At 72.0% G+C, this 113869-nt stretch carries 106 protein-coding genes, 4 tRNA genes and 1 riboswitch; of the genes, 80 read left to right on the top strand and 30 right to left on the bottom strand.

Annotated elements, in window-relative coordinates:
• Positions 1 to 8: 8 nt before the first annotated feature.
• The 3 genes from CP980_RS20785 to CP980_RS20795 all read left to right on the top strand — a co-directional run bounded on the left by CP980_RS20785 (position 9) and on the right by CP980_RS20795 (position 4815).
• A complete protein-coding gene (locus CP980_RS20785; protein ID WP_150528799.1) occupies positions 9 to 2315 on the top strand; it encodes a HelD family protein in 2307 nt (768 codons plus the stop codon).
• A 453-nt stretch (positions 2316 to 2768) separates the two neighbouring features.
• Positions 2769 to 4172, top strand: a complete 1404-nt coding sequence (locus CP980_RS20790) for an NAD-dependent malic enzyme (RefSeq protein WP_099891983.1) — start codon at positions 2769 to 2771, stop codon at positions 4170 to 4172.
• 361 nt (positions 4173 to 4533) lie between these two features.
• Positions 4534 to 4815, top strand: coding sequence for an HU family DNA-binding protein (locus tag CP980_RS20795; RefSeq protein WP_030161324.1), 282 nt, complete (start codon positions 4534 to 4536; stop codon positions 4813 to 4815).
• 280 nt (positions 4816 to 5095) lie between these two features.
• Here the strand turns inward: CP980_RS20795 and murA are convergent, their stop codons facing one another.
• Positions 5096 to 6439, bottom strand: coding sequence for a UDP-N-acetylglucosamine 1-carboxyvinyltransferase (murA, locus tag CP980_RS20800; RefSeq protein ID WP_099891985.1), 1344 nt, complete (start codon positions 6437 to 6439; stop codon positions 5096 to 5098).
• A gap of 263 nt (positions 6440 to 6702) precedes the next feature.
• On the opposite strand from murA, the gene CP980_RS20805 reads away from it, so the two are divergent.
• From CP980_RS20805 to CP980_RS20860, 12 genes are all read left to right on the top strand, one after another.
• Positions 6703 to 7263 (top strand): YqgE/AlgH family protein, encoded by a 561-nt coding sequence (locus CP980_RS20805; RefSeq protein WP_099891988.1) that lies wholly within the window; start codon positions 6703 to 6705, stop codon positions 7261 to 7263.
• A 29-nt stretch (positions 7264 to 7292) separates the two neighbouring features.
• Positions 7293 to 7580 (top strand): DUF3039 domain-containing protein, encoded by a 288-nt coding sequence (locus CP980_RS20810; RefSeq protein ID WP_078860729.1) that lies wholly within the window; start codon positions 7293 to 7295, stop codon positions 7578 to 7580.
• A gap of 181 nt (positions 7581 to 7761) precedes the next feature.
• Positions 7762 to 9414, top strand: a complete 1653-nt coding sequence (locus CP980_RS20815) for a beta-N-acetylhexosaminidase (RefSeq protein ID WP_150528800.1) — start codon at positions 7762 to 7764, stop codon at positions 9412 to 9414.
• A 452-nt stretch (positions 9415 to 9866) separates the two neighbouring features.
• A complete protein-coding gene (locus CP980_RS20820; protein ID WP_132754851.1) occupies positions 9867 to 10769 on the top strand; it encodes an FAD binding domain-containing protein in 903 nt (300 codons plus the stop codon).
• Positions 10766 to 12889, top strand: coding sequence for a (2Fe-2S)-binding protein (locus CP980_RS20825; protein ID WP_150528801.1), 2124 nt, complete (start codon positions 10766 to 10768; stop codon positions 12887 to 12889). The genes CP980_RS20820 and CP980_RS20825 overlap by 4 nt, the downstream gene beginning before the upstream one ends.
• Complete coding sequence (locus CP980_RS20830) at positions 12886 to 15231, top strand: xanthine dehydrogenase family protein molybdopterin-binding subunit (RefSeq protein ID WP_150528802.1); 2346 nt, start codon at positions 12886 to 12888, stop codon at positions 15229 to 15231. The genes CP980_RS20825 and CP980_RS20830 overlap by 4 nt, the downstream gene beginning before the upstream one ends.
• Positions 15232 to 15399: 168 nt before the next feature.
• Entirely contained in the window at positions 15400 to 15936 is a 537-nt protein-coding gene (locus tag CP980_RS20835) for a hypothetical protein (protein ID WP_229907054.1), read from the top strand.
• Positions 15936 to 17369 (top strand): WXG100 family type VII secretion target, encoded by a 1434-nt coding sequence (locus tag CP980_RS20840; protein ID WP_150528803.1) that lies wholly within the window; start codon positions 15936 to 15938, stop codon positions 17367 to 17369. The genes CP980_RS20835 and CP980_RS20840 overlap by 1 nt, the downstream gene beginning before the upstream one ends.
• A 21-nt stretch (positions 17370 to 17390) precedes the next feature.
• On the top strand, positions 17391 to 18575 hold the full coding sequence (gene mycP, locus CP980_RS20845; protein WP_150528804.1) for a type VII secretion-associated serine protease mycosin: 1185 nt from the start codon (positions 17391 to 17393) through the stop codon (positions 18573 to 18575).
• A 164-nt stretch (positions 18576 to 18739) separates the two neighbouring features.
• Positions 18740 to 19162, top strand: coding sequence for a hypothetical protein (locus CP980_RS20850; protein WP_150528805.1), 423 nt, complete (start codon positions 18740 to 18742; stop codon positions 19160 to 19162).
• Between the two features lie 11 nt (positions 19163 to 19173).
• Positions 19174 to 21486 (top strand): hypothetical protein, encoded by a 2313-nt coding sequence (locus CP980_RS20855; protein ID WP_150528806.1) that lies wholly within the window; start codon positions 19174 to 19176, stop codon positions 21484 to 21486.
• Positions 21486 to 22034, top strand: coding sequence for a hypothetical protein (locus CP980_RS20860; RefSeq protein ID WP_150528807.1), 549 nt, complete (start codon positions 21486 to 21488; stop codon positions 22032 to 22034). Before CP980_RS20855 ends, CP980_RS20860 begins: the two co-directional genes overlap by 1 nt.
• 64 nt (positions 22035 to 22098) lie before the next feature.
• Here the strand turns inward: CP980_RS20860 and CP980_RS20865 are convergent.
• A tRNA-Cys gene (locus CP980_RS20865) sits at positions 22099 to 22170 on the bottom strand.
• Between the two features lie 171 nt (positions 22171 to 22341).
• Here CP980_RS20865 and CP980_RS20870 point away from each other — a divergent pair.
• The 6 genes from CP980_RS20870 to CP980_RS20905 all read left to right on the top strand — a co-directional run bounded on the left by CP980_RS20870 (position 22342) and on the right by CP980_RS20905 (position 29755).
• Positions 22342 to 23823 carry an MFS transporter gene (locus CP980_RS20870; RefSeq protein ID WP_150528808.1) on the top strand — a complete coding sequence of 494 codons (1482 nt, stop codon included), beginning with the start codon at positions 22342 to 22344 and terminating at the stop codon, positions 23821 to 23823.
• A gap of 549 nt (positions 23824 to 24372) precedes the next feature.
• Positions 24373 to 24573 carry a hypothetical protein gene (locus CP980_RS20875; protein ID WP_229907055.1) on the top strand — a complete coding sequence of 67 codons (201 nt, stop codon included), beginning with the start codon at positions 24373 to 24375 and terminating at the stop codon, positions 24571 to 24573.
• A gap of 767 nt (positions 24574 to 25340) precedes the next feature.
• A complete protein-coding gene (locus CP980_RS20890; RefSeq protein ID WP_150528809.1) occupies positions 25341 to 25712 on the top strand; it encodes a type II toxin-antitoxin system death-on-curing family toxin in 372 nt (123 codons plus the stop codon).
• Positions 25713 to 25829: 117 nt separating this feature from the next.
• Positions 25830 to 27614, top strand: coding sequence for a DEAD/DEAH box helicase (locus tag CP980_RS20895; protein ID WP_132754868.1), 1785 nt, complete (start codon positions 25830 to 25832; stop codon positions 27612 to 27614).
• A 446-nt stretch (positions 27615 to 28060) separates the two neighbouring features.
• On the top strand, positions 28061 to 28702 hold the full coding sequence (locus tag CP980_RS20900; protein WP_030158675.1) for an IclR family transcriptional regulator: 642 nt from the start codon (positions 28061 to 28063) through the stop codon (positions 28700 to 28702).
• A gap of 255 nt (positions 28703 to 28957) precedes the next feature.
• Positions 28958 to 29755 (top strand): S16 family serine protease, encoded by a 798-nt coding sequence (locus CP980_RS20905; RefSeq protein ID WP_150528810.1) that lies wholly within the window; start codon positions 28958 to 28960, stop codon positions 29753 to 29755.
• Here the strand turns inward: CP980_RS20905 and CP980_RS20910 are convergent.
• The 3 genes from CP980_RS20910 to CP980_RS20920 all read right to left on the bottom strand — a co-directional run bounded on the left by CP980_RS20910 (position 29685) and on the right by CP980_RS20920 (position 32346).
• Complete coding sequence (locus CP980_RS20910) at positions 29685 to 30995, bottom strand: MFS transporter (protein WP_150528811.1); 1311 nt, start codon at positions 30993 to 30995, stop codon at positions 29685 to 29687. The genes CP980_RS20905 and CP980_RS20910 overlap by 71 nt on opposite strands.
• Positions 30996 to 31182: 187 nt before the next feature.
• Positions 31183 to 31812 (bottom strand): ArsR/SmtB family transcription factor, encoded by a 630-nt coding sequence (locus CP980_RS20915; protein ID WP_150528812.1) that lies wholly within the window; start codon positions 31810 to 31812, stop codon positions 31183 to 31185.
• A gap of 63 nt (positions 31813 to 31875) precedes the next feature.
• Complete coding sequence (locus tag CP980_RS20920) at positions 31876 to 32346, bottom strand: Lrp/AsnC family transcriptional regulator (protein ID WP_099892014.1); 471 nt, start codon at positions 32344 to 32346, stop codon at positions 31876 to 31878.
• A 126-nt stretch (positions 32347 to 32472) separates the two neighbouring features.
• Here CP980_RS20920 and hppD point away from each other — a divergent pair, with 126 nt between their 5' ends.
• Positions 32473 to 33627 (top strand): 4-hydroxyphenylpyruvate dioxygenase, encoded by a 1155-nt coding sequence (gene hppD, locus CP980_RS20925; RefSeq protein WP_132754876.1) that lies wholly within the window; start codon positions 32473 to 32475, stop codon positions 33625 to 33627.
• 28 nt (positions 33628 to 33655) lie between these two features.
• On the opposite strand, the gene CP980_RS20930 is transcribed toward hppD, so the two are convergent.
• Positions 33656 to 35221: a tetratricopeptide repeat protein gene (locus CP980_RS20930; RefSeq protein WP_167535862.1), complete on the bottom strand. Its 1566-nt coding sequence runs from the start codon at positions 35219 to 35221 to the stop codon at positions 33656 to 33658.
• Positions 35222 to 35326: 105 nt separating this feature from the next.
• Here CP980_RS20930 and CP980_RS20935 point away from each other — a divergent pair, with 105 nt between their 5' ends.
• Positions 35327 to 36769 (top strand): FAD-binding oxidoreductase, encoded by a 1443-nt coding sequence (locus CP980_RS20935; RefSeq protein ID WP_373312898.1) that lies wholly within the window; start codon positions 35327 to 35329, stop codon positions 36767 to 36769.
• Between the two features lie 65 nt (positions 36770 to 36834).
• Here the strand turns inward: CP980_RS20935 and CP980_RS20940 are convergent, their stop codons facing one another.
• On the bottom strand, positions 36835 to 37314 hold the full coding sequence (locus CP980_RS20940) for an SsgA family sporulation/cell division regulator (protein ID WP_150528813.1): 480 nt from the start codon (positions 37312 to 37314) through the stop codon (positions 36835 to 36837).
• A 269-nt stretch (positions 37315 to 37583) separates the two neighbouring features.
• Here CP980_RS20940 and CP980_RS20945 point away from each other — a divergent pair, with 269 nt between their 5' ends.
• Both CP980_RS20945 and CP980_RS20950 read left to right on the top strand, forming a co-directional pair.
• Positions 37584 to 39308: an RDD family protein gene (locus CP980_RS20945; RefSeq protein ID WP_150528814.1), complete on the top strand. Its 1725-nt coding sequence runs from the start codon at positions 37584 to 37586 to the stop codon at positions 39306 to 39308.
• A gap of 88 nt (positions 39309 to 39396) precedes the next feature.
• Positions 39397 to 40128, top strand: coding sequence for an RDD family protein (locus tag CP980_RS20950; protein ID WP_132754882.1), 732 nt, complete (start codon positions 39397 to 39399; stop codon positions 40126 to 40128).
• A gap of 27 nt (positions 40129 to 40155) precedes the next feature.
• Here CP980_RS20950 and CP980_RS20955 read toward each other — a convergent pair whose 3' ends face one another.
• The gene (locus tag CP980_RS20955) at positions 40156 to 40536 is read right to left on the bottom strand and encodes a hypothetical protein (protein WP_132754884.1); all 381 of its coding nucleotides are present in this window, start codon (positions 40534 to 40536) and stop codon (positions 40156 to 40158) included.
• 384 nt (positions 40537 to 40920) lie between these two features.
• Between CP980_RS20955 and CP980_RS20960 the strand changes: the two genes are divergently transcribed.
• Positions 40921 to 43332, top strand: a complete 2412-nt coding sequence (locus tag CP980_RS20960; protein ID WP_229907056.1) for an immune inhibitor A domain-containing protein — start codon at positions 40921 to 40923, stop codon at positions 43330 to 43332.
• Between the two features lie 113 nt (positions 43333 to 43445).
• Positions 43446 to 43748 carry a hypothetical protein gene (locus tag CP980_RS20965; protein WP_132754886.1) on the top strand — a complete coding sequence of 101 codons (303 nt, stop codon included), beginning with the start codon at positions 43446 to 43448 and terminating at the stop codon, positions 43746 to 43748.
• Between the two features lie 26 nt (positions 43749 to 43774).
• Here CP980_RS20965 and CP980_RS20970 read toward each other — a convergent pair whose 3' ends face one another.
• Together CP980_RS20970 and CP980_RS20975 are read right to left on the bottom strand one after the other, a co-directional pair.
• The gene (locus CP980_RS20970; RefSeq protein ID WP_132754888.1) at positions 43775 to 44386 is read right to left on the bottom strand and encodes a nicotinamidase; all 612 of its coding nucleotides are present in this window, start codon (positions 44384 to 44386) and stop codon (positions 43775 to 43777) included.
• A 122-nt stretch (positions 44387 to 44508) separates the two neighbouring features.
• The gene (locus CP980_RS20975; RefSeq protein WP_132754890.1) at positions 44509 to 45837 is read right to left on the bottom strand and encodes a nicotinate phosphoribosyltransferase; all 1329 of its coding nucleotides are present in this window, start codon (positions 45835 to 45837) and stop codon (positions 44509 to 44511) included.
• An 81-nt stretch (positions 45838 to 45918) separates the two neighbouring features.
• Between CP980_RS20975 and clpS the strand changes: the two genes are divergently transcribed.
• The 7 genes from clpS to CP980_RS21005 all read left to right on the top strand — a co-directional run bounded on the left by clpS (position 45919) and on the right by CP980_RS21005 (position 50632).
• Positions 45919 to 46233: an ATP-dependent Clp protease adapter ClpS gene (clpS, locus tag CP980_RS20980; protein WP_078622182.1), complete on the top strand. Its 315-nt coding sequence runs from the start codon at positions 45919 to 45921 to the stop codon at positions 46231 to 46233.
• A complete protein-coding gene (locus tag CP980_RS20985) occupies positions 46233 to 46850 on the top strand; it encodes a DUF2017 domain-containing protein (RefSeq protein ID WP_132754892.1) in 618 nt (205 codons plus the stop codon). Before clpS ends, CP980_RS20985 begins: the two co-directional genes overlap by 1 nt.
• 318 nt (positions 46851 to 47168) lie before the next feature.
• Positions 47169 to 48638, top strand: a complete 1470-nt coding sequence (locus CP980_RS20990; protein ID WP_150528815.1) for an amino acid permease — start codon at positions 47169 to 47171, stop codon at positions 48636 to 48638.
• 76 nt (positions 48639 to 48714) lie between these two features.
• Positions 48715 to 49137: a M67 family metallopeptidase gene (locus tag CP980_RS20995; RefSeq protein ID WP_099892041.1), complete on the top strand. Its 423-nt coding sequence runs from the start codon at positions 48715 to 48717 to the stop codon at positions 49135 to 49137.
• A 77-nt stretch (positions 49138 to 49214) separates the two neighbouring features.
• Complete coding sequence (locus CP980_RS36565) at positions 49215 to 49322, top strand: putative leader peptide (protein ID WP_311318620.1); 108 nt, start codon at positions 49215 to 49217, stop codon at positions 49320 to 49322.
• Positions 49323 to 49403: 81 nt separating this feature from the next.
• The gene (locus tag CP980_RS21000; protein WP_150528816.1) at positions 49404 to 49682 is read left to right on the top strand and encodes a MoaD/ThiS family protein; all 279 of its coding nucleotides are present in this window, start codon (positions 49404 to 49406) and stop codon (positions 49680 to 49682) included.
• Entirely contained in the window at positions 49682 to 50632 is a 951-nt protein-coding gene (locus CP980_RS21005) for a PLP-dependent cysteine synthase family protein (protein WP_132754896.1), read from the top strand. Before CP980_RS21000 ends, CP980_RS21005 begins: the two co-directional genes overlap by 1 nt.
• Positions 50633 to 50686: 54 nt before the next feature.
• On the opposite strand, the gene CP980_RS21010 is transcribed toward CP980_RS21005, so the two are convergent.
• Together CP980_RS21010 and CP980_RS21015 are read right to left on the bottom strand one after the other, a co-directional pair.
• Positions 50687 to 51034 (bottom strand): DUF488 domain-containing protein, encoded by a 348-nt coding sequence (locus tag CP980_RS21010; RefSeq protein ID WP_150528817.1) that lies wholly within the window; start codon positions 51032 to 51034, stop codon positions 50687 to 50689.
• Positions 51031 to 51453, bottom strand: coding sequence for a hypothetical protein (locus CP980_RS21015; protein WP_099892045.1), 423 nt, complete (start codon positions 51451 to 51453; stop codon positions 51031 to 51033). The genes CP980_RS21010 and CP980_RS21015 overlap by 4 nt, the downstream gene beginning before the upstream one ends.
• Before the next feature lie 205 nt (positions 51454 to 51658).
• On the opposite strand from CP980_RS21015, the gene CP980_RS21020 reads away from it, so the two are divergent.
• Positions 51659 to 52411: an MBL fold metallo-hydrolase gene (locus tag CP980_RS21020; protein ID WP_132754900.1), complete on the top strand. Its 753-nt coding sequence runs from the start codon at positions 51659 to 51661 to the stop codon at positions 52409 to 52411.
• 84 nt (positions 52412 to 52495) lie between these two features.
• On the opposite strand, the gene CP980_RS21025 is transcribed toward CP980_RS21020, so the two are convergent.
• Both CP980_RS21025 and CP980_RS21030 read right to left on the bottom strand, forming a co-directional pair.
• Complete coding sequence (locus CP980_RS21025) at positions 52496 to 53752, bottom strand: PTS transporter subunit EIIC (RefSeq protein ID WP_132754902.1); 1257 nt, start codon at positions 53750 to 53752, stop codon at positions 52496 to 52498.
• 239 nt (positions 53753 to 53991) lie between these two features.
• Positions 53992 to 55293: a PTS transporter subunit EIIC gene (locus CP980_RS21030; RefSeq protein ID WP_132754904.1), complete on the bottom strand. Its 1302-nt coding sequence runs from the start codon at positions 55291 to 55293 to the stop codon at positions 53992 to 53994.
• A 127-nt stretch (positions 55294 to 55420) separates the two neighbouring features.
• Between CP980_RS21030 and CP980_RS21035 the strand changes: the two genes are divergently transcribed.
• The 4 genes from CP980_RS21035 (at position 55421) to rdgB (ending at position 57715) form a co-directional block, all read left to right on the top strand.
• Positions 55421 to 55726 (top strand): PTS sugar transporter subunit IIB, encoded by a 306-nt coding sequence (locus CP980_RS21035; protein WP_078864490.1) that lies wholly within the window; start codon positions 55421 to 55423, stop codon positions 55724 to 55726.
• A gap of 106 nt (positions 55727 to 55832) precedes the next feature.
• On the top strand, positions 55833 to 56558 hold the full coding sequence (gene rph, locus CP980_RS21040; RefSeq protein WP_030299875.1) for a ribonuclease PH: 726 nt from the start codon (positions 55833 to 55835) through the stop codon (positions 56556 to 56558).
• A 126-nt stretch (positions 56559 to 56684) separates the two neighbouring features.
• The gene (locus tag CP980_RS21045; protein ID WP_048475565.1) at positions 56685 to 57071 is read left to right on the top strand and encodes a hypothetical protein; all 387 of its coding nucleotides are present in this window, start codon (positions 56685 to 56687) and stop codon (positions 57069 to 57071) included.
• A 38-nt stretch (positions 57072 to 57109) separates the two neighbouring features.
• Entirely contained in the window at positions 57110 to 57715 is a 606-nt protein-coding gene (gene rdgB / locus CP980_RS21050; protein WP_123514208.1) for an RdgB/HAM1 family non-canonical purine NTP pyrophosphatase, read from the top strand.
• A 60-nt stretch (positions 57716 to 57775) separates the two neighbouring features.
• On the opposite strand, the gene CP980_RS21055 is transcribed toward rdgB, so the two are convergent.
• From CP980_RS21055 to bcp, 4 genes are all read right to left on the bottom strand, one after another.
• Positions 57776 to 57850 (bottom strand) — tRNA-Leu (locus CP980_RS21055).
• Positions 57851 to 57862: 12 nt separating this feature from the next.
• Positions 57863 to 58354 carry an HNH endonuclease signature motif containing protein gene (locus CP980_RS21060; protein ID WP_308439364.1) on the bottom strand — a complete coding sequence of 164 codons (492 nt, stop codon included), beginning with the start codon at positions 58352 to 58354 and terminating at the stop codon, positions 57863 to 57865.
• A 241-nt stretch (positions 58355 to 58595) separates the two neighbouring features.
• Entirely contained in the window at positions 58596 to 59222 is a 627-nt protein-coding gene (locus CP980_RS21065) for an HNH endonuclease (RefSeq protein ID WP_189998561.1), read from the bottom strand.
• A 133-nt stretch (positions 59223 to 59355) separates the two neighbouring features.
• The gene (gene bcp / locus CP980_RS21070) at positions 59356 to 59823 is read right to left on the bottom strand and encodes a thioredoxin-dependent thiol peroxidase (RefSeq protein ID WP_150528818.1); all 468 of its coding nucleotides are present in this window, start codon (positions 59821 to 59823) and stop codon (positions 59356 to 59358) included.
• A 111-nt stretch (positions 59824 to 59934) separates the two neighbouring features.
• Here bcp and CP980_RS21075 point away from each other — a divergent pair, with 111 nt between their 5' ends.
• From CP980_RS21075 to CP980_RS21085, 3 genes are all read left to right on the top strand, one after another.
• Positions 59935 to 60252 carry a DUF3618 domain-containing protein gene (locus CP980_RS21075; protein WP_132754912.1) on the top strand — a complete coding sequence of 106 codons (318 nt, stop codon included), beginning with the start codon at positions 59935 to 59937 and terminating at the stop codon, positions 60250 to 60252.
• Between the two features lie 94 nt (positions 60253 to 60346).
• A complete protein-coding gene (locus CP980_RS21080; RefSeq protein WP_048475576.1) occupies positions 60347 to 60649 on the top strand; it encodes a GroES family chaperonin in 303 nt (100 codons plus the stop codon).
• Between the two features lie 79 nt (positions 60650 to 60728).
• Positions 60729 to 60806, top strand: a riboswitch (guanidine-III (ykkC-III) riboswitch).
• A gap of 31 nt (positions 60807 to 60837) precedes the next feature.
• Positions 60838 to 61158: a DMT family transporter gene (locus tag CP980_RS21085; protein WP_048475570.1), complete on the top strand. Its 321-nt coding sequence runs from the start codon at positions 60838 to 60840 to the stop codon at positions 61156 to 61158.
• Positions 61159 to 61185: 27 nt separating this feature from the next.
• Here CP980_RS21085 and CP980_RS21090 read toward each other — a convergent pair whose 3' ends face one another.
• Positions 61186 to 63609 carry a transglycosylase domain-containing protein gene (locus CP980_RS21090; RefSeq protein WP_150528819.1) on the bottom strand — a complete coding sequence of 808 codons (2424 nt, stop codon included), beginning with the start codon at positions 63607 to 63609 and terminating at the stop codon, positions 61186 to 61188.
• 278 nt (positions 63610 to 63887) lie between these two features.
• Between CP980_RS21090 and CP980_RS21095 the strand changes: the two genes are divergently transcribed.
• The 5 genes from CP980_RS21095 to CP980_RS21115 all read left to right on the top strand — a co-directional run bounded on the left by CP980_RS21095 (position 63888) and on the right by CP980_RS21115 (position 68793).
• Complete coding sequence (locus CP980_RS21095; protein WP_150530302.1) at positions 63888 to 64673, top strand: ABC transporter permease; 786 nt, start codon at positions 63888 to 63890, stop codon at positions 64671 to 64673.
• Positions 64666 to 65559, top strand: a complete 894-nt coding sequence (locus tag CP980_RS21100; RefSeq protein WP_373312887.1) for an ABC transporter permease — start codon at positions 64666 to 64668, stop codon at positions 65557 to 65559. The genes CP980_RS21095 and CP980_RS21100 overlap by 8 nt, the downstream gene beginning before the upstream one ends.
• Before the next feature lie 7 nt (positions 65560 to 65566).
• Positions 65567 to 66535 carry an ABC transporter ATP-binding protein gene (locus tag CP980_RS21105; protein WP_132754918.1) on the top strand — a complete coding sequence of 323 codons (969 nt, stop codon included), beginning with the start codon at positions 65567 to 65569 and terminating at the stop codon, positions 66533 to 66535.
• Positions 66536 to 66609: 74 nt separating this feature from the next.
• Entirely contained in the window at positions 66610 to 67299 is a 690-nt protein-coding gene (locus CP980_RS21110) for a DUF1707 SHOCT-like domain-containing protein (protein WP_132754920.1), read from the top strand.
• 132 nt (positions 67300 to 67431) lie between these two features.
• Positions 67432 to 68793 (top strand): DUF445 domain-containing protein, encoded by a 1362-nt coding sequence (locus CP980_RS21115; protein ID WP_150528820.1) that lies wholly within the window; start codon positions 67432 to 67434, stop codon positions 68791 to 68793.
• Between the two features lie 149 nt (positions 68794 to 68942).
• Here CP980_RS21115 and CP980_RS21120 read toward each other — a convergent pair whose 3' ends face one another.
• Complete coding sequence (locus CP980_RS21120; protein ID WP_099892072.1) at positions 68943 to 69242, bottom strand: hypothetical protein; 300 nt, start codon at positions 69240 to 69242, stop codon at positions 68943 to 68945.
• 53 nt (positions 69243 to 69295) lie between these two features.
• Complete coding sequence (locus CP980_RS35215) at positions 69296 to 69472, bottom strand: hypothetical protein (protein WP_165937233.1); 177 nt, start codon at positions 69470 to 69472, stop codon at positions 69296 to 69298.
• Positions 69473 to 69636: 164 nt separating this feature from the next.
• Between CP980_RS35215 and CP980_RS21125 the strand changes: the two genes are divergently transcribed.
• From CP980_RS21125 to CP980_RS21135, 3 genes are all read left to right on the top strand, one after another.
• Positions 69637 to 70173: an N-acetyltransferase gene (locus tag CP980_RS21125; RefSeq protein ID WP_229907057.1), complete on the top strand. Its 537-nt coding sequence runs from the start codon at positions 69637 to 69639 to the stop codon at positions 70171 to 70173.
• Between the two features lie 39 nt (positions 70174 to 70212).
• On the top strand, positions 70213 to 71289 hold the full coding sequence (locus tag CP980_RS21130; RefSeq protein ID WP_150528821.1) for a hypothetical protein: 1077 nt from the start codon (positions 70213 to 70215) through the stop codon (positions 71287 to 71289).
• A 137-nt stretch (positions 71290 to 71426) separates the two neighbouring features.
• Positions 71427 to 72614 (top strand): DNA cytosine methyltransferase, encoded by a 1188-nt coding sequence (locus CP980_RS21135; protein ID WP_132754926.1) that lies wholly within the window; start codon positions 71427 to 71429, stop codon positions 72612 to 72614.
• Here CP980_RS21135 and CP980_RS21140 read toward each other — a convergent pair whose 3' ends face one another.
• The 4 genes from CP980_RS21140 to CP980_RS21155 form a co-directional block, all read right to left on the bottom strand.
• Complete coding sequence (locus CP980_RS21140; protein WP_132754928.1) at positions 72615 to 73076, bottom strand: very short patch repair endonuclease; 462 nt, start codon at positions 73074 to 73076, stop codon at positions 72615 to 72617.
• A 4-nt stretch (positions 73077 to 73080) separates the two neighbouring features.
• A complete protein-coding gene (locus tag CP980_RS21145; protein ID WP_229907059.1) occupies positions 73081 to 74031 on the bottom strand; it encodes a NaeI family type II restriction endonuclease in 951 nt (316 codons plus the stop codon).
• A 134-nt stretch (positions 74032 to 74165) separates the two neighbouring features.
• Positions 74166 to 74372, bottom strand: a complete 207-nt coding sequence (locus CP980_RS21150) for a hypothetical protein (protein WP_132754932.1) — start codon at positions 74370 to 74372, stop codon at positions 74166 to 74168.
• Positions 74373 to 74524: 152 nt separating this feature from the next.
• Positions 74525 to 75292 carry a hypothetical protein gene (locus tag CP980_RS21155; protein ID WP_132754934.1) on the bottom strand — a complete coding sequence of 256 codons (768 nt, stop codon included), beginning with the start codon at positions 75290 to 75292 and terminating at the stop codon, positions 74525 to 74527.
• Positions 75293 to 75579: 287 nt separating this feature from the next.
• On the opposite strand from CP980_RS21155, the gene CP980_RS21160 reads away from it, so the two are divergent.
• The 3 genes from CP980_RS21160 (at position 75580) to CP980_RS21170 (ending at position 79575) form a co-directional block, all read left to right on the top strand.
• On the top strand, positions 75580 to 76266 hold the full coding sequence (locus tag CP980_RS21160) for a hypothetical protein (RefSeq protein WP_308439365.1): 687 nt from the start codon (positions 75580 to 75582) through the stop codon (positions 76264 to 76266).
• Between the two features lie 64 nt (positions 76267 to 76330).
• The gene (locus CP980_RS21165) at positions 76331 to 77737 is read left to right on the top strand and encodes a transcriptional regulator (protein ID WP_150528822.1); all 1407 of its coding nucleotides are present in this window, start codon (positions 76331 to 76333) and stop codon (positions 77735 to 77737) included.
• Between the two features lie 2 nt (positions 77738 to 77739).
• Positions 77740 to 79575 (top strand): DEAD/DEAH box helicase, encoded by a 1836-nt coding sequence (locus tag CP980_RS21170; protein ID WP_150528823.1) that lies wholly within the window; start codon positions 77740 to 77742, stop codon positions 79573 to 79575.
• Positions 79576 to 79618: 43 nt separating this feature from the next.
• Here the strand turns inward: CP980_RS21170 and CP980_RS21175 are convergent, their stop codons facing one another.
• Positions 79619 to 80617, bottom strand: coding sequence for a tetratricopeptide repeat protein (locus CP980_RS21175; protein WP_132754938.1), 999 nt, complete (start codon positions 80615 to 80617; stop codon positions 79619 to 79621).
• Positions 80618 to 80684: 67 nt separating this feature from the next.
• On the opposite strand from CP980_RS21175, the gene CP980_RS21180 reads away from it, so the two are divergent.
• The 4 genes from CP980_RS21180 to CP980_RS21195 all read left to right on the top strand — a co-directional run bounded on the left by CP980_RS21180 (position 80685) and on the right by CP980_RS21195 (position 83607).
• Positions 80685 to 81467, top strand: coding sequence for a class E sortase (locus CP980_RS21180; protein WP_150530304.1), 783 nt, complete (start codon positions 80685 to 80687; stop codon positions 81465 to 81467).
• 138 nt (positions 81468 to 81605) lie between these two features.
• Positions 81606 to 81890, top strand: a complete 285-nt coding sequence (locus tag CP980_RS21185) for a DUF6412 domain-containing protein (protein ID WP_132756029.1) — start codon at positions 81606 to 81608, stop codon at positions 81888 to 81890.
• Between the two features lie 108 nt (positions 81891 to 81998).
• Entirely contained in the window at positions 81999 to 82628 is a 630-nt protein-coding gene (locus CP980_RS21190) for a YidC/Oxa1 family membrane protein insertase (protein ID WP_150528824.1), read from the top strand.
• 121 nt (positions 82629 to 82749) lie between these two features.
• Positions 82750 to 83607 (top strand): fumarylacetoacetate hydrolase family protein, encoded by an 858-nt coding sequence (locus CP980_RS21195; protein ID WP_150528825.1) that lies wholly within the window; start codon positions 82750 to 82752, stop codon positions 83605 to 83607.
• Between the two features lie 101 nt (positions 83608 to 83708).
• Here CP980_RS21195 and CP980_RS21200 read toward each other — a convergent pair whose 3' ends face one another.
• Positions 83709 to 84875, bottom strand: coding sequence for a Gfo/Idh/MocA family oxidoreductase (locus CP980_RS21200; protein ID WP_150528826.1), 1167 nt, complete (start codon positions 84873 to 84875; stop codon positions 83709 to 83711).
• A gap of 55 nt (positions 84876 to 84930) precedes the next feature.
• Between CP980_RS21200 and CP980_RS21205 the strand changes: the two genes are divergently transcribed.
• The 14 genes from CP980_RS21205 (at position 84931) to CP980_RS21270 (ending at position 98643) form a co-directional block, all read left to right on the top strand.
• A complete protein-coding gene (locus CP980_RS21205; RefSeq protein ID WP_229907060.1) occupies positions 84931 to 86019 on the top strand; it encodes an ROK family transcriptional regulator in 1089 nt (362 codons plus the stop codon).
• Positions 86020 to 86157: 138 nt separating this feature from the next.
• Positions 86158 to 86814, top strand: a complete 657-nt coding sequence (locus CP980_RS21210) for a maleylpyruvate isomerase N-terminal domain-containing protein (protein ID WP_150528827.1) — start codon at positions 86158 to 86160, stop codon at positions 86812 to 86814.
• A 190-nt stretch (positions 86815 to 87004) separates the two neighbouring features.
• Positions 87005 to 87799, top strand: a complete 795-nt coding sequence (locus CP980_RS21215; protein WP_132754950.1) for a hypothetical protein — start codon at positions 87005 to 87007, stop codon at positions 87797 to 87799.
• A 33-nt stretch (positions 87800 to 87832) separates the two neighbouring features.
• The gene (locus CP980_RS21220; protein ID WP_099892091.1) at positions 87833 to 88597 is read left to right on the top strand and encodes a GntR family transcriptional regulator; all 765 of its coding nucleotides are present in this window, start codon (positions 87833 to 87835) and stop codon (positions 88595 to 88597) included.
• Positions 88598 to 88745: 148 nt separating this feature from the next.
• Complete coding sequence (locus CP980_RS21225) at positions 88746 to 89867, top strand: TIGR03364 family FAD-dependent oxidoreductase (protein WP_132754952.1); 1122 nt, start codon at positions 88746 to 88748, stop codon at positions 89865 to 89867.
• Between the two features lie 5 nt (positions 89868 to 89872).
• On the top strand, positions 89873 to 90574 hold the full coding sequence (locus CP980_RS21230; RefSeq protein WP_150528828.1) for a phosphonatase-like hydrolase: 702 nt from the start codon (positions 89873 to 89875) through the stop codon (positions 90572 to 90574).
• Entirely contained in the window at positions 90571 to 91620 is a 1050-nt protein-coding gene (locus tag CP980_RS21235; protein WP_150528829.1) for an ABC transporter ATP-binding protein, read from the top strand. The genes CP980_RS21230 and CP980_RS21235 overlap by 4 nt, the downstream gene beginning before the upstream one ends.
• The gene (locus CP980_RS21240) at positions 91613 to 92680 is read left to right on the top strand and encodes a 2-aminoethylphosphonate ABC transporter permease subunit (protein ID WP_229907061.1); all 1068 of its coding nucleotides are present in this window, start codon (positions 91613 to 91615) and stop codon (positions 92678 to 92680) included. Before CP980_RS21235 ends, CP980_RS21240 begins: the two co-directional genes overlap by 8 nt.
• A complete protein-coding gene (locus tag CP980_RS21245; RefSeq protein ID WP_132754958.1) occupies positions 92667 to 93464 on the top strand; it encodes an ABC transporter permease in 798 nt (265 codons plus the stop codon). Before CP980_RS21240 ends, CP980_RS21245 begins: the two co-directional genes overlap by 14 nt.
• A gap of 31 nt (positions 93465 to 93495) precedes the next feature.
• Positions 93496 to 94590, top strand: a complete 1095-nt coding sequence (locus CP980_RS21250; RefSeq protein WP_150528830.1) for a 2-aminoethylphosphonate ABC transporter substrate-binding protein — start codon at positions 93496 to 93498, stop codon at positions 94588 to 94590.
• Positions 94591 to 94723: 133 nt separating this feature from the next.
• Positions 94724 to 96262, top strand: a complete 1539-nt coding sequence (locus CP980_RS21255) for an alkaline phosphatase family protein (RefSeq protein ID WP_167535863.1) — start codon at positions 94724 to 94726, stop codon at positions 96260 to 96262.
• A 144-nt stretch (positions 96263 to 96406) separates the two neighbouring features.
• Positions 96407 to 97186, top strand: a complete 780-nt coding sequence (locus CP980_RS21260) for an HAD-IIA family hydrolase (protein ID WP_099892103.1) — start codon at positions 96407 to 96409, stop codon at positions 97184 to 97186.
• A 79-nt stretch (positions 97187 to 97265) separates the two neighbouring features.
• A complete protein-coding gene (locus CP980_RS21265) occupies positions 97266 to 97958 on the top strand; it encodes a hypothetical protein (RefSeq protein WP_150528831.1) in 693 nt (230 codons plus the stop codon).
• A gap of 10 nt (positions 97959 to 97968) precedes the next feature.
• Complete coding sequence (locus CP980_RS21270; protein ID WP_150528832.1) at positions 97969 to 98643, top strand: class F sortase; 675 nt, start codon at positions 97969 to 97971, stop codon at positions 98641 to 98643.
• A 122-nt stretch (positions 98644 to 98765) separates the two neighbouring features.
• Here the strand turns inward: CP980_RS21270 and CP980_RS21275 are convergent.
• Positions 98766 to 98839 (bottom strand) — tRNA-Lys (locus CP980_RS21275).
• Positions 98840 to 99088: 249 nt separating this feature from the next.
• Between CP980_RS21275 and CP980_RS21280 the strand changes: the two genes are divergently transcribed.
• From CP980_RS21280 to CP980_RS21300, 5 genes are all read left to right on the top strand, one after another.
• Positions 99089 to 100666 carry a peptidoglycan-binding protein gene (locus tag CP980_RS21280; protein ID WP_189998575.1) on the top strand — a complete coding sequence of 526 codons (1578 nt, stop codon included), beginning with the start codon at positions 99089 to 99091 and terminating at the stop codon, positions 100664 to 100666.
• An 11-nt stretch (positions 100667 to 100677) separates the two neighbouring features.
• Positions 100678 to 103755, top strand: coding sequence for an SPFH domain-containing protein (locus CP980_RS35945; RefSeq protein ID WP_268257419.1), 3078 nt, complete (start codon positions 100678 to 100680; stop codon positions 103753 to 103755).
• Between the two features lie 209 nt (positions 103756 to 103964).
• Positions 103965 to 104558, top strand: a complete 594-nt coding sequence (locus CP980_RS21290) for a lytic polysaccharide monooxygenase auxiliary activity family 9 protein (RefSeq protein ID WP_150530308.1) — start codon at positions 103965 to 103967, stop codon at positions 104556 to 104558.
• A gap of 54 nt (positions 104559 to 104612) precedes the next feature.
• Complete coding sequence (locus CP980_RS21295) at positions 104613 to 106298, top strand: AMP-binding protein (protein WP_150528833.1); 1686 nt, start codon at positions 104613 to 104615, stop codon at positions 106296 to 106298.
• A gap of 96 nt (positions 106299 to 106394) precedes the next feature.
• Positions 106395 to 106468 (top strand) — tRNA-Lys (locus CP980_RS21300).
• 89 nt (positions 106469 to 106557) lie between these two features.
• On the opposite strand, the gene CP980_RS21305 is transcribed toward CP980_RS21300, so the two are convergent.
• Complete coding sequence (locus tag CP980_RS21305; protein WP_132754968.1) at positions 106558 to 107316, bottom strand: IclR family transcriptional regulator; 759 nt, start codon at positions 107314 to 107316, stop codon at positions 106558 to 106560.
• A gap of 229 nt (positions 107317 to 107545) precedes the next feature.
• Here CP980_RS21305 and CP980_RS21310 point away from each other — a divergent pair, with 229 nt between their 5' ends.
• The 4 genes from CP980_RS21310 (at position 107546) to CP980_RS21325 (ending at position 111901) form a co-directional block, all read left to right on the top strand.
• Entirely contained in the window at positions 107546 to 108700 is a 1155-nt protein-coding gene (locus tag CP980_RS21310) for an LLM class flavin-dependent oxidoreductase (RefSeq protein ID WP_132754970.1), read from the top strand.
• Between the two features lie 263 nt (positions 108701 to 108963).
• Positions 108964 to 110664 (top strand): glycosyl hydrolase family 18 protein, encoded by a 1701-nt coding sequence (locus CP980_RS21315; RefSeq protein ID WP_123514251.1) that lies wholly within the window; start codon positions 108964 to 108966, stop codon positions 110662 to 110664.
• Between the two features lie 168 nt (positions 110665 to 110832).
• Positions 110833 to 111681 (top strand): helix-turn-helix domain-containing protein, encoded by an 849-nt coding sequence (locus tag CP980_RS21320; RefSeq protein WP_150528834.1) that lies wholly within the window; start codon positions 110833 to 110835, stop codon positions 111679 to 111681.
• On the top strand, positions 111641 to 111901 hold the full coding sequence (locus CP980_RS21325; protein WP_150528835.1) for a DUF397 domain-containing protein: 261 nt from the start codon (positions 111641 to 111643) through the stop codon (positions 111899 to 111901). Before CP980_RS21320 ends, CP980_RS21325 begins: the two co-directional genes overlap by 41 nt.
• 114 nt (positions 111902 to 112015) lie before the next feature.
• On the opposite strand, the gene CP980_RS21330 is transcribed toward CP980_RS21325, so the two are convergent.
• Positions 112016 to 113845 (bottom strand): putative bifunctional diguanylate cyclase/phosphodiesterase, encoded by a 1830-nt coding sequence (locus tag CP980_RS21330; protein ID WP_373312890.1) that lies wholly within the window; start codon positions 113843 to 113845, stop codon positions 112016 to 112018.
• Positions 113846 to 113869 lie beyond the last annotated feature (24 nt).

Consider the following 113869-nt stretch of genomic DNA (forward strand, 5'->3'; position numbering starts at 1 on the left):
GGGCCTTGGTGGCCGCGCAGAATGCCGCTGTCGACAGCACGGCGGATTCCGTCCGCGATCGGGAGATCGCGGTCGAGCAGACGCATCTGGACCAGGTGTACCGCCGCCTCGAAGAGAAGATCGACGAGGCCGAGTTCCTGATGAACGACGCGGCCAAGCGCGGTCAGGTCGGCACGCCCGGCGCCCTCGCCGAGCGCGACGCCCAGGTCTTCCGGGCCGGTATCCACCTGAACCGGCTGAACAACGAGTTCGAGGACTTCCTCTTCGGCCGGATCGACCTGGTCCTCGGCAAGGACGGGGAACGCGGCCCCGACGGCGCGTACACCTCCGTCGAGCCCGCCGACGACGCGATCCGCGCGGACCTCACCGCCGACATCGCCGAGACGCTCCACATCGGGCGCATCGGCGTGCTCGACGCCGACTACGCGCCGCTCGTCATCGACTGGCGCGCGCCGGCCGCCGCGCCGTTCTACCGGTCCACGCCCAAGGACCCGGGCCGTGTCATCCGGCGCCGCGTCATCCGCTCCAAGGGCCGCAAGGTGCTCGGCGTCGAGGACGACCTGATGCGCCCCGAGATCACCGCGTCCCTCGACGGCCGGGAGCTGCCCGCCATCGGCGACGGCGCCCTGATGGCCGCGCTCGGGCGGGCCCGTACGCACTCGATGCGGGACATCGTCTCCTCCATCCAGGCCGAGCAGGACCTGGTCATCCGGGCCCCCGCCGCCTCCGTCGCCGAGGTCGCGGGCGGGCCCGGCACCGGCAAGACCGCCGTCGCCCTGCACCGCGCCGCCTACCTGCTCTACCAGGACCGGCGCCGCTACTCCGGCGGCATCCTGATCGTCTCGCCGACCCCGCTGCTCGTCGCCTACACCGAAGGCGTGCTGCCCTCGCTCGGCGAGGAGGGCCAGGTCGCCATCCGGGCGCTCGGCTCGCTGGTCGACGGCGCCGAGGCGACCACGTACGACGAACCGGCCGTGGCCCGCGTCAAGGGCTCCTCGCGCATGCGCAAGGTCCTCCACAAGGCCGTCCGGGGCGCGCTGGAGCTCGGGGACGCGCCCGAGCGGCTGCGCGTGGTGGCCTTCGGGCGGCGCCAGGAGCTGGAGGCCGACGAGCTGAACCGGATCCGGCAGAACGTGCTCAGCGGCACCGCGCCGGTGAACCTGCTGCGCCCGCGCGCCCGCAAGCTGCTCCTCGACGCCCTGTACGCGAGGTCCGGCGGGGCCGGCCGGCACAGCGATCCGGAGCTGGCGGCGGAGCTGCGCTCCGCGTTCGACGAGGACATCTCCACCGAGGACGCGTTCATCGACTTCCTGAACGCCTGGTGGCCCGAGCTGACCCCGCGCGGGGTGCTCGCCGCGATGGCCGACGAGCGCCGCCTCGGCCGCTGGGCGCGCCGGGTCCTCAACCCGCGCGAGACCCGCCAGCTGGCCCGCTCGCTGCGCCGGCTGGGCCCGGACGGCAAGGGCCCGCTGTCGGTGCACGACGTGGCGCTGCTGGACGAGCTCCAGCTGCTGCTCGGCGCGCCGGCCCGGCCCAAGCGCAAGCGGCAGCTCGACCCGCTGGACCAGCTCAGCGGGCTGGAGGAGCTGATGCCCACCCGCGAGGAGACCCAGTGGGAGCGGGCGGAGCGGATCGCGGCGGAGCGCACGGAGTACGCGCACGTGATCGTCGACGAGGCGCAGGACCTGACGCCGATGCAGTGGCGGATGGTCGGCCGCCGGGGCCGGATGGGCACCTGGACGGTGGTCGGCGACCCGGCGCAGTCCTCGTGGACGGATCCGGAGGAGGCGGCCGCGGCGCGTGACGAGGCCCTGGGGTCCCGGCCGCGGCGCCGGTTCACCCTGACGGTGAACTACCGCAACCCGGCGGAGGTCGCGGAGGTCGCGGCCCGCGTGCTGCGGCTGGCGATGCCGGGCATGGAGCCGCCGACGGCGGTCCGCTCGACGGGTCTGGAGCCCCGTTTCACGGCCGCCGGCGAGGATCTGGGCGCGGCGGTCCGCGAGGAGACGCGCAGGCTGCTGGAGCAGGTCGACGGCACGGTCGGCGTGGTCGTGGCCATGGACCGGCGCGCGGAGGCCGCGGGCTGGCTGGCGGACCTGGGGGAGCGGGCGGTGGCGCTCGGCAGCCTGGAGGCCAAGGGCCTGGAGTACGACGCCACGGTGGTCGTCTCCCCGGCGGAGATCGCGCAGGAGTCCCCGGCGGGCCTGCGGGTCCTGTACGTGGCGCTGACCCGCGCGACGCAGCAGCTGACGGTGGTCTCCGCCGGCCGCGACGAGCCCGACGCGGACGGGGTGCCGGCGCTGCTGAAGCCGTAGGGCGGCGCCGGTCCGTGCTCGCCGGGAGCGCGTGGCACGGATGGCTCGCGGCCACACGCGTGGTGAGACGAGGTCAACCCCCTGGAGGGGGATCGCTTCCGGCGATCCTTTGTTAGCCTGGGTACGGCACCGACTCGATCCAAGCCCCCGGGCCCAACCTTCGTCGCTTAGAGCGACCACTTGCCGCGAGGCGAGCATGGCGGGTCGGTGTCATAGACGTTCATACAGGTCCGCGCCCCTCGGGTTCCGAGGGGCGCGGACCTTTTTCGAACGGGCCTACGCTTCCGAACGCCTGATCTATCTCGTATGGTGGAAGTGTCTTTCCGAAATTTGTAGCTGGTTACCTTGTACTGGCTGGTAGGTGGGACGATCGGACAACAGGTCCTGCCGCACCTGCCGTGCGTGGGGCCCTGTGTGTGTACAAAAAACCAGGGACAGAAGAGGAACACGGCCATGGCAACGGCGCCCAGCGTCTCGTACTCGATGACGGTCCGCCTGGAAGTGCCCGCGAGCGGAACCGCGGTCTCCCAGCTGACCACCGCCGTGGAGTCTTCCGGTGGGTCGGTCACCGGCCTCGACGTGACCGCCTCCGGTCACGAGAAGCTCCGTATCGACGTCACCATCGCCGCGACCTCCACCGCGCACGCCGACGAGATCGTCGGCAAGCTGCGGGGCATCGAGGGCGTCAGCCTCGGCAAGGTCTCCGACCGAACCTTCCTGATGCACCTCGGCGGCAAGATCGAGATGGCGTCCAAGCACCCCATCCGCAACCGCGACGACCTCTCGATGATCTACACCCCGGGCGTCGCCCGCGTGTGCATGGCCATCGCCGAGAACCCCGAGGACGCCCGCCGCCTCACCATCAAGCGCAACTCCGTCGCAGTCGTGACGGACGGCTCCGCCGTACTGGGCCTCGGCAACATCGGCCCGATGGCCGCGCTGCCCGTCATGGAGGGCAAGGCCGCCCTCTTCAAGCGCTTCGCCGGCATCGACGCCTGGCCGATCTGCCTCGACACCCAGGACTCCGACGCGATCGTCGAGATCGTCAAGGCCATCGCCCCGGGCTTCGCCGGCATCAACCTGGAGGACATCTCCGCGCCGCGCTGCTTCGAGATCGAGGCCCGGCTGCGCGAGGCCCTCGACATCCCCGTCTTCCACGACGACCAGCACGGCACGGCCATCGTCGTCCTCGCCGCCCTCACCAACGCACTTCGCGTGGTGGGCAAGGCAGTTGGCGACGTCAAGGTCGTCATGTCCGGGGCCGGCGCGGCCGGTACGGCCATCCTCAAGCTGCTCCTCGCGGCCGGCGTGAAGAACGTCGTCAGCGCCGACATCCACGGTGTGGTGCACGCGGGCCGCACCGACCTGGTCGACGCGGCCGCCGATTCGCCGCTGCGCTGGATCGCCGACAACACCAACCCCGAGGGCTACACCGGCACTCTGAAGGAGGCCGTGGTCGGCGCCGACGTGTTCATCGGCGTCTCGGCCCCCAACGTGCTCTCCGGCGAGGACGTCGCCGCCATGGCCGAGGGTGCGATCGTGTTCGCGCTCGCGAACCCGGACCCCGAGGTGGACCCGGCCGTCGCCCGCCAGACCGCCGCCGTCGTGGCCACCGGCCGCTCCGACTTCCCGAACCAGATCAACAACGTGCTGGTCTTCCCGGGTGTCTTCCGCGGTCTGCTGGACGCCCAGTCCCGCACCGTGAACACGGACATGATGCTGGCCGCCGCGACCGCGCTGGCCGACGTCGTCGGCGAGGACGAGCTCAACGCGAACTACATCATCCCGTCGGTGTTCAACGACAAGGTGGCCGGCGCGGTCGCCGGAGCCGTCCGCAAGGCCGCCTCGGCGGTCTGACGGGGAGTCGGACGCGCCGCCCGGGTCCGGCCGTCCCTGTGACGGCCCTCACGGCTCGCCTCTCCCGGCGCGTCGCGAGATGCGGGCCCGGCGGGCCGCCTCTAGGGTTGCGGGGATGCCCGCGAGGTCCGCGGTCCGCATCCACCAAGTGCGGACGGAGCGTCACCGCGGCGTGACTGTGGCGCTTTTCGTGTGACCCTGGCGGGTGCCGGATTGGCTTTCCCGCCGCTGGTGGGGGCAGGATGCGTAACCGGGCGAGAGGGTCTGACGTTCAGACCCGGGTCCGGGGACTGTCCGAGGGCCCTGGCAGCATCGGCTTCGATCTCACGCCTCTAAGGCAAGTTGAACACGGGAGTACAACATGAACCGCAGTGAGCTGGTGGCCGCTCTGTCCGAGCGCGCCGAGGTGACCCGCAAGGACGCCGACGCCGTTCTGGCCGCGCTCGCCGAGACCGTCGGCGAGATTGTCGCCAAGGGCGACGAGAAGGTCACCATCCCCGGCTTCCTGACCTTCGAGCGCACCCACCGTGCCGCTCGCACCGCGCGCAACCCGCAGACCGGCGACCCCATCCAGATCCCGGCCGGCTTCAGCGTGAAGGTCTCCGCGGGCTCCAAGCTCAAGGAAGCCGCCAAGGGCAAGTAAGTCCCGCCCGTACCGGGGCCCGTACGGGCCTTCGGAGCGGCGGAGCAGTACGCAGTACTGGCGAAGGGCGGCCATCCCCGGGCGGGGAGGCCGCCCTTCGGCATGTCCGCGGCCCGTGGGCCGCCCGCGGCCCCGGGGGCCCGGGGGCCGGGCTCCCCGGGCCCGGGGCCGCCGTACGGGCCGGTGAACGGCCGCGTACGGGCCGGTGGGGGCAAGCGGAAGCCCCCGGGCCCGTGGGGGGCCCGGGGGCTTCCAGTCGGCCGTCAGCCGGCCGTACGGCTCAGACGAGGTCGCCGCCCGGGAGCTCGACCTTCGCCCCCAGCTCCACGAGCTTCTCCATGAAGTTCTCGTAGCCGCGGTTGATGAGGTCGATGCCGTGGACGCGCGAGGTGCCCTCGGCCGCCAGCGCCGCGATCAGGTACGAGAACCCGCCGCGCAGGTCGGGGATGACCAGGTCGGCGCCCTGCAGCTTCGTCGGGCCGGAGACGACCGCCGAGTGCAGGAAGTTGCGCTGCCCGAACCGGCAGGCGCTGCCGCCCAGGCACTCCCGGTACAGCTGGATGTGTGCACCCATCTGGTTGAGCGCGGAGGTGAATCCCAGACGGGACTCGTAGACCGTCTCGTGGACGATCGACAGGCCCGCGGCCTGGGTCAGGGCGACCACCAGCGGCTGCTGCCAGTCGGTCTGGAAGCCGGGGTGCACGTCCGTCTCCAGCGCGATCGCGTTGAGCGGGCCGCCCGGGTGCCAGAAGCGGATGCCCTCGTCGTCGATCTCGAACGCGCCGCCGACACGGCGGTACGTGTTCAGGAACGTCATCATCGAGCGCTGCTGCGCCCCGCGGACGTAGATGTTGCCGCCGGTCGCCAGCGCCGCGGAAGCCCAGGAGGCGGCTTCCAGGCGGTCCGGGAGCGCCTTGTGGTTGTAGCCGCCGAGGCGGTCGACACCTGTGATCCGGATGGTCCGGTCGGTGTCCATGGAGATGATGGCGCCCATCTTCTGCAGGACGCAGATGAGGTCCTCGATCTCCGGCTCCACCGCGGCGTTGCTGAGCTCGGTGACGCCTTCGGCCAGGACGGCCGTCAGCAGCACCTGTTCGGTCGAGCCGACCGAGGGGTAGGGCAGGCGGATCTTGCAGCCGCGCAGGCGCTGCGGGGCCTCCAGGTACTGGCCGCCCTCGCGCTTCTCGATGGTCGCGCCGAACTGGCGGAGCACGTCGAAGTGGAAGTCGATGGGCCGGCCGCCGATGTCGCAGCCGCCCAGGCCCGGGATGAAGGCGTGGCCGAGGCGGTGCAGCAGCGGACCGCAGAAGAGGATCGGGATGCGCGAAGAGCCCGCGTGGGCGTCGATGTCGGCGACGTTCGCGCTCTCGACGTGGGTGGGGTCGAGCACCAGCTCGCCCGGCTCCTCGCCGGGGCGGACCGTCACCCCGTGCAGCTGGAGCAGCCCGCGTACGACACGCACGTCACGGATGTCGGGAACGTTGCGCAGCCGGCTGGGTCCGCTGCCGAGCAGAGCGGCGACCATGGCCTTGGGCACGAGGTTCTTCGCACCGCGGACACGGATCTCGCCCTCAAGCGGGGTGCCGCCGTGGACAAGCAGTACATCGTCACTGATGCCGGTCATGAATCTCGCGTTCCGGAGAGGGGTGGGCAGGGGGCCAGGGAAAAGGGTAAGGGCCACCACCCCCTTGTTCGTAAGGCCGACGTGGCCGTAGGACTGTCATGAATTCGGCACAACACCCTCCGTATCCACCGCATGGCGGAGTGTTGCGTTCCGCCTGGTCCCTCCGGTGCGCGCCGCCCGCTGCCGCCGTCCGCCCTGAGCTGCGGGCGATCCGATCTCCCCGCCCGCTCCCCGGAACGGCCGATGTGCGGGATCATGGCGGCATGACCGAGGTGTCCTCCCTCACAGGGCGGCTGCTCGTGGCCACCCCCGCCCTCGCGGACCCGAACTTCGACCGCGCGGTGGTGCTCCTGCTCGACCACGACGAGCAGGGCTCGCTCGGCGTGGTCCTCAACCGGCCCACCCCCGTGGGGGTCGGCGACATCCTGCTGCCCTGGGCGACCCTGGCCGGCGATCCCGGGGTGGTCTTCCAGGGCGGGCCCGTCGGCCTGGACTCCGCCCTCGGAGTGGCGGTCATCCCCGGTGAGGAGGGGCCGCTCGGGTGGCGCCGCGTGCACGGGGCGATCGGCCTGGTCGACCTGGAGGCCCCGCCGGAGCTGCTCGCCGCGGCCCTCGGCTCGCTGCGGATCTTCGCCGGATACTCGGGCTGGGGCCCGGGCCAGCTGGAGGCGGAGCTGGGCGACGGCGCCTGGTACGTCGTGGAATCGGAGCCGGGCGACGTGTCGCACCCGGATCCGGAACGGCTGTGGCGGGCGGTGCTGCGCCGTCAGCGCAACGAGCTCGCGATGGTCGCCACGTATCCCGACGACCCGTCGCTCAACTGACCCGCGCACGGATCGGTACCCTGGCTTTTATGAGCACTCTTGAGCCCGAGCGCGGGACTGGTACGGGGACCCTCGTAGAGCCGACGCCGCAGGTGTCCCACGGCGACGGCGACCACGAGCGCTTCGCCCACTACGTCCAGAAGGACAAGATCATGGAGAGCGCGCTCGGCGGGACCCCCGTCGTCGCGCTGTGCGGCAAGGTGTGGGTACCGGGCCGCGACCCGAAGAAGTACCCGGTCTGCCCCATGTGCAAGGAGATCTACGAGTCCATGGGTCCCGGCGGGGACAAGGACAAGGGCGGCAAGGGCGACAAGTAGCCCGTCCGCAGTCCCTCCGCCCCCTCCTCGGCAGGTCCAAGGCCCCCGGCGCGCTGATGCGCGTCCGGGGGCCTTTGCCGTGCGCGGGGGCCGGACTAGGGTCGGCCGCACGGGCGCCTGGCGCCCTGTGGAACGCGCGTTGCGCACCGCGCAACGGCTGGACGGTGGAGGGGTCGAGGCCATGCCCGAGTTGGTTCCGGAGCCGCGGTACGCGCGATTCGCCCGCGACGGCGGCGAGTGCGTACTGGACGACCCCCTGCTCGACGCCGGTCCCGGCACCGGGGGCACCGCCCGCTGGCTGCGCCGCGAACTCGGCGCGGCCACCGGCTGGGAGCTGTCCGCGCCGGCGGCGCGGCCGCCGTACGGCGACCGCGCGGTCATCCGGCTGGTGCTGCGCCCCGAGCTCGCGCGCAGCGCCGGCGCCGAGTCGTACGAGCTGCACCTCGACCGGCGGGGGGTGCTGCTCGAAGGCGCCGACCCGGCCGGCCTCTTCTACGCCGCGCAGACGCTGCGCCAGCTGCTCGGCCCCGAGGCCTACCGGCGCGCGCCCGTGCGGCCGGGCCGGGCATGGCGGCTGCCGGTGGGTGGCGTCCAGGACGGGCCGCGGTTCGGATGGCGCGGGATGATGCTGGACGTGGCCCGGCACTTCATGCCGAAGGACGGCGTGCTGCGGTACATCGACCTGCTCGCCGCGCACAAGCTCAACGTGCTGCACCTGCACCTGACGGACGACCAGGGCTGGCGGGTCGAGATCAAACGCCACCCGCGGCTCACCGAGGTCGGCGCGTGGCGGCCGCGCAGCCGCTGGGGGCACCGGGCCTCGCCGCTGTGGAACGAGACCCCGCACGGCGGCTTCTACACGCAGGACGACATCCGCGAGATCGTCGCGTACGCCGCCGAACGGCACGTGCGGGTGGTCCCGGAGATCGACGTACCGGGGCATTCGCAGGCCGCGATCGCCGCGTACCCGGAACTCGGCAACACCGACGTCGTGGACACCGGCGCGCTGGAGGTGTGGGACGACTGGGGGATCAACGAGAACGTGCTCGCGCCGACCGAGGCCGTACTGCGCTTCTACGAGGGGGTCTTCGAGGAGCTGCTGGAGCTGTTCCCGGCGGAGGTATCGCCGTTCGTCCACGTGGGCGGCGACGAGTGCCCGAAGGAGCAGTGGCGCGCCTCGCCCCTCGCGCAGGAGCGGATCCGGGAGTTGGGGGTGGACGGGGAGGACGGGCTGCAGTCCTGGTTCATCCGGCACTTCGACGGCTGGCTCGCGCAGCGCGGACGCAGGCTCATCGGGTGGGACGAGATCCTGGAGGGCGGGCTCGCGCCGGGCGCGGCGGTCTCGTCCTGGCGCGGGTACGCGGGCGGGATCGCCGCCGCGGAGGCCGGGCACGACGTGGTGATGTGCCCCGAGCAGCAGGTGTACCTGGACCACCGTCAGGCGGGCGGTGCGGACGAGCCGGTGCCGATCGGTTACGTGCGCACGCTGGAGGACGTGTACCGCTTCGAGCCGGTGCCGCCGAAGCTGTCGCCGGGGGCCGCGTCCCACGTACTGGGCGCGCAGGCCAACGTGTGGACCGAGGTGATGGAGAACCAGGGCCGGGTCGACTACCAGGTGTTCCCGCGTCTGGCGGCCTTCGCGGAGGTGGTGTGGTCGCACCTGCCCGAGCCGGGCGAGCGCGACTACGCGGGTTTCGAGGCCCGGATGGGCGCGCACCGCCGGCGGCTCGACGTGCTCGGCGTCGACTACCGGCGGCCGGGCGGGCCGTTGCCGTGGCAGCGGCGGCCGGGGGTGCTCGGGCGTCCGATCGAGGGGGAGCCCCCGAACGTGTGATGCGGGTGGGCGGGTGGGTGGCGGTCAGCGGGTGGCGGTCAGCGGGGTCGGCGGTGGTCGGCGGTGGTTGGCCGGAACCTTTCCGCGCGCTGCCGCGCCCCCCGTGCCCCGGCTGCGGCGGCTTCGCGGACCGTTCCGGACGCTTGCGGACCGATCCGAATCCTTCGGACTTCTGTGGAACTCGCGAGGGTTCCGGGACGTCCTTCGTCCTTGGGGGGTAGTCGGGAACTCTTGCTCGATTTCGGGGAATTCGGCGGATCCGAATTGATTCGGTCGATTCGGTGAATACCGGGGAAACCGGACGGCCGGAAGCGTGAAGGGGCGCCCGTCGGACCCTCGCGCCGGGCGGTGGGGAAGATGTGCCAGAGTTGCCACGTCCCGGCGGTGAGCACGTACCGTACGGCGGACAGGCGTGAGCGCCGGGACCGGGACATCGGGAAGGGGCAGCTGGGTTGACCACGCACGCACCGCATGCACTGCATTCATCTCAGGGGCCGCAGGCGGCGCAGTCCGTGACGCTGCCGGCCTCGCTCGACGAGGCCGTGGCGGCACTCGCCGCCATGCCCGCCGCCGTGCCCGTCGCCGGCGGCACCGACCTCATGGCCTCCGTCAACGCGGGGCTGCTGCGGCCCGCCGCGCTCGTCGGCCTGGGCCGGATCAACGAGATCCGCGGCTGGCAGTACCAGGACGGGCACGCCCTGCTCGGCGCCGGGCTCACCCACGCGCGGATGGGACGGCCGGATTTCGCCGCTCTGATCCCCGCGCTGGCGGCCGCCGCACGGGCCGCCGGGCCTCCGCAGATCCGCAACGCCGGCACCCTCGGCGGCAACATCGCCACCGCCGCGCCGACGGGCGACGCACTGCCCGTACTGGCCGCGCTGGAGGCGATCCTCGTCGTCCACGGCCCGGGCGGATCGCGCCGCGAGATCCCGGTCTCGCACCTGCTGGCCGGCCGCGAGATGCTGCGGCCGGGCGAGCTGATCGGCTTCGTACGGGTGCCGCTGCTGCACGCGCCGCAGGTCTTCCTGAAGGCCACGGGCCGGACGGGCCCGGGGCGCGCGGTGGCGTCCGTGGGGCTCGTACTGGACCCCGCGCGCCGCGGTGTGCGCTGTGCGATCGGCGCGGTCGCGCCCATGCCGCTGCGCCCGCTGGAGGCGGAGCAGTGGGTCGCCTCGCTGATCGACTGGGACGGGGAGCGGACGCTGGCCCCCGAGGCGCTGGAGGCCTTCGGCGAGTACGTCGCGGCCGCCTGCGTCCCCGACCAGGGGGAGCCGGTCGCACCCGGGGTACTGCATCTGCGGCGGACGGTCGCCGTGCTGGCACGGAGGGCCCTGGGGAGGGCGCTGACCTCATGAGTGGACACGAGAACGTGAGCGGAACGACGGGCGACGCGGGGTCCGCGGGCCACACCGGCACCGGCTGGGGCTGGGAGCCGGTCCCGCAGGGCGGCGAGTACGACTCCGACGCGACGGCCTTCGTGAAGCTGCCGCAGGACATGCTGGACGCGCTCGGCACCGGGGAGCCGCTCGCGGCGCCCGGGCACGGCTACGTGCCGCCGCCGATGATCGTGCCGCTGGGCTCCGCGAGTGCGGATCCGGCGGCGACGGGTACGTGGACGCTCCCGGTGCAGTGGCCCGAGGCGGGAACGGCCGGGCACACCGGCGGCGCTGCGGGCGGGACCGGCGGGACCGGCGGGGCGGGTGCTCCCACGCCCGCGCCGGTCGGGGGGCCGATCCCGGCCTCGATCCCGATTCCGGCGTCGGTGGCGGCGGCGTTCGAGAGCGCGGGGCCGGATCCGGTCCAGGTCTCGGGCGGCGTGCAGGGGCAGCAGGACCAGCAGGGGCAGGTGCCGGGTCCGGATGAGGGGCCGGCTCCGGACGGGGGTGCGCACGATCCCGGCGCCACCGCCGAGTGGCGGTTCCCGGAGGCGGTCCAGGACTCCGAGCCCGTGACCACCGGCCAGTGGAGCCTGCCGGAACTGTCCGGGCAGACCGGCGAATTCCGCCACAGCGCCCCGGAGGCCGACTGGAGCCAGGCCCCGGCGACGCTGCCGGGCGGCGCGGCGGCCCCCTGGGCGACCCAGCCCGGCTTCGAGGCGACGGCCGCGGTTGCGGACGCCGGTCCGGGGGCCGTGCTGAGCTCGGGCGTGCTGCCCGAGGCGCGCCCCGACGCGGGCGACACCGGCACCTCGGGCGCCGGCCTGCGGCGGCTCGGCGGGCCCGGCGTGGGCGGCGCCGGACGCGGCCCCCGTGTGCTCGGGGGCCCCGGTGTGGGCACGTACCCGGAGACGGCGGAGCCGGAGCCGGAGCCGGGCCGTCAGGCCCCGCACGACATCGAGGCCGCCCACGGCCCGGCGGCGACGCCGGTCACGGCGGAGCGGCCGCATCCGGGGGCGGAGGCCGCCGAGGCGGCTCCGGCCGTCGGAGCCGACCCGGAGCCGGAGCGCGCGGCGGCGCCCGTCGCGGCCGCGGAGTACGCGCTGTCGGGCGGTCCCGGGGCGGGAGGCGTCGCCGGCGGTGACTCCGGTGGCGGCTTCGCGGGGTCCGGGGACACCGACGGGCACGGGTTCACGGCAGCGGGCCACGGCCCCGCCGGGGCGGAGCACGGGCCGGGCGGTGAGCACGGGTTCACGTCGGAGCCGGCCTCGGAGCCGGCCTCGTCGCCGGCCGGTACGGACGGGCGGGGGTTCGCCTTCGCCGAAGCCGGGCCCGCGGGCACCGGTGCGGGGCCGGGCGCCGGCCCGGGCGAAGCCGGGGTGCACGGAACGCCGGGCGGGGACACCGCGGACATCGCCGTGGCGACGCCGGACGCGGGAGGCGGCGAAGGTTTCCCGGCCGGGGTGGCGACGTACGAGGAAAACGCGACAGCCCCGGCCGTCGCCCATCACGAGCATCCGCTGGCTTCCTACGTCCTGCGCGTCAACGGCGCCGACCGGCCCGTCACCGGTGCGTGGATCGGCGAGTCCCTGCTCTACGTGCTGCGCGAGCGCCTCGGCCTCGCCGGCGCCAAGGACGGCTGCTCGCAGGGCGAATGCGGGGCGTGCGCGGTGCAGGTCGACGGCCGGCTCGTCGCCTCCTGCCTGGTGCCGGCCGCGACCGCGGCGAGCAGCGAGGTGCGGACCGTGGAGGGGCTCGCCGGGGGCGGGGAACTCTCGGACGTGCAGCAGGCGTTGTGCAGGTCGGGTGCGGTGCAGTGCGGGTTCTGCGTGCCCGGCATGGCGATGACCATCCACGACCTGCTGGAGGGCAACCACGCCCCCAGCGAGCTGGAGACGCGGCAGGCCCTGTGCGGGAACCTGTGCCGCTGCTCCGGCTACAAGGGCGTCATCGAGGCCGTCCGCGAGGTCGTCGCCGAGCGCGAGGCGTCGGCAGCGGCTTCGGCCGACGCGCCCGGCGGGCCGGGGGCCGAGGGGCGCATTCCGCACCAGGCCCCGCCCGGCGAGGGCGGGATCCACCACAACGGAGGCATGGCGTGAGCGGGCACGACGCGGCCACGGCCACGACGACGGTATCGGTCGCCACGGGCGCCTCGGCCGCCGCGGCGCCCGAGGCGGGCGAGCAGGAGGTGCCGCGCGGCATCGGGGCCTCCGTGCCCGCCGCCGACACCCGCGCCAAGAGCGAGGGCACCTTCCCGTACGCCGCCGACCTGTGGGCCGAGGGCCTCCTGTGGGCCGCCGTCCTGCGCTCCCCCCACGCCCACGCCCGCATCCTCTCCATCGACACCTCCGCGGCCGCCGCCATGCCCGGCGTGCGCGCCGTCGTCACCCACGCCGACGTCCCCGGCGCCACCACCCACGGCCGCCGCATCGCCGACCGGCCCGTCTTCGCCCACGACGTCGTGCGCCACCACGGCGAGCCCATCGCCGCCGTCGCCGCCGACCACCCGGACACCGCCCGCCTCGCCGCCGCCGCGATCGCCGTCGAGTACGAGCTGCTGGACGCGGTGACGGACCCCGAGCAGTCCTTCGGCGCCCCCGCCCTGCACCCCGACGGCAACCTGATCCGGCACATCCCGCTCCGCTACGGCGACCCGGAGGCCACCGGCGAGGTCGTCGTCGAGGGCCTGTACCGGATCGGCCGCCAGGACCCCGCGCCCATCGGCGCGGAAGCCGGGCTCGCCGTACCGCGGCCGGACGGCGGCGTGGAGATCTACACCGCCTCCACCGACCCCCACCTGGACCGCGACCTGGCGGCGGCCTGCTTCGGCCTCGAACCGGACCGGGTGCGCGTCGTCGTCACCGGCGTCCCGGGCGCCACGGCCGACCGCGAGGACGCGGCCTTCCAACTGCCCCTGGGCCTGCTGGCGCTGCGCACCGGCTACCCGGTCAAGCTGGCCGCCACCCGCGAGGAGTCCTTCCTCGGCCACACCCACCGCCACCCGACGCTGCTGCGCTACCGCCACCACGCGGACGCGGAGGGGCGGCTGGTCAAGGTCGAGGCCCAGATCCTGATGGACGCGGGCGCGTACGCGGACTCGTCGGCGGAGTCGCTGGCGGCGGCGGTGGCGTTCGCGTGCGGTCCGTACGTGGTCCCGCACGCCTTCGTCGAGGGCTGGGCGGTCCGTACGAACAACCCGCCGTCGGGCCACGTGCGGGGCGAGGGCGCGATGCAGGTCTGCGCCGCGTACGAGGGCCAGATGGACAAGCTCGCGGCCGCCCTCGGCATCGACGGCGCCGAGCTGCGCCTGCGCAACGTACTGGCGACCGGCGACCTGCTGCCCACGGGCCAGACGGTGACCTGCCCGGCCCCCGTGGCCGAACTCCTGCGCGCGGTACGCGATCACGAGCTCCCTTCCCTCCCGAAGGACACCCCGGAGGAGGAGTGGCTGCTGCCCGGCGGCCTGGAGGGCGCGGGCGAGCCGGGCGCGGTGCGGCGCGGGGTCGGGTACGGCGTGGGCATGGTCCACATGCTCGGCGCGGAGGGCACGGACGAGGTCTCGACGGCGACCGTCAAGGTCGTCGACGGGTCGGCGACGGTCATCTGCGCCGCCGTCGACACCGGGCAGGGCTTCTCCACGCTCGCCCGCCAGATCGTCCAGGAGATCCTGGGCGTGGACGAGGTCGTGACGGCCCCGGTCGACACCGACCAGCCACCGGCGGGACCGGCGGCGCACGGCCGGCACACGTGGGTGAGCGGGGGCGCGGTGGAGCGCGCGGCGAAGATGGTGCGCACCCAGCTCCTCCAGCCGATGGCCCACAAGCTGGGCATGTCGACGGAACTCCTGCAGATCCAGGACGGCCGGATCACGTCCTACGACGGCGCGTTCTCGACGACGGTCGCGGAGGCGATGGCCGGCAAGGAACTGTGGGCGACGGCCCAGTGCCGCCCGCACCCGACGGAGCCCCTGGACGGCGACGGCCAGGGCGACGCCTTCGTCGGCCTCGCGTTCTGCGCGATCCGCGCGGTGGTGGACGTGGACATCGAGCTCGGGTCGGTCCGCGTGGTCGAACTGGCGGTGGCGCAGGACGTGGGCCGCGTCCTCAACCCCCGCCAGCTGGAAGCCCGTATCGAAGCGGGCGTCACGCAGGGCGTGGGCGCGGCGCTGACGGAGAACCTCCGCTCGGTGTCGGGCCTGGTCCGCCACCCGGACCTGACGGGCTACGCGCTGCCGACGTCGCTGGACGCGCCGGTGGTCCGGATCGTCAAACTGGTCGAAGAGCGGGACGTGGTGGCCCCGTTCGGGGCGAAGGCGGCGAGCGCGATCCCGGTGGTGACGACGCCGGCGGCGGTGGCCTCGGCGGTGCGCGCGGCCACGGGCCGCCCGGTGAACAGGCTCCCGATCCGGCCATCGGCGGCGGTCGCGGCGTCCAACTCGTGACCGTGTGACCCGCATTGCACGTGCAACCCTGAGGTTGGGACTGTCGGTACCGGTCGCTAGAGTGATCGGTAAGACGTAGTACGTGCGCGATTGAACGGGTGCGAACGGGGAGGGGCCGCGGCGCGAGCGCCGCGACCCCGGGGATTTCGGGGAGTCGGGGAGGCCATCGTGGCAGAGGAGAAGGCACCGGACGGCGGCCTGGCGGGGCTACCGAGCCTCGGATCGGGCCTGGCGGACGCGATCAGGAAGCAGGCGGCCTCGCAGCAGGCCGCGGCCGACCTGAAGGTCGAGCACGACACGCTGGCCGAGTACCAGAAGATGGTCGACGACCTCCTGGACGACCTCACGGGCTCGGCCGCGGACCACAAGAAGCTGGCGACGAACACCCTGCCGGCGGCGAAGCTGGGCTCGGGCTTCCCGGAGGCCGAAGCCCTCTTCAAGTCGTACACGACGGTGGTCACGGAGCTGGAGAAGCTCTCGAAGGGCCTGGCGGGGACGATCGAGGCGTTGGGAATCGCGATTCTCTCCGCAGGCAATGGCTACATCGGTGTGGATGAAGAGACGAAGCGTCGGATGGTGGCTCTGGCGAAGACGGCGGAGGCGGAGTACGACCCGAAGCGCGACCCGTATATGGAAGAGAAGCGCAAGCTGGAGGCCTCGAAGCACGCTGGCTCCGAGACGGGTGGCAAGGGGGGTAACCACTGATGGCGACGAATTTCGAGGGCTACTCGCACCAGAAGCTGCGTGAGATGCGGGCCGCGCTGGACCCGACGGCGGTCAAGGACCGTGCCGACCGTCTGCAGAAGGCCTCCGAGGACATCGCGAAGATCGCGGAGAAGCTCAAGAACCACCGGGTCACCGGTTGGGAGGGCGAAGCGGCGACGGCCTTCCAGGAATGGGTAGGCCGGGCGGGCAACGCGACGCTGCGGTTGAGCGAGTACAGCGCGACGGGCTCGAAGTGGATGGGCGACACCGTCCAGAAGATGATCGAGGCGCGGGACATGCCCGCGTACGACACGAAGGCCGCCGAGAACCTGGAAGCGGCCCGCAAGGCACACAACGACCCGGACGCGCAGCAGATTGCCACCCAGGAGCGGAGCAAGCTCGACGCGGACCACCGCGAGTCGATCCGGTTGATGAACAACCTGGCGCAGTCGTACGAACTGTCCTACGGCCAGATGGACAAGGCGGAGATCCCGACGTTCCCGCCACCGCCGGCGGTATTCGTGCCAGAGGGCCGCTTTGACGGGGAAGACATGGCTCGTCCAGGTGGCGGTTCGGGGTCCGGGACCCACGCGCCATATGGGACGTCAGCCCCCGATGGCAGCCGATCCGAGAACGGGCTGGGCTTGGCGCCAGGGCACCAGCCGAAGGAGGATGGCACCCCGACTCCGACGACAGTCCACACGCCCACGTCCGGGACTCCGGACCGTGACGTGGATGTGGACATCGACCACGTTTCGACTCTGCCGCCGCCCACGACGACCTTGCCTCCGACGACGGGTATGCCGGTCCCCAACCTCCCGGTGGGTCCGGGGCCTGGACCCGTCGTTCCCATCCCGCCCCTGGGCCTCCCGCCAGTCACCGGCAAGACGGGCCTTGGCCCCGGCCTTGGCCCCGGAATTGGCCAGGTACCGAACCTCGGTCCGGGCGGCACCGGAGTCGGTAAGGTCGGCCCGATCTCCGGTCTGCCCGCGCGGGATTCCGGCATCATGGGCGGCCGCGCTGTCCCGACCAGCGGACCCAGCGCGGGTATCCCGCGCGGAACGGTCATCGGCAACGAAGGCACGCAGACCGGCCGCGGCATGATGGGCGGCGGCCCTCACGGCGGTGGCGGTGCCCATGCAGGCGGCGTGAGCGGTTCTCCGGCACGTCGACTGGCCTCGGAGCCGGGCGGCATCGTGGGCGGACGCCAGGCTGCGTCAGGCGGACGCCTTGCCGCCGGCGGTCAGCCGTTCACTCAGGGCGGTTCAGGGCTCGTACGCAACGGCAGCGGTGCCATGGGCCACGCGGGTGCCGGTGTACGAACTCAGGGCAGCCGTCGTGAGGAACAGGGCGGCGAGCGCCCCGACTACCTGGTCGAGGACGAAGAGACCTGGCAGGGCAACCGTCGCGTTGCCCCGCCGGTGATCGACTGAGAAGAACGGACGTTGTACGGGATGCACATGCGCAAGGCGACCGCGGCCGTCGTGGGCCTGCTGCTGGCTGGGGTCGCCGCGACCCCGGCCCATGCGGAGACCATTCGCTCCAAGCAGTGGCATCTCGACACCATGCAGGCTGAAGAGATCTGGAAGATCAGCAACGGCAAGGGTGTCACTGTCGCTGTGATCGACACTGGCGTGAACAGCATCCCGGAGCTGGAGGGGCAGGTCCTTCCCGGTGCAGCCTTTCCGGCTGGTGATGCCTCACTGGGGAGAGACACTGACTACGCCGGACACGGAACCGGCATGGCTGCAATCATCGCCGGAACGGGAAAGCACCCGAGTGGCGATGGCGCCTATGGACTCGCCCCCGGTGCCAAGATCCTCCCGATCCGTGTACCCGACACCTTGGAAAGCAACAACACCCCGGCTTTGGTTTCGGCCATTCGATACGCGGCGGACTCGGACGCCAAGGTCATCAATATCTCCCTGGGCAGGGCCGGTACACCCGAAGACGATCGGGAGCGAGCCGACGCGGTGAAGTACGCGGTCTCGAAGGGCAAGCTGATCTTTGCCGCTGTGGGCAATTCCGGAGATACGCTCAATGACGTCGAATACCCAGCTGCCACGCCCGGAGTCGTGGGTGTGGGTGCAGTGGATGCCATGGGCGATCCGACCAAGGAGACACAGCATGGACCGCAGGTAGACCTTTCTGCCCCGGGCATCGACATCGTCGCGGCATGCAAAGGGAAGACCGGCCTCTGCAAGACCCATGGCACGAGTGACGCATCAGGCCTCGCCTCCGCCTCCGCCGCGCTCCTCTGGTCCGCGCACCCCGACTGGACCAACAACCAGGTCCTCCGGGTCCTCCTGAACACCGCCGGCAAGCCGACCGACGGCTCCCAGCGCAACGACTACATCGGCTACGGGATCGTCCGGCCCCGGATCGCGGTGCCCAACCCCGGTGACCCCGGGCCGGCCGATGTGTATCCGCTGCCTGACCTGGCTGCCGCCGACGCGGCCAAGAACCCCTCGCCGTCCGTCGACGGCAAGGCGCCCGGCTCCGCGGCCCCCAAGCCGGCGCCCCAGGCCGAGGAGAAGAAGAGCGGCAGCTCCCTTCCCTGGATCGCACTCGGTCTGGGAGCCTGCGTGATCATCGGCGGCGCCGTCACCGCGGTGCTCGTCCGGCGCCGGAGCCACTGACAGCGCGTACAAAACAAGCCAAACGACGGGGATCCGCTTCCCGCCCGCTCCTCGGGATGGGAGCCTGCCTGCTCACTCGGGCGGCCCCGTCCCTGCGGCGGCCGTAACCCCACATGCAGTTCAGCGTGTTAGACGCTGATGTGACACAGGGAGAAATGCACGCGATGTCGTTCGACGAGGAATGGTCGGCGGCACGCGCCACGGCCGCCGCCAACGTCTCCATGCGGCTCAACCACGTACCCGTAGAACCGGGTGGCGGTGGCGGCGGTGACCTGGAGCTCAACCAGGACCACATCGGCGCCATCGGCTCCGAGGCGTACAAGCTGCACGCGCGGCTCCAGACCGACGGCAAGCACGCCGCGACCGCAACCGGCGAGGCCGCCGGGGCGCTGACGAAGGAGAACTTCGCCAGCGGGGCGGCACTGCTGAAGCTCAACGCCACGTGGGAGAGTCAGGTGAAGACCCTCGTGGCCGCCTGCGCGAACATCTCGAACGGCCTTAACTACTCGCTCAAGTCCCACGCCCAGGACGAGCAGCAGTTGCACGCCGACTTCACCACGTCCGCGATCGACAAGTACCTCAAGTAGGCGGCGCCTCCATGCTGACGTACGAGAACGTGATGAACGCTCCCCTGGACAAGCTCCAGACGGCGGTCACGGACTGGAAGGCCATGGCCGACAAGCTGGGCGAGATGGCCGAGGCCGCTCGCAACGGCATGAAGGCCAAGGCCGACAAGGCCGAGTGGAGCGGGGTCACCGCCGGTGTCGGGCGGGCGTTCGTCGACAAGACGGCCAAGGAGTTCGAGGACGCGGCCAAGGAGGCCAAGGGCGTCCACCAGCTCCTCAGCGACGGCCACACCACCATCAAGACGGCCCGCGACGCGCTGAAGAAGGCCGTCGACGAGGAGGCCCCGGCCGCGGGGTTCCGCGTGGACGCGGCCGGCAAGGTCACCGCCGTCCCGATGGACCCGAAGACCGAGTACGCGGCCCGGCACGACCCGGACTACGCGGAGTTCAAGCGCAAGCAGGAGGAGAACCGCAAGGCCTGGCAGGCGAGGGTGGACCGGCTGGTCGAGGACTGTGCGGACGCCGACGACTCCCTGGCCCGCGCGCTGCGCGCGAACGTGGCGGACGACCACGACTTCTCCGCACCGAAGTACACCACCCTGGATGCCGAACAGGCCGACCGGGCGGCCGAGCTGATGAAGAAGCTCAGCAAGGAACCGGGCGGCGTGGCCCGCCACCCCGAGATGCTGCGCGAGCTGGAGGACCTGCTCGACGACAACCGCGACGACGCCGAGTTCGCGCCGGACTTCTACCGCAAGCTCGGCCCCGAAGGCACGCTTGAGGCGTACGCGAAGCTGTCCATCGACGCGTCGACGCTGGGCGATGCGGGCAAGGACCGCCTGGCGATGGTCGGCAACATCCAGAACGACATGGGCGCCATGCTGGGTCTCGCGACCCAGAAGAGCTCGCCGAACCACCTGGATGCGGCATGGACGACCGGCCTGATGAAGGCCGGCCGCAAGGAGATGCAGGTCACCGGCGATCTGACCAGCAGGATCTACGGTTACCAGGCGCTGGGCGCGCTGCTCCACGAGGGCAAGTACGACAAGGAGTTCCTGACCTCGGTCGGCCGCGACATGGTGGCGTTCGACCGCGAGAACCCGAAGGCCTGGGAGCACGGTGCCCCCTACGACCCGAAGACGGTGCTCAGCCAGGGCAAGGACGGCAGCCGGGGCTTCTACCCGCTGACCGGCCTGATGGACGCGATGTCCCACAACCCGGACGCGGCGACGGCCTTCTTCAACGAGCCGGTCCGCCAGGACAGCAACGGCGACGGCGTCGTCACGACGGCCGACAAGGTGGTCTCCGGCCAGCACGGCAAGGCCCGCGGCATGGTCGACTACATGCTCGACAAGGAGTCGTGGGCCGACGCCTTCGACCGGACGCCCACCCACCCCTACGGCGAGGCGGGCCCGGCCCAGGAGGCCCTCGGCGGCGCCCTCGAAGCAGCCGTCTCGGGCCGCGTCCCGGGCGACGAGGACGCGAAGCCGGTCCCGCACACCAAGGAAATGACGGCGGTCATGGAACGCGTCGTCGAGAAGATCGGCGACAAGCCCGAGCTGGTCACCGGGAAGCTCGGCGAGGACGGCAGCGATCCCTTGAAGGGGCTGTCGGGGCACTTCGGCCAGATGGCCGCCGAGTACATGCCCGACATCCAGGCCTCGGCGGAGAACGGCAGTGGGATGATCAAGGCCAATGGGGTGATGGCCCAGTTCCACAAGGCGGACATGGCGGCCTTCATCGGCGCGGTGGGCCAGGACCCGGATGCGTACGGCGCCATGACCGCCTCCCAGCGCGCCTTCACGACCACGCTCGTCAACGACGTCATCGCGCATCGCGCGGAGTACGACGACGTGGACGCGGCGATCAAGAGCGCGGTTCACCCGGGCGGCCAGATCGCGGGCATCCTGTCCGAGGCGAGGGCCGAAGGCACGTTCGCCGAGAACGGCCATACGAAGGAAGAGTACGTAAAGGGCGTCGAGGACAACGCCAAGTGGGTCAACCGGGCCATCAGCGCGGCAGGTGGCAAGTACCTGGAGATGGTCCCCCTGGCAGGGGATGTCGTCGAGTGGCTCCAGGAAGACATCACCGAAGGCGTGGTCGAGCGGGCTACGAAGGACAAGGCCGAGAAGATCGGCGAGGCCAACCACAAGGCAGTGATCGACTACACGGATGCTCAGACGGAGGCCGGCCTGTCGGCAGCACAGTCGGTCCGGAAGGCGGCGGAAGGAACCGGTATGAACCAGCGAACCATCGATGCCCTCGCCGGTGTCGCTTCCACCGAGACCGCGAACGCCCATGCCGTCGGTCGAGGCCAGGTAGCGACGTCCAACGGCGGCTCCTGATGAGCATCCGCCCATCCGCCCTCGTCTCGATGACTGCGGCCTGGGCAGCTCTGACCGTACTCACCGGCTGCTCTGAGGCGGCTGAAACGGCTGCCCCGAAGCTGCCCGAGCGCACCTGCTTCGGGGTCTTCTCCCGTTCTGACCTGGGGCCCCTGGTGGGTAAAGGCGAGGAGGTGAAGGAGTCGGGTCCTGCCGACATGCAGCTGACCGCGCTGCGTCGCACCTCAACGTGCAGTGTCGACGTGGACGGCAGGAGCCGGTTCCTGGCCTCTGCGACGCGCCAGCCGCTGGAGCAGAGCTTCTTCTGGAATGCCCAGCTGATCAAACCTCCGGCGGACCCGCTGCCGTTGGGTGACAAGGGCATCGTGTACGACACGGGAGCCCGCGTCCTCCTCGTCTGCAAGGGGAGCGGGGAGCCGTTCCAGGTCGAGCTGGCGATCAGCGGTTCGATCGACCAGGTCGAGAAGGGCGGATCCCGCCCGCTGTTCACCCAGCTCATGAAGAAGTTCGTCGAGGCGGGCAGGCAGCAGACCAAGTGCGGGATCTAGCCAGCCGTAATAACGAGCTGGGGATGGCGAAGGCCGCCCAGGGAGACTGGGCGGCCTTCGGGGGAAGCCGTGGCGGGGATCGAACCCGCGTAACTCGCTTTGCAGGCGAGTCCCTGAACCACTCGGGCACACGGCTGTGGGGTGGTGACTTCCACGACCGTACGAGGGGGCTGCCGGTGGGGGAAGGGAGGCGCCGGGGATGCAATGCGACTGCCATGGCGCGTTCACAGTCGTAGGTCCCGGGACCGACGCGGGATAGGTCCAATTGACAGGGGCGTAGCCCAGGGGTGGGGCTTACTCTGGGGCGATGAGTGCCCTTGAAGACCGTGTGTCGCAGCGCAGTGTGCCGGTCCCTCCGGAGTCGGAGGGCGGGGTTCTGGGTTCCGCGTACCGGGTGCTCAGCATCGGGATCATCTCCGTTGTCTTCCTGATCGCCTTCGAGGCGACCGCCGTGGGGACCGCCATGCCCGTCGCCGCGCGGGAGCTGGACGGGATCGGGCTCTACGCCTTCGGCTTCTCCGCGTACTTCACCACCAGCCTGCTCGGCATGGTCCTGTCCGGGCAGTGGGCCGACCGGGAGGGGCCGCTCCGGCCGCTGACCGTCGGGATCGCCGCCTTCGCCGCCGGGCTGGTGTGCGCGGGGACCGCCGGGGTCATGTGGATGTTCGTCCTCGGGCGGGCCGTGCAGGGGTTCGGGGGCGGGCTCGTCATCGTCGCGCTGTACGTCGTGGTGAGCCGGGCCTACCCGGAGCGGCTGCGGGCGGCGATCATGGCCGCCTTCGCGGCGAGCTGGGTGGTGCCGTCCGTCGTCGGGCCGCTGGCCGCGGGCGCCGTGACCGAGCACCTCGGCTGGCGCTGGGTGTTCCTCGGGATACCGGTGCTGGTCGTCGTACCGCTGGTGGTGGCCCTGCCCGCGATCCGGCGTACCGCCTCCGGGCCGGTGGACCCGGGCGCGCCGCCCGCCGCCTTCGACGGGAGGCGGATCCGGCTGGCGCTCGGGATCTCCGCCGGGGCGGGGCTGTTGCAGTACGCCGCGCAGGACCTGCGGTGGCTGTCGCTGCTGCCGGCCGCCGCGGGTGTCGGGCTGCTGGTGCCGGCCGTACGGGGGCTGCTGCCGCGCGGTACGTACGTGGCCCGGCGCGGGCTGCCTTCGGTGGTGCTGCTGCGCGGGGTGGCGGCGGGGTCGTTCATCGCGGCGGAGAGCTTCGTGCCGCTGATGCTGGTCACCCAGCGGGGACTGAGCCCGACGCTGGCCGGGCTCTCGCTGGCGGCGGGCGGGGTGACCTGGGCGGTCGGCTCGTGGCTGCAGGCGAAGCCGCGGATGGCTCCGCACCGGGAGCGGCTGATGGTGGTGGGGATGGTGATGGTGGCCGTCGCCATCGCGGCCGCGCCGGCGGTGCTGATCGAGTCCGTGCCGGCGTGGACGGTGGCGGTGGCCTGGGCGGTCGGGTGCCTGGGGATGGGGCTGGTGATCGCCGCGACGAGCGTGCTGCTGCTGGAGCTGTCGGCGCCGGAGGAGGCGGGGGCCAATTCCGCCGCCCTGCAGATCTCGGACGCGCTGGCCAACGTGGTGCTGCTGGCGGCGGGGGGCGCGGCGTTCGCCGCGCTGGGCGGGGGAGCGGTGGGGGCCGTGCACGCCGTCGCCGGTGGGGAGGGGGCGGGCCCGGCCTCGCATCCGGGCGCGTTCGTCGTGGTCTTCCTGCCGATGGCGTGCGTGGCGCTGGTGGGGGCGTGGGTGGCGACCCGGCTGCACGGGGAGCGACCGGAGCCGGCGCCCGCGCCCGCGTGACCCCGACCGGACCCGGGCCCTGTCCGGCCGGGCTCCGGCCCGCGCCGCATGCCCCGGGGTGGCCGCGGGCTTGCGCCCCTGGCTGGCCCCGGTCGTGGGGCTCGGGGTGGCTCCCGGGCGTGGGCTCCGAGTTGGCCTCGGGGTGGCCCCGGGCTGGCCCCCGAGCCTGGGCCCGGGCTTGACCCCCGGGCGCCCCGGGCTGACCCCGGGTGGCCTCCGGGCTTGGGCCCCAGGGCGGCCTCCGGGCCTGAGCCTCGGATGGCCCCCGGGGCTGGCCCCCGGCGCCCCGGGCCTGGGCCCCGGGCTTGGTCCCCGGGCTGGCCTCCGGCCCTGGGCCCCGGGCTGCCTCCGGGCTTGGGCCCCGGACTGGCCCGGGGCCGGGCCCCGGGTGGGCCCCGAGCCTGGGCCCTGGGGCTGGCCCCGGGGTGGCCCCCGGCTGGGGCCCCCGGGCTCGGGCCCCCGGGCTGATGGGGCCTGCCCCCATTGGCGTGGTCGTGCGGGCTCGGAAACACGGTGGGCGGCGGGGGAGTCGGTGCGTAGGCTGCCCGGGTGGAGAACTTGATCATTCGGCTTGACGCTGGCGACCGGGCCCAGCTTGCCGATCTTGCCGATGCGAGCGGGCGCGCCCCCGAGGACGTGGCCCGCGAGGCCGTGCAGCGGTACCTGCGGGACGAGCGGGCCCGGGTCGGGGCCGAGGCCGCGCGCCTGGCGCAGCGGCACGATGCGCTGCTGAAGCGGCTCGGCCAGTGAGCCCCGGCGGGAACGGGCCCACCCCCGGCACCCGGATCGACTCCGCCCCGGACAGGGACATCGCGGCCGGCACCGGCACCGGCACCGGCTCCGCGACCGGTAGCACGACGGTCCCCGGCACCGGGAGCGGCTCCGGCACGCGGAGTGGCGCCGTGACCGGCTCCGGCCCCGCGGCCGGCGCTGAAGCCGACCCCGGCACCGGCACCGCGACCCGCCCCGGCACCGCGAGCGGTAGCACGGCAGCCCCCGGCACCGAGAGCGGCTCCGGCACGCGGAGTGGCGCCGTGACTGGCTCCGGCCCCGCGACGGGTGCTGAAGCCGGCTCCGGCTTCGGCACCGCGACCGGTGGCACGACAGCCCCCGACACCGGGATCGGCTCCGGCGCGGGGAGTGGCGCCGGTATCGGCCCCGGCCCCGCGGCCGGCGGTCAAGCTGGCACCGGCCGCGGCCCCGCGTGCGGCGCTGAAGTCGGCCTCGACACCGGCACCGCGACGGGCGCTGAAGCCGGCTCCGGCACCGCGACCGACCCCGCCGCCGGCTCCGCGACCGGCTCCGGCCCCGCGACCGGCGCTGAAGCCGACACCGGCCCCGGCCCCGACACCGGCACCAGCACCGGCCCCGACACCGGCACCAGCACCGGCCCCGCGACCGGCACTGAAGCCGGCACCGGCTCCGGCACCGCGGCCGGCGCTGAAGGCGGCCCCGGCGCCCCGGCCGACGCCGGCCCCGCTGCGGGCTTCGGCGGGGTGCGCTTCGGCGTCGGCCGTGTGCGGCATCTGACGTTCGCCGAGGTGCTTGATCTGGCTCGGCTCGCCTGCCTGGAGCAGAGCGTCGAGCTGCGCGCCCCCGGGCTGCTGGAGTCCGCCGTGCACCGGCCGCGGGCCCGGATGTTCGGGACCCCGGCGTACGAGGACCCGTACGAGCAGGCCGCCGCGCTCCTGCACGGGATCGCGATCAACCACCCCCTCGTCGACGGGAACAAGAGGACGGCCTGGCTCGCGGCCGCGACCTTCCTCGCCGTGAACGGCATCGACCTCGCCGGCGTGGACCAGGACGCCGCCTACGACCTGGTCATCGACGTCGCCGCCGGCGAGGAGGCCGATGTCGCCCGCATCGCCGAGCGGTTGCGCCGGATGTGACGCTCGCCGCACCCGCCGAGGTCACGGCCCTGTCCCTCCCCGAGGGGCCGGCCGGCCCCGGTAGGGTGGCCCGGTTGTCCTACGTACGACCGCCGCCGAGAGCCCGAACCGGAGACCGTGACTACTACCGCCTCCCACCACCTCTCACCCGCCTTCCCCGGCCGTGCCCCCTGGGGTACCGCCAGCAAGCTGCGCGCATGGCAGCAGGGTGCGCTGGACCGGTACATCCAGACCCAGCCCCGCGACTTCCTCGCGGTCGCGACGCCCGGCGCGGGCAAGACGACCTTCGCGCTGACGCTCGCGTCCTGGCTGCTGCACCACCACGTCGTGCAGCAGGTGACCGTCGTCGCACCCACCGAGCACCTGAAGAAGCAGTGGGCCGAGGCCGCCGCCCGGATAGGCATCCGGCTGGACCCGGAGTACTCCGCCGGGCCGCTGAGCAAGGACTACCACGGGGTCGCCGTCACGTACGCGGGTGTGGGCGTGCGGCCGATGCTGCACCGCAACCGCTGCGAGCAGCGCAAGACCCTCGTCATCCTCGACGAGATCCACCACGCCGGTGACTCGAAGTCCTGGGGCGAGGCCTGCCTGGAGGCCTTCGATCCGGCGACCCGCCGTCTCGCGCTGACCGGTACCCCCTTCCGGTCCGACACCAACCCCATCCCGTTCGTCACGTACGAGGAGGGGAACGACGGCATCCGGCGTTCCTCCGCCGACTACACCTACGGGTACGGCAACGCGCTGGGCGACGGCGTCGTCCGGCCCGTGATCTTCCTTTCCTACAGCGGCAACATGCGCTGGCGGACCAAGGCCGGCGACGAGATCGCCGCCCGCCTCGGCGAGCCGATGACCAAGGACGCCATCTCCCAGGCCTGGCGCACCGCGCTGGACCCGCGCGGCGACTGGATGCCGAACGTGCTGCGCGCCGCCGACCAGCGCCTGACCGAGGTCCGCAAGGGCATCCCGGACGCGGGCGGGCTCGTCATCGCCTCCGACCAGGACTCGGCGCGCGCGTACGCCAAGCTGATCCGGGAGATCACCGGCACCAAGGCCACCCTCGTCCTCTCCGACGACACCGGCGCCTCGAAGAACATCGACACCTTCAGCGGGAACGACGACCGCTGGATGGTCGCCGTCCGCATGGTGTCCGAGGGCGTCGACGTACCGCGCCTCGCGGTCGGCGTGTACGCAACGACCATCTCGACCCCGCTCTTCTTCGCGCAGGCCGTCGGCCGTTTCGTGCGTTCGCGCAGGCGCGGCGAGACGGCCTCCGTCTTCCTCCCGACCATTCCCTATCTCCTGGGCTTCGCCAACGAGATGGAGGTCGAACGCGACCACGTCCTCGACAAGCCCAAGAAGAAGGGCGAGGAGGACCCGTACGCCGAGTCCGAGAAGGAGATGGACGAGGCGAACCGGCAGGAGGACGAGGACACCGGCGAGGACGAGCAGATGTCCTTCGAGGCGCTGGAGTCCGACGCCGTCTTCGACCGGGTGCTCTACGACGGCGCCGAGTTCGGCATGCAGGCGCACCCGGGCAGCGAGGAGGAGCAGGACTACCTCGGCATCCCGGGGCTGCTGGAGCCGGACCAGGTGCAGATGCTGCTCCAGAAGCGGCAGTCGCGGCAGATCGCGCACAGCCGCCGCAAGCCGGACGCCGACGCCGACCTGCTGGAGCTGCCGGCCGAGCGGCGGCCGGTGGTCTCGCACAAGGAGCTGCTGGAACTGCGGAAGTCGCTGAACACGATGGTGGGCGCGTACGTCCACCAGAGCGGCAAGCCGCACGGTGTGATCCACACCGAGCTGCGGCGCGTGTGCGGCGGACCGCCGAGCGCGGAGGCCACGGCGGGGCAGCTGCGGGAGCGGATCAAGAAGGTGCAGGAGTGGGCGACCCGGATGCGGTGACCCCGTTCCCCCCTCCACCGTTTCCCGGTCCCCCGCGCACCGTTCCTACGGACTGAGGGGCGGGCGCCGTGCGGAGTTTCGTACGGGGACACCGTCACGTTCCGTGTCCGTGCCCGGGGCGGCTCCGGCCGCGCCCGGCGCACGGGACCCGTGGTCCGCGTCGGCCGATCGCACAGGCGCACGCGGTCGGCCGGGGTAACGAAACGACTCCGCCGACGATCGTGAACCGGCATAAAGGGGTAGTTGGCGCCCGGATTCTGGACGAGCCCTTCCGCTGAGCGGACCCGCTCGCTAATGTCCCCGCATCGAACGCCCCGTGGCAGAGCCGCCGCGGGAGCGCAGCCGGTGCCATGGCCGCTACCGGCGGCCTCTCGTGCGTCGCCGTGGGACCGGCGACGCATACACCCCGAGAGTCACCGCCGCTCACCGAGAGAGGGAGAGGCGTCGTGACCGCGGAAACCTCCCAGACTCTGGACCGGGGACTCAGAGTCCTCAAACTGCTCGCCGACACCGACCACGGTCTGACCGTCACCGAGCTCTCCAACCGCCTCGGTGTCAACCGCACCGTGGTCTACCGCCTGTTGGCCACGCTCGAACAGCACGCCCTGGTCCGCCGCGACCTCGGCGGCCGGGCCCGCGTCGGGCTCGGCGTACTGCGGCTCGGCCGGCAGGTGCACCCGCTCGTGCGCGAGGCGGCCCTGCCCGCGCTGCGGTCACTCGCCGAGGACATAGGCGCCACCGCGCACCTGACCCTCGTCGACGGCACCGAGGCGCTCGCCGTGGCCGTCGTCGAGCCCACCTGGACGGACTACCACGTGGCCTACCGGGCCGGCTTCCGCCACCCGCTGGACCGCGGGGCGGCCGGGCGGGCCATCCTGGCCGCCCGTCAGGGCACCCTCACCGAGCCCGGGTACACGCTGACCCACGGGGAGCTCGAAGCGGGGGCCAGCGGAGCGGCGGCCCCGCTGGTGGGCATCACGGGGCTGGAGGGCAGCGTGGGCGTCGTGATGCTGGCCGACGCCGTGCCGGAGCGGGTCGGCCCGCGCGTCGTGGACGCGGCCCGAGAGGTGGCCGACGCCCTGCGCTGAGCCCGCCGTACGAGGGGTACGCCGACGACCGCGGCCTTACGGGCCGCGCCGACGCGTGCCCCCGACGCATGTCCGGGCCCGCCCCGGCGGCGTACGGGAGCCCGCCACCCGGCGGCGTACGAGAGCCGCCCCGGCCGCGTAGGGGGCCGGACCGGCGGCGTACGGGGGTCTGCCCGGCCGCGTACGGGGGCCTGCCCGGCCGCGTCCCGCACGGTGGGGCGCGGGGGCCGCGGGGGCGCCCGATACATTGGCCGGGTGCTCTCTCGCCTCACACGTCTGCCGCGTCCCGCCGCCCTGGCCGTCTGCGCCGTGCCCGTGCTCGGCCTGTTCGCCGCGGCGGCCTTCGCGCCGCTGCCCTTCGTGATCGCCCAGCCGGGCCTCACGGCCGACGTGCTCGGCGACCGCGACGGCAAGCCGGTCATCTCCGTGACGGGCGCACCGACCCGGCAGACCACCGGCCAGCTGCGGATGACCACCATCCAGGCCACCGGCCCCTCCACCACCGTGACCCTGCCGGAGCTCGTCGACGACTGGTTCGACACCGCCCGGGCGGTCATGCCCAAGGAGGCGGTCTACCCGACCGGCGGAAGCGACAAGGAGATCGAGGCGCACAACCTGGAGCAAATGACCGCGTCGCAGTCCACGGCGACCCAGGCCGCCCTCGGCTTCCTCCGCAAGGACCCGAAGGACGTGAAGGTCCAGCTGAACCTCGCCGACGTGGGCGGCCCCAGCGCCGGCCTGCTCTTCTCCCTCGGCATCGTCGACAAGCTCGACGGCGACGGCAGCGGCGGCGACCTCACCGGCGGCCGCACCATCGCCGGTACGGGCACCATCAGCGCGGACGGCAAGGTGGGCGCCGTCGGCGGCGTGGCCCTGAAGACCCAGGCCGCGCACCGCGACGGGGCGAGCGTGTTCCTCGTACCGGAGGCGGAGTGCTCCGACGCGCAGTCCGAACTCCCCGAGGGGCTCCGGCTGGTCCCCGTCAGTTCGCTGACGGACGCGGTGCGGTCGCTGCGTGCGCTGACCCGGGGAGAGCCGGTTCCGTCCTGCTGAGCCCGGCGGACGCGTCCACCTCCGGGCGTTCCATCGTGCGCCAGGCCGGGAAGACCAGCGGCGAGAGCGTGACCAGCAGGTACGTGCCGCCGAAGAGCAGCAGTGCCCGCGTCGCCCCGAGCCCGTCGACCAGCAGGCCCGCCGCGAGCCCGCCCAGCGGCATGGTCAGCTCGCAGCCCGCCGTGGTCACGCCCGAGACGCGGCTGCGCAGCTCCTCCGGGACCCGCTCGTAGATCACGGTGGTCAGGATCGGGTTGAGCATGCCCGCGCCCAGCCCGGACAGCGCCATCGTCAGCGCGAGCGGCAGCGGGGTGCCGGTGAAGGCGGCGACCGCGTACCGGGGTGCGCCGCACAGCAGGAACGCGGCGGTGAACACCGCCCGGCGGGAGAACCGCTCGCCCCACAGCCCGTAGAGCAGGGCGCCCAGCAGCGCGAAGCCGCCGAAGACGGAGACGAGCAGGCCGACGGCCGTGGCGCCGCCGAGGGCCTCGCGGCCGTGCACGGGCAGCAGGACCGCGGACCAGCCCTGGTCCAGGCCGTTGGTCATCATCACCATCAGGGTGATGCCCAGCAGCAGCCGGGCGCGGGTCAGGAACCTCCAGCCCTCGGCGAGTTCGGCCCGGTATCCGGCGAGGGAGATCTTCCCGGCGCCCGGCTGCGGCTCCGCGGCGGGGACCCCGCGCAGGAAGGCGCCGACCAGCAGCGCCGAGACGGCGAAGCTGGCCGCGTCCAGCAGGAGGGCGGACTCGGCCCCGAAGAACGCGATCAGTACGCCGGCCAGCGCGGCCCCGATCATCCGCGCCCCGCGCGAGACCGCGTCGTACAGGCTCGCCGCCCGGGAGAGCGGGGTGCCGGCGTGCTCGGCGAGGTTCGGCAGCAGGACGGCGCGGGCGGTCAGGCCGGGGGTGTGGACGAGGCCCCCGACGGCCATCAGCGCGCAGAGCATCCAGAACTCCAGCACGCCCGCGTAGTGCAGCAGCGGGATCGCGCCGACCGAGACGGCGCAGACGAGGTCGGAGAGCGCCGAGACGCGGCGGCGGCCGATCCGGTCGATGACGGGACCGCCGACGAGCGCGGCGACGACGACGGGCAGGGTGGCGCAGAAGGCGACGATCCCGGCCCGGCCGGCGCTGCCCGTGGTCTGGAGCACGAACCACGGAACGCCGATCAGGGTGACGGAACTCCCGGCTATGGAGATGGTGTTGGCGGCCAGGACCGCCGCGAACGGCCGCCGGCTCATGCGGCGCGGCGGGCGAGGCGCCGGGCGGACGCCTCGGCGGCCGGTTCGGCGGTGCGGGCGGCGTGCGACCCCGGGTGGAACGCGGCGAGCGTGCAGGCGGGCACGGCAGGACTCCTTCTTCAGGATGCGGGTGCGGGCGGGCGGGCAGGTGGAGCGAACGGGGCTACGGGACTACGGGGCTACGGGACTAGTCGTCGGCGCGCGGGAGCGCGTGCGTGTGGAAGCGGACCGTCGCCGTGCCCTCGGCGGGCGGCAGGTCCCGGTAGCTGTTGATCAACTCGTGGATCCTGTGGACGAGTTCGACGCTCTGCGCGGGGGTCAGGCGCAGCGTGAAATCGCTGAGGTCCGCCGCGCGCCGCCACTCCTGCGGCCAGCTGTGGGCCGTACCGAGCCAGGTGCTGATCTCCTGGGTGTGGATCGTCGCGATCTCGTGCAGGAAGAGGTCCGCCGCGCCGCGCGTGGCCGGGTTCTCGTCGTACAGCAGGTTCTCGTCGAAGCGGGTGCCGTCGTGGGCGGCCCGCCACCAGCGCTCGCGGCCCTTGCCGTGCTCCGGCGCGTCCTCGACGAAGCCGTGCGCGGCGAGCTGGCGCAGGTGGTAGCTGGTGGAACCGCTGGACTCGCCGAGGCGCTCGGCCAGTTGGGAGGCCGTGGCGGGTCCGTCGTGGCGCAGCGTGGCCAGCATGCGGATGCGCAGCGGGTGGGCGAGGCCGCGCAGGGAGCGGGCGTCGAGGGTGCGGACCTTGGGCCCTTCGGGGCTGGGCTCTTCGGGGTTGGGCTCTTCGTAGTTCGGCTCTTCGTGGTTCGGTTCTTCGGGCATGGCTCAACCGTAGAGTTGCAAAGACTTCTATGCAACGGTTTCTTTGCAACGTGTTCTTCGGAATCAGCCTTCCTGGGCCGCCTGTTCCACCAGGGGGATCACCCGCAGCGGCACCGGGTTCTCCATCACGATCGCCGTCGAGGCGCGCACGATCCCCTCGAAGCCGACCACCCGGTCGATCACCCGCTGCAGATCGGCGTTGGACCGGGCCACGAGCCGGCACAGCATGTCCCCGTGCCCGGTCGTGGTGTGCAGCTCCAGCACCTCCGGCACGCCGTTCAGGTGCGCCCGTACGTCGGCCCCCTGGCCCTGCTTGATCTCCAGCGTCGCGAACGCGGTCACCGGGTACCCGAGCGCCGCCGGGTCCACCTGGGGGCCGAATCCGCGGATGACCCCGCTCGACTGGAGCCGGTCGAGCCGCGCCTGCACGGTGCCGCGGGCCACGCCGAGCCGGCGCGAGGCCTCCAGGACCCCGATCCGGGGCTCGCGCGCGAGCAGGACGATCAGCCTGCCGTCGAGTTCGTCGATTCCCACGGCTGCCTCCGGAGGGGGTGGTCATACTGCACAGATCTTTCAGTCATCCTCCGTCCCGGCTGGGCAGTCTGTACAGCCAAAGAGGAAACTATTGCGCAGCTTGTGGATCGGCGGGACTCTGCGCTCATGACTGAGTCTCTGGCGAACCTCGAAACCACCCCGCTCACCGCACGTGAGGCCGACCCCTTCCCGGTGAAGGGAATGGACGCCGTCGTCTTCGCCGTGGGCAACGCCAAGCAGGCCGCGCACTACTACTCCACCGCGTTCGGCATGAAGCTCGTCGCCTACTCCGGACCGGAGAACGGCGTCCGCGAGACGGCGAGCTACGTCCTCACCAACGGCGCCGCGCGCTTCGTCCTGACCTCCGTCATCAAGGCGACCACGGACCGCGGGCGCTTCCTCGCCGAGCACGTCGCCGAGCACGGCGACGGCGTGGTCGACCTCGCGATCGAGGTCCCGGACGCCCGCGCCGCGTACGCGTACGCCGTCGAGCACGGCGCGCGCGGCCTCGACGAGCCGTACGAGGTGAAGGACGAGCACGGCACGGTCGTGCTCGCCGCCATCGCCACCTACGGCCAGACCCGCCACACCCTGGTCGAGCGCAAGGACTACACCGGCCCCTACCTGCCCGGCTTCGTCACCGCCGCCCCGCTGGTCGAGGGCCCGGCCAAGCGCACGTTCCAGGCCATCGACCACTGCGTGGGCAACGTCGAGCTCGGCCGGATGAACGAGTGGGTCGCGTTCTACAACAAGGTCATGGGCTTCACGAACATGAAGGAGTTCGTGGGCGACGACATCGCGACCGAGTACTCGGCTCTGATGTCGAAGGTGGTCGCGGACGGCACCCTCAAGGTGAAGTTCCCGATCAACGAGCCGGCGATCGCGAAGAAGAAGTCGCAGATCGACGAGTACCTGGAGTTCTACGGCGGCGCCGGCGTCCAGCACATCGCGCTCGCCTCGAACGACATCGTGGCCACCGTACGGTCGATGCGGGCGGCGGGCGTCTCCTTCCTGGACACCCCGGACTCCTACTACGACACCCTCGGCGAGTGGGCGGGCGAGACCCGCGTGCCGGTCGAGACCCTGCGCGAGCTGAAGATCCTCGTCGACCGCGACGAGGACGGCTACCTGCTGCAGATCTTCACCAAGCCCGTGCAGGACCGTCCGACGGTGTTCTTCGAGATCATCGAGCGCCACGGCTCGATGGGCTTCGGCAAGGGCAACTTCAAGGCGCTCTTCGAGGCCATCGAGCGCGAGCAGGAGAAGCGCGGCAACCTGTAGCCCGCCCCGAGCCGCCCCGCCGCCGTCTTCACGAGCCGGCGGGGCCCGGCTTCGGTGAAGGCTTCGGCTTGGCCGCCTTCGGGAGCTCCGGGGCCACCCACGGCTTGGCCGGCTGCATGTTCTCCGGGCCGCCCGCCGCCGGCTGGCCGATCGCGGCCAGGGCCTGCTTCGCCTGCGGGACCCGGGCCGGCGAGAAGCGCGGGTTGGTCCGCAGCGCCTCCTGGAGGTGGCGCCGGGCCCCGGCCTCATCGCCCAGACCCCGCTCGATCATCGCCCGGTGGAACGCGAACTCCGCGCTGCGCATCCCCCGGTCCGTCGACTTCTTCGCGTACTCCAGCGCGGCCGTGTCGTCGCCCGTCCTGTGCAGCGCCCACGCCAGCGCGTCCGCCACCTCCATGCTCTTGTGCCGCGACCACTCCTGCGTCAGCCGCCGCACGGCCGCCGCCGGATCCCCGTGGTCCGCCTCGAACAGGCCCAGGACCACCGCCTCGTTCACCCCGTCCGCGGCGCCCCGCGCGGCGGCCGTGCGCAGCATCTCGTACGGGGCCTTCGCCTCCTCGTGGCGCCCCAGCGCGTCCAGCAGCTCGCCCAGCTCCAGCGCCAGCCTCGGCACCTGCGCCCGGCCCAGCGCCATCCGGTAGTCCCGGACCGCCTCCCCGCCCCGGCCCAGCCCCGCCAGTGCCCTGGCCCGGCCGCCCAGTGCCTGGGACTGCGCCGGATCGGCGCGCAGCGCGCCCTCGTACTGGCGCAGCGCCTCCGCGGCGTCGCCCCGCTCCCAGGACAGCTCGCCGAGCCGGAACAGTACGTACGCCTTCTCCGCCGGAGCCTTCGCCGCGCCCCCCGCGTGCTCCATCGCCATCGTCGCGTCCTCGCGCCAGCCGCGGTCCCGGTAGACCTGCGAGGCCCGGATGAACGCGGCCAGCCCCGGCCGCAGGTCCAGCAGCCGCTCCATCGACCGCTCGGCCGCCTTGTAGTCGCCCAGACCCGTGTACGCGTCCACCAGCACCGGGTAGGCCGTCCACCGGTTGGGCGCCTGCGCCCGTACGAGCTCGCCCCACTTCTTGCCGGTACCGAAGTCGCCCCGGGCGTTGGCCAGCGTGCCCATGCCCGTCATCGCGTCGAAGTTGCCCTTCTCCGCCGGGCGGATCTCCAGCGACCGCTTGAGCGCCTTCTCGGCCTTCGGGTACCAGGCCGGCTCCGCCGTCCGGCGCGCCTGCTCCAGGTAGGCCGCCCCGAGCACCGCCCAGGACGCGTAGTCCTTCTCGTGCCCGGCGACCCACTTCTCCCGGTCCGCCACCAGGGCCGTCAGGTCCACCGCCGCCGCCGGAGCGCCCATGCCGACCGCCGAGGCGGCCCGCTCGGTGGGCCCCGGAGGGCGGGCGTCGTCGCCCTGGCGGGCCGGCCGGATCAGCAGGGCCCCGGCGATCAGCACCACCGCGACCCCCGCCGCCACCAGCGTCTTGCGGCCGGTGAAGGTCACGGGTGGTGCGGGCTGCTGCGCCTCCTCCTCGATGCGGGCGGCGCGAGCGGCGCGGGCGGCACGAGCAGTACGGGCGATACGTGAGATACGCGCGGTACGGGTGGCACGGTCCATGGGGTCACTGTGCGTCAATATGAAGAGTTCGCCGAGGTGTCCGAAGCCCGTCGCGGCCGTGTTCACACCGATGGCCCCCGGTGCCACGCTGGGCCCATGGATGTCATGGATGTCATGGACGACACCGGCGAAGACGATCTCTTGCCGCGTCTGCACGCGAGCCTCCTGGAGGGGCTCCCGGCCGAGGCCCTCCTCACCGACCCCGGGGTGACCGCCTCCTACGCCACCGACATGGCCGCCTTCTGCGCCGCCGGCACCCCGGCGGCCGTGGCCCTGCCCCGCACCGTCGAACAGGTGCAGCACGTGCTGCGCACCGCCACCGCCCTGCGGGTGCCCGTCGTCCCGCAGGGCGCCCGCACCGGTCTGTCGGGCGCCGCCAACGCCTCCGACGGCTGCATCCTGCTCTCCCTCGTCAAGATGGACCGGATCCTGGAGATCAACACCGTCGACCGCACCGCCGTCGTCGAACCGGGCGTCGTGAACGCGGTGCTCTCACGTGCCGTCGCCGACCGGGGCCTGTTCTACCCGCCCGACCCCTCCAGCTGGGAGCAGTGCACGATCGGCGGCAACATCGGCACCGGGTCCGGCGGCCTGTGCTGCGTCAAGTACGGGGTCACCGCCGAGTACGTGCTCGGCCTCGACGTGGTCCTCGCCGACGGACGGCTGCTGCGTACGGGCCGGCGCACCGCCAAGGGCGTCGCCGGATACGACCTCACCCGGCTCTTCGTCGGCTCCGAGGGCAGCCTCGGCGTCGTCGTGGGGGCCGTGCTCGCGCTGCGCCCCGCGCCGCCCCGGCAGCTCGCGCTGGCCGCCGAGTTCCCCTCGGCCGCGGCCGCCTGCGCGGCCGTGTGCGCCGTGATGGAGGCAGGACTCACGCCCTCGCTGCTGGAGCTGATGGACCGTACGACCGTCCGCGCCGTCAACGCGCTCGGCCGTGGGGGTCCCCCCTGCTCGAGCGGAGCCGAGAGCTTGGGGGAGGGGCTGCCCGAGACCACCGAGGCCCTGCTGCTGGCCGCCTTCGACACCCCGCACGCCCCCGAGGAGCTCGCCGCCGTGGGGGAGCTGTGCCGGGCCGCCGGAGCCACCGCCGTCGTCCCCGCCGAGGACGAGGCCGAATCCGAAATGCTCCTCAAGGCCCGCCGGATGTCGCTGACCGCCCTGGACGCCCTGCGCCCGGCCACGATGATCGACGACGTCTGCGTACCGCGCTCGCGGCTCGCCGAGATGCTGGACGGGACGGCCGCCATCGCCCGCGCGTACGACCTGCTCATCGGGGTCTGCGCGCACGCCGGCGACGGTAACACGCACCCGGTGGTCTGCTTCGACCCCGCGGACGAGGACGAGACGCGGCGGGCCCGCGAGTCCTTCGACGAGATCATGGCGCTCGGGCTGTCCCTCGGCGGGACCATCACCGGCGAGCACGGGGTCGGGGTCCTGAAGAAGGAGTGGCTCGCGCGCGAACTGGGGCCGGTGGGACTGGAGATGCAGCGCGCGGTGAAGCGGGCCTTCGACCCGCTCGGGCTGCTCAACCCCGGCAAGCTCTTCTGACCGTACGCCGGGTATGGAGTCCGCCCCTGCGGAGCGGACGAGGCGGAGGTGGCGGCCGCGCATGATCACAGGTCCCCGTCCGCCGACTCGTCCGACGGCCACGGGTCCCGCATCCACAGGTCGTCGGCCGGGGTCGGCGTGAGCAGCTCCGCCAGCGCGGCGTCCAGGCCCAGCCGCTCGGCCTCGGTGCCGGGCGGGACGGTGCGCAGCGTGCGCTCCAGCCACGCCGACACCGCGGTGGCCGGGGCCTCCAGCAGGGCGTCGCCGTCGGGGGAGCTGAGCGCCATGCAGAGGACGGCCTTGTTGTCGACCTTGGTGGGCCAGATCCGGACGTCTCCGTGGCCGCAGGGGCGGAACACCCCCTCGACCAGCAGCTCGCGGGCGAAGGTCCAGTTGACCGGCGTGCTGGAGCCGGTGTGGAAGGTGATGTGCACGGCGTACGGGTCGTCCGTCAGGTAGACCAGCCGGGCCGGGACGGCGACGCTGCGCTCGGGGGACAGGACCAGCTTGAGTTCCAGCTCGCGCTCGACGACGGGGTGGTGCATGGCGGCCTCACTTCGGGGTCTCCGGTTCGTGGTGCGGGGCCGGGTTCGCGCCCCACACCCGCAGAGAGCACCGATGTGCCCGGGTATGACGCGACTTCACGCCCCGAATCGGGGATTGGCCGGATCCTGTTGGGTGTCCGAAAACCGTCGTAGGGTGCGACGTTCGCTCAAAGGCTTGGATTCTCCCGTTACCGGACCTGTCGGGGCACGGTTCTTGGCTATGGTCCTGCCCTTGCACAAGCCTCAAGCCACGATCGGAGTTGGGGACATTGACGGCCTCCCCAGGTGACGGCGAGCACGCGGCCCGCGAGGGCTATTACCCCGATCCGTCCATCCCCGGGTTCGTCCGGTACTGGAACGGCCGCAACTGGGTGCCCGGGACGAGCCGCCCCGCCGCTGCCACGGCTGCCGCCAACGCCGCCGCCCCGTCGGCCGCCGCCCCTTCCGCCGCCGCCCGGTCCGACGAGACGGGGCCGGTGTTCCTGGACGAGACCGGGATGAGCGAGGCGCTGGCGCAGCCGGCCGCCCCCGCCGAGCCCGCGGCCTCGTGGCAGGCCGATCCCGTGCACCAGTCCGGCTTCGGCGGGTCCCGCGACCACCGGGTGTCCTGGGGCAGCCCGGCTCAGGCGGAGCCCGACGCGGGGCACGCGTCCGCCCGTTCGGCGCCGGCGGGGCTCTCGCCGGGCCGCGGGCCGCACCCGGAGCCGCTGGAGCCGGCCGAGCGGGCCGAGCGCGGACCGGGGGTCTCCTTCGCCCGGACGCCTTCCGCGACCGCGGAGCGGTTCCCGGCGCAGGCCGGCGTACGGGGCTCCGCGGAGAGCGTGGGCATCCTGTCGGCCCGCTCCCCGGCCGCCGCCCCGGCCCCGGCTCCCGCCCCGGCTCGGGCTCCGGCCCCGGCTCCCGCTCCGGCCCCGGGTCCCGCTCCGGCCGCCGCCCCGGCCCCGGCTCCCGCCCCGGTGTCCGTCGAACCCGAGTGGCCCGCCGCCCCGGGCACCGGCGCCGGCCCGTCCGGCCTCACCTCCTCCTGGCCGCAGACCCCCCTGCGCCGCGAGACGGCACCCGAGCCGGAGACCCCGGCGGGCCGGTACCCGGTGGCCGGCGCCGACCCGGGGAGGCCGGCCCGGCGCGACCCGGACGCGGGGCACCGCCCCGGAGCCACCGCGGACCCTTTCGCGCCGGAGGCACCGTCGGCCGGGCAGGCCCCGGCGGAGCCCCGCCCCGCGCCCGGAGCCCGGTCGGCCCCCGGGTCCGGCCATGCCTCCGCCGCCCCTTCCCGCCGGGCGGGCGGCGGTCCCACGTCGGCGGAGCGCGCCCCCGAGGCCGGGGGAGCCGCGGCGGACCGCCCCGCCCCGGGCTCCCGCAGGGCCGGCGCCCCCGCCGAAGCGGAGCGCGCCCCCGGCGCCGGAGGGGACCAGGCGGAACGCCGCCCGGGAGCCGGACCGGCGGCCGGCCGGGCCGCGGCGGCGGACGGCAGCGGCGTCCCCCGGGTCACCGACCGGGCGGTGTTCGAGCGGATGGCCGAGCGGGCCACCCGGCCCGCCGGGCTCGTACGCCGGGCCGTGGCCCGCACCCTGGACACCCTCGTGTTCGGCGCGGTCGCGGCGGCCACGGCCCGGCCCCTCCTCCCCGCGGCCGCCGCCCACCTCGAAGCCAAGGTGGACGCCGCCAAGGGCAGCGGCCGGACCACCACCGTCTGGCTGTTCGACACCACCATCGCCGGCTACCTCGGCCTGGTCCTGGCCGCCGTACTCCTCTTCGGGGTCTTCTACGAGGCGCTCCCCACCGCCCGCTGGGGCCGCACCCCCGGCAAGAAGCTCCTCGGGATCCGGGTCCTGTCCGCCGCCACCCTCCGGCCGCCCACCTTCGGCGCGGCCCTGCGCCGCTGGCTGGTGTACGCGCTCCTCGGACTCCCCGGCAGCCTCTGGTGCCTCGGGGACGGCCCGCGCCGCAGGGGCTGGCACGACCGGGCGGCCAAGACGTACGTCTCCCGCTGACGCCGCCGCGGCGGGGCGCCGGGGCCCCCTTCCCCCGAACGGACGCCGTCCCGTTGCGGGGTCCGCGGAGCCGGGTTCGACTCGGGCCATGAGTACCGATCAGCCGCCGCCGGGCCAGCCGCCCGAGGACGACCCGTTCCTCAAGAAGCCCCAGGAGCCGACGCCTCCGTCGGGCGGTTCGCCGTACGACCGGCCCCCGGGCGGGGCTCCGCCCCCGCCGCCGGGGGGCCCGTACGGCGGCAGCGGCGCGGGGGGCGGCGGTTACCCGCCCCCGCCGCCGCCCCCGCCGCCCGGAGGCCCGTACGGCGGCAGCGGCGGCTACGGCATGCCCGATCCGCTCGCCGGGATGCCCCCGCTGGCCGACTTCGGCAAGCGGCTCGCCGCCCGCATCATCGACGTGGTCATCGTGCTCATCCCGCTGTTCCTCATCCAGCTGGCGTTCGGCACGAACCGGTACACGGTCGAGACGAACAAGGGCGAGGACGTCAGCGAGGTCTTCACCAAGTCGTACAGCGGCAGCGGCCTGGCGATGACGCTGATCTCGATCCTGTTCTTCGTCGGCTACGACTGGTGGTTCGCGAAGAAGGACGGCCGGACGATCGGCAAGAGGGCGCTCGGGCTGCGCGTGGCGATGCTCAACGACGGCAGCGTCCCGCAGTCGGGCGCGTCGCTCGGCCGCGCCGCCATGCTCTGGCTGCCGGCGCTCATCTGCTGTCCCTGCCTGTGGCAGATCGTGCTGATCGTGTCGATCCTCGTGGACAAGCCGTACAAGCAGGGTCTGCACGACAAGGTGGGCAAGACCGTGGTGGTCACCGCATAACGGCGCGGCGCGCCGGCGGACGACGACTCAGTGGTGGACCGGCTGTTCGACGGCGGCCGTCCGGGGCTCAGGCGCCCGGGCGGCCGCCGCGGCGTCCGCCGGGACCGGCGCGGGCGTGGCCCCGGGCGCGCTCCCGGAGCCGCTCGCGGGCGTGATTTCGGTAACACCGGGGGAAACGTGGGGGGTGCGGGCGGTGGCCCGGGCCGTCCCGGCCGGAGCCGCGTGCCGGCCGCGGCGGCGGGGGCTGGCCGCGGTGAGCGCGACGAGCAGCCCGAGGGCCAGTGCGGCGGTGGTGATGACGGCGATTCCGCTCCCCGTGCTCGTCTGCGAGAGCAGCAGCATGGCGATGGTCGACACGACGACGGTGGCGGACCCGTAGAACAACTGGGCGGCAGTCGGACGCGGCATGGCGGTATCCGTCCTCAAGGCGGGGAGGGGGAGTCGGCTCAACTCGGTCGCGCGTCAAGTGACTCTACGTCGGGGGATTCCCGAGCGGAACCGCCAGTAAGCGTGACCTAACCCACGGTGCCCGGCGCACGGGGGGCGTACGGGATCATTCCCGCGTCACACGCCGGGGTCGTGACGCGGCCTTCGTCCCATATGGCAGAGGAACGTCCGTATACCGGAACTGCCTGACCGCATAGTGCAGTTGTAAGGAACAAGTCAAGGTCTGTCTTTTCCCTCGACTCTCCGGTCAAATGTCGTCACTTGAGACGCGCGCCGCGCGGAACCCCCCACTCCAACGGAGATGTTCCGACCTGTGTCGCGGCCGCGGGAGGGGAACGACATCAAGTGACCAGCAATTCCGCTCGCAGACGAGCGCTGCGCGCCGCAGCCGTCGGTGTGACCCTGGCCGCCACCGCGGCTTCCGGCGCCTTCCTCGTCACTGCACAGGCTTCCGAGGCGCCGTCGACCGCGCCCGCCTCGAACCGGCAGGACCCGACCGCCGCCTCGAAGGAGGCGGTCCAGCACAACCTCAAGGGCCCGTTCAGCGACCAGCAGGCGCAGGCGCGCGAAGCCGCCCTGGACCAGGTCCTGTCCGGTAAGAAGGCCGTGGAGCAGCGGGGCGCTTCCAAGGTCGTCAAGCTCGACGACAAGAAGTACGTCGAGCTCGGCCGCGAGAAGACCGACAAGATCTTCACGATCCTCGTCGAGTTCGGCGACCAGGTCGACAACACGACCATGTTCGACCCGGACGGTCCCGACGGCCCCAAGCCGGCGGTCCCGAAGTACGGCGGCACCCCCGGTCCGCTGCACAACACCATCGCGCAGCCGGACCGCAAGGACAACAACAGCACCGCCTGGCGCAAGGACTTCAGCCGCGACTACTTCCAGGACCTGTACTTCGGTACCGGCAACGGCAAGGACTCGCTGAAGACCTACTACGAGAAGACCTCCTCGGGTCGCTACTCGGTCGACGGCCAGGTCGCCGACTGGGTCAAGATCCCGAACAACGAGGCCCGCTACGGCTCCAACTACTGCGGCCAGACCAACTGCGCCAACGTGTGGGACACCGTCCGCGACGGTGTCAACGCCTGGGTCGACGCCCAGAAGAAGGCCGGCAAGTCCGACGCCGACATCAAGGCCACGCTGGCGCAGTACGACCAGTGGGACCGCAACGACTTCGACGGCGACGGCAACTTCAACGAGCCCGACGGCTACATCGACCACTTCCAGATCGTCCACGCGGGCGAGGACGAGTCGGCCGGCGGCGGCGTGCAGGGCACCAACGCCCTGTGGGCGCACCGCTGGTACGCCTACGGCACCGACGCGGGCAAGACCGGCCCGGCCAACAACAAGGCCGGCGGTACCCAGATCGGCAACACCGGCATCTGGGTCGGCGACTACACGATGCAGCCGGAGAACGGCGGCCTCGGCGTCTTCGCGCACGAGTACGGCCACGACCTCGGTCTGCCGGACCTCTACGACACCTCCGGTGGCGGCGAGAACTCGGTCGGTTTCTGGTCCCTGATGTCGGCCGGCTCCTGGCTCGGCGAGGGCAAGGACTCCATAGGCGACATGCCGGGCGACATGACCGCCTGGGACAAGCTCCAGCTGGGCTGGCTGAACTACGACACGGCCAAGGCCGCGACGAAGTCCACCCACAAGCTGGGTGTGTCGGAGTACAACACCAAGGACAAGCAGGCGCTGGTCGTCGAGCTGCCGAAGAAGCAGGTCAAGACCGACATCGTCGCTCCCGCCGAGGGCTCCTCGCAGTGGTGGAGCAACATGGGTGACGACCTCAAGAACACCCTCACCCGCTCGATCGACCTGACCGGCAAGTCCTCCGCCGCCCTGTCCCTCAAGGGCTGGTGGGACATCGAGAAGGACTACGACTACCTCTACACCGAGGTGTCCACCGACGGCGGCGCCACCTGGACGGTCCTCAACGGCACGGCCAACGGCAAGGCCATCCCGGCCGACGCCGCGGGCAACGCCGGCCTGACCGACGTCTCCGGCGGCTGGCAGGACCTGAAGTTCCCGCTCGACGCCTACGCCGGCAAGAAGGTCGACCTCCGCTTCCGCTACCAGACGGACGGCGGCGCGGGCGGCAAGGGCTTCACCGCCGACGCCCTCGCGATCACCGCGGACGGCCAGACCCTGTTCACCGACGGCGCCGAGAACGGCGACAACGGCTGGACCGCCAAGGGCTTCTCCCGCCAGGGCTCCGGGTTCACCAAGGAGTACCCGCAGTACTACATCGCGGAGAACCGCCGCTACGTGTCGTACGACTCCACCCTCAAGGTGGGCCCGTACAACTTCGGCTGGGCCAACTCGAAGCCGGGCTGGGTCGAGCACTACCCGTACCAGGACGGCCTGCTGATCTGGCTCTGGGACAAGTCCCAGAAGGACAACAACACCAGCCAGCACCCGGGCTCGGGTCTGATCCTCCCGATCGACGCCAACGCCAAGCCGATGAAGTGGTCGGACGGCACCCTGCTGCGCAACAAGATCCAGCCGTACGACGCGACCTTCAGCGCGTACTCGACGGACGCGTTCACCCTGCACAAGAACGGTGAGTCGCTGTTCCTGAAGCCGAAGCCCGCCAACCTGGTCTTCGACGACCACAAGGGCAAGTACTACTACGACGAGAACCCGACCGGTTCGGTGAAGGTCGCTGACACCAACACCAAGATCAAGATCGTGAAGGAGCCGTACGACGGTCTCCAGATGACGGTCGAGGTCGGCCCCGCCGCCAAGTAATTCGGTAAACCCGCAGGTCAAAGCATGATCGGCCGTCGCCCTCTAGCGGGCGGCGGCCGATCGCGTTTAGATGCGGGTGCGAGTTTTTCTTATTGACGGGGGAGCTGAAGATCATGCCCGGTGGAGGTTTCGTCAGATTGCCAGGCGGCAGCGTGGTGGTCGCGCTCACGCTGCCGCGGCCCTGCGGCGAGGGCGGGAACGTCCGCGTCCTGGTGCACGCCGCGAACCGGGCCCGCGCCCTGACCAGGCTGCGGAACCTCGGGATGCGGGCGGTGTACCTGCGCGGCAACGCGCAGCCCCCGACCCCCGACGAGGTCACGGCCGTCCTGCACCATCCGGACGGCCTGCTGTGGCGCGGCGCACCGGACCGGGCCCAGGAGCTCTGGCACCCGATCCGGGCCCTGCTGGGCCAGTAGGCCACCAGCCACCAGCCACCAGGCCACTAGGCCGCTGAAGGCCCCTGGCGGGGGCTCTCGCCGATCAGCTTGACGCCGGCCGAACGGAGCTCCTCCACCGCCCGGACGGCGCTGTGAGGGGCCACGGCGGCCGTCAGGTCCAGCAGCACGCGGGTCGCGAAGCCCTCGCGGGCCGCGTCGAGGGCCGTGGCCCGTACGCAGTGGTCGGTGGCGATCCCGACGACGTCGACCTCGGTGACCTCGCGCTCGCGCAGCCAGCGCGCGAGCCCGGTGCCGTTCTCGTCGGAGCCCTCGAAACCGCTGTACGCGGCGGCGTACGCGCCCTTGTCGAAGACGGCGGCGACGGCGCCGGAGGCGACGGCGGGGGCGAAGTTCGGGTGGAACCCGACGCCCTCGGTCCCGGCGACGCAGTGCACCGGCCAGGAGGTCTCGTAGTCCGGCTCGGCCGGGGGGTGCGCGAAGTGCGACCCGGGGTCGACGTGGTGGTCGCGGGTGGCGACCACGTGCCGGTAACCGGCCGTGGCCTGGCCGATCAGCTCGGTGATCGCGGCGGCGACGTCGGCCCCGCCGGTGACCGCGAGGCTGCCGCCTTCGCAGAAGTCGTTCTGTACGTCGACGACGATCAGTGCGCGGTGCATGTCGCGTGTCCTTCGGTTGTCGTGTGTGCCGCTGCGCGGGCTCTTCCCCCGCCCCGCCCCTTCCCGAAACCGGGGGCGGCACCCCCGGCATCCCGGGTCCCCCCCCCGGCTCCCGCGCGGGGCTACGCGTACTCGGTGGGGATCACGGCCTCGCCCCGCGAGAGCTGCGTCGCGGAGAGCGGCAGGGTCGCGAGGGCCCCGCGGTGGCGGTCGCGCGCGGCTTGCAGGGACTCCCGCGCCACCACCTCGCCCGCCTTCACGAGCTGGACGAGGAGCTGCTCGTCCGCGAGCGCCGCGGGGACCGCGCCGGTGCCGACCACCTCGGCCTCCGCGACCCCCTCGGCGTCCTTGCGCCGCGCCGCCCACTTGCGGCCGCCGATCGAGGTCTTGCCGCCCGAGGACTTCTTCGCCACCGCCACCAGCGGGGCCTTGGGGTCCGCCGAGGCGGCCCGCGCCACCAGCTTGTAGACCATCGAGCACGTCGGGTGCCCGCTGCCGGTCACGAGCTGCGTGCCGACCCCGTACGCGTCCACCGGAGCGGCCGCCAGCGAGGCGATCGCGTACTCGTCCAGGTCCGAGGTGACCACGATCTTCGTCGCCGTCGCCCCCAGCTCGTCGAGCTGCTGGCGCACCCGGTGCGCGACCAGCAGCAGGTCGCCGGAGTCGATCCGGACCGCTCCCAGCCCCGTACCGGCCACCTCGACGGCCGTCCGTACGGCCTCCGCCACGTCGTACGTGTCCACCAGCAGTGTGGTCCCGCTGCCCAGCGAGGCCACCTGGGCCCGGAACGCGTCCCGCTCGGAGTCGTGCACCAGCGTGAAGGCGTGCGCCGAGGTCCCGACCGTCGGGATCCCGTACCGGAAGCCGGCCGCCAGGTCCGAGGTGGAGGTGAAGCCGCCGACGTACGCGGCCCGCGAGGCCGCCACCGCCGCCAGCTCGTGGGTGCGCCGCGCGCCCATCTCGATCAGCGGGCGCCCGCCGGCGGCCGAGGCCATCCGGGAGGCGGCGGCCGCGATCGCCGAGTCGTGGTTCAGGATCGACAGGATCACGGTCTCCAGCAGCACGCACTCGGCGAAGCTGCCCTCGACGCGCAGGAGCGGCGAGCCGGGGAAGTAGACCTCGCCCTCCGGGTAGCCCCAGATGTCGCCCGAGAAGCGGTACGAGGCCAGCCAGTCCAGGGTCCGCATGTCGACGACGGCCCGCTCGCGCAGGAACTCCAGCACGGCCGTGTCGAAGCGGAAGTTCTCCACCGCGTCCAGGACGCGGCCGGTGCCCGCCACCACCCCGTAGCGGCGCCCCTCGGGCAGCCGACGGGTGAAGACCTCGAAGACCGACCTGCGGTCGGCCGTGCCGTTCGCCAGGGCGGCCTGCAGCATCGTGAGCTCGTAATGATCAGTGAAGAGCGCTGTCGACGGCACGTCCACCGGCAGGCCCAGGTCCGCAGGGTTCATGCCCCGGATGCTAGCGCACATTTCGTCAAAGTGACGAGATGTCGGGACCCGTTTGTGCGACCGGCCGGTCGCAGTGGCAGCATGGGACAAGTGAGTGTTGCTCCCATTGAGATCGAACGCACCGAGTCGGCCGAAGAGACCTTCGCGGTCCCCGAACCCGACGTTCCCTGGGTGACCCTGGTGCACAACGACCCGGTCAACCTCATGAGCTACGTGACGTACGTGTTCCAGGCGTACTTCGGCTACTCCAAGGACAAGGCGCACAAGCTGATGCTCGACGTCCACCACAAGGGGCGTGCGGTCGTCTCCAGCGGCAGCCGCGAGGAAATGGAGCGCGACGTGCAGGCCATGCACGGCTACGGCCTGTGGGCGACCCTCTCCCAGGACCGCTTCTGATGGGGCGCTCCGCCGGGATGTTCGAAGCCCTGAAGGGCGGCGGCGCCGCCATCGCGCTGGACGAGATCGAGGTCTCCATCCTGCGCTCGCTGGCCGTCCAGCTGCTGGAGCTCATCGGACCGGGCGCGCCCGAGCCCGAGGCGGACGCCGATCCGCTGGCCGTGCTGTTCGCGGAGTCCGGCCAGGGGCCCACCGAGCGCCCCTCCGACCCCGCGCTGATCCGGCTCTTCCCCGACGCGTACGGCGGCCCCGGCCCCGAGGACCAGGCCGTCGACCCGGCCGAGCTGGCGGCCCGGTCGGCGGAGTTCCGCCGGTTCACCGAGAACGACCTGCGCACCCGTAAGCGGGAGGACGCGCTGGCCGTCGTACGGAGCCTGGACGCGCTCACGCCCGACGGCGAGGGGGCGGCGGTGCTGGAGCTCACCGGGGAGCTCCCGCTGCGCTGGCTGGGCGCCCTCAACGACCTGCGCCTGACGATCGCCGCGCGCCTGGACATCACCGAGGACGAGGAGAGCGCCGTGCTCTTCCGGCTCCCGGACGACGATCCGCGCAAGCCGATGGTGATGGCGTACCTGTGGCTCGGCGGCCTCCAGGAGACGCTCATCGAAACGCTCTGAGAACTCCGCCGGAACGAATGCCGTTCGCTCAGCGGACGCTCAAATCCGGATAACGATCAGATCACCGCGTTGCGGTGATCTGATGCGTTTGTGGGCCCGATGTCCCGAATTCCTTGTGGTCCAGGTCACTTTCCCGCGCTCCGGCCACCCATAAGCCCGTGATAAATCTTCACGACCGCCGCGGGGCGCCACCCATGTCCCCGGCCCGCTTGAACCGGCTGACCGCCGGGTGCAACTCCATCCGTATCCGGGGGGATCGAGGACCCGATCCGCTGCCTTCGAAGGCGCGGGTCGGCGTGGAGAAAGGCGCACCAAGACATGACCTCTGTGCAGGTCGAGCAGCACGACAAGACGCCCGGCGAGGGCGCCGCGGCCGAGGGTGGCGAGGGTTACCACCGCGCACTCGGAGCCCGCCAGATCCAGATGATCGCGATCGGCGGAGCCATCGGCACCGGCCTCTTCCTGGGCGCCGGCAAGGCGATCTCGAAGGCCGGCCCCAGCCTGATCCTGGCCTACGCCATCGCGGGCCTGGTCATCTTCTTCATCATGCGCGCCCTCGGCGAGCTGCTGATGTACCGCCCGGTCTCGGGTTCCTTCTCGGACTACGCCCGGGAGTTCCTCGGCCCCTTCTGGGGGTACGCGACCGGCTGGACGTACTGGCTCTTCTGGGTGGTCACCGGCATCACCGAGGTGACCGCGGCGGCCAAGTACATGTCGTACTGGACCCATGACAGCTTCCCGCAGTGGGCCTACGCGCTGATCTTCACGGTCATCCTCTACGCCGCCAACCTGATCTCCGTGAAGCTCTTCGGCGAGCTGGAGTTCTGGTTCTCCATGGTCAAGGTCACCGCCATCGTCGGCATGATCCTGATCTGCGCCGGCATCCTGACCATCGGCTTCTCCGACGCCGCCGCCACCGCCTCCGTCTCCAACCTCTGGAGCGACCGCGGCTTCTTCCCGAACGGCATCGGCGAGACGCTGATGACGCTCCAGATCGTCATGTTCGCCTTCCTCGCGGTCGAGCTGGTCGGCGTCACCGCCGGCGAGTCCAAGGACCCCGAGAAGACGCTGCCCAAGGCCATCAACACCGTGCCGTGGCGCATCGCCGTCTTCTACGTGGGCGCGCTCATCATGATCATGTCGGTCATCCCGTGGTCCAACTTCAAGGCCGGCGAGAGCCCGTTCGTGCTGGCCTTCGAGAAGATGGGCCTCGGCGTCGGCGCCGCGATCGTCAACTTCGTCGTGCTGACCGCCGCCCTGTCCTCCTGCAACTCGGGCATGTACTCCACCGGCCGCATGCTGCGCGACCTCGCGCTCAACGGCCAGGGCCCGAAGTTCTTCACCAAGCTCACCAGGAGCGGCACCCCGCTCGTGGGCACCACCTTCTCCGCCGCGCTGATGCTGGTGGGCGTCTGGATCAACTACGTCGCCCCGGGCAAGGCCTTCGACTACGTCGTCTCCTTCGCCACCATCTCCGGCATGTGGGCCTGGATCATGATCCTGGTCTGCCAGATCCGCTACCGCGCCAAGGCCGACCGCGGCGAGCTGCCGCAGTCCCCCTTCCGCGCCCCCGGCGCCCCGTGGACCAGCTGGTTCGCCCTGCTGTTCATCGGCATGGTCATCGTGATGATGGGCATCGACAAGGACTCCCGCGTTTCGCTGTACTGCGCGCCGCTGTGGGGCCTGATCCTGGGCGTCTCTTACCTGGTGCTCAAGAAGCGCAACCCGGCCGGAGCCGCCTTCAACAAGGCCGGCGGGTCCGACAAGGCCGCCGAGCCGGTCGCCTGACCGATCCTGTCCAGCATCCGGGCCCTCCCGTACCACGCCTCGGTACGGGAGGGCCCGTCTGCTTATCCTGTCGACCATGCTGACCCTCACCCAGGCGCTGTACGACCGGATCGTCGAGCACGCCCGCAAGGACCACCCCGACGAGGCCTGCGGCATCGTGGCCGGTCCGGCCGGCACCGACCGCCCCGAGCGGTTCGTCCCGATGCTCAACGCGGCCCGCTCGCCCACGTTCTACGAGTTCGACTCGAAGGACCTGCTGAAGCTCTACCGCGAGCTCGACGACCGGGACGAGGAGCCCGTCATCGTCTACCACTCGCACACCGCGACCGAGGCCTACCCCTCCCGTACGGACGTCACGTACGCGAACGAGCCCGGCGCGCACTACGTCCTGGTCTCCACGGCGGACACCGACGGCCTCGGGGAGTTCCAGTTCCGCTCGTACCGGATCGTCGAAGGCGTGATCACGGAGGAGGAAGTGCAGGTCGTAGAGGGCTACTGACCACGATGTGAGCGGTTTGCGTCCACGATGCGGGATCACACTCCAAACGGTGGACCGGGAATCGTTAACATGACCGCATGGTTCCCCACGACGTGAGCATCGAGACGCCCAGCAGGCTGCTGCTCGTGGCGCGGCTGCACGTCGACCTGTGCCGCCTCGCCAGCAGCATCTGTCCTGCCGCCTGAGCACCACAGCCCCTCGCGCGGGGGCCATCGCGCCGCGCGCCCTTCACGCCCCTCCCGCTTACTTCACCACTGGAGCCTGCCATGGCCATCGAGGTCCGCATCCCCACCATCCTCCGCACCTACACCGACGGCGAGAAGGCCGTCAGCGGTGAGGGCGCCACGCTGTCCGAGCTGTTCGCGGACCTGGAGACGCGCCACAAGGGCATTGAGGAGCGCATCGTGGACGGTGGCAAGCTGCGCCGCTTCGTGAACGTCTACCTCAACGACGAGGACGTCCGCTTCCTGGACGGCATCTCGACCGCCCTCAAGGACGGCGACAGCGTCACCATCCTCCCGGCGGTCGCCGGCGGCTCCGTCTGATGCGCTACGACTCCCCGCTGGCCGCGGTCGGCAACACGCCGCTCGTACGGCTGCCCCGGCTGTCGCCCTCGGACGACGTCCGCATCTGGGCGAAGCTGGAGGACCGCAACCCGACCGGCTCGATCAAGGACCGCCCCGCGCTCCACATGGTCGAGCAGGCCGAGAAGGACGGCCGGCTGACCCCCGGCTGCACGATCCTGGAGCCCACGTCGGGCAACACCGGCATCTCGCTGGCGATGGCGGCCAAGCTCAAGGGCTACCGGATCGTGTGCGTCATGCCGGAGAACACCTCCCAGGAGCGGCGTGACCTGCTGGCCATGTGGGGAGCCGAGATCATCTCGTCGCCGGCCGCGGGCGGGTCGAACACCGCGGTCCGGGTGGCCAAGGAGCTGGCCGCCGAGCACCCCGACTGGGTGATGCTCTACCAGTACGGCAACCCGGACAACGCGGGCGCGCACTACGCGACGACGGGCCCCGAGATCCTGCGGGACCTCCCCTCCATCACCCACTTCGTGGCGGGCCTGGGCACGACGGGCACCTTGATGGGCGTGGGCCGCTACCTGCGCGAGCACGTGCCGGGAGTCCGGATCGTCGCGGCCGAGCCGCGCTACGACGACCTGGTCTACGGCCTGCGCAACCTCGACGAGGGCTTCGTCCCCGAGCTGTACGACGCCTCGGTCCTGACGACCCGCTTCTCGGTGGGCTCGGCGGACGCGGTGACGCGCACCCGCGAACTCCTCCAGCAGGAGGGCATCTTCGCGGGCGTCTCCACCGGCGCCGCCCTGCACGCGGCGATCGGCGTGGGCCGCAAGGCGGTCGCCGCCGGCGAGAGCGCGGACATCGTCTTCGTCGTGGCCGACGGCGGCTGGAAGTACCTCTCGACGGGCGTCTACACGGCACAGACGACCGAAGAGGCCATCGAGACCCTCCAGGGCCAGCTCTGGGCCTGACCCCGCGTTCGCGGCGCGGGGTCCCGGGAGGGGCCGGGCGAGCCGGCCCCTCGGTCAGCCGGAAAGCAGCTCCGCGAGCACGGCGGCGTGACTCGACGCGGGGTCCTTGACCGCGGTCAGGAGGGTCAGCGGGCCCGCCCCGGCCAAGCCGCGCAGCCGGTCCAGCTCCGCGGCGGCGGCCGGCTCCGCGAGCTCCGCCTCGTACCGTTGCCGGAACTCCTCCTGCGATCCGCCCGCGTGGAACCACGTGCGCAGTTCCCCCGAGGGGGTCACCGCCTTCGGCCACTCGTCCACCGCGGCCGCCGCCTTGGCCAGGCCCCGCGGCCAGAGCCGGTCCACGAGCACCCGCACGCCGTCCGCGCCCGGCTCCGGCGGATCGTAGACGCGCCGCACCCGGATCACCGGCCGCCACCTCCGAGTCCCTTGACCTCGTCCCACACCGCGGGGTCCAGTACCCCCAGCCGGCCCGAGAACTCCCACACCGACACCTCCGCCGGCCGGTCCGCCTCCAGGAAGGCCGCCCGGCCCTGCGCCCCCACCGTCCCCGGCGGCAGCGGGATGACCCCGGCCCGCCGGTCGTCGTACTTCCCGGTGATCCACGCGACCCGCGCCCGGTGCGCCCGTACGGAGGCCACCGCCAGCACCAGGCACAGCCGCCCGTCCGCGAGGGACCACAGCTCACCGGCCCGCGGCCGCGGGGCGGCGCCCGGTCCGTGCGCCGCCGGGGCCCGCCGGGCGCTCTCCGGCCGGCGCCCCGCGACCAGCACCACCAGCACCACGGCCACCACCGCGGCCGCCGCGGGCCACCAGGACGTATCCATAATCCGAAGGTAGCCGCGCCCCCACCCCCCGGCACGGCAGTGCACCGGCACGTCCGTGCCCACCGTCGCTCCCCCGGGTGACAGCACAGGTGATTCCCCCCACAACGGCCTGCCGCGGAGGAGCGACCTGACGTTTCGCGCCTTACGCTCGACCCACGCACGGCCCGCATTCCGTCCACGGACCGTCCCCGGAGGTTCTCGCTCCATGAAGCTCACCGTCGTCGGCTGCTCGGGGTCGTTCCCGTCCGCGGAATCGGCCTGTTCGAGCTACCTCGTCGAGGCCGACGGCTTCCGGCTGCTCCTCGACATGGGCAACGGCGCCCTGGGCGAGCTGCAGCGCCACGTCGGTCTCTACGACCTCGACGCGATCTTCCTGAGTCATCTGCACGCGGACCACTGCATCGACATGTGCGCGTACTTCGTCGCCCGCTTCTACCGCCACGAGGGCGGCCGGTGCGCCGCGATCCCCGTCTACGGCCCCGAGGGCACCGAGAAGCGCCTGACGACCGCGTACGACGACGTCCCCGACGAGCGCTCCATGAGCGAGGTCTTCGACTTCCGGACCCTGAAGTCCGGCAGCTTCACGATCGGCCCGTTCACGGTCCGCACCGAGCGGGTCAGCCACCCCGTGGAGTCCTACGGCATCCGCGTCGAGCACGGCGGCCGCTCCCTCACGTACTCCGGCGACACCGGTGCCTGCCCCGAGCTGGGGATGCTGGCCGAGGGCACGGACCTGTTCCTGTGCGAGGCCTCCTTCACGCACGGCAAGGAGGACGTCCCGGACCTCCACCTCAACGGCCGCGAGGCCGGGGAGTTCGCCCACGGCGGCCGGGTCGGCCGGCTCGTGCTGACCCACGTCCCGCCGTGGACCGACGCGCGCCAGAACCTGGCCGATGCCCGCGCGGTCTACGACGGCCCGGTGGACCTCGCGTACGCGGGCGCGGTCTACGAGGTCTGAGCGCGGCCCGCGGCGGCTTGCGTACGACGGAGCCCCCGCCCTCCCGGAAGGGAGAACGGGGGCTCCGCCGTACCGCGGCCTTGGTTACTTGGCCTCGGCCTTGAGCAGCTCGGCGAGCTCCTCGTCGGACTCGCGGCCCGGCGTCGGCAGGTTGAACTTGGTGATCGCGAAGCGGAAGACCACGTAGTAGACCGCCGCGAAGCACAGGCCCACGACCGCCAGCCCCAGCGGGTTGGTGGCCTTGCCGAGGTTCAGCAGGTAGTCGATGGCGCCGGCGGAGAAGCCGAAGCCGTCCTTCATGCCCAGACCCCACGTCAGGGCCATGGAGACGCCGGTCAGCACCGCGTGGATCGCGTACAGGACCGGGGCGATGAACATGAACGTGAACTCGATCGGCTCGGTCACACCGGTGACGAAGGAGGTCAGCGCGAGGGAGAACATCATGCCGCCGACGACCTTGCGGCGCTCGGGGCGGGCGCAGTGCACGATCGCGAGGCAGGCCGCCGGGAGGGCGAACATCATGATCGGGAAGAAGCCGGTCATGAACTGTCCGGCGCTCGGGTCACCGGCGAGGAAGCGGGAGATGTCGCCGCTCTTGCCCTGGTACTCGCCGGCCTGGAACCACGGGAAGGAGTTCAGCAGGTGGTGCATGCCGACGGGGATCAGCGCACGGTTGGCGACACCGAAGATGCCCGCGCCGACCGCGCCGGAGCCGACCAGCCACTCGCCGAAGTTGTGCAGGCCCGTGCCGAGGACCGGCCAGATCAGGCCGAAGACGATGCCGATGACGAGACCGGCGAAGGCCGAGAGGATCGGGACCAGACGGCGGCCGCCGAAGAAGCCCGCCCACTCGGGCAGCTTGGTCCGGTAGAACTTCTGGTAGATCAGGGCGACCACGATGCCCATGACGACACCGCCGAGCACCTTGGCGTCGACCGGCGCGTCGACCATGACGACCTTGCCGTCGACCGCCTTGGCGATCTTCGGCAGGTTCGAGTCGGTGAACGTGGCGAGCACGTTCTTGAAGACCAGGTAACCGGTGACCGCGGCGAGGGCGGTCGAACCGTCGGACTTCTTGGCGAAGCCGATCGCGATGCCGACGGCGAAGAGCAGCGCCATGTTGTCGAGGATCGCGCCACCGCCGGCGGACATGTATCCGGCTATCTTGGTCAGGAACGTCGGCAGCGACGGGTCGCCGAGCATGTCCTTGTCGCCGAGGCGGACGAGCAGCGCGGCGGCCGGGAGCACCGCAACGGGGAGCATGAGGCTCCGGCCGATGCGCTGCATGACGGCCATCACGCCCGCGCCCTTCTTCTTTTCCGCAGCGGTGGCTGTGGACATGAGGTTCCTCCAGAAGGCAAGGCGCCGCCCAGCGAGTGCAACGGGGGATGGCGGCGTCTCAAAATGGGGGTACGCGAGCTCCGGACCGGGCTTGCGTGGTCTACACCAATGGGTGGTGTAGACCAGTTGTAGCATGGTCGGGGATAGATAAGGAACCTTCGATTTCCTGTGGTCTACGCCACACGCGCGGAAGGCCCCCGGATCCGTGGATCCGGGGGCCTTCCGCGGTACGGGGTCCGTTACGCCTTCGTGTTCTCCGCCTCCATCGCCGCGATCTCCTCGTCCGACTCGCGCCCCGGGGTCGGAATGTTGAACCTGGTGATCGCGAAACGGAACACCGCGTAGTAGACGACCGCGAAGCCCAGCCCGATCGGGATGATCAGCCACGGCTTCGTCGCCAGGCTCCAGTTGATGACGTAGTCGATCAGGCCGGCCGAGAAGCTGAAGCCGTCGTGCACCCCCAGCGCCCAGGTCACCGCCATCGACACGCCCGTCAGCACCGCGTGGACCGCGTACAGCGCCGGCGCCACGAAGAGGAACGAGTACTCCAGCGGCTCCGTGATGCCCGTGACGAAGGAGGTCAGGGCGACCGACAGCATCAGGCCGCCGACCTCCTTGCGCCGCTGCGGCTTCGCGCAGTGCGTGATCGCCAGCGCCGCCGCCGGAAGGGCGAACATCATGATCGGGAAGAAGCCGGACAGGAACAGGCCGGCGTTCGGGTCGCCGTTCAGGAACATCGGGATGTCGCCGTGCACCGTCAGCCCGTCCGGCGTGGTGTAACTGCCGAACTGGAACCACACCGGCACGTTCAGGAACTGGTGCAGGCCGATCACCAGCAGCGCCCGGTTCGCGACGCCGAAGATGCCGGAGCCCCAGGAGCCCAGGCCCACCATCCAGTCGGAGAAGCTCTCCAGCGCGTCGCCGACCGGCGGCCAGATCAGCAGGCAGAGCACGGCGAAGGCGATCGCCACGAACGTCATGATGATCGGGACCAGCCGGCGGCCGTTGAAGAAGCCGAGCCAGTCCACCAGCTTCACCCGGTGGTAGCGCTGCCAGAACCAGGCGGACAGCAGGCCCATCACGATGCCGCCGAAGACGCCCGGGTTCTGGAACGTGTACTCGGCGAAGGTGAAGTCCGGCCCCAGGCAGCCGCCCCCGACGTCCCTCGTCCCGGCCGGGCAGCTCGTGGGGAAGACGCGCAGCACGCTCCGGTAGACGAGGAAGCCGACCACCGCCGCCAGGGCCGTCGAGCCGTCCGCCTTCTTGGCCATGCCGATCGCGACGCCGACGCAGAAGAGGAGCGGCAGGCCCAGGTCCGCGTTGAGCAGGGCGGCGCCCGCGGCCGCCATCACCTTGGCGACGTTCGTCCAGTCCAGGCCGTCCTTGCCGAACATGTCCGGCTGGCCGAACCGGTTCAGGATGCCGGCCGCGGGCAGCACCGCGATCGGCAGCTGGAGGCTCCGGCCCATCTTCTGCAATCCCTGGAACAGGCCGTTCCACCACTGCGGCTGCGGTGTAGCCGCGGCGCTGTCCGCGCTCATCTGCGTCCTCCCTGAACGGCCCGTTTTGGCAGGGGCAGCACGTGCGGCACACTGGTGTAGACCAGTTGTGGGGCAGGCTGCTGCTGATCGTCATGATTCGGCAGACCCCGGTCATGCGCTCGCATAGATGGGCCAACCGTGCGTTACCGTGACGAAGCGGACCGCGCAGGTCGTTCTTCGTAGAACTCAGGGAGAAAACATGGCCACCAAGGCTGAGAAGATCGTCGCCGGGCTCGGCGGCATCGAGAACATCGAAGAGGTCGAGGGCTGCATCACCCGCCTGCGCACCGAGGTCGTCAACCCCGACCTCGTCGACGAGGTCGCGCTGAAGGCCGCCGGCGCCCACGGCGTCGTCAAGATGGGCACCGCGGTCCAGGTCGTCATCGGCACCGACGCCGACCCGATCGCCGCCGACATCGAAGACATGATGTGAGCTGAGCTCCCGCTCGCCCCTCCGCCAGACCCCGTACCGGACCACCCGGACGGGGTCTTCGCGCACCCGGCGCCCGCCGCCCCGGCCACCGACTAGGCTCGGAGCCATGTCTCGCATCGACGGCCGTACGCCCGAACAGCTCCGCCCGGTCACCATCGAACGCGGATGGAGCAAGCACGCCGAGGGCTCCGTCCTCATCTCCTTCGGTGACACCAAGGTCTTCTGCACCGCCTCCTTCACCGAAGGCGTCCCGCGCTGGCGCAAGGGCAGCGGCGAAGGCTGGGTCACCTCCGAGTACTCGATGCTGCCCCGCTCCACCAACACCCGCGGCGACCGCGAATCCGTACGCGGCAAGATCGGCGGCCGCACCCACGAGATCTCCCGCCTCATCGGCCGCTCCCTGCGCGCCGTCATCGACTACAAGGCGCTCGGCGAGAACACCATCGTCCTGGACTGCGACGTCCTCCAGGCCGACGGCGGCACCCGCACCGCCGCCATCACCGGTGCCTACGTGGCCCTGGCCGACGCCGTCGCCTGGGGCCAGCAGAAGAAGCTGATCAAGGCCGGCCGCAAGCCGCTCACCGGCACCGTCGCCGCCGTCAGCGTCGGCATCGTCGACGGCGTCCCGCTCCTCGACCTCTGCTACGAGGAGGACGTGCGCGCCGAGACCGACATGAACGTCGTGTGCACCGGCGACGGCCGCTTCGTCGAGGTCCAGGGCACCGCCGAGGGCGAGCCCTTCGACCGCAAGGAGCTCAACGCCCTCCTGGACCTGGCCGCCGGTGGCTGCGCCGACCTGGAGGCCATCCAACTGGGCGCGCTCCAGCTCTAGGGGGCGCTCCAGCTCCAGGGGGCGAGAACCGGGAGCTGCGCTCCTGCGTCCCCCTGGGTACGGGCGCACGGTGTCACACCCGTGCGCCCGTCCTCGTATCCGTGTCGATCACTGGGAGATCCGAACATGAACCCGAAGCACCGCATAGCGGCGGTCGTGCTCGCAGCGGCTCTCGCCGTACCGGCGCTGACGTCCTGTGACGCGATCTCGACGGCGATGGACTGCGCGAACACGGCCGTGGCCATCACCGACGGGGCCAACGACCTCCAGCAGGCGGTCTCCCAGGCCGGCAACAGCCCGCAGGACGCCCAGAACGCGCTGAACCAGATCGAGGCGAACCTCAAGAAGGTCGGCGACCAGACGGACAACGCCGACCTCAGCAAGGCCGTCTCCTCCATGACCACGGCGGTGAAGAACGTCCGCACGGCCATCGAGAACGGCAACACCACCCCGGACATCCAGCCGGTCGCCGACGCCGCGAAGGAACTGTCGAAGGTCTGCACCCCGGGCTGAGCCGCGGGCCGTCCGGACGGGACCGGATAATGGGCGCCATGACCAGCCGCCTGATCCTCGCCACCCGCAACGCGGGCAAAGTCGCCGAGCTCCACGCCATCCTGTCCGACGCCGGCCTGCCGTACGAGCTGGTCGGCGCGGACGCGTACCCGCAGATCCCGGACGTCAAGGAGACCGGCATCTCCTTCGCCGAGAACGCCCTCCTCAAGGCCCACGCCCTGGCACAGGCCACCGGCCTGCCGGCGATCGCCGACGACTCCGGCCTCTGCGTGGACGTCCTGAACGGCGCGCCCGGCATCTTCTCGGCGCGGTGGGCGGGCAAGCACGGCGACGACCGGGCCAACCTGGACCTGCTGCTGGCCCAGCTCGGGGACATCGCCGACGAGCACCGCGGCGCCCACTTCGCGTGCGCGGCGGCCCTCGCCCTCCCGGACGGCACCGAACGCGTCGTGGAGGGCCGCCTCCTGGGCACCCTGCGCCACACCCCGGCGGGCACGGGCGGCTTCGGCTACGACCCGATCCTCCAGGTCGAGGGCGACACCCGCACCTGCGCGGAACTCACCCCGGCGGAGAAGAACGCCATCTCCCACCGAGGCCAGGCCTTCCGGGCCCTGGTCCCCTTCATCCGCGCCCTGGTCGGCTGAGGGTCCGGGCCACGCAGAAGGCCCCGCACGCGAACAGCGCGTGCGGGGCCTTACGGGGAGTGGGCCCGGTGGGACTCGAACCCACGACACACCGGACCTAAACCGGCGCCCTCTGGCCAGCTGGGGTACGGGCCCATCGCGGCTACTTTACTGTGCTCGTCCCCGTGTTGTGCCGAGAGATCCTTTCGAGAACGTTCCCGTCTGGCTGTGGCAGGAGGGACACAGGTAGCGGAGGTTCTCGCGGCGGTTGTCCAGGCGGTCGCCGTTGATGTGATCGATTTCCAGAACGAGCCGCCTCCCTCGCCACGTGTCCCCGATCCCGCATGCGTGGCACACGTGCGGTACGTCGAGGTCGTCAAGGGCGCGCCGCAGCACGGCGGTCTTCTCACGACCGGAGCCCGCTTCGCGGCGTTGCAGGACGTCCCGGGCCGGCCTGCGGGCAGGTGACCGGCTTCCTGCACGATGCCCCTGCCCCGTGAAGTGGTCCGTGGATATCCCGTACTCCTCGATGCTGCGTCTCGCCTTCGCGCGGGCCGCTCCGCTGAGCTCGCCATGGCCCAGCGAACGCAGCACCCCCGCGATGCTGTGGACCTCGGCGACGGCTCGAGTGATCTCCGCGCGCGAGAACAGCCTGTCCACGCGGCGCACCTGAGTGGTGAAGTGCGACGTGTCGATCCCGAAGCCGTCGAGCTTCTTCCGGACATGGCCGAACGAACATCGACGAAGTGGGACGTGTCGATTCCGTAGTGGGCCAGCCGTTTGCGGAGGTAGGTACGAAGGTCCCCGCCCGGCGGGGTACCGAGCCGGCGCATGAGATCCACGAGGCTGGTGGCATCCGGAACACTCGCGGCGAGCAGTTCGTGCGTGTACCGCGGCCTCTTCACGCGGACCGCCGCCGGTTCCGCCCGCGGTAGGTGTCGGTCGTGGCGTGGCAGTTGGGGCACATGAGTCGGAGGTTCTCGGCGCGGTTGTCCCACCAGTTGCCGTTGACGTGGTCGACCTCGTGGCGCAGCGGCTTGCCGTTCCACTCCACTCCGACGCCGCACTCCGCGCATTCCTCCGGCACTCCGGACGCGAGCAGAGCCCTGCGCAGCCGTGCGCCCGGGACCCTTCCCTCTTCGGGTGCCCTCGGGCCGAGCGCGGGTCCCAGGGATCCCTTCGCGCGCCGTTTCCGCGCCATCGTGAAATGCGAGGTGTCGATGCCGAGCGCGGCTATCCGTCGGCCGATGTGGGTGTGGTTGCCGCCGACCTGGCTGATGCCCAGGCGGGAGATCACCTCCCTGACGGAGGCCGAGGCCGCGACCAGCTCGCGCAGCCGTTCCTCCGTGTGCCGCACCCGATGCGTGGAAAAGTGCGAGAAATCGATGCCCGCTTCCAGCATCTTCGCGCGTATGTACCGCTTGGTGCCCGGCGTGGGATCGCCCCCCCACCAGAGCACCGCGTGATGGAAGTCCGTCGTTGCCCGAGCTGCTTCTTCCAGCAGGTCTCGTGTGTAGCGCACCGCCACCGCCACCCCTTCGTCCGGCCCCGCGTTCGTGTCTCGTACGGGTCAACGAAGCGGTATGCGGGTGGTTACGTCCGATAAGCGGAGCGGCCCGCACCGGGAAGGGTGCGGGCCGCCGCCGGGAAGGCGGGGCGCGTCAGATGCCCAGATCCTTGATGATCTTGGCTACGTGGCCCGTGGCCTTGACGTTGTAAAGGGCGCGTTCGACCTTGCCCTCCTCGTCCACGATCACCGTGGAGCGGATGACGCCGGTCACCGTCTTGCCGTACAGCTTCTTCTCGCCGTAGGCGCCGTACGCCTCCAGGACCTGCTTCTCGGGGTCGCCGACCAGGGTCACCTTCAGGTGCTCCTTCTCGCGGAACTTCGCCAGCTTCTCCGGCTTGTCCGGGGACACGCCGATCACGTCGTAGCCGGCCTCGGCCAGCACCGACAGGTTGTCCGTGAAATCGCAGGCCTGCTTCGTGCAGCCCGGCGTCAGCGCCGCCGGGTAGAAGTACACGATCACCTTGCGGCCCTTGTGGTCGGCGAGCGAGACCTCGTTGCCGTCAGCGTCGGGCAGGGTGAAGGCGGGGGCGGTGTCGCCCGGCTGGAGTCGCTCGCTCATGTCAACTGTCTCCTCGGGAGGGGATCGGTACGGTCCGAGACTAAGCTGACAGACTGTTCATGGTGGGCTACGCCCCCGACCGACCGACCCGACGACGACGGAGGCAGCGCGGTGCCCGAAGCCAGGACCCCCGCACAGATCGAGGCGGACATCGTCCGCCGCCGCGAGCAGCTCGCCGAGACGCTCGACGAGATCGGCGTGCGCGTGCATCCGAAGACGATCATCGGGGACGCGAAGGCCAGGGTCGCCTCGACCGTGGACCACACCGCCGGGCGGGCCGTCGTCGCCGTGAACCGTCTCCTGACGGACGTACGGGACGGCCTGCGCCACGAGGACGGCGCTCCGCGCTACGAGCGGATCGCACCCGTCGCCCTGCTCGCGGCGGGTGTGATCGGCCTGCTCGTGGTCTCGGCCCGGCGCAAGCGCTGATGACCCTGCGGCGTACGGGCGGCGCGCGGGCGGGTAGGTTCGTGGTGTGAGCGACGACACCAACACCACCACCCACGACAAGCTGCCCATCCGCATGCTGCACGACCGTGTGCTCGTGAAGTCCGACTCGCCCGAGGGCGAGCGGCGCTCGGGCGGCGGCATCCTGATCCCGGCGACCGCTGCCGTGGGCAAGCGGCTGGCCTGGGCCGAGGTGGTCGCGGTCGGGCAGAACGTACGCAGCGTGGAGCCGGGCGACCGGGTGCTGTACGACCCTGAGGACCGGGCCGAGGTCGAGGTACGGGGTGCCACGTACGTGCTGATGCGCGAACGGGACCTGCACGCCGTGGCCGCGGAGCGGCTGGAGGGGTCCAAGGACTCCACCGGGCTCTACCTGTAAGCGGGCATCATCGGGCGTCCGGCGCCGGGCGCCGGGCGTCGAGGGGTCGGTGACCGGTGTCACCGGCCCTTTCGCATGGGCTTTGCTACGGTGGTGGGGAACCCCGACGAGACGCGCCGTACCGGGTAGCCGTGGCTGGACGACAAGACGACGCACCCCGTTCGCTCTCGTTCCGGAGGTGCCCTGTCATGGCCTGGGTTCTGCTTCTCGTCGCCGGTCTGCTCGAAGTCGGCTGGTCGATCGGTATGAAGTTCACGGAGGGCTTCACGCGGCTGTGGCCCAGCGTGTTCACCGGTGCCGGGATCATCGCCAGCATGGTGCTGCTCTCGTACGCCGCCAAGACGCTGCCCATCGGTACCGCGTACGGCGTATGGGTGGGCATCGGCGCCGCCGGGGCCGCCGTGCTCGGTATGGCGGTGCTGGGTGAGCCCGTCACCGCCGCCCGGATCTTCTTCATCTGCCTGCTGCTGGTCGCCGTGGTGGGGCTGAAGGCGACCTCCGGTCACTGACCCGGCTCCTCGGGCCGCCGGCCGCCGCTACTCCAGGTACTCCGACGGCGGGCGGCTGCGCAGGCCGCCCGTCACCCCGCCCAGGGCGCCTGCCGTGGAGCCCGTGGTGGCGCCGGCGCTCGTCCCCGTGCTCCCCGTACTCGTTCCGGCCGACGTGCCCGCGTCGCCCTGGTCTCCCGTGGTGTCCCCGCCCTCCGGGGTCCGGCCCCCGGTGGTCTGCCCCTGGTCCTGCCCCTGGCTCCGGCCGCCCTGGCCCTGGCCTGCGGTGGGCGGCGTCGGCCGGCCCGGGCGGTTCGGCCGGCTCGGCGGGGCCGGGGACTGCGGGGTGCTCTCCTCCTCCGAGGGCTCCGGGCTGCCGGGGACGAACGGCGGCGGGGACGGGGCCGCGCCCGGCTGGAGATCGAGGTCGAAGTCCAGGGGGTCGCTGTTCTCCAGGGCCGACTTCGTGTACTGCGCCCAGATCCGGGCCGGGTACCCGCCGCCCCCGATCCGGGCCTCGCCGAGCGCCCCGTACAGGGATTCCAGGGCCCCCGTGTCGGGGTCCTGGCCCATCATCGAGACGACCGTGACCAGGTCCGGGGTGTACGCAGCGAACCAGGCGGAGCGGTCCAGCTCGCCGGTGCCCGTCTTGCCCGCGGCCGGGTGCCCGGCGGCGAGGGCGGCCGTGCCGGTGCCGTTGTCGACGACGCTGACCAGCATGGACGTGGTGGTGTCGGCGGCCTCGCGGCTGATGGCCTGCTTCGGGGTGCGGTCGGGCAGGTGGATGTCGGCATCCCCCTTCTCGATCTTCTCGACGAGGGTGTACGGGGTGTGGCGGCCGTGGTCGGCGAGGGTCGCGTAGGCCTGGGTCATGTCCAGGACGCTGGCCTGCATGGTGCCCAGCGCCATGGCCGGGCCGGCGTCGAAGTTCGGGGTGTCCTCGGGGATGCCGAGGTCGATCGCGGTCTTCTTGACCTTCGCGGTGCCGACGTCGACGACCATCTGTGCGAAGACGGCGTTGACGGAGAGGTCGGTGGCGGTGTTGACGGTGATGTTGCCGTAGGAGATCTGGCCCTCGTTCTCGGGGGCGTAGGGGGTCCGGGTGCCGACCACGCGGCGCTTGTTGTCCCCGTTGTAGACGGTGTTGGGGGTGATCAGGCGGCCGTCCTGGGTGCGGGAGTCGTTCTCGACGGCGGACGCGAACACGAACGGCTTGAAGGTGGAGGCCACCTGGTAGTCGTGCCGGGTCGCGTTGTTGACGTACTGCTTGGTGTAGTCGATGCCCCCGTACATGGCGACGACCTTGCCGGTGGCCGGGTCGATGGAGACCCCGCCGGCCCGTACGACGCGGTCGGCCTTGCGCTTCTCCGGGTCCAGCTCGCTGACCATCTTCTCGTCGACCGCCTCGACGAACGCGTTCTCGCGGCTCTTGTCGATGGTGGTGGTGATGCGGTAGCCGCCCTCGGCGAGGGTCTTCTCGTCCAGGATCTTCTGCTCGACGATGTAGTCCTTCACGGCCTCGACGAGGTAGCCGCGCTGGCCGGAGAGGCCGGCGGCCGGGCGGACCTTGCCGGGTTCGGGGAAGCGGATGGCGGCCCGCTCGGCGGCCGGCAGCCACTGTTTCTTGACCATGCCGTCGAGTACGTAGTTCCAGCGGGCGAGGGCGCGCTCGCGGCTCTGGGGGTGGGCGACGACGTCGAAGGCGCTGGGGGAGTTGAGGAGGGTGGCGAGGTACGCGCCCTCGGCGGTGGTGAGTTTGTCGACGTCCTTGCCGTAGTAGGCCTGGGCGGCGGCCTGGATGCCGTAGGCGTTGCGGCCGAAGTAGCTGGTGTTGAGGTAGCCCTCCAGGATGTAGTCCTTCGACTCCTCGCGACCGAGTTTGATCGCGATGAAGAACTCCTTGACCTTGCGCTTGATGGTCTGTTCCTGGCCCAGGTAGTAGTTCTTGACGTACTGCTGGGTGATGGTGGAGCCGGACTGGGTGCCCTTGCCGGTCGCCGTGTTCCAGGCGGCGCGGACCATCGCCTTGGGGTCGACGGCCCGTTCGGAGTAGAAGTCCCGGTCCTCGGCGGCCAGTACGGCCTCCTGGACGGTGCGGGGGATCTGCGAGAGCGGGACGTTGACGCGGTTGACCTCGCCGTCGCGGGCGAGCTGGGAGCCGTCGGCGTAGAGGTAGAGGTTGGACTGGGCGGTCGCGGCGGCGTTGGCGGGCGGGATGTGGACCAGCAGGTAGCCGGCGACGAACGCGCCGACGACCAGCAGGCCGAGCAGCACGACGGCGGCCAGGACCATGCGCCAGGTGGGGACGAGGCGGCGCCAGCCGGTCCGCTTCCGTTTCCGCTCGGCCTTCTTGGCGGCCCTGCGGGACTGCTTCTCACCGGCCGGCTGCCGCGGCTGCCCCGCCGACGGGGGCCCCGCGGAGGTGTCCGGGTCGCGAGGCGTCCAGCCCGGTGGTGGTGACTGGTCGCTCATCGCCAGAACTCCTCGACGCCGTACGAAATATCCACGTATGTACCCCATGCTGTCTACCCGATCGGCCGCTCGTTCCGCGTTGGACGGGCGTAAACCGGTCGCGTGGATCGCCCCTCCGCACTAAGCTCGCGCGCTTTGGCCGACGTAGGAACGACCGGGAAAAAGGGAGGGATACGGTGCGCCAGGCAACGGCTCGCACAAGGGGCCGCGCGACGGGCGGCGCGACGGGCGGCGCGACGGGCCGCGCGAAGGCCCGCAGAGCGTGGCTCTATCCGGCCGTGGCGGCCGGCGGATTCCGGCGCTACGCCACCTACGGGACGGCGACGGCGGCAGGGGTGTTCACCAACACCGTCTTCGGATTCATCCTCGCCTACACCTACGTCGCCCTGTGGGACGAACGGCCCGGCCTGGGCGGTTACGACCAGGCCGAGGCCCTCACCTTCGTCTGGGTGAGCCAGTCGCTGCTCGCCGCCGGCGCGCTCATCGGCGGCGGCTTCCAGGAGGAGATGCAGGAGCGGATCCGTACGGGTGACATCGCCGTCGACCTGTACCGGCCGGCCGACCTGCAGATGTGGTGGCTCGCCGCCGATATGGGGAGGGCCGGCTTCCAGCTGCTCGGGCGCGGGGCGGTTCCGCTGCTCGCGGGCGCGCTGGCCTTCCCCTTGGCGCTGCCCGCCGATCCGCTGCGCTGGCTGCTGTTCCTGGTGTCCGTGACGCTCGGACTGACCGTCAGCTTCGGGCTGCGGTACCTGCTGGGGCTGGCCGCGTTCTGGCTGATGGACGGGTCCGGGATCAACATGATGGCCGTCGTCGTGCAGATCTTCTTCTCCGGGATGCTGCTGCCGCTGACGGTGTTCCCCGGCGGTTTCGGCGAGTTGGTCCGCGTCCTGCCGTGGGCCGCGATGCTGCAGGTGCCGCTGGACGTGCTGATGGGCAAGCACGCCGGGGCCGGGGGCGCGGTACGGGCGCTGGGCTTCCAGTCGCTGTGGGCGCTCGTACTGCTGGGCGCGGGGCGGCTGTTGCAGTCGGCCGCGACGCGGAAGGTGGTCGTCCAGGGTGGCTGAGGCGGAAGCGGTGGAGGCGGTCGGGGCTGCTCGCCCTTCGGCGTGGTCCGGGGGGCCGGTGGCGGTACCGGTGCGGAACCGGGCCGTGGAAGGGGTGCGCGGCTACGGGCTGATCGTGGCGATGTGGGTCCGGTCGACGATGACGTACCGGACCTCGTTCCTCCTGTCCACCTTCGGGAACGCGGCGATCACGCTCCTCGACTTCGTCGCGATCTGGATCATGTTCTCGCACGTGGAGGCCCTCGGCGGCTTCACGCTGCCCGAGATCGCCCTCCTGTACGGGTCCTCGTCGGCCTCCCTGGGCCTGGCGGACCTGCTGCTCGGCAATACGGACCGCATCGGCGTCCGGATCCGCGACGGCTCGCTCGACACCATGCTGGTGCGCCCGGTCCCGGTGCTCGCGCAGGTCGCCGCCGACCGCTTCGCGCTGCGCCGGGTGGGCCGGATCGGGCAGGGGCTGGCGGTCCTGGGCTGGGCGGTCTCGGAGCTGGACGTGGGGTGGACGGCGGGGAGGGTGCTGCTCCTGCCCGTGATGGTCGTGGCCGGGGCGGCGATCTTCGGGGCGGTCATGGTGGCCGGCGCGGCCTTCCAGTTCGTCGCCGGGGACGCCGCGGAGGTGCAGAACTCCTTCACGTACGGCGGGAACACGATGCTCCAGTACCCGCCGACGGTGTTCGCGAAGGACCTGCTGCGCGGGGTCACGTTCATCGTGCCGCTGGCCTTCGTGAACTGGCTGCCGGCCCTGTACGTGCTGGGGCGGCCGTATCCGCTGGAGCTGCCGGGGTGGGTGGCGTTCGTGAGCCCGCTGGTGGCGGTGTTGGTGTTCGTACCCGCGTCGCTGGCGTGGCGGGCGGGGCTGCGTTCGTACCGGAGTACGGGGAGCTGAAGGCGATATGGGAAGCGACGCGCTGATCGAGCTGGACGGGGTCGAGAAGGTCTTCGACGTACGGCGCCGGGTGAGTCTGATGCGCCGGGAGAAACGGCAGGTCAGGGCCGTGGACGGGATCAGCTTCCAGGTGGCGCGGGGCGAGGTGGTCGGCTACATCGGGCCCAACGGCGCCGGGAAGTCGACCACGATCAAGATGCTGACCGGCATCCTCACCCCGAGCGGCGGCCGGCTGCGGGTCGCGGGCATCGACCCGGCGCGGGAGCGGATGCGGCTGGCGCACCGGATCGGGGTGGTGTTCGGGCAGCGCACCACGCTGTGGTGGGACCTTCCGCTGAAGGACTCGTACGGGCTGATGCGGCGGATGTACCGGATCCCCGAGGCGCGGTTCAAGGCCAACCTGGAGCGGTGCGTGGACCGGCTCGACCTGGCCGAGCTGCTGGACGTACCGGTACGGCAGCTCTCGCTGGGGCAGCGGATGCGCGGGGACATCGCGGCGGCGCTGCTGCACGATCCGGACGTGCTGTACCTGGACGAGCCGACGATCGGGCTCGACGTGGTGAGCAAGGCGAAGGTACGTGCCTTCCTGCGGCAGTTGAACGCGGAACTCGGCACGACGGTGCTGCTCACGACGCACGACCTCCAGGACATCGAGCAGCTGTGCGAGCGGGTGATGGTGATCGACCACGGGCGGTTGATGTACGACGGGGCGCTGGCCGGTCTGCACGCGATGGGCGAGGGCGGCGGGGAGCGGACGCTGGTGGTGGACCTGGAGCGGGAGCTGCCGGAGATCAGCGTGGCGGGGGCGCGGGTGGTGAAGGTGGACGGGCCGCGGCAGTGGCTGGCGTTCCCGGCGGGGTCCTCGGCGGCGCCGCTGGTGGCGGAGGTGGCGTCGCGGTACCCGCTGCTGGACCTGTCGGTGCGGGAGCCGGACATCGAGGACGTGATCGCGCGGATGTACGCGGGGCAGGGATAAATCAGGGGTGAGCGGGGGCCGTACCAGGGTTGGTCCCATACAACTCTTCCGCTCAACTACATAGGCTGGTCCCCATGAATGACGAGCGGCCGGAGAAGCCGTTGCCGGAGCTGAGGGCGTCGGACGCCGACCGCGAGCGGGTGGTGGAGCGCCTGCGCGACGCCGTCGCCGAGGGCCGGATCGACATGGAGGAGTTCGAGGAGCGGCTGGAGGCCGCGTACACGTCGAAGACGTACGCGGAGCTGGAACCGCTGACCCGCGACCTGCCGGCGCCGGGCGGGCCCCCGATGCCGCTGGCGGCCGCGGCGCCGGCCCCGGTGGCGGCGGACGGTTCGTGGGCCTCGCGGATCGGGGGCGGCGGCGTACCGGCGTCGTCCTCGGCGGCGGTCGCGGTGATGTCCTCGTTCCAGCGCAAGGGCACCTGGACGGTGCCGCCCCGGCTGGACGCGGTGGCGTTCTGGGGCAGCGGCGACCTGGACCTGCGCGAGGCGAACTTCGCGGAGCGCGAGGTGGTGATCAACTGCATCGCGATCATGGGCGGTATCCAGATCACGGTCCCGCCGGGCGTGGAGGTCGACGTACGGGGCTTCGGCTTCATGGGCGCCTTCGACCAGCGCGGCGACACCTCGGGCCCGGTGGCTCCGGGAGCCCCGAGGGTGGTGGTGACCGGCCTGGCCTTCTGGGGCGGGGTGGAGGTCAAGGTCAAACCGCCGAAGCGCCCGAAGCCCCTGGGTGGCGGCCCGAAGCTCCGCAAGGAGCTGTAGGCCGGGCGGACCGGTTGAGGGGCGGTCGCGGGGCGGTCGCGGGGTGGGTCCCGGCGCGCCGGGAACTCCTGGGGGGTCTCGGGAGTCGGATGCTATGCAGACAAAACCGGCGCCCGGGGGAAGGGAGGACACATGGATCACCGCACCAAGGCCGTAGGCAACGGCGCAGGCTCACGCGCAGGCTCCGGCAGCGGCGCACGCGCGGGCAACGGCGCAGGCACCGGCTCCGGCGGGTTCGTGTTCAACGAGGCCGACGAGGAGCGCCGCCACGGCGTCCGCCGCATGAAGACCACCGCGACCGGCCTGCTGATCCTGGTCGCGCTGGTCTACGTACTGACCACCTGGGCCGAGCACGCGGGGGCCGGTGCCTGGGCGGGGTACGTCCGGGCCGCCGCCGAGGCCGGCATGGTCGGCGCGCTCGCCGACTGGTTCGCCGTGACCGCCCTCTTCCGGCGGCCGCTCGGCCTGCCCATCCCGCACACCGCGATCATCCCGACCAAGAAGGACCAGCTCGGCGTCTCCCTCGGCGAGTTCGTCGGCGAGAACTTCCTCTCCGCGGACGTGGTCCGCGCTCGCCTCCACGCCCTCGGCATCGGCGGCCGGCTCGGATCCTGGCTGGCCGAGCCCGCGCACGCCGACCGGGTCACCGCCGAGCTGGCCACCGCGCTGCGCGGGGCGCTGACCGTACTGCGCGACTCCGATGTGCAGGCGGTCGTGGGCGAGGCCATCACGCGGCGGGCCGAGACCGCCGAGATCGCTCCGGGGATCGGCAAGACCCTGGAGCGGGTCGTCGCGGACGGCGGGCACCGCCGCGTCGTCGACCTCGTCTGCCTCAAGGCCCACGACTGGCTGGTAACGCACGGGGAATCGGTGATGGGCGCGGTCCAGGGCGGGGCGCCCGGCTGGACCCCGCGGTTCGTGGACCGCAAGGTCGGCGAGCGCGTGTACAAGGAGCTGCTCCGCTTCCTGACGGAGATGCGGGACATGCCGGAGCACCCGGCGCGCGGCGCGGTGGACCGGTTCCTGACGGACTTCGCGGCCGACCTCCAGTCCGACACGGACACGCGGGCCCGGGTGGAGCGGCTGAAGTCCGAGATCCTCCAGCGCGGTGAGGTGCAGGACGTGATCGCCTCCGCCTGGACCGCGATCCGCGCGATGATCATCTCGGCGGCGGAGGACGAGCACAGCGAGCTGCGGCTGCGGGTCCGGTCCTCGCTGCTGTCCCTGGGGTCGCGGCTGGCCACGGACGGCCGGCTCCAGGACAAGGTGGAGGGCTGGATCGAGGGCGCGGTGGTGTACGTGGTGACCACCTACCGGGCCGAGATCACCTCGCTGATCACGGACACGGTGGCCGGGTGGGACGCCGAGCACACGTCGCGGAAGATCGAGGCCCACATCGGCCGGGACCTCCAGTTCATCCGGATCAACGGCACGGTGGTCGGCGCCCTGGCCGGCCTGCTGATCTACACGGTCTCGCAGGCGCTGGGTGCGTAGGCGGGCGCGGGCCGGCCGCGCCCTCGCGCCACCGGCTTTCGCCCCGCCTGCCCTGGCCGCGCCTGCCCTCGCCGCGCCGGCCTTCGCCCTGCCTGGGCCGGTCTTCGCCCTGCCTGGGCCGGCCCGCCCGCGCCGGCCCGTACGGCTGCTCAGCCGCGGTCGGCCACGGCCCAGGAGGCGGTCGCCACGACGGCCGCGGCCCCGAGGACGGCCGGCCAGGCCCCGACCTTCTTGGCCAGCGGGTGCGCGCCCGCGAAGCCGGCCAGGTACAGCGCGCCCAGTCCGGCCGCCGCGGGGGCGCCGCCGCGCCGGTGCCACTCCCGCCCGGCGGCCAGCCCGGCGGCCCCGAGCACGACACCGCCCAGCGGGCGCTTCTTGGTCCACCGGGCGACGGCGTACCCGCCGACCAGGCCGACGGCCGCCACTGCGGAACTCGGTACGCGCGCCATGCCCAACTCCTCAAGTCGTCTGATCTCACGTGTATTACTACGAGGCTACGAGGCTAACGCGGGGGCTTGACCACCCGCCGGGCGCCCAACGCCCCCAGGACGAGCACCGCTCCGCCGATCACACCGTCCGGTACGGCGTCCTTGACGGCGCGCGGCAGCAGCGCCACCACGCCCAGGACGAGGAGGAAGGCGAGCACGCACCGGCCGGCCGCCCGAATCAGTCTGTCCACGGGCTGCTCAACGCGGCGCGGCGGCCGCCGACACGGAGGAGGGGGAGGGGATTTGTCGCACACTCGCCGGATCCGTGCGATACGTGCCTTCCGGAACCCGACCGGCATAAATTGGCTCTCCTACCCCAAAGGGTAGAACGGGAAGAAAGAGGAGCTCGGACATCGTGATCAGCTACGGACAGGCCGTCCTCGACCTCGCGGACGAACTGGTCGACGTCTATGCCGACGTCTTCTCCGGCCCGCCGTGGAACGAGGACGCAGAAACCATTCGCCAGTTCTCGGTCCGCCTCCAGGCGGACGCCCGGCGCCGCGGTTTCCGTGCGGCCTTCGCCCAGTCCGCGGCCGGCATCGACGGCTTCGCCACGGGCTGGATCACCCCGGCGGCCTTCCCCAAGGACCGCGGGTACGCCCAGGTCGCGGCGCAGCTCGGCCCGGCGCGGGTACGGGAGCTCCTGACGGGCGCGCTGGAGATAGACGAGCTCGCCGTACGCCCGTACGCGCGCGGCCACGGCACCGGCCGGAACCTGCTCACCGAGATCACGGCCGACGCACCGGACGGACGGGCCTGGCTGCTGACCTCCCGGCTGGCCACCGACACGGTGGCCACGTACCGCCGCCTGGGCTGGCACGAGGTCACCCCCCGCCCGGGCACGCAGACGGGCGTGATCGTCTTCCTGGCCCCGGACCACCCGGGCCGCTAGCGGGTGTGTCGGTGCCCCCGAGCCGGGCATACCGCCGGCATGATCACGCGCGAACGGAACCAAGGACCGAACCAAGGACCGAACCGAGGACCGAACCGAGGACGGAACCAAGGACCGACAACCGCCCGGGCGGCGTCGCGGACGGCCCGTAGGCAACTCAACCTGGCCACCCGCCACCAGCTGGCCGCCTCCGGCATCCCGGAGGGCACGATCACCTCGCGCACCCGCCCCGGCGGCCCCTGGCAACGCTTACTGCCCCGGGTCTACCTCCTCCAGACGGGCCCCCCGGACCACCGCCAACGCGCCCTCGCCGCCGTCCTGTACGCCGCCGAGCCCGCCGCGGACCCGCTCTCCGGCGACACGGCCGCCCTCACCGGCGGCGCCGCCCTGGCGCTCCTCGGCATCCGCGACGTCCCGCACACCCCGGCCGACGTCCTGATCCGGGCCCCGCGCCGGCTCACCGGGACCCCGGAGGTCCGCCCGGTGGCCACCGCCCGCTGGCCGCGCACCATCGCGGTGTCCGGCATCCCGAGCACCCGGCCCGTCCGCGCGGCCGCCGACTTCGCCGCCCGGTCCGGTGACCCGGCGCGGATCCGCTCGACGCTGGCCCACGTCGTCCAGGCCGGCTGGTGCCACCCGCAGGACCTGCACGCCGAGCTCCGCGCCGCCCGGCTCCTGACCCGCCCGGCGGTCCGCGCCGCCGCGGCGGAACTCCTGGCGGGGGTCCGCTCGATCGCCGAGGCCCTGGCCCGGGACACCCTGACGGCGACCGACCTCCCGACCCCGCTGTGGAACGCCCGCCTGTACACCCCGGACGGCGCCTTCCTCGCCAGCCCGGACGCGTACTGGCCGGACGAGGGCGTGGCCCTGGAGATCGACTCGGCGGAGTACCACTACACCCGCGACGCCTGGCACGCCACCCTCCACCGCCGCCTGCGCCTGGAGTCCCACGGCATCCTGGTGGTCAGCGCGACCCCGTCGATGATCCGCGACACCCCCGCCCAGGTCGTACAAGCCCTCCGCACCCTCCTCACCCTCACCCGATCCCGCCCCACCCCACCCACAGCCCAAGCCCGCGGCCACCAACAGCTGCAGCTCTTCCCTGGTGTCGGCTGACGCATCCGTAAAGGTGTGTTCGGAGTGGCCCAGGCGATGCCGCACACTAGATGAGGTCGTTGTCAGTGGGGTCTGTCACCCTCTGTGATAGCTGGTGGCACAGGGCACCAGCGGGGTACGTGTTCGAAGGAGGGTGCATGACCAGCACTGAGGCCGTTTTCACCTCGATTGAGATCTGTGCTGGAGCCGGCGGTCAGGCCATCGGACTGCATCAGGCCGGTTTCAGGCACCTGGCGCTCGTGGAGATCGACGCGCATGCGGTCGGGACGCTGCGGGCGAACATCGACGCGCAGCCGGAGTGGAGCTGGGAGAAGGACCACTGCGATCTCCTTCCCCCGACGGACGTCAAGCTCTTCGAGCCCGACCGGGATCTGCCCAAGAGCGGCGATCTGCTGCGGCACGGCCTTGACCTCCTGGCCGGCGGGGTTCCCTGCCCGCCGTTCTCGCACGCTGGCAAGCAGCTGGGCAAAGACGACGACCGTGATCTCTTCCCGCGGATGCTGGAACTGGTCGAGCAGCTTCAGCCCCGTGCGGTGATGATCGAGAACGTGCGCGGGATCATGGACCCCAAGTTCTCGGACTACCGTGACTGGATCGTGGCGAGGCTGCAGGGCGGCGACTACCGCGAAGAGGACGGGCGGCAGGCTCATACACGGGGCCTCGGCTACACGGTCTGCAAGTGGGACGTTCTGGAGGCCAGCGACTTCGGGGTGCCGCAGCTGCGTCCGCGCGCCATTCTGGTCGCCATCCGCAATGACGTGCTCAAGGATCTGAAGTACGAGTGGCCGTCTCCCACCCACGAGGACCCGGTGAGCGTGGCAGCCGCCCTTGAGGAGACCATGCGCGAGCGGTATGAACGCTACTTCGACGGCGCCCAGGGGGAGCTCGCTCGCAAGAAGTACGAAACGTGGCTCAAGACGGCCAGAGGCCGTGACGCCGAGCTGAAGAGCAAGGGGGGCGGCATCGCGCCCACGCTCGTCGGCGGTTCCAAGAAGCATGGAGGGGCCGACCTCGGCCCGAGTCGTGCCAAGGCGTCCTGGAAGCAACTCGGTGTCTCCGGACTCGGCGTGGCCAATGACATCGACACCTGTGAGAAGAAGGGGTCCGAGGACAGGGATCTCTTCGGGCCCGACGGGCCGATGCTCACGGTTGAGCAAGCGGCGATCATTCAGGGCTTTCCCCGGGGCTGGCAGTTCACTGGCGGCAAGACCGCGCAGTACCGGCAAGTGGGCAACGCCTTCCCGCCGCCAGTCGCCGCGGCAGTGGGTAAGTCGATCATCGAGCTGCTCAAGGCGGCCCGCGAGCGGGACCAGGAGCAGGCGTAATCAGGCCGTGCCCGTACCGGTTCCGCGGCGGCGCTTGTCTACCTCGGCCGCGATCCGGACGGCGCAGTCGGCAGCGGCTTCGTGCTCCCAGAACCGGAGCACCGTCCAGCCGGCTTCCTGGAGGCGCTGGTCGGTGTCCCGGTCGCGTGCCATGTTTCCGGCTACTTTGGCAGACCAGTAGCCGGGGTTCGTCTTCGGAGACACGTAGTGCTCAGGGCAGCCGTGCCAGTAGCAGCCGTCGATGAACACGGCCACCTTCGCCGGCCCGAAGACGATGTCGGCGGTCCGGCGAAGGTCCTTGAGGGGCCGCGCTGCCACGCGGTAGCGCAGCCCTTGCGCGTGCAGCATGCTGCGGATCAGCCGTTCCGGTTTGGTATCCCGGCTCCGGATCGCCTGCATGTTCCGGCGTCGCGCCGCTGACGATGCCCATGATCCTTCGGGAGGTGTCCACGAGTCACTCATGTCTTCAGAGCTCGGTCGTGGCTGATGACGTGTGGGCGGGCAGGACGGGGGCCGGGGTCACAGCGTCCCCGTTCTCAGCCAGCGACCAGGTGCCCCCGTCAATGACGGCTGACGGCCTGCTGTCTCCCGGGATGCTCCGGACGACGCGCGCGCTGACAAAATCGCCCTCCTGAGGAACGGGGAGCGCGAGCTGTCGCGCGATCTCCTGGTGGGCGCGGTAATCGCCCATGATGATGATTCCCTCGCGGCGGAGGGAGGACCTGGAACCACCGTTTCCGCGAACGCGCTTCATGTAGTCCTTCTGCTGGGCAACGGTGCGCACGACGTTCCGTCCTATCCTGCGGCGCTGAGCACGCCGGAACAGCTCGTTGAGCCTGGCCTGACCGGAGTTCTGGGCGAATACGGCTTCGCGGTCAGCAGGATCCATGTGGAGCAGGGTGTTCTCAGGGAGCACAGCATCGCGCCAGAGCCAGAGGATCTTCCCGCGGTGCTCCGCCTTCACGGTCAGTTTCATGTCCCGGTTGCTTCCTCCGTTCAGCAACTCGGGAGCAATCCGGAGCAGGCCAGCACTCCAGAGACTCTTGTAGTCGTCAGCCCAGACGAGCAGGCACAGGTGACCTACCGCCTCCGGAGGGATCATCCAGCCGCCGAACTGCTGTGAGTACTTGCAGTCGACGTCCACGCCGCCGATCCGGTAGTCCATGTCCACGCCGTCCTCGAACGCGAACTCGCGCTGGAGGTTGATCTCTACGACAGTCCCGGCATGGGTCTTCTCCGTCTTGAACAAGGACTTCCAGTCGTACCGGCCCGTCACTTCGCCGTTCAGCAGCTGATCGATGGTGTCTCTCAGGACCGCGGCGAACCGCCCGCCGTCCGGGTCGAGCCGGCGCAGCTGGGCGTGGACCAGGGCCAGTTCAGGGTCGTTCTGGGGCGGCACCTGATTCTGAATGTTCACGGCAGCGGAAACGTCCGGAGACAGCAAGCGGACCACCTATCTGGCGCAGGGGGGCGGTTCTGGAAGAGCCGACCGCAGGATGACAGCGAGCTTACCGGCGGTCCGGCCGGTCAGGGGGTGTCCGCCCGTGAGCATCAGGTGCCGGCCCCGAGCACCAGGCTGAGCAACAGAAACGCCAGGGTCAGGGTTCCGGCGAACGCGACGGATCCCATGATGATCGCTCCGGGCGCCGACCGGTTGTCCCACCGCGCTAGCGCGACCGCAGCCCCGGCGACGATCAGCGCGAGCACCACGGCAATGGCGATCGTGAGGAACAGAACGGACAGCGAGATGTTCAGCATGGAACGGTCAACTCCATTGAAGTGAAAGGGAAGGCATGGTGCGGACCCCCCGGTCAGGTATCCGGGCAGGAAGGAAGGGCGGAGCGCCGTGACGTTCCTGCTCCGTGATGGCGGTATCAGCAGAGGTGGTGACGAGCGGGGCGTGCCCTTTGCTACTCCGGCTGTCCGCCACCTCCCCGGGGCAGGGCGGCCCGGAGGACGAGTTCGGCCTGGATGGGGAGGTCGGCACGGATCAGGGTGATCGCCAGCCGCATGGTTTCCTCGTGTCCGCGCTCGCGGCCGCCGAGCAGGAGCGCTTCCCCGAGTGCGGAGTGTCCGCTGGTGTACAGGTCTGCGGCAGCGAGGCTGAGTTCCTCGTGGGTGAGTGCCTTGTTCGCTGACCAGGCGATGCCGATGACTCCCCGGCGGTCACCGGCGGACTGTGCCGCGCACAACGCCCTTACCGTTTCCACGGCCTTCCCGTTTTCGCTGCTGCGCCGGTCCCGTGCCGGTCTCTGCGCCGGATCCGCGCCGGACCGGCTGCACTCGCCAGACGCAGGCTGCGCAGACGGGGTGGACGGGGTCGCGGACATCTGCTGTGCCGCGCAGATGTCGCTGCTCTCCCAGGGCGAAACGGGGCGAGTGTTCCGCCGGGCCGCGGACTTCCGCAGCCGTTCGAGGTGCTCCAGCTGGTCCGGGACCGCGGCGGCGGTGCGGCGCACTGCGTCGTAGATCGCTCCGAGCGTGACGGCAGAGGGCACACGGCGGCCCGTCCAGTAGTTGGACAGGGTGCTCAGCGGGATGCCGAGGTACTTGGCGCGGGCCCCCTGTTTTCTCATGGACATGGCGGATATGAGGCTGCGGAAGCGCGCCACGTACTTCTCCCGTGCCGGACTGCAGCCAGGCCAATAGGCGCTGCCGACCTGACCCGCGACGGCCATGGATCCTCCTGGGTAGGGACTTTGATGGAGGATCAGTCTTTCCTGATCGAGAGTGGAGGGCGCAAGCGGCAAACCCTGGATTTCGGAAGTAGCTGTTTGCGTTCCATGCGCACACGGTGGGCTGGTGTTTGCGTTTCCTGCGAGGCGGTGAGGAAGCTGTTTGCGTTACGGCGCAAACACCCGAATGGGCTTGATTCTCCTGGTGGGTCGCCTATGAGAATGGGGCTCCCCTGGTGAGTGCCGCACCAGGGACGGTCGGCCGGTAAATGCTACTTAGGGGATAGATCGTGACCATTGCAGACATTCCGTCGTGGCGTAGTGAAAAGCTTTCGACGATGGTCCGCTGCGCACTGTGGCTGATTACCGAGGTCGGCGAAGGGGAGGTGTTCACGAAGACTCAGCTGCGGGAGGCATTTCCGGAGACCTCGCAGATCGACCGCCGAATGCGTGATCTCCGGGACCGCGGCTGGCGCATCTCCACCAACCGGGAGGACGTGAGGCTGACTCCGAGCGAGCACCGTTTCGTGGAGATGGGGGCGGAAGTCTGGAAGCCCGGGCAGTCGAGGGTCAAACCGGCTGCGGTGGTGTCGGCTCCGCAGCGGCGTGAGATCCTCGACCGTGACGATCATCTGTGCCGTGTATGCGGGATCGCCGCCGGCGAGGCGTACGACGGCGGAATCGAAACCGCTCAGCTGGACCTCGCGCGCCGAGAGGTCGCTGGCCCCGGTGGTGTGAGCGTTCAGCTGGTCACTGAGTGTCGCCGGTGCCGGATCGGGGGCCGTGGCCGGCAGACCGACCTGAACGGCGTGCTCGATCGCCTGGATCAGATGAGCCAGGTCGAGCGGGAGCACTTCGCGCAGTGGGTGGCCTCGGACCGGAGGGACTTCAGTCTCCTGGAACGGCTGTGGGGCGAGTACCGGAGCTTGCCGGCAGAGTCGCGCGGGACGGTTCGCCAGGCGCTCAAGCGGCCGTAAAGGCCACGTGCGGGATGGCCGGCAGCAGGACGGGCGGACGCCCGAGTCAAGGAGATCTGTGGAGATGCTGAACTTCAATCTTCCGCCGGACGCCGCGGCGAACGCGGAGTTCGTCGCACGCCGGCTCAAGGAGTCTGCGGAGACTGACGGTGCCAGGGAGACCGTCACCGTCGACTGGAACGGCCGTCCGCTTCACGTCGACGTGATCGACGTGCCGCTCCGCTCCCTCTACTACAACCCGGCGACGCACCGGATCAGGGCGCAGCTGGGCCATGACCCGAAGTTCGCGCGCGGCCTTGACGAAGATCCCTGGAGCCCGGAAAGCCAGGAGTACCTGCACCGGCTTCTCGTCGGCAAGCCGACCAACCCCGACCACGTCGACCCCGACTTCGAAACCCTTGTGGCCAGCCTCAAGTCCGTGGATCAGCTGGAACCGGGCCTGATCACGCACGAAGGCATCCTGGTCAACGGCAATACCCGTGCAGCCGCACTCCGGCAGCTGAAGCGCCCGTCGATCAGGGTCGGCGTGCTGCCTCCGTCGTTCACATGGGAAGACATCAACGCGGTCGAGCTCGCCCTTCAGCTCCGGCCTGATGAGCGCCGCGACTACTCGTACATCAACCGGCTGATCGCCATGGAAGAGCAGGAGCTGATGGGCCGTGACGCAGCTGACATCGCCCGTGCCTTCCACGTGCAAGTCAAGACGTTCAGGCAGGAACGCTGGATCCTGAGCGTCATCAGGGACATGATCGACAGGAGCAGCACCCCAGAGGGGGGCCAGCTGGCGCTGTCCGATTTCGAAGGACACCAGGAGAACCTCAAGGAGCTCCACCGCACGTACATGACGGTGTCGGCGGCCAGCCAGGAGCGAGCCGAGCAGATCAAGGAAAACAGGATCGTCGCCATCCTCCTGGACTTCGCGAAGACGAAGACCCGTCTCATCGGTGCGGACTTCCAGGCGGACTACCTGCAGGACAATCTGCCGGACCTCCTGACCGCTGACGCCGGCGAAGCGCTGTCAGCGGTCGAGATTCCCGGACTTGGCGTCTCGGTTCCCGCCGCTTCTGATCCCGTACGCCAGGCTCGCGCGGCAACTGACCGGGTACTGCGGGCCAGGGCCCTGGAATCGGCCCGCCATCTCACCCCTGAGATCCGGGAAGCCGCTCAGCGGGAAGTGACGGAGGCCCGCCGGGGAATGCGGCGCGCGCTCGACGAGGCGGAGCGCGACGATCGGCTGAAGCGCGTACGGCAGACCACCGCGGAGCGGTTGGACGATGCTCGGGCCGCGATCGAACAGAGCGTCGTTGACCTCGTGCAGGCATTGGGGAAAGACAGCCTCGATGAGGAGAGCTTCGACAGCGCACTGCTGCGGCTGAAGGGGAGCATGGCAAAGCTGGCGCGCCAGGCCAGCCGCGGTGTGAGCACCCCTGGCAGCGGTGTCACCTGGCTGATCAAGGCGAGCGAGGGCTGACGGTGCTCGACGCGGTGGAACCGTCGCTCCGGCTTGGCTTCGACGAAACCCGAACGAAGGTTGTTTTCCGGGCCCTCCCCGGAGGGCAAAGCCATCTCGTCAGGCTGATTGCGCGGTTCGACAGCGGCAGTCAGCGCGGAAACCTCGCGGCGGAGGTAGACCTCGAAGACTTCCTGTCCCGTCTTACCCTGCTCGGTCACTGGCACGATCCGGCTGGTGTGTCCTTCGCGCCGGACCTCAAAGAACTCGCCGCGGCGTCCGTGCGTGACGCCCAGGCGGTCGAGGAGCGCCTCAAGGCTGGCAGCGAGGGGCAGGACGTCACGGGACTCGTGGCGGCGTCCGCCGTCCCCGGGATGCTGGGAGATTCCTGGATAGCACCCCTCACGGACTTCCAGACGCGTGACATCGCGAAACTGCTGTCCCTCACGCATGGAGCGAACTTCAGCGTGCCCGGTGCGGGCAAGACCCGCACGGCCCTGGCTGTATACGCAGCTCTGCGTCGGTCCGGCTCTGTCCGGCGCATGCTCGTCGTCAGCCCCAAATCCGCATACGAGGCGTGGCGGGACGAGGCCGGTCTGTGCTTTACCGAGCCCCCAGTGGTGCGTGTCTTCAAGCGTTGGCCTGACAACGACGCGGAAATACTCCTCGTCAACTACGAGCGGCTGAGCCGATACCAGGCAGAACTCGCGGACTGGCTCAGCATGGGCCACGCCATGATGGTGCTGGACGAGGCCCACCGGATGAAGCTCGGAGTCAGGGGAACGTACGGAGCCACGTGCATGGCGCTGGGACCGCTGGCCAGCCACCGGCTGATCCTGACCGGTACGCCTGCGCCGAACGGTGCCAAGGACCTGGAGAGCCTGCTGTCCTTCGTGTGGCCGGGGCACGGACGCAGCGCAGTGGACAGAGCCGTGGCCGGCGGGGACCTCGCGCATGCCAGCAGGGTCCTGCGGCCGCTGTTCACGCGCACGACGAAGAACGAACTGGGGCTGCCGCCGGTCGACGTCCGCGTCAAGTACGTCGACCTCCCGGAAGCTCACCGCAGGCTGTACTCGGCGCTGCGCAATCAGCTGACCGGGCTGGCTTCCAGGGAGCAGGAGGAGTTCACCAGACTGGGCAAGGTCCTCGTGTATCTCATGATGGCAAGCACCAACCCAGCGCTGCTGGAAGCAGGTTTGGACCGCTACGAGCCGCTCCCCTTCTACGTTCCGCCCCTGCGTCCCTCGGACGGCCTTCCTCTGAAGGAGCTCATGAGGGACCTGCCCAGGTATGAGAGCTCACCTAAGTACGAGGCCGTTCTGCAGACGGTCTCCGACAACGCGCGCGCCGGGCGGAAAACGCTCGTATGGTCCACGTTTGTGCGCAACCTGACCACACTCGCGGCGGTGCTGGGGAGGTACAGGCCGGCTGTGGTGCACGGAGGAACCCCGGATCGGGACGAGGAGATCCGACGGTTCCGAGAGGACCCAGAGTGCATGGTCCTGCTGTCCAATCCCGCGACACTGGGCGAAGGAATCAGCCTCCATCACGTGTGCCACGATGCCGTCTATGTGGACAGGGACTTCGCGGCAGGCCGGTTCCTGCAGAGTCTGGACCGGATCCACAGGCTGGGACTGGCCTCCGGTACGCAAACGCGTGTCACGGTCCTCCTGGCCCGCGGCACCATCGACGGAATCGTCCATGACCGGCTCGGCCAGAAACTGGAGTTCATGGGCAAGATCCTGGATGACCCGCTGGTGCAGGAGCTGGCAGACCCGGAGGAAGACGTGACCCCCTGGGGCATGGATGCCGCAGACCTCCATGCCCTGATCAGTCACCTCGGCGAGCCGTCCGGCTGACACCGCCGGACGGCCCGCCCGTCCTGCCTCTGATGCCCTTTGCCTACGCCGCCCCGTGGCACTCGGCGTAGGGCTTGGTTGAGGTGCACCAGCAGGGGGTGTTGGGGGTGGGGGGCCAGGGGGTGGCTTTGCCTCTTGCCGCCAGCGTCGTGGCGTACTCCGGGAGGAGTGAGGGGGAGGCCGGGGAGGTCTTCTCCGAGGCCGCGAAAGCCTCGTACGAAGGGACGCTCGCCGTCACGATGCCGAGGTTCGTCGTGCCCGAGGCCGCCAGGGCGCGCAGCGACGACTCGATGTGGGTCAGGTGCGCCTCGTGCGAGGGGTACTCCGCCGCCAGGGTCGGGTACGACGTGAGGAGCTCGGCCAGTTCGCGGGCCGGCCAGTGCAGGATCGCCACCGGGAACGGGCGGGAGAGGGCGGCGCGGCGGTCGCCCAGTTCGGCGCGGAGGCGGGCGATCTCGGCGCGCAGCTCGGCCGGGTCGTCGGAGCCGAGGGCCCAGATGCGCTTGGGGTCGTGGAGCTCGTCCAGCGGGATCGGGCCGATGTGGCGGGTGTCGGCGACCATGTCCCACTCGTCGTGCGGGAGCCCGAGGAGGCGACGGACCCGGTGGCGGCCCGTCAGGAGGGCCGTGGTGGCCTGGGTGAGGGGCGCGTTCTCCGTGATGAGGAGGGCGGCGGCCTCGGTGAAGCACTCCTCCGAGGCGGTCAACTCGTCGTGCGCCTCCAGGGTTTCCGCGATGACCTCCCAGGGGGCCGGGTCCTCGGGCGCCGCCGCGCGGATGCCCTGGATGAGGGCGCGGGCCTCGGGCTCGTGGCCGTACTCCCACAGGTTCGCCGCCTGGAGTGCCTTGATCAGGTGCGGATCGGCGGGTGAGGAGGCGAGGAGCTGGTCGTACAGCGCGCTGGCGCGGTCCCGGGCGTCACCCAGTTCGAGGTGGGCCGCGGCCTGGAGGAGCAGGGGCTCCTGGTCCTCGGGGTAACGGGTCGCCGTGCGGATGAGGCGCTCGGCTTCGGCGATGTGCTCGGCAGGCGTGTCAGGGCGCATGGTTCACACCGTACTGCCCTGGTCTGTTGACGGGGGAGGTCTTAAGGTGCGCCCCGTGCGGGATCACATGCGTGTGGTGGTGCAGGGGGGCGGCCGGCGCGGACGGCGGGCCGGTCTCGCGCGGGTGCTGTGGGCGGGCGCCGAACTGGCCGTCACGGTGGGCGTGGTGGTGTTGTTGCTGGTGGTGCACCAGGTGTGGTGGACCAACCGGCAGGCCCTGGCCGCAGCCCGGGAGGAGGTCCGGGCACTGGAGAGGGAGTGGGCCCTGCCTCCGGCCCCTTCCCCTCCTGATGCCGGAGATTCCGGGGATCCCGGTCCTGCCGCGGGTCCGGCGCCCTCCGAGTCCCCTTCCCCGCCCTCTCCCATACCCGAGTCCGGGGCGGCGCCGCGGACCCCGGCGCCGCCGGCGCGGGAGTCCGCGTACGGGGTCCTGCGGATCCCGCGGCTCGGGGTCGTCGTGCCCGTCGCGCAGGGCGTCGACAAGCGGGCCGTACTGGACAAGGGGTACGCCGGGCACTACCCGGGCACCGCGCAGCCCGGGGCGCAGGGCAACTTCGCGCTCGCCGGGCACCGCAACACCCACGGCGAGCCGTTCCGGTACATCAACCGCCTGCGGGCCGGGGACGAGCTGATCGTCGACGTACGGGGGCAGCGGTACACGTACGTGGTGGGCAGGACGCTGGCGCAGACCAGCGAGCGGGACACCGGCGTCATCGCGCCCGTGCCGCGCAGCACGGTCCGGCCGGAGTTCGGGTACGACGAGCCCGGCGCGTACATCACGCTCACCACCTGCACGCCCGAGTACACCTCCACGTATCGGCTGGTGGTCTGGGGAACCTTGAAGAGATAGACCGCGTTCTTGCATGTGGTGGGTACGGATCGGATCTTGGGAGGGGGCTCGGCCATGGCGCGGATCGACCGGATCGACCGGATCGACCGGATCGACCGGATCGACCGGATCGACCGGATCGGGCGTGGGCGGCTGCTGATGGCCCTGCTCCTGTTCGCCGGGCTCGTCGGTCTCGTCGGGCTCCTCGGGATGTTCGCCGGGGAGGGCGGGCTGGGCGCCGTCGTGGTGGCCCTCGCCGCCACCGTCGCCGTGGGCGCCGCCGCCCTGGCCGCCCGGCTCGTACGGCCCGTGCCGCCCCATCGCATACGCACGGCGATACGTGATCGCGAGCGGCGCACGGCGTTCCTGCCGCAGCGTGATCCCGATGCCTCGGGCCGGTCGCGGCCCAGGGCGCCCGGTCGTCCCGTCCTGACGGCCGCGTAGGGGCACCGCTTCCCTTCTCCATCCCCTCTCTTCGTCGTCGTGCCCCTCGTGGTCGTCGCGCCGAAAAGCACCTCTTTCGACGTTGACGAGACCCCTCGGAGGGCCCGCGTGTCCGTTTTCACCCACCTTGTTAGCGAGCTGAGCCGGCTCCTGGAGCCCGTGCTGGCCGAGTCCGCGACCGCCGCCGCGATCGTGCTGTTCACCGTGCTCGTACGGCTCGCCCTGCACCCCCTGAACCGGGCCGCGTTCCGCGGCGCGACCCCGGTGGCCGGACTGCTGCCCGTCCTGCTCCAGCTGCCGGTGTTCTTCCTCATGTACCGGGCCTTCTCCTCCGGCGCCCTGCTCGACCACCGGCTGTTCGCCGCGCCGCTCGGGGCGAGGTGGGCCGATGCCCTCGGGGCGGGCGGTCTCCTCGGGGCGCAGGGGCTGGTGTTCCTGGCGCTGTTCGCGGCCATCGCGGCGGTCGCCGCCTGGAGCGCCGTACGGGGGCGGCGCGCCGCCGCCGCGGCACCCGTCCCGGCCGCCGTCGCCCACGTCAGCGCCGAGCAGCAGGCGGCGATGCGCAAGCTGGGCGGCGTACTGCCCCTGCTGTCGTTCGGGACGCTGGTCACGGCGGCCGTGGTGCCGCTGGCCGCCGGTCTTTACCTGGTGACCACCACCGCCTGGTCCGTGGCCGAGCGGGTCTGGCTCCAGCACCGCAAGGAGGTGGCCGAAGGAGGCGCGCGTTCCAGTCTGTGAACAGGGTCTTGCGGATTGGGCGGCCATCTTGGAGGATCAACCAATTCTCCGATGGCCGCAACCCATCGGCAGGCCCGGGCTCGCCCATGGGCCGACCACCCACGACCACGGGAGAATGCCCATGAAGCTGCTGCGTGTCGGACCGGTCGGGGCCGAGCGCCCCGCGCTGCTCGACCAGGACGGGACCCTGCGGGACCTGTCCGGCCTGATCACGGATGTGGACGGCGCCCTGCTCGCCGACGACTCCGTGCTGTCCCGGGTACGGGACGCGGCGGCGTCCGGCCAGCTTCCCGTCCTCGACGCGGAGGGCCTGCGGATCGGTGCGCCGGTCGGCCGGATCGGCAAGATCGTGGGCATCGGGCTGAACTACTTCGCGCACGCCGCCGAGATCGGCGCGGAGCCGCCGGCCGAGCCCATCCTCTTCCTCAAGGCCGCGGACACCGTGGTCGGCCCGGACGACACCGTGCTGATCCCGCGCGGCAGCGTGAAGACCGACTGGGAGGCCGAGCTCGGCGTCGTCATCGGCAGCACCGCCCGCTACCTGTCCTCCGCCGCGGAAGGCCTGGCCCACGTGGGCGGATACACGCTGGTCAACGACGTATCGGAGCGCGAGTTCCAGATCGAGCGCGGCGGCACCTGGGACAAGGGAAAGAACTGCGAGACGTTCACCCCGCTCGGCCCCTGGCTGCTCACCGCCGACGAGGTCGCGGACCCGCAGAACCTGGACGTGAAGCTCTGGGTCAACGGCGAGCTCAAGCAGGACGGCAACACCGCCGACCAGATCTTCCCGGTCGGCGAGGTCGTGCGGTACCTGAGCCAGTTCATGACCCTGTACCCCGGTGACGTCATCGTCACCGGCACCCCGGCGGGCGTGGCCATGGGCCAGCCGGATCCCAAGCCGTACCTGCGCGCCGGTGACGTCGTCGAGGTGGAGATCGAAGGCCTCGGCCGCCAGCGCCAGGAGTTCAAGAGCGCGTAGCCGCCGCGCGCCGGCACACGTACGCGGAAGGGGCGGGACGGCCGTACGCGGCGGTCCCGCCCCTTCCGCAGCGGTGCGTACGGAAGGCCCGCCGGCCCCCTTCAGGACGCGGCCGGAGCCAGCTCCACCGTCACCCCGTCCCGGGACGAGATCCGAGCCGCCTCCAGGACCGCCAGGCACTGCGCCGCCTCGTGCGCGGTGACCGGCGCCGGGCCGCCCTCGCGCAGCGCCGCCGCCACCGCCGCGTAGTACGCCGGGTAGTCCCCGGGAGCGGTCGGCACCGGGGCTCCGCCGCCGGTCAGCGGGGACTCGCCGGAGCCCACCCGCCCCCACAGGTGCTCCGGCTCCTCGCCCCAGGGGGTGTCCCCGACGCCCGGCCGCTGCCCCTCGCGCAGGGCCGCCTCCTGCGGGTCGAGCCCGTACTTCACGTAGCCGGCGCGCGAGCCCAGGACGCGGAAGCGCGGACCGAGCTGCGCGGTGGTCGCGCTGACGTGGAAGTGGGAGCGGACCCCGTTCGCGTGCGTGACGGCGATGAAGGTGTCGTCGTCCGCCTCGGCGCCGGGGCGGCGCACGTCGGTTTCCGCGTAGACCCGTACGGCCGGGCCGAACAGCACCAGCGCCTGGTCGACGACGTGGCTGCCGAGGTCGTACAGCAGGCCGCCGATCTCCTCCGGGGCGCCGGACTCGCGCCAGCCGCCCTTGAGCTGCGGGCGCCAGCGCTCGAAGCGCGACTCGAAGCGCTGGATCTCGCCGAGTTCGCCGTCGGCGATGAGGCGGCGCAGGGTGAGGAAGTCGTTGTCCCAGCGGCGGTTCTGGAAGACGGACAGGAAGGTGCCGGTCTGGTCGGCGAGCGCGGCGAGTTCGCGGGCCTCGGCGGCGGTGGCGGCGAGCGGCTTGTCCACGACGACCGGGATGCCGGCGTGCAGCGCGGCCGTCGCGAGCGGGACGTGGGTCTTGTTGGGGGAGGCGATCACCACCAGGTCGAGGGCGGGGGTGAGGTCCCACAGCTCCTGCGCGGTGTCGACGATCCGGACGCCGGGGTAGGCCTCGCGCGCTTGGGCCTGCCGGCCGGGGTCGGAGGTGACGACCGTGTCGAGGACGAGCCCGTCGGTGGCCGAGACGAGCGGGGCGTGGAACACGGAACCGGCGAGCCCGTAGCCGATGAGGCCGACGCGGAGGGGGGCGTCGGACCGCGCGGGGAATGCGGAGGAGGAGGACGGGGCGGACGAGGAGGACGGGGCGGGCGGGGAGGACGGGGAGGCGTTCATGCGTCCACTTTGGCAACAGTGTTGCTTAAGTGCAAGGAAGGTGGACAATGGAGAGGTGGACTGGCGTAGCGGAAGCAACGGAAGCGGCGCGAACCTGCCGGCGCTGCGGGGTCACAACGACGCGCTCGTACTCGCCCTGCTCCGTGAAGCGGGCCTGGAAGGACTCGGCCGCACCGAGCTCGCCGCCCTCACCCGCCTCACCCCGCAGGCCGTCAGCAAGATCACGGGGCGGCTGCGCGCGGAGGGACTCGTCGCCGAAGCGGGCCGTGGCGAGTCCACCGGGGGCAAGCCGCGGACGCTCCTCCAACTGGCCGCCGGTGCCCGGCACGCCGTCGGGGTGTACGCCGACCGCGACGAGTTGCGGGCGGTACGGGTGGACATGCTGGGCACGGTCGTCGAGCGGATCCGCGGCCCGCTGGACTTCGCGGCCGGACCGCACGCCGTCGTGGACGAGGTCGTACGCGCCGTGGACCGGCTCTGCGGGGACGCGGGCGCAGGGTCCCTGCTCGGTGTGGGCCTCGCCGCGCCGGGGCCGCTCGACTGGCGGGCCGGCGTTCTGGGCCGGGTGACGGGACACCCCGAGTGGGAGGGGTTCCCGCTGCGGCAGGCGGTGGCCGACCGGCTCGGGCCCGCCGCCCCGCCGGTGCTGCTGGACAAGGACACCAACGCGGGGGCCGCCGCCCCCGGCCGCCGGGCCGCCGGAACCTCCGTGTACCTGCACCTCAGCACCGGCCTGGGAGCCGGGCTACGGCTGCGCGGCGAGGTCTTCCGCGGGGAACGTTCCGCGGCGGGCGAGTTCGGGCACCAGGTGCTGATGCTGGACGGGCCACCCTGTCGGTGCGGAGGCCGCGGTTGCGCGGAGGTGCTGTGCCTGGAGGCGGTGGCCCGCGGGGACCTCCGGGAGGCGGCTCGGATCCTGGGCGAGGGCGCCGCGAACGTGGTCGCGCTCCTGGACGTGGACCGGGTGTGGCTGGGGGGACGCGTGGTGGACGCCGCGCCGGAGGTCTTCACGACGGGCGTCCGCCGCGTCCTGGAGGCCCGCACCCTGGGCGGCCCGGTTCCGGAGGTCGCCGCGTCCGAGGACGGTGTCGCCGAGGGTGCGGCGGAACTGGCCCTGGCCCCGCTCTTCGGCCGTGTGGGCTGAGCGCCCCGCCGCCCGCCGCCCCCCGCCCGCTGCTCCCGCCCGCCCCCCCGCCCCCCGCCCGCTGCCCCCGCCCCCCGCTGTCGTGGGCCGGCCGCCGGTCCCTCCCGGGATCCGGGGCGGGCGGGCTACCGTGCCTGCATGGAGCTCTTTTCGCGTTCTTGGGGGGCCTTGCGGGCGGCCGTGGACGGGGTCGCCGACGAGGACTTCGGGCGGGAGTCCGGGTGTCGGGGGTGGCTCGTCCGGGATCTCGTCTGCCATCTCGTCATCGACGCGCAGGACGTCCTGATCACCCTCGTCACCCCGGCCGCAGGCGAGCCGACCGCCGACGCCGCGACCTATTGGGAGGTCGCCGACCGGCCGCCCACCGGCGAGGATCCGCTCGACGCGCTCATCGTGCGGCTCGCCGCCGCGTACGGGGACCCGGCGCTGCTCAGGTTCCACCTCGACGACGTCGGCTCCGCCGCCGGCCGCGCCGCGGAGCTCGCCGACCCCGCCCTGCGCGTGCGCACCCAGGACAAGGTCCTCACCGTCGCCGACTACCTCACCGCGTACGTCCTCGAATGGACCCTCCACCACCTCGACCTGACCGCCCGTCTCCCCGGCGCGCCCCCACTGCCCCCGGAGGGCCTGGCCCGCTCCCGTGAGCTGCTCGAACAGATCGCGGGCTCCGCCTTCCCCGCCTCCTTCACCGACCGCGACGCCCTCCTCGTGGGTACCGGCCGAAGGGAGCCGACCCCCGCCGAGCAAGCGGAACTCGGGGCCCTCGCCGCGCGGCTGCCCCTCGTCCTCGGCTGATCCGATGGCTGATCCGATGGCTGATCCGATCAGGCGTAAGCCGGAGGCCGGCAGGCGTGGCGGGAGGAGGGGGGTCCGGGGGCATGGGAGGGTGCCGGGAGGCCGGGGTGATTGTCGCCTCGTCCGACCATCGGATCGGCCCCTGAGTCCCTCCACCCCCGTCCGGCGAGCAGCGAAGCGAAGGTCTTCCATGCGACTGCGCAAAGCCCTTGCCCTCTCCGCCGTCCCCGTCCTGGCCGCCGTCGCCCTCTCCGCACCGCTCGCGACGGCCGACGTCGGCAACGGCGGCGGCGCCCGCCCCGCGCCCGCGCTGCCCTCCCGGATCGAGGCCACCTGCGGCGACGGGAAGAGCAGCGCCTTCCCCATCGGCGCGCGGATCCGCGGGGGACCGGCGGTGTACCGCACCGGCGGCGGGCCGCAGACCTGGTACCTGGACCTCACCAACACCACCAACTCCGAGTGCACCGCCATCCACCCCGTCGTGGTGTTCACGGACAAGGCCCGCGCCCTGCTCCCCGCCCACTTCCGGATGGAGTTCGAGGCCCCCGGCGGTACCTTCCCCGTCAACCTCGAACGCAGCGACCGCGACGAGATCATCGCCGTCTTCGACGGGGGCGAGGCCTTCTCCGGCTTCGCCGTGCGGGCCGGCGGCTCCCTGACCGTCAAGGTCAGCCTGGCCTTCGCCCCCGGTACGCCCCCCGGCGAGGTCCTCGCCGACGCCGCGCTCGTGCAGCGCAAGGCCGACGACGGCGACTGGGTCGGGGAGGCCGGCGGCTACCGGTTCTCCATCGAGGGGCCCGAGGGCGAGCGCGGCGAAGCCGGCTCCCTCGCCGACACCGGCCCCCGCAACCGGCTCTACGGCGTCGGCGGGGTCGCCTCGCTCGCCACCGGGGCGGGGCTCCTGCTGGCCGCCCGCCGCCTGCGGGCCCGCAGCGGTCCGCGCGCCGCCGACACCCCCCGCACCCCCGGTACCCCGGCGCGCTGATCTCCGTACATCCGGCCCGCGTACAGTCCCAGGGTGGAAGAACAGAACCTGCACCACCGGCCCGGCTCGCCCGTGCGTTCCGGCATCCCGGAGCACGGGCGGATCCCCAAGTACTACGCCGTCAAGGCCCTCATCGCGGACCTTCTCGACGACCTCGGCGAGGGTGGCCTGCTGCCCACCGAGCGGGATCTCGCCGAGCGGTACGAGGTCTCGCGCGAGACCGTACGGCAGGCCCTGCGCGAGCTGCTCCTGGAAGGCCGGCTGCGCCGCTCCGGCCGCGGCACCGTCGTCGCCGGACCCAAGCTGGAACAGCCCCTCTCCCTCGCGAGCTACACCGAGGGCGTACGCCGCCAGGGCCGCCGCCCGGGCCGCAACCTCATCGGCCTGGAGCGCTTCCCCTGCCCGCCCGAGCTGGCCCCCGGCATCGGCGCCGGGCCCGGAGAGCCCGTCTGGCACCTGGAGCGCGTGCTGCTCGCCGACGACGAGCGGGTCGGTCTGGAGAGCACGTACATCAGCGTGGCGCGGGCGCCCCGCCTCGACAGCGAGTTCCAGCCGGACTCCTCCTTCTACGGATACCTCCGCGACCGGCTCGGGATCTCCTTCGGGGACGCCGACGAGAAACTGGAGACCGTCCTCGCCACCCCCCGCGAGGCCCTGCTGATCGGTACCCCGCCGGCCCTCCCCATGCTGCTCATCCACCGCTTCTCGCGGGACCAGGACGGGCGTCCGCTGGAGCGCGTGCGTTCGCTCTACCGTGGTGACCGGTTCAGCTTCACGACCCACCTGAGGCCCCGGTAGCCCCGAGCGGAATCAGTGCAAGGTGGCGAAAAGGGGCGTATGGATATCACGAGAAGGTAACGGGTCTAGTCCAAGAGTCGAGGGCTGTTCACCGTCCCGTTGCCGTCCTGCCCTTCCCGGTCCACGGGGCACGGCCACCGTGGAGCGCGTGAGAGTCATAGTCGTCGGAGGCGGCGTGGTCGGCACCATGCACGCCTGGCAAGCAGTCGAACGCGGCCACGAGGTCGTCCAGATCGAGCGAGAGGCCGAGGCCCGCGGCGCGTCACTGCGCAATTTCGGCCAGATCTGGGTCAGCGGACGGGCCGGGGGCGAGGAGCTCGACACCGCCCTGCGGGCCCGCGAGCTCTGGGAGCGCATCGGCGCGGAGGTGCCCGGCCTGGGCTTCCGCGCGATCGGCTCCCTCACCCCGGTCCGGGGCGCCCGTGAGTACGCGGTCGCCGAGGCGGCCGCCGCCCGCCCGGACGCCGCCGCCCGGGGCTACGAACTGGTCACCGCGGCGCAGGCGCGGGAGATCAACCCCGCCCTGCGGGGCGCCTTCGAGGCCGCCCTGTGGTGCGAGCGGGACGCGGCCGTGGAGCCGCGCACCGCCCAGCTCCACCTGCGCGAGGCCCTCAAGGCGAGCGGCCGCTACACCTTCCTGCCCGGACGGGAGGTGCGCGAGGTCGTCGGCCACGGCGCCGTCCGCGACGACCACGGTGACGTCCACCGGGGCGACGCCGTCGTCCTCGCCACCGGCGCCTGGCTGTCCGGCCTGGTCCGCGAGCTGGCCCCCGACCTGCCCGTGCGCCGCGTCCGGCTCCAGATGATGCAGACCGCCCCGCTGGGCGAGCAGCTCACCACCTCCGTCGCGGACGCCGACAGCTTCCGCTACTACCCCGCGTACCAGAGCGAGGCCCTCGACCTCCTCAACGCCGAGCAGGCGCAGGCGCCGGTCGCCGCCGCGCACAAGATGCAGCTGCTGATGGTCCAGCGCCAGGACGGCGGACTGACCATCGGCGACACCCACGAGTACGAGCACCCCTTCGCGTTCGACACCCTCGAAGACCCGTACGAGCACCTCACCGAGGTCGTCGAATCCTTCCTGGGCCGCCCGCTGCCGAAGATCCGGCACCGCTGGGCGGGCGTGTACGCGCAGTGCACCGACACCTCCCGCGTCGTCCACCGCCAGCAGGTGGCCGACGGCGTCTGGCTGGTGACCGGACCCGGCGGCCGCGGGATGACCTGCTCGCCCGCCATAGCCGAGACCACCGCGAACGAACTGGGCTGGTAACGAACATGAGCAACAGCAGCACCGACCGCCGCAACCTCGTCGTCCTCGACATGGCCGGCACCACCGTCGCCGACGGCGGCCTCGTCGAGCGCGCCTTCGAGCTCGCCGCCGAGCGGATCGGCGTCGAGCCGGGCACCGCCGAGCACGGGGCCAAGCTCCAGTACGTCCGCGACACCATGGGCGAATCGAAGATCTCCGTCTTCCGCCACCTCTTCGGCACGGAGGAGATGGCCCAGCGCGCCAACTCCGCCTTCGAGGAGGCGTACGGCGAACTCGTCGACGGCGGGCTCATCGCCCCCCTCCCCGGCGCCCGCCAGACCATCGAGAAGCTCCGCGACGACGGCCGCACCGTCGTCCTGACCACCGGCTTCGCCCGCGTCACCCAGGACGCCATCCTCGACGCCCTCGGCTGGCAGGGCCTGGCCGACCTCACCCTCTGCCCCGCCGACGCGGGCGGCCGCGGCCGCCCCTACCCGGACATGGTGCTCGGAGCCTTCCTGCGCACCGGCGCCGCCGACGACGTGCGCGACGTCGTGGTCGCGGGCGACACCGCGTACGACATGCTCTGCGGGCGCCGCGCCGGCGCCGGGATCGTGGCGGGCGTCCTGACCGGCGCCCACGACCGCGCGGCCCTCACCGAGCACGGCGCGACCCACGTCCTGGAGTCGATCGCCGACCTGCCCGCGGCCCTGCTGGGGTCGGCGTGAGCGGCATCCGCTTCGAGGGGGTCAGCGTCGCGTACGGCGGCAACACGGTCCTGGACCGCCTCGACCTGAGCGTCGAGCCCGGCGAGGTCATGGCGCTGCTCGGCCCCTCCGGCTCGGGCAAGACCACGGCGCTGCGCGCGGTCGCCGGCTTCGTCCGGCCGGCCGCAGGCCGGGTGTTGATCGGCGGCCGGGACGTCACCGCGCTCGCGCCGCACAAGCGCGGCATCGGCATGGTCGTCCAGCAGTACGCGCTCTTCCCCCACATGCGGGTCGAGGACAACGTGGCCTTCGGCCTCAAGGCGCAGAAGGCCCCCAAGTCCCGGATACCCGCGCGCGTCGCCGAGGCGCTGGAGATGACGGGCATGGCGGCGTACGCCAAGCGCTACCCGCGCGAGCTCTCCGGCGGGCAGCAGCAGCGCGTCGCGATCGCCCGCGCGCTGGCGATCCGCCCCGGGGTCCTCCTGCTCGACGAGCCGCTGTCGGCGCTCGACGCGCAGCTGCGCTCCGGGATGCTCGCCGAGCTGGCCCGGCTCCACCGCGAACTGCCCGACGTGTCCATCCTGTACGTCACCCACGACCAGGTGGAGGCGCTGACGCTGGCCGACCGGATCGCGGTCATGGACAGGGCCCGGCTCCAGGACTGCGGTACTCCGCAGGAGCTGTACCGGGCGCCGCGCACCGAGTTCACCGCCTCGTTCGTCGGCAACGCGAACCTGATCCCGGTGACCGTCGCCGAGTCCGGGGCGGTGTTCGCGGGGCGCCCGCTGGAGCTCGACCGCGGTCGCGCCGTCCCCGGCGCGAGCGCGACCCTGTGCGTACGGCCGCACCTGCTCGGCCTCGGCGCCGGCCCCAACGCGCTGAGCGGGACGATCACCGAGGTCCAGTGGCGCGGCTCCACGCACCGGCTGTACGTGGAGGTCGAGGGCCACCGGATCAAGGCGGACCTGCCCGAACTGCGCGAGACCCCGGCGCTGGGTGACCACGTCACGCTGCACTTCGAGCCGCGCGACGCCGTACTGCTGGCCGGCGGGGTGTCGGATGGCTGACGTCCCGCGCCCGGGCGGCCGGGGGACGGCGCACATACCGGGTACGCGGACCCCGGAGCACCCCGGCGCCGCGCCCGGCCACGCCGGCACGGCCCGCCCCGGCGCCGCGGCGGACCCGGGAACTGCCCCGTCCGGTCCGGGTACCGCCGCGTCCGGCCCGGGTACCGCCCCGGACCGGCCCGGCGCCGCCCCGTCCGGCTCCCGCGCCCCGCAGGGGACCGGCGCACCGCGGGGGCCCCGCGGCGTGCCCGGCTGGCTCTGGTCCCTGCCGCCCGTGGCCGCGCTCGCGCTGGTCTTCCTCTACCCGCTCGCCCTGGTCGTCCAGCAGTCCTTCAGCCCCGAGAACGGCGGCGGCGCCTTCGACGCGTACGCCTCCGTCTTCCGCTCGCACTCCTTCCGCGAGGCGCTCGGGACCACGGTCTGGCTGGCCGCCGGAGCCACCGTCGGCTGCCTCGTCCTCGGCTTCGTGCTCGCGCTGATCATCGCCTTCGTCCCCTTCCCCGGGGCCAGGGCCGTCGCGAAGTTCATCGACGTCTTCCTCTCCTTCCCCTCCTTCCTCATCACCCTCGCCCTCCTCTTCATCTACGGCACCGTCGGCATGGCCAACGGTCTCTGGACCGATGTGAGCGGCGGCGCCGAGGGGCCCTTCCACTTCCTCACCACCCCCTGGGGCGTGCTGCTCGCGGAGATCACGTACTTCACGCCGTTCGTGATGCGCCCGCTGCTCGCCGCCTTCTCCCAACTGGACACCGCCCAGCTGGAGGTGGCCTCCTCGCTCGGCGCGAAGCCCGCCCGGATCATCCGCCGCGTGATCCTCCCCGAGGCCCTCCCGGCGCTCGCCGCCGGCGGCAGCCTCGTCCTGGTCATGTGCCTCAACGAGTTCGGGATCGTGCTGTTCACCGGGGCCAAGGACGTCACCACGCTCCCGATGCTCGTCTACGGCAAGGCGATCCTGGAGTCCGACTACTCGGCCGCCTGTGTGGTCGCCGTCGTCAACATCGTCATTTCCGTCGGCCTGTTCGGCCTCTACCGGGTGGTGAGCAAGCGTGCTGGTGCATAGCAAGAGCGGACGCTGGGCCGCCTGGGGCCTGTTCGGCCTCCTCTTCCTGCCCCTCTTCGCCCTGCCCCTGCTCGTCGTGGTGACCGCGTCGTTCTCCACCCACTGGTCGGGGGCCTTCCCCTCCGGCCCGACGACCGGGAACTACGCTTCCGCCGTGCAGGGCGAATCCCTCCAGGCCCTGACCACCTCACTGGTGACCGCCCTCGTCGCGAGCCTGCTCGCGCTCACGGTCGGGACCTGGGCCGCGCTGGCCGCGGCCCGGCTGAAGCGGCGCGGACGGCGCTCCCTGGACGCCCTGTTCATGCTGCCGGTCGCCGTGCCGTCCGTGGTCGTGGGCCTCGCCGTCCTGGTCGCGTTCAGCAAACCGCCGGTGCTGCTCAACGGCACCAGCTCAATCGTGATCCTGGCGCACACGATTCTTGTCACGGCGTTCGCCCATCAGTCGGTTTCGGCCGCCATCGTTCGTCTCGACCCCGCGTACGAACAGGCGGCGGCCTCCCTGGGCGCCCGTCCCGCGTACGTGCTGTGGCGGGTCAAGCTCCCCCTCCTGCTGCCGTCGCTGACGGCGGCCGCCGGACTCTGCTTCGCCCTGTCCATGGGCGAGCTGAGCGCCACGATGATGCTCTACCCGCCGGACTGGATGCCCCTCCCGGTCCGGATCTTCACGGCCACCGACCGCGGTTCGCTCTTCGGCGGGTCCGCAGTCGCCGTGGTCCTGATGGCCACCACCCTGCTGGTCCTCCTGGCCGTCTCCCGTATCCGTACCAGAGCCACGTACCGCTGACTCCCTTTCCCCCGTAAGGAAGTTCTCCTCCATGTCCAGAAACCCCCACGGTCGTCGCGGCCTCCTGCGCGCCACCGCCGCCGTCACCGGCAGCCTCGCCCTCGCCGGCGGCCTCACCGCCTGCGGCGGTTCGGGTACCGCCGCCGAGTCCAAGGGCGGCGGCGAGAAGATCGTCACCGTCTACAGCGCCGACGGCCTCAAGAGCGAGAAGGGCGACGGCTGGTACGACAAGGTCTTCGCCGAGTTCACGAAGAAGACCGGCATCGAGGTCAAGTACGTCGAGGGCGGCTCGGGCGAGATGGTGCAGCGCGCCGTCCGCGAGAAGACCAACACCCAGGCCGACGTGATCGTCACCCTCCCGCCGTTCATCCAGCAGGCGGACGGCAAGGGCCTGCTCCAGGCCTACAAGCCGCAGGGCTCCGAGAAGGTCAACGGCGCCGACAAGGCCGCCGACGGCAAGTGGACCTCGGTCGTCAACAACTACTTCGGCTTCGTCTACAACAAGAAGGAGCTCGCCGAGGCGCCCAAGACCTGGGAGGAGCTGCTGGACGGTAAGTACAAGGGCAAGCTCCAGTACTCCACCCCGGGCGTCGCGGGCGACGGCACCGCCGTCCTCGTCAAGGCGATGCACGACTTCGGCGGCAAGGAGCCGGCGCTGGAGTACCTGAAGAAGCTCCAGGCCAACAACGTCGGCCCGTCCTCCTCCACCAGCAAGCTGGCGCCCAAGACCGACAAGGGCGAGCTGCTCGTCGCCAACGGCGACGTCCAGATGAACTTCGCGCAGTCCAAGTCCATGCCGAACCTGGGCATCTGGTTCCCGGCCAAGGACGGCGGCAAGCCGACCACGTTCGCCCTGCCGTACGCGGCCGGTCTGGTGGACAAGGCCCCGCACACCGAGAACGGCAGGAAGCTCCTCGACTTCATGCTCGGCGAGGAGGCCCAGAAGCTGGTCAGCGAGGTCGGCGGCGGCTTCCCCGCCCGCACCGACGTCAAGCCGACCGACGCCAACGCCGTCGAGCTCACCAAGCTGATGACCGGAGTCGAGATCTTCGAGCCGGACTGGGCGGACATCGACAAGAACCTGGCGAGCTACGTCGACGCGTGGAAGTCGGCAACCGGAAGCTGATTGGTCGCCTCCTGGTCACCCACGACCAGGAAAGTGACGCTTGCATAACAGGTCTGGACCGAAGACCGCACCTTCGGTCCGGACCCCGCGCACGCCCACCTGCGCCTTCCCACGATTACTCCCGGAGGAGTACGTGCCCACTGTCCTGTCAGGACGCGCCCTCGCCGTGACCGCCACCGCCACGGCCCTGCTCGCCACCGCCCTCGGCGCCCACACCGCCACCGCCGGGACGGCCGACGCCGCCGCAACCGCGGCAACCACCGACAAGGTCCTCGTCATCGGCATCGACGGCACGGTCCTGGACCGCGTCAAGGCCGCCAACGCCCCCCACCTGCAAGGCCTGATGGCCCAGGGCCTCACCGCGAAGAGCACCCTCTACGCCAACCCGATGGCCGCCACCTCCTCGGGCCCCGGCTGGTCCACCATCGCCACCGGCGTCTGGCCCGACAAGCACGGCGTGAAGGACAACACCTTCACCGGCAAGAACTACACCGCCCACCCCGACTTCCTGACCCGCATCGAGAACGCCAAGCCGCAGCTCAACACGTACGCGGCCGCCGACTGGGAGCCCCTCACCTCCACCGACGCGGGCGGCCCGGTCTTCTCCGCCAAGGTCGACAAGCGCCTCTCCCTCAAGGGCGACCGCGACGGCTACGGCACCGAGGACCCGAAGATCGCCGCCGCGGCCTCCGCCGAGCTGCGCGACCAGAACCCGGACGCCGCGTTCGTCTACTTCGGCCAGGTCGACGGCGCCGGGCACTCGTACGGAGCCGCCAGCCAGCAGTACCTCGACGCCATCGGCCGCGTCGACGTGATGGTCGGCCAGCTCCTCACCGCCGTCCAGAACCGGCCCACGTACGCCCAGGAGAACTGGAAGATCCTGGTCACCACCGACCACGGGCACACCGACGCGGGCGGCCACGGCGGCTCCACCCTCCAGGAGCGCGGCACCTTCGTCATCGCCAAGGGCGCGGGCATCCCTGCCGGTTCGGTCCGGAGCGACGTCAAGCTCGTCGACGTGGCGGCCACCGCGATGGCCCAGGTCGGCGTCGACCCCGGCCCGGCGATCGACGGCGTACCGCTGAACGCCCCCGACAACGACCCGTTCGACACCCTGCGCCCCAACCTCCAGGCGCGGGTGGACGAGACGGGCATCCCGGCGGGCGTGAAGGGGTTCACGCACACCCCGCCGGCCGGCTGGTCCGTCGACAACTCCAAGATGGGCACCGGCGGTGTCACCGAGTGGGCCGGCTGGGCCTTCGCGACCGACGAGTTCTGGAGCCAGTCCCAGCGCGACCAGTGGCGCGAGCTGAACGTCCGCTCCCGTGACGTGTTCGCCGTCGCCGACTCCGACGAGTGGGACGACAAGTCCCACACCGGCTCCTACGACTCCACCCTGATCACCCCCAAGTGGGCCGTGACGGGCGGCACGGTGAAGAACCTGACCTTCCAGACCCATTACCACCACGAGGCCGGCCAGACCGCCCAGGTCCTGGTCTCCTACAACGGGGGCACGCCGACCGTCGTCAAGAGCTACACCGCCGACGCGGTCGCCAAGGCCGAGTCCCTGGCCCTCCAGGTCCCGGCCGGCGCCACCGACGTCCAGGTCCGCTTCCGCTACGCCGGCACCAACAACTGGTACTGGACCGTCGACGACGTCAAGCTCGGCTGATCCACCACGCAAACCGGTCCGGGGTCCGGGCTGTGGACGCTTACGGCGCCCGCAGCCCGGCCCCGATAGGGTGGTAGAGACCACAGGCCAAAGGTCAGCGGTCACAGGTCAGAGGTACGGCCACCGAGAGCGGAGAACAGTCCCGTGGCAGAGCGCAAGCCGATCGAATCCTGGCTCACCGACATGGACGGGGTCCTCATCCACGAGGGAACCCCGATCCCCGGCGCCGATGTCTTCATCAAGCGGCTGCGCGACTCCGGCAAGCCCTTCCTGGTCCTGACCAACAACTCCATCTACACCCCGCGCGACCTCCAGGCCCGCCTCTCGCGCATGGGCCTCCACGTCCCCGTCGAGAACATCTGGACCTCGGCGCTCGCCACCGCCAAGTTCCTCGACGACCAGCGCCCCGGCGGTACCGCGTACGTCATCGGCGAGGCCGGACTCACGACCGCCCTGCACGACATCGGCTACATCCTGACCGACCACGAGCCCGACTACGTGGTCCTCGGCGAGACCCGCACGTACAGCTTCGAGGCGATGACCAAGGCGGTCCGCCTGATCAACGCCGGCGCCCGTTTCATCTGCACCAACCCCGACGAGACCGGCCCCTCCACCGAGGGCCCGCTGCCCGCCACCGGCGCCGTCGCCGCGCTGATCACCAAGGCGACCGGCAAGCAGCCGTACTTCGCCGGCAAGCCGAACCCGCTGATGATGCGGACCGGCCTGAACGCCATCGGCGCGCACTCCGAGAGCAGCGCGATGATCGGCGACCGGATGGACACCGACGTCCTGGCCGGGCTGGAGGCCGGGATGCAGACCTTCCTCGTGCTCACCGGACTGACCTCCGCCGAGGACACCGAGAAGTTCCCGTACCGGCCGACCAAGACCGTCAACTCGATCGCCGACCTGGTCGATCTCGTCTGATCCGAACGGGTCAAGCGCGCGGCGCTCCGGATGCGGAGCGCCGCCCCGCACGTGAACCTCCTTGATGAGGAGGTTCACCATGCGCAGTGCTCTGATCGCTCTCCGTGTCACCGGGGTGGCCGTCGCCCTGACGGCGCTCACCGCCGTGTCCTCGCCCACCGCCCTGGCGGCCGGCGAGGAGAAAAGCGGCAGCGTCTCGGTCGATCCGCGCCAGGCCGAACCGGGGGCGCAGGTCAAGCTGCGCGTCCACGGCTGTGAGGACAAATGGGCGACGGCCAAGTCCGCCGTCTTCGTGTCGGAGGTCCACTTGTCCTCCGGCCGCGACGGGGACAAGTCGCTCTGGGGTGACGCGATGATCAGCTCGCACGCCCAGCCCGGCTGGCACCCCGTCCAGGTGAAGTGCGACGGGGGCGAGGACCGGATCCGCGGCACGGTCGAGGTGGTCCGCCGCCGCGACGACCGCGAGAAGGAGCGGGAGCAGGAGCGCGACCGGCCGAACCCGCACCAGACGCCCGTCTGGCCCGTCCACGCGGGCGGCGGCGGGATGTCCGCCGAGCTCGCGGCCACGGACCGGGCGGTACGGGCGGCGCAGGCGGCCCGCGACCAGGCCGCGGCCCAGGCGCAGGACCAGGCCGCGGCGGCGAAGAAGAGCCACGGCGGCGAGGGCCCCGGCCTCCCGCACACGGTGATCGGCGCCGTGCTCGCCGCCGCGGCCACCCTGGCCGTCGCCTTCCGGGCGCTGACCCTGCGCCGGCGCCGCAGCGGCGAGTGAGGGCGCGGCGGTGACGGGCCCGGGGGAGCCGAGGTCCTCGGGCGGCGGGCGGCTGCTGACCTTCGCCGCGTGGTCCGTGCTGGTGCTCGGCCTGTGGCTGTGGGGCCGGGAGATCACCGGGGTCCCGCCGAGCGCGTCGTCGGGGCCGGCCGGCGGGTCGGCGCTCCCGGTCCCGGGGCTGCCCGCCGCGCACGCCCCGCTGGCGGCGTCGGTGCCGGCGCGGATCGACGTACCGTCGATGGGCATCCAGGCGCCGGTGGTCTCGCGCGGCCTCGACGCGCAGGGTGCGATCCAGCCGCCCCCGTACGAGAGCCCGGGCACGGTGGGCTGGTGGGGCGGCGGGGCCAAGCCGGGCGAGGCCGGGACGGCGCTGCTGGTCGGGCACGTGGACACGGCGTCGAAGCCGGCGGTGTTCTACGGCCTGAGTACGGCCAAGCCGGGCGACACCGTACGGGTGGTCCGGATGGACGGGTCGGTCGCCGAGTTCACGATCGAGGAGGTACGGGTCTACGAGCGGGCGCGCTTCGACGCGCACCGGGCGTACGGCCAGCGGATCAAGGGGCGGGCGGAGCTGCGGCTGGTGACCTGCGGGGGCACGTACGACAAGGCGGCCAAGGAGTACACGGCGAACGTGGTCGTATCGGCCTACCTGACGGGAGGGGCCCGGCCCGGCGTCCCGGCGTGAGCCGGACGCCAACCGGATGCGAGCCGGACGCCATCCGGACGCGAACCGGACGCGAACCGGATCGAGCGGCACGACGAAGAAGGCCCCCGCAGCTCTCGCTGCGGGGGCCTTCTTCTCGTCTGTGCGCCGCCAGGGACTCGAACCCCGGACCCGCTGATTAAGAGTCAGCTGCTCTAACCAACTGAGCTAGCGGCGCCTGCTGACAGAGAAAACTCTACCCCACCTCCAGCGGTGCTCGTGACCAGCCGCGCCCGCCTTGTCCGATTAACCCATGTTTGGGGGGTTTATCGTGCACGATATGTCTGGGCCGAGCCGAATCTGATGCCCCGACAGATGCGGGGCCCGCCTGACCAGCGACGAGCAGGGGAGTGGACGGAACCGCATGACGATCCAGCCTCCGATGCATGTGCCGATGCCTGCACCGACGATGCCGGCAGCGATGCCTATGCCGATGGCCGCCTTCGAGGAGTACGAGCCCGCGGGCGACTGCCCCTGCCTGGGGTGCGCGCAGCGCCGCCGCGCCCTCGCCCGCGCGCGGGCCATACCGCTCCGGGACGGCGGCCACCCGGCCGCGCGCGGGGCCCGCCGGGCGCTGGTACTGGCCACCGCCGCGGGCGTGGTCCTGGGCGGAGGCGGCTCCGCGGCACTGGCGGCGGCCACCCCGGTCCCCGGCCCGGGGCCGGTCTCCCTCGACACCCCCGGTGGCTCCCCGCAGGGCGGCCGGTCCCCGCTGCACGGACGCCCGGCCCCGGCGAAGCCGGCGGGCGCGCCGGGGGCGCCGTCGGCCGTCAAGCGGATCGACCGGACGTCGATCATCACGCGGGCGAAGGTGTGGCTGGACGCGAAGGTCCCGTACAGCATGTCCACGTACTGGTCCGACGGTTACCGGCAGGACTGCTCCGGCTACGTCTCGATGGCCTGGAACCTTGGTACGAACGAGTGGACCGGCAGCCTCGACAAATTCGCCACCAAGATCACGAAGGAGGAGCTGCTGCCGGGGGACATGCTGCTCTTCCACAACCCGTCGGACCCGACGAACGGCTCCCACGTCGTGCTCTTCGGGGGATGGGTCGACGAGACGCGCACGCACTACGTCGCGTACGAGCAGACCCGGCCGACCACGCGGAAGGGCGCGACGCCGTACGGCTACTGGAACAACGCGACGAAGTACGTGCCGTACCGGTTCAACGGGGTGACGGGCGGCCTCGCCGAGGACCCGGCGGCGACCGACCCGAAGCCGGCGGTCCCGACGGTCTTCCCCGGAGCCACGCAGTTCGGGCCGGGCGCGAACAACGAGCACGTCGCGCAGCTGGGCCGGATGCTGATCGAGCGGGGCGGGCGGCGCTTCTACCCCAAGGGCGCGAACACGGCGTGGAGCGACGCCGACCGGCTGGCCACGCAGGCCTTCCAGAGCGCGCAGGGCTGGACGGGCGCCGACGCCGACGGCATTCCGGGCGCGCACACCTGGCAGCTGCTGGTGGAGCACAAGGGCAAGGACATCCGCCCCACGGTCGACGGCGCCCCGGGCTCCCCACCGCGCCCGAGCCCGGGGGGTACCCCGGGCACGGCGGGCGGCCCGGGCGGGGCAGCCAAGCCGGGGGTCCCGGGTACGCCGGGGAAGCCGGGTACGGCGGGCAGACCGAGCACCGCGGGCAGGCCGGGGAAGCCGGGTACGGCGGGCAGGCCCGGAGCGGCGGGCAGGCCGGGGGTCCCGGGTATGCCGGGGAAGCCGGGCCATGTCGGGGTGCCGGCCGCCGCCGGGACGCCCGGCAGGCAGACCGGGTTGCCGGGCTATCCGGGACTGTCGGTGTTCCGTCCCGGGTCCTCGAACCCGTTCATCACCGCCCTTGGCCGCCAACTGGTGAAGAAGGGCTTCGGCAAGAACTACACGTCCGGCCCGGGGCCCCGCTGGAGCGAGGCCGACCGTCGCAGTGTCGAGGCCTTCCAGCGCGCCCAGGGCTGGCGCGGGGCCGAGGCCGACGGCTACCCGGGCCCGGAAACCTGGCGCCGGCTGTTCGCATGACGGAGGCAACGATGTACCCCACGCGCACCACCTCGACGACCGGCACCTTCCGCATCCCGCCGGCGCCCCCGCAGGCCGCGGCGGTCCGGGCCACGGGCGACCTGTACGCCCCGGCCCTCACCTCCCGGCCGACCACCCCGCCCCCTCCGGCCGCGAGCGGCACCCCGTTCCCGCCCACGGCCTGGGCGGCTCCTGTGCCGCAGTCGGCCGTCGGTGCGGCTCAGCCCGGGCACGAGCCCCTGGCCGGGGTCAATGCCCAGCTCCCGTACGGGACCAGGGCGGAGGCGGCGCCGGACCGGGTGACCCCGCTCGCGGCGGAGCCCGCCCTCGGGGCCGAAGCCCGGGCCGCGAGCACGGTTCCACCTGTGGCCCGGACCAGGTCGGAGTTCGGCCGGGCAGCCGTGGCCGGGACCGGGACGGCGCCTGAGCCTGCGGCCCGGGCCGCGGGCGGGTTGTCCCTGGCCGGGGCGGAGCCCGGCCTCGCGGCCGAGGCCCAGTCCGCGGCCCCGAGCGGGGCGGCGGCATCTGCGGTTGGTGCTTCGGGCGGGCTGTCGCAGCCTGGGGCAGGGGCCGGCCTCGCGTCCGTGGCCCCGACCGGGTCGGAGCTTGAGCCTGCGGCCGGGGCTCCGGAGGTACCGTCCCCGCTCGGGGCGGAGCCCGGGCTCGCGGCCGAGGCTTCGGCCGCGAGCGTGCTCCCGTGCGTGGCGCCGAGCGGGTCGGCCGCGGAATCTGCGGCCGGGCTGTCGACGCCCGGGGCGGAGCCCGGACATGCGGCGGAGGCCGGCGCTGCCGTGATTCCGGCGCCGCACTCGGCCCCGCCGGTGGCGGCGGCTGTGCCTCCGGGATCCTTCGAGTCTTCGGCCGCGACCGGGACCGCGCGAGCAGGTCAGTCCGGTTCGGGGGCCGAGGCTCCGGTCCGGGCGCTCGGAACGGTGGTCGGCGGTCCGGAGGCCGCGGCGCCGGGGGCGGACGCCGGGCAGTCGGTTCCGGCCGGGACGGTCGCCCTGCCGCACGGGCGGCCGGCGGCGGAGGCAACCTGGAGCGAGGTCCCGCCGGCCCGGAGCCGGGTCGAGCCCGAGCCGGTGCACGCGCTGGCCGGTGCGGGCGAACGCGCCGAGTCGGGCGGGAGCCCGTACGGCCACGAGCCCGAACACCTGGGCTCCGTACCGGCCCCGGCGCACCCGCACTCCTCCGGGGTGCCCACCCTGCGCCTGCGCGCCGAATCCGCACCCCCGGCAGGCCCCGACACGCAGCACCCGACCGAGACCGGCCCCGGCGCCTTGCGTTCGCCCGCCGAGGCCGGAGCCCGGGAGGTCCAGGCCGGATCCGGGTCCGAGCCTGCGCGGGAGGTCCCGTACGTCCCGCAGCCGCAGGCCGGGGCCGGAACCGACGCGGAAGCCGCGCCCCGCACCCCGCAGCCCCCCGCCGGGGACGACCGGCCCGGGTCCGAGCCCGCGCGGCAGGTTCCGTATGTCCCGCAGCCGCAGGCTGACGCTGACGGCGACGCCGGGTCCCGGGCGCCGCAGCCGTACGCCGGGGCGGAGTCCGGCGGTACGCAGTCGCCCGCCGGGGACGGCCAGGCGGCCGGGTCCGCGCGGGAGGTTCCGTGCGTCCCGCAGCCGCAGGCCCTAGCAGGGGCTGCGGCCGATGCAGGGCAGCGTGGTCCGCAGGGGGACGCCGGGGGGCAGGGAGGATCCGGAGCCGCGGTCGCTGCCGAAGCCGGGCCGAGGGGCCCGCACACCGAGCCGGGGGTGGGCGGGTCCGCGAGCCCCTACGACGACGCCGGGCCGCGGGCCGGGGCCCGGATCGGGCAGGTCCGGCCCGTTGCCGGGGGCGACGCGGGCCACCCCGCGCAGCGGTACGGCGAGCCCTGGCCGCCCGGGGCGCCGGCCCCGCACGCCCCCTCCGCGATCGGAGCCGGGGCCGAGTCCCCGAGGGACATCGCGGCGCGGGCCGTGGCGCGGGGGATGGGGGAAGGGGACGGGGATATGCAGGGCCTGCCGCAGGTCGCGCCGGGGCGCGGTGCCACGGCGGCCGAGGTGCCCGCGCACCTGCCGTTCCCCGCGGACTCCCGCCCGGCCGCCGGCCGGGGCGCCTGGCCGGCCACCACCACCCAGGCCGCCCCCGCCGCCACCCCCACCCCCGCCGCGCGCCCCCGCCCCGTACGGGCCGAGCCCGGGCGGCGGGTGCCGCGCGGGGACGAGCGGCTGCGGGAGCACCGCGGGCCCGTGCTGCCCGGCTGGGTCGGCGTCGGCGTCGGCGCCCTCGCGCTCACCGGCTGCCTGGCGGTGCTCTGGCGGGCCGGGGCCGTCCCCGCCGCCTTCGTGGCCGCCTTCGGCGCGACCCCCCGCGCCTACCAGGGGCTCCAGGCCACTCACTGGCCCCCGCTCGCCTTCCTCGGCATCGTCGCGCTGCTCGCGCTCGGCGGACTCGGCCGCGCCAAGGCCGGCCACGCCTGGGTGCTCACCCTCTTCGGCCGCTACCGCGGCACCGTCCGCCGTACCGGCCTCACCTGGGTCAGCCCCCTCCTGCTGCGCCGCCGCGTCGACGTCCGGCTGCGCCACTGGCGCAGCGAGCCCATGCCCGCCGTGGACTCCGGCGGGCTGGCCCTGCGGGTGGTCGTCCAGGTCGTCTGGCAGGTCAAGGACACGGCCCGGGCCACCCTCGCCGTCGAGGACCACACCGAATACCTCGCCGAGCAGGTCGAATCGGCCATGGCCAGGGTCCTGTCCCAGCTGCCCGCCGACGCCTTCCACGAGGACGCCCCCACCCTGCGCGACTCCGAAGCCGTCGGCGACGCGCTGACCCGGATGCTGGCGACCGAGACCGAGGCGGTCGGGATCGAGGTGTACTCGGCGCAGCCGACCCGCATCGAGTACGCCCCCGAGGTCGCGGAGGCCATGCGGCGGCGCCGGGTCGCGGCGATCGACGCCAAGCACCGGGACACGGTGCTGACCTCGGTCGTGGACGCCGTCGACGACACCGTCCACCGGCTGACCTCGCGCGGGCTCGTCGAGCTCGACGACTACGAGCGCAAGGCCCTCGTGAAGGACCTCACCGTCGCCTTCTACACGGGGCGCCCCGAGTAAGAGGCCCGAGGGGCGCAACAGCCGGAACAAGCGCAGCTGACGGAGAACGGGTGGCCGGTATACATCGGGCCACCCGTTCTCCCATTGGTCTGGACATGGCCAACTCCCGTCAATAGCCTGGTACTTGGTCTAGACCTACATCCCCACGCGTGCGCACGCTCTCATCGGACCTCCCCCCACGTTCAAGGAGCATCATGCGTTCCATCCGCATGCCCAGACGAGCCGGCGCCGCCACGCTCGGACTCGGCGTCATCGCCGGCCTGGCGCTGCTCAGCGCCCCCACCGCGAACAGCCACGGCTACACGGACACCCCCATCAGCCGCCAGAAGCTCTGCGCCAACAAGACCGTCCCCGACTGCGGCCCGATCCAGTGGGAGCCGCAGAGCGTCGAGGGCTACAAGGGCTTCCCCGCCGCCGGTCCGGCCGACGGCCAGATATGTTCCGGCGGGCACAGCGAGTTCGCGCAGCTCGACGACCCGCGCGGCGGCGCCTGGCCCACCACCAAGGTGACCAGCGGGCAGAGCTACGCCTTCCGGTGGCAGTTCACCGCCAACCACTCCACCACCGACTTCAAGTACTACGTCACCAAGAACGGCTGGGACCCCACCAAGCCCCTCACCCGCGCCGCCCTCGAATCCCAGCCCTTCCTCACCGTCGCCTACAACGGCGCCCGGCCCGCCATGACCACCGTCCACCAGGGCACCATGCCGAGCGGGAAGACCGGCCGGCACATGATCCTCGCCGTCTGGACCGTCAACGACACCCCCATGGCCTTCTACGCCTGCTCCGACGTCCAGTTCTGACCCGCGGGCCGGGCCCGTTCATTTCTGACGTCGCGTCAGCTACCCTCCGGCTCCATGCGGACGACACCCGGAACCGTGGCGGAGCTCATAGCGCGCCAATGGGGCGACCACCGGCCGGGGCTGATGTACGGCGGCAGTACGCACACCGCCGTCCTCGGCCGCCACCGGTGCGCCCAGGAGGCCGCCGCGCGCGCCGCGCTGCTCGTCGACCTCATGCCGGCGGGCCGGGACGCCGAACCGCACATCGGGGTGCTGCTCGACAACACACCCGAGTTCCCCTTCTGGCTCGGCGCGGCGGCCCTCGCCGGGGCCGCCGTCGCCGGGATCAACCCCACCCGGCGCGGTCCCGAGCTGGCGCGCGACATCCTGCACACCGACTGCCGGATCCTGGTCACCGAGCGCGCCCACCTGCCGCTGCTGCGCGGCCTCGACCTGCCCGGCGTACGCATCCTCGTGACCGACTCCGAGGAGTACGCCGCCCTGCTCGCCCCCTACGCGGGCGCGAAGCCGGGCGAGGCGGTGCTCGCCGCCCCCGCCCCCGGCTCCCGCTTCCTCCTCTACTTCACCTCGGGCTCCACCGGCGCCCCCAAGGCCGCCGTCTGCAGCCAGGGCCGGCTGGCCGCCGCCGCGGACTCGCTGGTCCGGCAGTTCTCGGTCACCGCCGAAGACGTCCACTACGTCTGCATGCCGCTCTTCCACGGCAACGCCGTCATCGCCGACTGGCTGCCCGCCCTCGCCGGGGGCGCGTCCGTGGCCCTGCGCCCCCGCTTCTCCGCCTCCGGTTTCCTGGACGACGTCCGCGCGTACGGGGCGACGTACTTCACCTACGTCGGCCGGGCCGTCCAGTACCTGCTGGCCACCGAGCCCCGCCCCGACGACCGCGAGCACTCCCTGCGCCTCGGCTTCGGCACCGAGGCGGGGGCCGTGGACGCGGCCCGCTTCGCCGAGCGGTTCGGGGTCCGGCTGGTGGAGGGGTACGGGGCCACCGAGGGCGGCGCCTCCGTCCAGCGCACCCCGGACACCCCGCCGGGCGCCCTCGGCCGGGCCGGGGCCGGGGACGACCTGGCGGTGATCGATCCGCAGACGGGTACGGAGTGCCCGCCCGCCGAGCTGGACGCGCGGGGCCGCCTCCTCAACGGCTCCGCGGCCATCGGCGAGCTGGTCAACCGCGGCCGGAGCCTGTTCGAGGGCTACTGGCGCAACCCCGAGGCGCAGGCCGCCCGGACCCGCGACGGCTGGTACTGGACGGGCGACCTCTTCTTCCGCGACGCCGACGGGTTCCTCTACTTCGCGGGCCGTACGGACGACCGGCTGCGCGTCGACAGCGAGAACCTCGCGGCGGCGGTGATCGAGAACATCCTGGCGCGCTGGCCGGCGGCCGTCGCGGTCGCCGTGTACGCGGTGCCGGACGAGGTCGCCGGCGACCAGGTGATGGCGGCACTCGCCCTGGAGGAGGGGGAGCGGTTCTCGCCGGAGGCCTTCTCGGCGTTCCTGGCCGCCCAGCCGGACCTGGGCACGAAGATGTCCCCGCGCTACGTGCGGATCGTGGAGTCCATGCCGGTGACGGCGACCAACAAGATCCACCGGGCCGCGCTGCGCCGTTCCGGATTCCGCTGCCCGGACCCGGTGTGGTGGTCCCCGCCGGGCGGCTCCGGCTACCGGCCCCTGGAACCGGAGGACCTCGCCGCCCTGCTGGCGGCGTACGAGGCGCACGGCCGCGCCGAGCTCCTGGAGCGCTGACCCGCGCGCGCCGACCCGCGCGCCGACCCTGATCCCGGCGTACGCGGGTACTGGTTTTGAGCACCCCTGAGGAGCAGGTAGTATTTTCTCTGTCAGGCGCCGCTAGCTCAGTTGGTTAGAGCAGCTGACTCTTAATCAGCGGGTCCGGGGTTCGAGTCCCTGGCGGCGCACCTGTACTTCGGGCGGTTCCCGGTTCACCGGGAACCGCCCGAAGTGTTTTCCGTACTCGTCCCGCCCGGCGGCTCGGGCCCCCGGCGGCTCAGAGCGTGAGCGACAGCAGCAGGGGCGCGGCCTTCCGGTTCAGCTCCTCCGCCGCGGCCCGCAGCCGGTGCGCGTGCTCGACCGGCATCGACAGGGCCAGGCAGCCCACCGAGGCCCCGGCCGTGATCGGCACCGCGGCGCAGACGGTACCCACCGCGTACTCCTGGAGGTCCAGCACCGGAACCGTGGCCGGCTGCGCGTCCAGCTTGGAGAAGAGGATCCGCTCGTTCACGATCGTCTTCGACGTGAGCCGGGCGATCTTGTGTCGCGAGAGGTGGTCGCGCCGCCCGTTCTGGTCGAGCTGCGTCAGCAGGCACTTGCCGACCGCGCTGGCGTGCGCCGCCGAGCGGAAGTCGACCCACTCGTGCACCTTCGGGGTGCGCGGGCTGTCCGCGAACTGGGTGATCTTCACCTCGCCGTCCACGTACCGGCTGATGTAGACCGCCGCGCCCACCGAGTCGCGCAGCCGGTCCAGGGTGTCCTGGAGCTTGTTCTGGAGGGCCTGCTGCCTGTCCACCCCGGAACCGAGGAGGACGAGCGAGTCGCCTATGGCGTAGGCGCCGTCCGACACCTGGAGCACGTACCCCTCGCGGCGCAGCATGAGGAGCATGGGTGCGAGGTGGGCCGCGGGCAGGCCGGTCTCGCGCGCGATCTGTACGTCGGTCACGCCGCCGGTATGGCGGGCGATCGTTTCGAGTACGCGCAGGGCGTACTGCACCGAGTGGAACGGCGCGGTCGGCTCGGGCTTCAGCGCCACGGTTTCCCCCTAGCAGGTTGTTACCGCTTGCCTTACCACGATAGCCATCAAGAGGCCCACGTGGAGCGCCTGTTGAGGAGATTGATGGCTCATTCGCGCCCCCCTGCCTGCGCCTGCACCATTGGCATATGCCAAGGTCACGCCCGCTGTCCGGGGATGCCGGGAATGCCCGCGCGCCACCGATGGTTCGAGTTCTTCGTACGGACGGCGAAGCGAGGCGGGAGCGACTATGAGTGACACCGGGGACGCGGGTCGGGACGCGGGTCGGGGTGCGGACGCGGGCGGCCGCGAAGATCGCGGAGCCCGCGGGGCCCAAGCGGATCCGATCCGGGGTGTCATACGCGGTGACGCGCCGGTGCCGCTCTCGGTGCTCGACCTCGTCACGGTCGGCAGCGGCAGCACCGCCCACGACTCCCTGCGCACGAGCGTGGCCATCGCCCGCCTCGCCGAGTCCCGCGGCTACCACCGCCACTGGGTCGCCGAGCACCACTCGATGCCCGGGGTGGCCAGCTCCTCCCCGGCGGTGATCCTGGCCCACCTCGCCGCGCACACCTCCCGCATCCGGCTCGGCTCGGGCGGGGTCATGCTGCCCAACCACGCGCCGCTCGCCATCGCGGAGCAGTTCGGCACCCTGGAGGCGCTCGCCCCGGGCCGCGTCGACCTCGGGCTCGGCCGCGCCCCCGGCACCGACGGCCGCACGGCCGCCGCCCTGCGCGGACCCGGCCGCCTCGACGAGGCCGCCGAGGAGTTCCCCCGGCAGCTCGTGGAGCTCACCCGCTTCCTCGACGACGACTTCCCCGACGGGCACCCGTACGCCCGCGTCCACGCGGTGCCGGGTCCCGTGCAGGGCCCCGCCGGGCGGCCGCCGCTGTGGCTGCTCGGCTCCTCCGGGTTCAGCGCCCGCCTCGCCGCCGAGCTCGGCCTGCCGTTCGCGTACGCCCACCATTTCTCGGCGGCCGGCACCCTGCCCGCGCTCGACCTCTACCGCCAGACCTTCCGCCCCTCGGCCGTGCTGGACGCCCCGTACGCCGTGATCGGGGTCTCGGCGCTCGCCGCCGACACCGACGCGCAGGCCCGCGCCCAGGTGCTCACCGGCGCCCTGTCGATGCTGCGGCTGCGCAGCGGCCGGCCCGGGCTGATCCCGACGCCCGAGGAGGCGGCGGCGTACGCGTTCTCCCCGCTGGAGCGGGAGTTCGTGGACGGCTGGCTCGCGAACGTGGTCCACGGCACGCCCGAAGAGGTCCGCACCGGGCTCGACGACCTGGCCAAGCGCACGGGTGCCGACGAGCTGATGCTGACCGCCAACGCCCATGGCGGCGCGGCCCGGCTGCGCTCGTACGAACTCGTCGCGGACGCGTACGGGATGCCGGTGGTAGCCCCGTGAGCTGATGGAACGCGCGCGAACGGAGTTCGGCTGGTTTGTTGCCGAAACCTTGCGGGAGGGTGTCCTAAGGCACCCTTAAACCGCTCGTCACCCGGGGTGGCGGGCGGTTTTTTCTCTGCCCGCAAGGCTCTGACAAGGGCGTTTGCGCGGCGAGTGGTCTAGTCCTTCTTTGGTCCAAACCATTGACGCGGACCTCGGGTGATCGCTATCACTTCTCCCACCCGAACCACTCGCTTCCCCCTCCCACCCCCCGGAGGCAGTTCATGCACATCCGTAAACCCCTCATCGCGGCCGCCGCCACGGCCGCGCTGGCAGCCGGAGCGCTGGCTGGCTTCGCGGGGCTCGGCACCGCGCAGGCCGCCGACTCGGCCGTCGCCGCGGGCGCAGGCGGCAACGTCAAGATCGCGTACTACGACCAGTGGAGCGTGTACGGGAACGCCTTCTACCCCAAGCACCTCGACACCCGCGGCATAGCGGGCAAGCTGGACGTCATCAACTACTCGTTCGGCAACATCCACCCCACCAACCTCACCTGTTTCGAGGCGAACAAGGCGGCGGGCGACGACAACAACCCCAACGCCGGTGACGGCGCGGGCGACTCGTACGCCGACTACCAGAAGTCCTTCAGCGCCGCGGACAGCGTCAGCGGGGTCGCCGACAAGTGGGACCAGCCGATCGTCGGCGTCTTCAACCAGTTCAAGCAGCTGAAGGCCAAGTACCCGAACCTGAAGATCAACATCTCGATCGGCGGCTGGACGTACTCGAAGTACTTCAGCGACGCGGCCAAGACCGACGCCTCCCGCAAGAAGCTTGTCTCCTCCTGCATCGACCAGTACATCAAGGGCAACCTGCCGGTCGAGGGCGGTTACGGCGGCCCCGGCAGCGCGGCCGGCATCTTCGACGGCATCGACATCGACTGGGAGTACCCCGGCTCCTCCGGCGGCCACCTGGGCAACCACTACGCCCCCGAGGACAAGCAGAACTTCACGCTCCTGCTCAAGGAGTTCCGCGAGCAGCTCGACGCGTACGGCGCGGCCAACGGCGGCAAGAAGTACCTGCTGACCTCGGCCCTCCCGGCCGGCCAGGACAAGATCAAGTACATCGAGACGGACAAGATCGGCGCGTACCTCGACTACGCGAACATCATGACGTACGACATGCACGGCGCCTGGGACGGCGACGGGCCGACGTACCACCAGTCCCCGCTGTACTCCGGCACCAACGACCCGACCGACCCGATCGCCCCGGGCACCGAGAAGTACAGCATCGACAACGCCATCGACTCCTGGATCGACGGCAAGCCGGCCTACGGCATCGCCGGCGGCTTCCCGGCCAACAAGCTGACGCTGGGCTACGAGTTCTACTACCGCGGCTGGAAGGGCGTCCCCGCCGGGACGGCGGGCGGCCTCGCCCAGCCCGCGACCGGTGCTTCCGGCGCCCGGCCCACCAGCCAGCAGGCCGGCATCGCCAACTACAAGGAGCTCGGCGGGATCGTCGACAACCCGTCGGCCACCTTCTGGGACGACCAGGCCAAGGCCTCGTACTTCTACAAGGACGGCGAGTTCTTCACCGGCCTGAACCAGAAGTCCATCCAGGCCCGGGTCGACTACGGCAAGCAGCGCGGTCTGGCCGGAGCGATGATGTACTCCCTGCTCGGCCTGGACAACAACACCACGCTGCTGAACCAGATCTCGGACGCCCTCGGCGGCACCACGCAGCCCCCGACCACTCCGCCCACCACGCCTCCGACGACCCCGCCGACCACCCCGCCCACGACGCCGCCGACCACCCCGCCGACCACGGGCTGCGGCTCGACCCCGGCGTACGTCGCGGGCACGGTCTACACCGGTGGCCAGGAGGTCTCCTACAACGGCCGCAAGTACAAGGCCCAGTGGTGGACGCAGAACGAGACCCCGGGCACCACGGGTGAGTGGGGTGTCTGGAAGGACCTCGGCGCCTGCTGATCTCCCCCCACCCCGCGCCGAGCGACACCCCGCCCCGCACCCGGTTCCCCCGGTGCGGGGCGGAGGTGTGTCACATGGTTGCCGGATTCCGGACACCGCTGCGTGGTGGTCTCGCTACGCTCGGCCACAGGTGAATCCGACCCGCGTCTCGATGGGGGTGACCGTCCCTTGGTCCTGGCCCGCGACCTCGACCCCAGCGCCTCGCCGCTGGACTACTACGGCTACGAACTGCGCCGGCTGAGAGAGGCCGCCAATCTGAAACAGGCGGCGCTGGGCGGGATCGTCTACTGCACCGGCTCACTGATCGGCCAGATCGAAACGACGAAACGGGTCCCGACCCGGGACTTCTCGGAGCGGGTGGACGCGGCGCTCGGCACCGACGGCCACTTCTCCCGCCTGGTGGGCCTGGTCCTGCGGAGCGTATTGCCGACGTGGTTCCAGCCGTACGCGGAGATGGAAGCCCGGGCGACGTACATCTCCACGTTCCAGTCGCAGTTGGTCTACGGGCTGCTCCAGACGGAGGCGTACGCGAAGGCGCTGCTGGCCGTGGAGAATCCGGACAGGGTCGACGGGATCGTGGCGGCGCGCTTGGAACGGCAGCGCATACTCGCTCGGGAGGTGCCGCCGGTGCTCCTGGTGGTGCTGGACGAGGCGGAGCCTCATCGCAACGTCGGCGGCAGCGAGGTCATGCGGGAGCAATTGGCCCATCTGCTGAGCTTCGTCGGTCGGCCTTGGATCCAGATCCAGGTGCTCCCCTTCTCGACCGGCGAACACAGCGGGATGATGGGGTCGTTCAACCTCCTCCGTTTCGACGGCGACCCTGATCTCTTCTACGCGGAGAGCTATGACTCGGGCCATATGACGGCCAATCCGCAAGTGATCAGGGAACGTTCGGTCGGATACGCTCGGCTGCAAGCCGCGGCCCTCCCGCCGGAGGAATCGGCCCTTCTGATCGCACGCGTAATGGAGGAACGCTATGGGGACCCGTGTGGACCTGTTGAGCGTGCAGTGGCGTAAGTCGTCCTACAGCGGTACCAATGGCGGCGACTGCGTCGAGTGCGCCCCCCTCGGCGCCGCCGCCTGGCGCAAGGCCTCGTACAGTGGCCCCACCGGCGGTGAGTGCGTCGAGGTCGCCACCCAGCCCTGCGGTGTCGCCGTCCGGGACTCCAAGAACCCCGAAGGCCCCGCCTTCACGGTGGCCCCGGAGGCGTTCACCGCCTTCGTGCGCAGCCTCTGAGGGGTCCGGGCGGAGCCCTGGGGGCACCTCCCAGCGGTAGCTGGGGGAGGAACGGAGGAAGGGCGGGGCGGGGAGAGGGCTCCGCGCAGCGGCCCCGTACACCGCCCCGCAGGGTCACGCCCCGGGGCGGGTGCCGATCATCTCGGCGATCAGCTCCGGGGCCACCGCGCGCGAGTACAGCCAGCCCTGCCCCGTGTCGCAGCCGACGCGCCGCAGCCGGGCCGCCTGACCGGCGGTCTCCACGCACTCGGCCGTGACCGTCAGCCCCAGCCGGTGCGCGAGCTGCACCAGGGCCTCGACGATGGTCTCGTCGGCCGGGTTCGGGTGGGTGCCCTCCTCGTAGCGGAAGCCCCGTACGAAGGAGCCGTCGAGCTTCAGCACGGAGACCGGCAGCCGGCTCAGGTACGCCAGGTTCGAGTACCCGGTGCCGAAGTCGTCGATGGCGATCCGCACGCCCATGTCGCTCAGCGCCTGGAGGGCCTGGAGCGGCCGCCCGGCGGAGCCCATCACCGCCGACTCCGTCAGCTCCAGCTGGAGCAGCTGCGGGGCCAGCCCGGTCTCGGCCAGGATCTCCGCCACGTCTCCGACGAGGTCGGAGTCCCACACCTGGCGGACCGCCACGTTGACGGAGACGAAGACCGGGGAGTCGCTCGGCTGCTCGATCTGCCAGCGCCTCGCCTGCCGGCAGGCGGTCCGCAGGACCCACCGTCCCAACTGGACGATGGAGCCGTCCTCTTCGGCGATCCCGATGAACCGATTCGGCGTCAGCATGCCGAACTGCGGGTGGTTCCAGCGCACCAGCGCCTCCACCCCGCGCACCGCGCCGCTCTCCAGGTCCACGAGCGGCTGGTACTCCAGCTGGAACTCGCCCCGCTCCACGGCCGGCCGCAGGGTCGAGGTCAGGGCCTGGCGGGTCATCCGGTGCGCGTTGCGCTCCGGGTCGAACAGCGTCCAGCGGGCCTTGCCGTCGGCCTTCGCCCAGTACAGGGTCGTGTCGGCGGCCTGCATCAGCCCGGTCGCCGAGGTCCCGGCCGCGGCCCGCTCCACCACGCCGATCGACGCCGAGACCGAGAGCCGCTGCCCGGCCAGGTCGAACGGCTCCTGTACGGCGGCCAGTACGCTCTGCGCCAGGTCGGCGAGCTGCTCGGTGCCGGTGGAGTCCTCGACCAGCAGGGCGAACTCGTCGCCGCCGAGCCGCGCCACCAGGTGCCCGCCGGTGCGCCCGTACCCGGACTGGTCGGCGCACTGCGTCAGCCGGGCCGCGACGGCGGTCAGCAGCCGGTCGCCGACCCGGTGGCCCAGGGTGTCGTTGACGGCCTTGAACCCGTCGAGGTCGAGGTAGCACAGGCCGATCCGGCCCGTCCCGCCCTGCTCGTACGAGGAGGCCTCCAGGGCGGCGGAGAGCCGCTCGAAGAACAGCGCCCGGTTGGGCAGCCGGGTCACCGGGTCGTGCATCTGGAGGTGCCGCAGCCGGGCCTGGAGGTCGCGGCGGTCGCTGATGTCGGCCACGGACAGCAGCACGTCCCGGGTGCCGGGCACGGGCCCGAGGGTGACCTCGGTCCACAGCGAGTGCCCGTCGGGGTGTTTGAGCCGTCGGGTGCAGCGCAGCCGTGCCTGGCGGCCGCGCAGCACCTCCTGGTACGCCTGCCAGGTACGGGCCTCGGCGCCCAGGTCGACCAGGTCGGCCGCGCACTGCTCGACGAGTGCGTGCGGCTCCGCGCCGAGGAGCCCGGCCAGGGCCGCGTTGGCGGCGACGACGTGTCCGGAGCGGTCGACGACGGCCATGGCGAGGTGGGCCGCGTTGAAGGCGGCCCGGTAATCGCGCAGTTCGGACTCGGTCCGGGTCGGCGCCGACGGCACGGCCGGCACTGCTTGGTGACGCTCCGTAGTGGCCGATCGGATGCTGTCGGCCGCCGAACCGGTTCCCTCTGAGGTTCCGCTCACCGTTGGCTCCCGCAGTGCTCGTGA

The sequence above is a fragment of the Streptomyces vinaceus genome (genome assembly GCF_008704935.1).
In the GTDB taxonomy this organism is placed as follows: Bacteria; Actinomycetota; Actinomycetes; order Streptomycetales; family Streptomycetaceae; genus Streptomyces; species Streptomyces vinaceus.

Bases quoted from the DNA above. Each gene is read 5' to 3' on its own strand.
- CP980_RS20790 (WP_099891983.1), top strand. From the start codon at position 2,769: ATGGCAACGGCGCCCAGCGTCTCGTACTCGATGACGGTCCGCCTGGAA.
- CP980_RS20795 (WP_030161324.1), top strand. From the start codon at position 4,534: ATGAACCGCAGTGAGCTGGTGGCCGCTCTGTCCGAGCGCGCCGAGGTG.
- murA (WP_099891985.1), bottom strand. From the start codon at position 6,439: ATGACCGGCATCAGTGACGATGTACTGCTTGTCCACGGCGGCACCCCG.
- CP980_RS20805 (WP_099891988.1), top strand. From the start codon at position 6,703: ATGACCGAGGTGTCCTCCCTCACAGGGCGGCTGCTCGTGGCCACCCCC.
- CP980_RS20810 (WP_078860729.1), top strand. From the start codon at position 7,293: ATGAGCACTCTTGAGCCCGAGCGCGGGACTGGTACGGGGACCCTCGTA.
- CP980_RS20815 (WP_150528800.1), top strand. From the start codon at position 7,762: ATGCCCGAGTTGGTTCCGGAGCCGCGGTACGCGCGATTCGCCCGCGAC.
- CP980_RS20825 (WP_150528801.1), top strand. From the start codon at position 10,766: ATGAGTGGACACGAGAACGTGAGCGGAACGACGGGCGACGCGGGGTCC.
- CP980_RS20840 (WP_150528803.1), top strand. From the start codon at position 15,936: ATGGCGACGAATTTCGAGGGCTACTCGCACCAGAAGCTGCGTGAGATG.
- mycP (WP_150528804.1), top strand. From the start codon at position 17,391: ATGCACATGCGCAAGGCGACCGCGGCCGTCGTGGGCCTGCTGCTGGCT.
- CP980_RS20850 (WP_150528805.1), top strand. From the start codon at position 18,740: ATGTCGTTCGACGAGGAATGGTCGGCGGCACGCGCCACGGCCGCCGCC.
- CP980_RS20855 (WP_150528806.1), top strand. From the start codon at position 19,174: ATGCTGACGTACGAGAACGTGATGAACGCTCCCCTGGACAAGCTCCAG.
- CP980_RS20860 (WP_150528807.1), top strand. From the start codon at position 21,486: ATGAGCATCCGCCCATCCGCCCTCGTCTCGATGACTGCGGCCTGGGCA.
- CP980_RS20870 (WP_150528808.1), top strand. From the start codon at position 22,342: ATGAGTGCCCTTGAAGACCGTGTGTCGCAGCGCAGTGTGCCGGTCCCT.
- CP980_RS20910 (WP_150528811.1), bottom strand. From the start codon at position 30,995: ATGAGCCGGCGGCCGTTCGCGGCGGTCCTGGCCGCCAACACCATCTCC.
- CP980_RS20915 (WP_150528812.1), bottom strand. From the start codon at position 31,812: ATGCCCGAAGAACCGAACCACGAAGAGCCGAACTACGAAGAGCCCAAC.
- hppD (WP_132754876.1), top strand. From the start codon at position 32,473: ATGACTGAGTCTCTGGCGAACCTCGAAACCACCCCGCTCACCGCACGT.
- CP980_RS20930 (WP_167535862.1), bottom strand. From the start codon at position 35,221: ATGGACCGTGCCACCCGTACCGCGCGTATCTCACGTATCGCCCGTACT.
- CP980_RS20935 (WP_373312898.1), top strand. From the start codon at position 35,327: ATGGATGTCATGGACGACACCGGCGAAGACGATCTCTTGCCGCGTCTG.
- CP980_RS20940 (WP_150528813.1), bottom strand. From the start codon at position 37,314: ATGCACCACCCCGTCGTCGAGCGCGAGCTGGAACTCAAGCTGGTCCTG.
- CP980_RS20950 (WP_132754882.1), top strand. From the start codon at position 39,397: ATGAGTACCGATCAGCCGCCGCCGGGCCAGCCGCCCGAGGACGACCCG.
- CP980_RS20955 (WP_132754884.1), bottom strand. From the start codon at position 40,536: ATGCCGCGTCCGACTGCCGCCCAGTTGTTCTACGGGTCCGCCACCGTC.
- CP980_RS20965 (WP_132754886.1), top strand. From the start codon at position 43,446: ATGCCCGGTGGAGGTTTCGTCAGATTGCCAGGCGGCAGCGTGGTGGTC.
- CP980_RS20970 (WP_132754888.1), bottom strand. From the start codon at position 44,386: ATGCACCGCGCACTGATCGTCGTCGACGTACAGAACGACTTCTGCGAA.
- CP980_RS20975 (WP_132754890.1), bottom strand. From the start codon at position 45,837: ATGAACCCTGCGGACCTGGGCCTGCCGGTGGACGTGCCGTCGACAGCG.
- clpS (WP_078622182.1), top strand. From the start codon at position 45,919: ATGGGACAAGTGAGTGTTGCTCCCATTGAGATCGAACGCACCGAGTCG.
- CP980_RS20985 (WP_132754892.1), top strand. From the start codon at position 46,233: ATGGGGCGCTCCGCCGGGATGTTCGAAGCCCTGAAGGGCGGCGGCGCC.
- CP980_RS20990 (WP_150528815.1), top strand. From the start codon at position 47,169: ATGACCTCTGTGCAGGTCGAGCAGCACGACAAGACGCCCGGCGAGGGC.
- CP980_RS20995 (WP_099892041.1), top strand. From the start codon at position 48,715: ATGCTGACCCTCACCCAGGCGCTGTACGACCGGATCGTCGAGCACGCC.
- CP980_RS36565 (WP_311318620.1), top strand. From the start codon at position 49,215: ATGGTTCCCCACGACGTGAGCATCGAGACGCCCAGCAGGCTGCTGCTC.
- CP980_RS21000 (WP_150528816.1), top strand. From the start codon at position 49,404: ATGGCCATCGAGGTCCGCATCCCCACCATCCTCCGCACCTACACCGAC.
- CP980_RS21005 (WP_132754896.1), top strand. From the start codon at position 49,682: ATGCGCTACGACTCCCCGCTGGCCGCGGTCGGCAACACGCCGCTCGTA.
- CP980_RS21015 (WP_099892045.1), bottom strand. From the start codon at position 51,453: ATGGATACGTCCTGGTGGCCCGCGGCGGCCGCGGTGGTGGCCGTGGTG.
- CP980_RS21020 (WP_132754900.1), top strand. From the start codon at position 51,659: ATGAAGCTCACCGTCGTCGGCTGCTCGGGGTCGTTCCCGTCCGCGGAA.
- CP980_RS21025 (WP_132754902.1), bottom strand. From the start codon at position 53,752: ATGTCCACAGCCACCGCTGCGGAAAAGAAGAAGGGCGCGGGCGTGATG.
- CP980_RS21030 (WP_132754904.1), bottom strand. From the start codon at position 55,293: ATGAGCGCGGACAGCGCCGCGGCTACACCGCAGCCGCAGTGGTGGAAC.
- CP980_RS21035 (WP_078864490.1), top strand. From the start codon at position 55,421: ATGGGCCAACCGTGCGTTACCGTGACGAAGCGGACCGCGCAGGTCGTT.
- rph (WP_030299875.1), top strand. From the start codon at position 55,833: ATGTCTCGCATCGACGGCCGTACGCCCGAACAGCTCCGCCCGGTCACC.
- CP980_RS21045 (WP_048475565.1), top strand. From the start codon at position 56,685: ATGAACCCGAAGCACCGCATAGCGGCGGTCGTGCTCGCAGCGGCTCTC.
- rdgB (WP_123514208.1), top strand. From the start codon at position 57,110: ATGACCAGCCGCCTGATCCTCGCCACCCGCAACGCGGGCAAAGTCGCC.
- bcp (WP_150528818.1), bottom strand. From the start codon at position 59,823: ATGAGCGAGCGACTCCAGCCGGGCGACACCGCCCCCGCCTTCACCCTG.
- CP980_RS21080 (WP_048475576.1), top strand. From the start codon at position 60,347: ATGCTGCACGACCGTGTGCTCGTGAAGTCCGACTCGCCCGAGGGCGAG.
- CP980_RS21085 (WP_048475570.1), top strand. From the start codon at position 60,838: ATGGCCTGGGTTCTGCTTCTCGTCGCCGGTCTGCTCGAAGTCGGCTGG.
- CP980_RS21090 (WP_150528819.1), bottom strand. From the start codon at position 63,609: ATGAGCGACCAGTCACCACCACCGGGCTGGACGCCTCGCGACCCGGAC.
- CP980_RS21105 (WP_132754918.1), top strand. From the start codon at position 65,567: ATGGGAAGCGACGCGCTGATCGAGCTGGACGGGGTCGAGAAGGTCTTC.
- CP980_RS21110 (WP_132754920.1), top strand. From the start codon at position 66,610: ATGAATGACGAGCGGCCGGAGAAGCCGTTGCCGGAGCTGAGGGCGTCG.
- CP980_RS21115 (WP_150528820.1), top strand. From the start codon at position 67,432: ATGGATCACCGCACCAAGGCCGTAGGCAACGGCGCAGGCTCACGCGCA.
- CP980_RS21120 (WP_099892072.1), bottom strand. From the start codon at position 69,242: ATGGCGCGCGTACCGAGTTCCGCAGTGGCGGCCGTCGGCCTGGTCGGC.
- CP980_RS21130 (WP_150528821.1), top strand. From the start codon at position 70,213: ATGATCACGCGCGAACGGAACCAAGGACCGAACCAAGGACCGAACCGA.
- CP980_RS21135 (WP_132754926.1), top strand. From the start codon at position 71,427: ATGACCAGCACTGAGGCCGTTTTCACCTCGATTGAGATCTGTGCTGGA.
- CP980_RS21140 (WP_132754928.1), bottom strand. From the start codon at position 73,076: ATGAGTGACTCGTGGACACCTCCCGAAGGATCATGGGCATCGTCAGCG.
- CP980_RS21150 (WP_132754932.1), bottom strand. From the start codon at position 74,372: ATGCTGAACATCTCGCTGTCCGTTCTGTTCCTCACGATCGCCATTGCC.
- CP980_RS21155 (WP_132754934.1), bottom strand. From the start codon at position 75,292: ATGGCCGTCGCGGGTCAGGTCGGCAGCGCCTATTGGCCTGGCTGCAGT.
- CP980_RS21165 (WP_150528822.1), top strand. From the start codon at position 76,331: ATGCTGAACTTCAATCTTCCGCCGGACGCCGCGGCGAACGCGGAGTTC.
- CP980_RS21175 (WP_132754938.1), bottom strand. From the start codon at position 80,617: ATGCGCCCTGACACGCCTGCCGAGCACATCGCCGAAGCCGAGCGCCTC.
- CP980_RS21180 (WP_150530304.1), top strand. From the start codon at position 80,685: ATGCGTGTGGTGGTGCAGGGGGGCGGCCGGCGCGGACGGCGGGCCGGT.
- CP980_RS21185 (WP_132756029.1), top strand. From the start codon at position 81,606: ATGGCCCTGCTCCTGTTCGCCGGGCTCGTCGGTCTCGTCGGGCTCCTC.
- CP980_RS21195 (WP_150528825.1), top strand. From the start codon at position 82,750: ATGAAGCTGCTGCGTGTCGGACCGGTCGGGGCCGAGCGCCCCGCGCTG.
- CP980_RS21200 (WP_150528826.1), bottom strand. From the start codon at position 84,875: ATGAACGCCTCCCCGTCCTCCCCGCCCGCCCCGTCCTCCTCGTCCGCC.
- CP980_RS21210 (WP_150528827.1), top strand. From the start codon at position 86,158: ATGGAGCTCTTTTCGCGTTCTTGGGGGGCCTTGCGGGCGGCCGTGGAC.
- CP980_RS21215 (WP_132754950.1), top strand. From the start codon at position 87,005: ATGCGACTGCGCAAAGCCCTTGCCCTCTCCGCCGTCCCCGTCCTGGCC.
- CP980_RS21230 (WP_150528828.1), top strand. From the start codon at position 89,873: ATGAGCAACAGCAGCACCGACCGCCGCAACCTCGTCGTCCTCGACATG.
- CP980_RS21240 (WP_229907061.1), top strand. From the start codon at position 91,613: ATGGCTGACGTCCCGCGCCCGGGCGGCCGGGGGACGGCGCACATACCG.
- CP980_RS21250 (WP_150528830.1), top strand. From the start codon at position 93,496: ATGTCCAGAAACCCCCACGGTCGTCGCGGCCTCCTGCGCGCCACCGCC.
- CP980_RS21265 (WP_150528831.1), top strand. From the start codon at position 97,266: ATGCGCAGTGCTCTGATCGCTCTCCGTGTCACCGGGGTGGCCGTCGCC.
- CP980_RS21280 (WP_189998575.1), top strand. From the start codon at position 99,089: ATGCCGATGGCCGCCTTCGAGGAGTACGAGCCCGCGGGCGACTGCCCC.
- CP980_RS35945 (WP_268257419.1), top strand. From the start codon at position 100,678: ATGTACCCCACGCGCACCACCTCGACGACCGGCACCTTCCGCATCCCG.
- CP980_RS21290 (WP_150530308.1), top strand. From the start codon at position 103,965: ATGCCCAGACGAGCCGGCGCCGCCACGCTCGGACTCGGCGTCATCGCC.
- CP980_RS21295 (WP_150528833.1), top strand. From the start codon at position 104,613: ATGCGGACGACACCCGGAACCGTGGCGGAGCTCATAGCGCGCCAATGG.
- CP980_RS21310 (WP_132754970.1), top strand. From the start codon at position 107,546: ATGAGTGACACCGGGGACGCGGGTCGGGACGCGGGTCGGGGTGCGGAC.
- CP980_RS21315 (WP_123514251.1), top strand. From the start codon at position 108,964: ATGCACATCCGTAAACCCCTCATCGCGGCCGCCGCCACGGCCGCGCTG.
- CP980_RS21325 (WP_150528835.1), top strand. From the start codon at position 111,641: ATGGGGACCCGTGTGGACCTGTTGAGCGTGCAGTGGCGTAAGTCGTCC.